Source organism: Candidatus Paceibacterota bacterium (assembly GCA_035452965.1).
Classification (GTDB): Bacteria; Verrucomicrobiota; Verrucomicrobiia; order Limisphaerales; family UBA8199; genus UBA8199.
The window spans coordinates 1-86,835 of record DAOTCE010000020.1 but is presented as its reverse complement, the minus strand read 5'-3'; the positions used below and the strand labels follow the sequence as shown (position 1 = coordinate 86,835).

Below are 86,835 nucleotides of genomic sequence, written 5' to 3'. Positions count from 1 at the left end.
AGAGGTGAGGCTGACATTGGGGGCCAGCGCATGACCAGGCCGCAGCGGAGGCCAGTGAGCTTGGGAACGTTTCCGTAGCTAGGTCTGGTGATGCGTTGGCCGGGGTTGGGTTCGTTTCGCTTTCAATGCCTTTGAGCGCGGAGCCTTAGCGGAGTGCGAACTGGGTTCCTTTCGAGCCTTGGGCGAGGTGGTCTTCTTGGCCCTGGAAGGGCTACTCGACTGCCCACGGGGGACGCTGACGCGACGGACGCAGCCAACCGGAGAGAACGAGCCAACGCCAAACGAACGGCTGCCACCACGGGACACGGGGACGGAACTGAGGGGGACAGCCGCACGCGCGCCAAAACTGCACGGGCAACGAAACGCGATGGAAGTAAAACGCTGCAACCCGGCACTGCCACCGCTGCCAACGAACGCCGACCAGGGACTGCCAACGCCTAGCGGCCCAGCCACTCTGTAGATGCTCTCTCACACCTTTTCTTTGAGAGAGCATCTACAGAGTGGCTGGGACGCGGGCAGTGCCTGAGCGCGTAGGATTACCCACGACTCCCGACAGCCCGAAGGAGTCGTTTCAACTGACTTTGCCTTTGTCCGGAGCGAAGTGGCAGCTCGACGGCAGATCAGCAGCGGGCGTGACAGCCCTGTGTTGCGCCTGCGGCAGGGCTGGCACGACCGCTGCCTGCCGGCGAGCGAACGGAGCGGCTCCGGGGGCGTTGTGGTTCGGCTGGCGTTGGTTTCGTGCAGGGCGTTCGGAGTTGTGGTTGGTTCGTCGTTCTTTCTACTTCCTCTCCTCCAGCGGAGGAGAGGCTGACTTCATTTGGTTGGCGGCGTTGCTGTTTTCCAAGGCAGCGGGTGAGGTGAGAGCCTAGCGCAACCAGCCAGAGAGACGCAGCCACCGCCAGACCAACGGCTGCCACCAGGGGAGACGCGGACGCCACTGAGGAGGACAACCACACGCCCGCCACCACTGCACCGGCAACGAAACGCGCTGGAAATAGAACCCGGCAACGCGACACTGAAACCGCTGCCAACGAACGCCGACCAGGACCTGCCAACGCCTAGCGGCCCTACCGACCTGAAGAAGCTCTCTCACACCTTTTCTTGAGAGAGCTTCTTCAGGTCGGTAGGGCCGCGTGGCAGCGCTGGACGCGTAGGATTACCCGAGACGCCCGACAGCCCGAAGGGTTCCAGTCACTAACTTTGCCTTTTCCGGAGCGAGTGGCAGGGCGCATTCCAATGGTTGCAGCAGGCGTGCCAGCCCGTGGGGTTAAAGGGGGGCTGGCGCGACTGCTGCATCGTAAACGCGCCCGAACGGAGCTTCTGGGGGCGTGCGACGTTCTACGGGCGTTGGTTTCAGGGCGCGGGTTCGTGGTCGCGAAGCGGTGGGACGTTCGATGTGGAACGAGCGGAAGCAGCGAGCGTGACAGGCCGGGGTTGAAGGGGGGCCTGGCACGCTGGCTGCGCCGCGGACGTCCGAATCGGCAAGGCGTGTTCGACGGCGCGAAGCGGGAGCACGGTCGAACGCCTATGCTGGTTGGAGTCGCGGTGGCGTGTTCTAAGTAGCGCCAGCGGTGTGCCGGTTGAGTTTCTAACGATGAGCCTCAGGCCCCGCCATCCCCCGTTGCGGAAGCACAGGGGGATGGCGGGGCCTGCGGCGGTCGTGCGCCTGGGCGTGTTCGGTGCGGGGTGGTGGTTTTCCACACCGCCACGGGCGGTGTGGCTGACATTGCCTGAGCGGGAACGCATCGAATTGGAATGAACGTAGCGAGCAGCCTGCGACCGGTGGTGGTGCCGTGAGCGACTGACAGGCGGAGCGCCGGTTGCGCCGCCAAGGCGCATCCGGCGCGGAGCCTGGCAGGAGCGGTGCCTAGTGCTGGAGGTCGTCAACGGTTTCCTTCAGGAAAAGTGAGGACTCCTGATAGCGGGGGATGGCTGCTGATAGCGTGTGATGACACGGCCAGTGGGGCATCGGTTAGAGGGCAAAAAGCGATGCTAAGGTTGCGCCGATGGCCGTAAATGCGACTCATCCTGATTACGACGCCGCGTCCGTGGAATGGGCGCGAGCGCGTGATGTCCTGGCCGGCGAAGATGCCGTCAAGGCTGGGGGCGAGAAGTACCTGCCTCGGTTGGACTCGCAGACGGATGAGGAGTTTTCGGCCTATGTGAAGCGCGCCTCCTACTTCAATGCCAGCGCGCGCACGTCGGAGGCGTATCTCGGCCTGATGTTCCGGCGTCCGCCGTTCGTGAAGCTCCCCGCTGATGGTGCCGGTGTTGGCCGGGCGATGGCGGAGTTCCAGAACGACGCCGACATGCTGGGCACCACCCTCACCGGCTACGCGAAAATGGTGGTGGGCGACGTGATTGGTCTCGGTCGCGCCGGCTCGTTGGTGGACTGGGAAGATGCGGTCGAGCATCGGGCGTACGTGGTGTTCTATCGCGCCGAGCAGGTCATCAACTGGCGGGTTGAGAGGGTGAATGGTCGCAACGTGCCGACGCTGGTCGTGCTGGCGGAGCATGTCATCGCACCGCCTGGCCCGGATGATGATGGGTTCGACCTCCGGCTGGTGGATCAGATGCGGGTCCTGAAGCTGGTGCCTGGCGATGATGAGCCGGTCGCGGGCAAACACGACTACCACTGCGTGGTGGAACTGTGGCAGCCGAAGAAAACGCAGCGCAGGGGCGCCAAGGTTGAGTGGCAGCTTGTGGGAACCAGGATCCCACTGCGACTGGGCAAGCCGCTGCCGTTGATTCCGTTTGTGTTTCATGGGCCGCGGCATTCCCGGCCGGAGATAGATCGCGGGCCGCTGGAGGACATCATCACGGTGAACCTCGACCATTACCGCCTCAACGCTGACTTCAAGCACGGCTTGCATTTTACGGCGCTGCCCACTGCCTGGGTGAGTGGCTTCGATAAGGGCGCGTCTCTCCGCATCGGATCGAGCACGGCTTGGGTGAGTGAGACGCCAGGTGCCACTGCCGGCTTCCTGGAGTTCACCGGCCAGGGGCTGACGACTCATGAGCGAGCGATGGACCGCGACGAGCGGCTCATGGCCATTCTGGGTTCTCGCATGCTGGAGGACATGAAGAAGGTGGGCGAGACGGCCACGGCAATCGAGCTCCGCCAAGCCGGTGAATACAGCATCCTTGGTAATGTAGCGCTCAGCTTGAGCGAGTCGCTCACGCAGGTCCTGCGCTGGGTCTACTGGTGGAACTCCACGGAGGAGCTGCCTGATGACGTGAAGAGCGAGCAGGTGCTGATGACGCTGAACACGGATTTCAGCACGAAGGGGCTCGCGAGCCAGGATGTGCAAGCAATCGTCGCTGCCTGGCAGGCCGGCGCAATCAGCCAGGACACGATGTTTGATCTGTTCCGCCGCGGTGAGGTGCTGCCCGAGGGCAGGACGAACCAGGAGGAGGCAGCGCTACTGGAACAGCAAAGGCGCCAGGACGCGAAGAACGGTGTGGCGATTGGCACAGGTGGCCAGTCGCATAGGACGGTGGGCAATTCCAGCGGCGTACCCATGGGTAGCGCCTCAGCAACGTGAGTGAGTTATGGCACTGAAATACAAGTTCAAATCGAAAGAGGAAATTCCGGCGGAGCAGCAAGCGCTCTATGTAGAGCGTGATGGTGCGTGGATGCTGGACGTCGATGGCGCTGCGGACAAATCCAAGCTGGATGAGTTCCGCGCCAACAACATCGCGCTGAGCAACCAGCTCGCAGAGCAGACGAAGCGCTTCGAGGGCATTGACCCTGAGCAGGTGCGCAAGCTGGCCGAGGAGAAGCAGCGGCTCGAGGAAGCGCAGCAGATCAAGAGCGGCGAGGTGGGCAAGGTTGTGGAAAGCCGGCTCAAGACTGCAAAGAGCGAATGGGACAAGCAATTCGCTGCCGTCACGAACGAGCGCGACTCACTGAATGCGCGCCTTACTGGCATTCAGATTGATCAGGGCGTGATCACCGTTGCTACCAAGCGCGGCCTGCGTCCTACTGCGATTCCTGACATCACGGCGCGAGCCCGCACGGTGTTCCGCCTAGTGGATGGCGCGCCGCGTGCCTACGAGGCCGATGGCCAGACAGTGCGTGTCGGCAAGGACGGGATCACGCCTATGACTTTGGATGAGTGGGTGGAACAGCAGGTTGCTGACGCTCCTCATCTGTTTGAATCCAACGCTGGTGGCGGTGCCGCCGGCAACGGCTCCGGTGGAGTCGGTAACAAGTCCGTGAAGAATCCCTTCCGCAAGGAGACGTGGAACCTCACGGAGCAAATGAGACTGCAAAAAACCGATCCGGGTTTGGCGGCGCGGCTGAGAGCCGCTGCCTGATGAACCTGGGTCACAACCGGAGACTGTGAAGTATGGCTAAGACAGCAGTGGCGGACATTATCATCCCCACGGAGTTTGAGAAATACGCCATCGAGCGGACGGCTGAGCTGTCGCGCTTTGGCGAGTCGGGCATCATCGAGATGGCGCCCGAGTTTGATGCACTAGCGCAGGGCGGCGGGCGGGAAGTGAAGATGCCGTTCTGGAAGGACCTGACGGCGACGCGGCAATTGCTGAGTGATTCGGCGTCGCTGGCGGTGAACAAGATCGCGGCGGATACGGACATCGCGCGCATTCAGAACGATGCGCAGGTGTGGAGTGTCAACCACCTGGCCAAGGTGATCTCGGGCGACGACCCGATGCAGGCCATCGTGGACCTGGTGGCGGCCTACTGGGCGCGGACGGATGAGGGGTTGGTCATTTCCTGCCTCAAGGGAATGTTCGCCGCCGCCTCCATGTCGGGCAACCTGCTGGCGATTCATTCGGAGTCGGTCGCCGGCACCACGTCGGCGACGAAGCTGAACGGTGCGACGTTCGTGGATGCGTGCGCCAAGTTGGGCGATGCGGCCAGCCGGCTGACGGCGGTGGCGATGCACTCGGCGACGGAGGCGGCGCTCAAGAAGCTCGATCTGATTGACTTCCTGCCGGACAGCGAAGGCAAGCCGAGTCTGGCGAGCTTTCAGGGCCGGCGAGTGGTCGTGGACGACAGCTTGCCGACGCGAGCGGGCAGCACTGACGGGACGGTGTATACGACCTACCTCTTCGGCCAGGGTGCGTTCGCCAAGGGTGTCGCTCCGTTGGATGGCACGCCGCTGCAGGGTGGGCACGGGACCGAAGGCGTGGAGCTGGCGCGCGTGGCGCTGGACAGTGACACGGTGCTGATCAATCGGCGACGTTACATCCTGCATCCTCGTGGAGTGAAGTTCACCAGTGCCAGCGTGGCCGGCGACTCGCCGACCAATGCGGAGCTGGAGACCTCCAGCAACTGGGTGCGGATCTGGGAGAACAAGAACGTGCGGCTGGTGGCGGTGACGCACAACAACTAAGCGAGTGCCGGGGGCTGGTTGCCCTCGGCAATCGCCTTTCCAGAAAGGACACACGTATGGGTAAAGAGATTCCGCGTGGCTTCGAGAAGATTCGGAGCGGCGAACAGATTCAGTATCCGACGTTCACCAACGTTGCCGCCGCCGTGGCGGCTGGTGTGACGGCGGCCAAGTTCCCGCGACGCATCATTTATCTGAGCGCGGGCGGGACTGGTGCGGTGCCGTGCCTGGCAATCAGTGACGGCAGCAACTGGAAGCAGGTCGCGATTGGCGCGAACGCCATTTGAGCATGGACGGACTGCTTCCAATCATTCGACGGGTGAGGCGTCCGTTGCTGCCGGTGGAGGCGGCAACGGATGCCAAGCCTGCGCCTGTCCCTGTAGTGCCTGCCGGGGATGGGAAGTCTGAGCAGGCTGCGAACAGCAGAGAACAAGTTCCTCAACCGAATCATGGCAAAGCTACTTTATCTGAGCCGGCCGAGTAATCGCGTGCGGGAGGTGGTGCGGACCTGGTGGGCGATGCGCCGCCAGAAGCGGCGACGCTGCGGGCTGGGAACGCCCGCGCAACCGGTCATCACTGGACTCAACCTTACGGAGAGCGAAGGGGAGCCGCTGTATTGGTTCGACGTGCTAATTGATTTCACGTTCGAGCAGGGGCGTTTTCCTGATGGCACGATCGAGCTTTATTGGGCGCGCGGGTCAAATACCTGGATCGAGGAGTATGTGGGCGCCGTGCCGAGTAACGTGCGGCAGTTCCGGCACGTGAGGGCGTTCAGTGATTTCGAGAATGACGACGTGTCCTATCGGATGCGCTACCGGTGCGGCACGGAGATCATCGGGCCGTTCGGGCCGGCTTACGAGTGGTACTACTGCGCACCGTAGAAGTGAACGTATATGGCTCTCACACTGAACAAGGAAGACGGGACGGGCATGTCAGACGCCAACAGCTACGCGGACGTGGCGGACGGCGACATGTACTTCGAGGGACACCTGTATCCTTCGGCGTGGACGGCTGCGAGCGAAGATACCAAGGGCGCGGCGCTGATCATGGCGACGCGGCTGGTGGATACGCAGTTTCAGTTCAATGGCTTTAGGGCGCACGAGACGCAGGCGCTGCAGTGGCCACGGGAGCGGTGCCCGGACCCGGACCGCAATCTGGTGACCAGCACGCCGCTGTCGCCGGTGCTGACCAACTATGTGCCGAGTGACTCGGTGCCGAAAGGCGTTGTATTCGCGGTGTGCGAGATGGCGCGGGAACTCCTGATTGCGGATCGCACTGCCGCGCCTCCGGGTGAGGGGATCAGTTCCACTCAGACCAGCTCGGCGACGCACAACTCCAGCGGCGGGTCGAGCTCGCAGACCAGCGTCAGCTACAGCAAAGAGGACACGCGACCGATCATGTCGCGTGTCGCGCAGGCGATGCTGGCCAAGTATGGCGCGCTAATCCAGGGCGGCAGCGGCAGTGTGCGGCTGGTACGGGCATGAAGTGGCTCTGGACCATGCTGATGTTGGCGTGCGCCGCTGCAACTGGCGCGGAGCGGCTGACGCTGGCTTGGGATGCGTCGCCGTCCGCAGCGGTGTCAGGCTACCGGCTCTACTACGGCACGAATACGCGGTCGTATCAGTTTGTGACCAACGCGGGCCTGGTGCTGACGCAATCCGTTGTGCTGCCGCATCGTGGACGTTGGTTCTTTGCGGCAACGGCTTACGACACGAACGGGTTGGAGTCTGACTTCAGCAGCGAGGTGTCCTGGGAGAGCAAGCCCTTGCCGCCGGCGATGGCAGGAAAGGCTTGGGTGCGACTGGCGCCTGTGTTCGGGCGGAGCACGAACCTGGCGGCCTGGGGGAGTGTGACGGGTGAGGCGACGTGGTTTCCGGCGACGAACCGAGCGGAGTTCTTCCGCGTGAATCGGCTCCTGATGGAGCGAGTGATGGTGCCATGACAAACATGATTTCGGCGGATTTGATCAGCAAGGTGGACCATGCGGCGGCCATGAACGACCGCTGGCTGTTCGTAGCCAGCCTGGTGGTGTTCGGTGTGTTCGCGTGGTTTGTGATGCGGTACTTCGTGCTGCAACACGAGCGGCTGATCGAGGACCACAAGCAGGCAAGGGACAGTTACCAGGAAAGCCTGCGTGGTGTAGTGGCGGAGCAGAGCGCGGCGAACGCCAAGCTCATCGTCTGCCTGGACAACAACACAAAAGTTCTGGAGGAGTGCAGGGATGAGCTGCGTCTCGTCCGGATGGAAAGGAAGCAAGTATGAAGATGAGTCGTGGTGAGAAGATTGTTTGGGCAGCGGCGGTGGCCGGGGCGCTGGCCCTGCTGGTGGCCTGCGCGAGCGGGTGCGCCTCCTTGGATCGGGCGGCGTACAAGCAGGAAGTGACGTGGACGAATGCGCCGGTGGTGCATGTGTTCACGAATACGGTCGTGGTGACGAACGCGGTGCCCGTGGTGACGGAGCGGACCAACATCGTGTACGTGACCAACGCGGCCACTGGTGCCGTGGCGGGCTACTTGGAGCGTGAGCCGGTGGCGACGAATTTGGTCTCGGCGGTGGTGACTAACTTCGTGCCGGTGTTTTACACGAACCTGGTGCAGGTGCCGGTGACGAATCTGGTCGCGAGGCCTGAAGCTGAGGCAACGATTCAAGCTGCGGGATCCATCGTGAATACCTTCGCGCCTGGCGTTGGCAGCATCTTGGCGCTGGCCCTGGCGGGGTTGTATCACGGGTACAGGCAGGTGCGGAACCGAAAGGTCAACGAGGCGCTAGTCCAGGGCGTGGAGACCGCCCGGGCGATCCTGACCACGACGCCTCAAGGGCAGGTGGCGGATGCGCAGTTCGTCAAATGGCTGATGGAGCATCAGAAGGAGGCGGGCGTGTTCGCAACGGTTTCCGGGCTGGTGGACCAGCTCAGCGACAATCCGGCAGCGCGGCTGACGGCGCAGGAGATTGCGGAGAGGGTGCGGAAGGCCCAAACCCAACCTGGCGGTGCCGTTTCGGCGAGTGGGGCCTGATTCCTTCGTTGGTTCCGTTGGCCACTTTGTTGGCTATTGTTTCCAAGAACAGCGGTCGGTTGCAGGGAATAGCGCATGGGGTTAGCAACCGACCGCACGTGCGTTTTGTGCAATGAAGACGGGAGAAAGTTGCGTGTCAAATGGCCGATAAATGACACCGGCAAGCCTGGCGTGAACATGATGCTTCAAACTTCGGATCAGAAGGTTGCAGGTTCAAGTCCTGCCGGACGCGCCAGTTCAGAACTTCATGGGCTTTTGCCGCGGAATCGTTCTGCAGCACCATCAATCAACTCGGTCCCACCTGTAGAGAAACGGCCTGCCGTGGTGGTTTGTTACGCCAAATTGCCTCGACCCAATGCGAATCTTGGGACGATGCGGCGCTGCGCAGAACAGCGGGAAGTGTCGTTTTCTGATAGGCAATCGCGCGGCTTTCGTCTAAGAAAGGGAGCATATGTCGTGCAAAATGCGGCGGCATGGTCACGCATGAGACCCGGGCTTGATTTATCGGCGCACGTAATCTCCGGAGTGGTTGCCGGGCTTGGAGCCGCCTTTCTGCTGAGCGCGCTCACCCTGCGCGCCGGGGAGAACCCTGGAGCCTTGGAAGGCGTTGAGACTTGGGCCGGCCGTCCGGCCCTTCCCGCCGTGGTGAACCCTGTTGTGAAATCCCCGTTGCAGTCAGTGGTTTCCCTTCGGGGTGAATGGGAATTCACGACCCGTGGCACGGCGCCGCTGCGTCACCCGGAGTGGAACGCATTCTATTCCAAACCCTGGCAAGGCTCCCGCACAATCCAGGTTCCCGGGTGCTGGGAGGCGCAGGGCGTTGGTTCACCCGGCATGGGGGACTCCTGGGACTGCAAGTGGGATCACTGCTCAAAACCGCTGCGAGCGGTGCATAAAGGTGGCGCCTGGTACCGCAAAACGGTGGCCATCCCGGAGGAATGGCGCGGGAAGCTGGTGTGGCTCAAGGTTGGCGGCGTGCGCTCGCAGGGTTGGTTCTGGGTCAACAACGCGCCTGTGGCGTGGGTGGACAATTACTGCGGCACCTACAAGTACGACATCACCGATCTGGTGGAACCCGGCAAGTCGGCCACGGTCGTGGCGGAGGTCAACAATGTGCTGCCCAGCCGGAAGGGGCTGTTCAGCAGCACACACCGGTTTGGCGGCCTTTACCGGGACGTTGAGCTGGAAGCGACTCCGGATGCGCGTATAGATTACGCCTGGCTGCGAGGCGATTTTGATGCGAAGACGGCCGAGGTCCACGCCACGGTGGCTGCCGCCCACGGGAGATCCATGGCGCAACGCGCGATGCTCCGCGTTTCAATCAAAACCCCCGATGGGTCGCCAGCAGGGGAAAGTTCCCGAGAGATCAAGTTCGATGCGCAGGGCGGGTTGAGTGAAGTGCTCGTCCGGGTTGCGTTGACGAACTTTCAAGCGTGGTCGCCCGAGAGTCCGAGGCTTTACCTGGCCGATATTGTGCTGTTGGACCAGGACAGACCCGTCCACGGCTGGATTGAACGGTTCGGCGTCCGCAAGTTCGAGGTGCGTGGTGATCGGTTCTTTCTCAATGACAAGCCCTTCTTCGTGCGCGGCTACGGTGACGATTTTGTGTATCCGCTCACATTGGTCTCGCCAGCCTCACGCGAGGAACACCTGGGCCATTTGAAGCTGGCACGCCAGGCGGGATTTGTTTACGCGCGGTTGCACACGCATTGCGAACTGCCCGAGTTTTTTGAGGCGGCCGATGAAGCGGGCGTGCTGATCCAACCTGAGCTCCCTTATTACGGAGATTACCCGACCGAAGCGTTTGCGTTTGATCCGATACGCGACCTAAAGGAGTTGATGGCCCATTACCGGCGGCACGTTTCGCTGGCGACTTACTGCATGGGAAATGAGGGAACGCTGGGCCGCTACTTGGGAAGGGAAATCAAGAATCTGATCAAGCGCACGGATCCCGACCGGTTGGTCCTGCACCAGGACGGCACACTCAACGATGCCGAGAACTCGGATTTCCGGAACGGTCCGATCAACGTTTGGCAGCCCGGGACCGTTGTGACCGATGCCCCGTTCATCGCGCATGAGTACCTGAACCTATCCGTGAAACAGGATCCGAGGCTGGCGCCCAGGTTCAAAGGGGCGATGGCTGCGCCCGTCCCGCTCGAAAGGCGAGACGAGTGGCTGAAGGAGGCCGCGCTGGATCGGCGCTGGGGTGACGCATGTCAGGACGCCGCCCATGCCTTGCAGCGGCATTACCAAAAGGAGGGGCTCGAAGCTGCCCGCATGGACCCGGCGTGTGACGGTTACAGCTTTTGGACTATTGTGGACGTCATCGTTCAACAGGGAAAGACCTATAGCGCCCAGGGCTTTCTCAACGCGTTTTGGGAACCCAAGCCCAACGGCTTTACCCCTCAGCAATTTGCAGCGTTTAACGGCCCGACTGCGCTGCTGCTCAAAACCGAACCTGCTGAGCGGATTGCAGTTGCCGGAGATCGCGTGGAGCTTTCGTTCTGGATCTCGCATTACGGGGACGCACCGATCGAAGCAGGCCGATTACGCTGGGCCTTGCGCCAGGGTGGCACGGCGTTGGTCGAGGGCGCTCTGGACATGGCCGGAGCCGAACTTGGTTCCGTGCGTTTGTTGGGCCAGTCGGAGTTGGTTGTGCCCGACCTGCCAAAACCGGCCCGAGCCGTTCTGGAGGCTTGGCTCGGCCCCGGTCACGTGACCAACCGATGGGACCTCTGGTTGTTCCCGAAGCGCGCGGTCCCACAAGTCACCGGCATTGCCGTCTCGCGACCTTTGCACGAAAAGCTGGCGTCCCTTTACTCGGGCTTAACGCCTGCGGGTCTCTCTCAGACGAACGCGACAGACCTGCTCATCTCATACATTGGCTCACCGGATGTCGAGCCCGCGCTGGCTTTGGGCAAGCGTGTGCTACTGTTGAACCGCACCCGTGGCAGCCCCAACGTCAGCCTTGGCTGGTGGTCTATGGGCCAACAGGTTGGGACTGCCTTCGCTACCCATCCCGCTTTCGGGGATTTTCCACACGAGGGCTACCTCTCGCCCCTCGCCTTCCGGATCCTCAAAACAGGTCAAAAGCTGCCCGCGTTTGGCGGGCTTCGCCCGGACGAGATGCTGATAGTCGGTGAAGGGTTGGACAGCTATTTCCTTTATGCGGGACAGGGACGGGTTGGCCAGGGCAAGGCGCTGATTACGTTCGGGCTGGATCTGCTTTCCGGCCATCCCGAGGGCACCTGCCTTCTGGACGGGCTTATCCGTTATGCTCGTTCCGCGGCTTTTGACCCGAAGGGGCAGATCCTGAACCTGGAACCCTTCAGGGCGCCGGACGGGTGGCTGAGAACGTTGAAAGCAGGGGATACCGGCGATGACCATCCACCGATCAATGGCCGACAGCTCGATGTCGCCCGTGGCATGACGGGCAAGAACGAGCTGGTCTGGGAGACTCACCCGCTGAAGATTGGAGCGGGAGAGAAAGCATGCTCTGTCACCTGGGAGGGAGGCATGGGCTACTTCGCCGAGCCTGAGTGCTCGTTTCAGTTGTTTGTAAATGACCAGAAGCTGCTCGACATGCCCGGCATCAGCGAACAAAGCACTACGTGGCATGGCGCGGAGAAGACCGTGATCCTGCGCTACGAACGCGACGACTCCCGCCCCGAGATGGGCAGGTTCACCCTTACGCTCCCATCCACAATGGTGACTCCCGGACAATCACTCCGCCTGAGAATTGTTGGCAGTGAATCGGACAGCCGCCGGTGGGTGGGCGTCTGGGAAACGTCCGGTGACGCGCCATGATCCGCCCCGGTTGCTGGATTCATCGAGTGTTTCGTCCGCCAGCAGGATGGCCCCCCAAGCCAGAATGAGAGCCAATGAACGCAATTTGGACAGTGAACGTTGAGGCCGGGATGCCGGTGCTCGACGAGGCGCGACGGCTGGTCATCGGAGAAATTAAGCGGGCCCGGCGCGAGGGGGTGAGGGTGCTAAAGGTGATCCACGGCTACGGCTCTTCGGGCAAGGGCGGGGCGCTCTGCATCGGCTTGCGGAAATCATTCGGGTTGCGGAAGAAGGAGGGGGCAATCAAGGAGTTCATCCCCGGCGATGATTTCTCGATCTTCAACGGCACGGTCCTGGCCCTGCTGGAAGCTGTGCCGGAGCTGCGCGGCGACCCGGACTTAAACGCGACCAACGAAGGCGTCACTATCCTTTGGTTGAGCTGAGCGCCGCCGGGGCCAGGCGGCCGGAGACGGGCCACTCTTGCCATTCGGCAGGAACGTGCAAGTATTAGCACAACACAGGTTGATGATCTGACTATGTTCGACATCACAAATCCAATTCTCTGGCTCACAGGCATCATCGCGCTCGCCGTCGTCTTCTTCCTGCTCCGGGGCCATTTCAACGCCGAGGCGCGGGCACGGCGGCGGCGCGACAAGAGCAACCGGCCGATCATTTCGCGGAAGCAAGGACCGAGCATCCGGCTGGCAGTGGATGTGGACAAGCCGAAGCGCGAGCGCAAACGCTAAGGGCGAGAGGCTGATCGCCAAGGCGCCGGTTCCAAAAAAGGGGCGGAAAGTGAATGGGGAACCCAACTGGCCCGTCCGATTGTAAGAGACATCGCATCACGCCATGAAGAAGTTTGTCGTCGCCATGTTGTTTCTCGCTGCCATGGCCGGCCCGCTCTGCGCCGCGGACGCAAGGAAGGCGAGTGTTCCTGGCACCGATGACCTGAGCCGTTACGTCGCCACCAGAGCTAAAGCGGGCGGGCAGACCGTCTTGCGGGACGCATCCGGCCGCACCTTGGGGAGCGCGAGCACGATGGGGTCCGGCACGACGACTTTCCGTGACAGTAGCGGGCGAACCACGGGAACGGCCCACGTTCAGGGCAGCCAGACAGTATTCCGGGACGCGTCGGGGAGGACGGTCTGGACGGCTACGAAAACGGGCGGCCAAACCATCACTTATCGCGATGCGGCCGGGCGCACCCAGCGGATCGCTTCGGAGTCCGGCACCGGCACCACCTTCCGCGATGCCGCTGGCCGCACGACCAGCACCGTGCAGCACACCGGTTCGAGCACCGCCGTTCGGGATGCGGGTGGCCGGACCATTGGCACGATCACGACCACGGGAACGAAGCCGCCGGCCGCCGCGAAGCCTCGGGGACGCTGAGGTTTGCCCCGGCTTCTCTTTGCCGCCCATCTCGCCGGGTCTCGGCCATTCACGCTACGGCCAGATGCGGCACCCGGCGGCATCGTTCTTATCAATGCCCGGCTTAATTCTTTCGATTAACACCCCCGTCCAGTGAAGGACTAAAGTCGGGGCATGAAAACAAACCGCTCGGCACGTCGAATTCTAAGAATCAAGGGCATGGTGATTTGTTTGGCCTTCATCGGGATGGTCGGAGTTGCCTTCTGGTTGGGCGAGTCTCTGGCCGCGCGGGTGGGGCCGGCTGCCGCCTCACAGGCCCATAATATCCCAGCTCCCAAAGGGAGCTTTGCTGACCTGGTCGCGGTCGCCTGGTAGCGGCTGCCGCGGACTCCTGCCCGCGGCGCGTCCTGACCACCACCACGTTGCGGCGGGCAGTGATGGTGACAAAGGCCGTTGGTCAGGGTGCCAACGGCCAAAAATCGCTTTGCTCAACCGGCCCCGGTGCATACACTTCGCATATGCAACCCCATTCGGGCCGGGGCAGAAAGTGGCGACGGTTCCGCCGCAAATACGGAGTTTTCGTTTTTGTGGCGGTTGTCTCGCTTGTGGTTGTAGCCCTGGTTGCGTTTCTGACGTACACCCTCACAAGCATTAACTGGCGCTTGCGCTAGTAGCTGCGGGCGGGGATTCTCTGTTTATGCGATGCATAGTAACGGCCGGTCCGACCTTCGAACCGCTGGATGCAGTCCGGCGCCTGACCAATTTCTCCACCGGCCGGCTGGGCTCCGAGCTGTGCAATTTCCTGTCGGCGCGCGGTCACGACGTCACGCTGCTGATCGGCCAGCAGGCCCCCTGGCGCGGCGAGCGGCGCGCCCGCCGGATCGAGACCTTCACTACCACCGCCAATCTGCGCGAATGCCTTCAGGCCCTCGCCCACCCGGCCGTGGACGTCGTGTTTCATGCGGCGGCCGTCAGTGATTTCTCGTTCGGCAAGGTCTGGTGCCAGCCCCCGGAAGGCGCGCGGACCGAGGTGAAAGGTGGCAAGTTCCCCAGCCGGGACGGGACGTTGCTGGCTGAGTTAGTGCCAACGCCGAAGATCATTGCGGACCTGCGCCAGTGGTTCCCCAAGGCCCGGCTTGTGGGCTGGAAGTACGAGGTGGAGGGCGATCGCGCGGGTGTGATTCGCCGGGCGGAGCAGCAGATCGCCGATTGCCGCACGGATGCCTGCGTCGCCAACGGCGCGGCCTATGGGGAGGGTTTCGGCCTGGTGCAACCGGACGGCCAATGCACGCACCTGCCCGACCTGGCCGCGCTGTTTGCCGCCCTGGAGCGGTTCATCGGCGCCCGCTCAGCCGGCCCAAAGTGACCCCGGGATTCTCGCGCGGGATCAAACCAGCTTGACCGCCCGGTCCGTCAACCAACCCAGGCGGCCCCAGCGGCGAACTCACCTCGTGCGAGCAATTGGGTGCCCGCTTCCCCCTCCCCGCCACCTGTCAGTTGAGCTCATTGGCATTGCGTCCAAGCTCCAGGCTGGCCAAAGTTTCGCGGATGAAAACCACGATGCTCGCCTTCTTGCTGCTGGCCGCGACTCATGCTTCTTTTGCCGCCGAGCCGCCCCTGGATTCTCCCGCGCATTCACCGGTGGCTTTGGAGGAGGAATTCGCCTCACCACCCGCTTCGGCACGGCCATGGGTGTTTTGGTTTTGGATCAACGGCAATATCAGCAAGGAGGGAATCACCGCCGATTTGGAGGCGCTGCATCGAGCCGGAATTAATGGTGTGCTCTGGATGGAAGTAAGCGGACCATGGTGGGCGCCCGAGGGGAAGATGCGGGCGTTGAGTCCCGAATGGCATGAAGCATTTCAGTGGGCGATTCAAGAATGCGGCAGGCTGGGGATGGAGTTCGACCTTTCGGTGGATTTTGGCTACGGCAGCGGCGGGCCCCACATCACACCGGATCGCTCGATGCAGAAGCTCTATTGGAGCGAAAGAGAAGTGGAGGGCGGCAGGCAGATCAGCCTCGTTTTGCCGCCGCCGCGGGTCGAAACCAACCTTTCCGCGTGGCTGCGGCCCGGCGCTGAAATCAGCGCGAAGGTGCGCGAGCAGATCGAGAGGCAGGATTCCTACCGCGACATTGCGGTTCAGGCCATCCCTCTACCGCCGTCCGAGGACGCCCGGGCTTACCGTATTCCGCAGCTCGACCTGAAGAACGGAACGCATTGGCGCGCCCCAGACAAGAGGCGCATCAATGCAACGCCCCCCAACGCGGTAGTGCCGGCCGGCGAAGTGGTGGACCTGACGGACAAAATGTCCCCCAACGGGCAGCTGGCATGGAACGCCCCGCCAGGCAAATGGTTGATCCTGCGGTATGGGCATGCGTCCAACCTGAAGATGACCCGGCCATGTCCGCAAGCGGCTGTCGGTCTGGAATGCGACCGGCTGGCGCCTGTTGGCATTGAAACGCATTACGCGGGCTTTCTGAAGAAGATCTTCGAAGATGCCGGCAGCCTTGCTGGCAAGGCTCTTAACTACGTCCACATTGACAGTTGGGAAGCCGGCGGCCAGAACTGGACAGCGACGTTTCCCGGAGAATTCCGCCGCCGCCGCGGATACGATTTGCGGCCGTGGCTGCCGGTGCTGACAGGGAGAGTTGTGGGCAGCGCTGAAATGTCGGAGCGCTTCCTCTGGGACATGCGGGCCACCGTCAGCGAGATGATCCGAGACAACTATGCCGGCCGGCTTCGTGAGCTTGCCCGCGGTCATGGCATAAAATTCTCAACCGAATCCTACGGCCATCTTTGCATCGACAACCTCGCGTATGGCGGAGTGAGCGACCTGCCTATCAGCGAGTTCTGGGCGCGAGGCGATGGCCTCTTTCCCGGCGGGCCTGGAGCCAGGCCGAACGCGTATGAGTTCTCCACCAAGGCGCTGGCATCGGTGGCGCACACCGGCGGCAAACCTGTCATTGGCGCGGAGGCCTTTACCTCTGACCGGGGCTGGCGGGATCATCCTTTCCTTCTCAAGGCGATGGGCGATCAGAAATACTGCGAAGGCCTGAACCGCATGATCTTCCATCTTTCCGCCCACCAGGCCTACGACAACATGATTCCAGGGCTCACGCATCGGAAATGGGGCGAGCATTTCCAAAGACACAACACATGGTGGAATTACAGCCGGCCCTGGATGGATTATCTCTCGCGCTGCCAGCACCTGTTGCAGCAAGGCAAGTTCGTCGCCGATGTATGCTATTTTTACGGAGAAGGGGCGCCTTTGCACGTCGGCCTCATGAAGCTGAATCTGCCCCGCGGTTACGACTACGACATTTGCGCTGCCGACCTCGTCCTCCGAATGCAGGTGCGGGATGGCCGTATTACTCTGCCCTCGGGCATGAGTTACCAGTACCTTGTCCTGCCGGACAGCGACCGCATGACGCTGCCCGTAGCGCGCAAGATTCGCGAACTGGTCCAGGGTGGCGCGCGGGTGGTTGCCGCTCGGCGGGTGACGGGCACGCCAGGCCTCACCGACTTCCCGGCGGCAAACTCCGAGGCGGAGACAATTGGGTCTGCGCTGTGGGAAAGCGGGCGGTTGATCACCGGCAAACCGCTGGGCCAGATTTTTGCGGCTGACCAGTTGCCGCCCGATTTCGAAGGCGGGAAACTCAGCTACATACATCGCCGCATCGGCGAGGCGGATGTCTATTTCGTGTCCCACCAGCAAAACCGCACGGCAGATCTCACCTGCACCTTCCGAGTCGCGGGCAAACTTCCGGAATTGTGGGATCCCGAAACCGGCGCGGTTCGCGGGTTGCCCGAATTCGCGGAGAAAGACGGTCGCACCGCCATCCCGCTCCGCTTTGAACCCATGCAAAGTTGGTTCATAGTCTTTCGCAAACCCAGCCAGGCACTGAGACAGGCAGCCGGAAGGAACTTCCCGGATCGCACCCGGCTGACCAGCATTGCCGGCCCATGGAGAGTTGCATTCGATCCAAAATGGGGCGGGCCCGATGAACCTGTCGTTTTCCCAACCCTGGAAGACTGGAGCAAACACGCCGATCCGCGCATCCACTTTTATTCCGGCACAGCTACTTATCGCACGCGTTTTGACCTCTCCGCCGCGTCCCTCCCAGGGCCGCTCTATATTGACCTCGGTTTGGTTGAGGTTATGGCGCGAGTGCGGCTTAACGGCAAGGACTGCGGCATCGCCTGGAAACCGCCATATCGGGTGGATATCACAGACGCCGCTCTTCCCGGCGGCAATGAACTCGAAGTGAACGTCGTAAACCTATGGATCAACCGGATGATTGGGGATGAACAGTTGCCCCCGGATAGCAATTGGAAAGACTACGAGACGCTGCTGGAATGGCCCGAGTGGTTCTTGTCAGGCAAGCCACGCCCGTCGGGACGTTACACGTTTACATCCGCGCGCCATTACTCCAAAGACACTCCACGGGTGCCCTCCGGCTTGATGGGCCCCGTGACAATTCAAACCGTCCGCGCAGGCAAAACCCAATGAACACCAGCCGCGCAACATCAACCGCCGCCCGCGCTCATTCACCCGCGCCGCGACACCCTCCGCGCCCGGGACTGGCCGTCGGCAACCCCCGGGTGGGCAAAGATTGGGTTCATCACGGGTTTCCGGGGACTGCCAACGGTGGTTTGCACCCGCACGACTCGGATGGCCTCCCGACCTTCACCACCTCAACACTGTCCAAATTTGGGACAGTGATCCTGCCAGTCAGCATTCTTGAGTCCCCGCTGATCCCTGCGCCTTTGGCCCGTGATTACGGTGTCTAACCTGTGCTGCTACGGTGTGGTTCCCATGGGGGTCGGCCCCCATGGGAACCACACCGTAGCCTGACCGTACGGACAAGCCATCCTCCAGCCAGCCGCAAGCCAACGCCGGTGTGTGGCTACCGTAGCAGTGCGGTGCATGCGTATTGCCTGATCACACCTGCCTCCAGCCCCAAGAGGTAGCCGCAAAAGGTATCCTCACCACTGCGCACCTCCGTGCTTGAGTCCGGTTGCGTGATCAGAAGCATCAACCAGTCAGCCGCCTGCCCCTCTAAAGCAGGCCAGACAGCCCGCCCTAAAGCCGCCGATGGCCGGGGCCCAAATTTGGTCTCGGCCATCTAGTGGCCACGGGGTGGCCGTCTAGTGGCCGTCACTTGCCCGTCTCGGCGCCGCTCTCACCCCGCCCCCTGGGCAGTTATCGCCCGCGCGCCGGTGGCACTGTCGAGATGCCCTGCGATTCCGCTCCCGACTTTGGGCTTCGATTCCCGCCCCGCGGCGCTTATGCTGCCTTCGGATGAGCGCCGCACCGCCCAATCGTCCCCTCGCGCCCCTGGCCCGGCCGGTGGCCACCCTGTACGGCGTCGGCCCGGAGCGCGCCACCCAGCTCGCCCGCCTCGACATCCGCACCGTCGAAGATCTCCTGCTCCACCGCCCGCACCGCTACGAAGATCGCCGCCAGCTCCGCCCCATCGCGCAATTGCAGCTTGGCGAGCCGGCGACGGCCCGCGGAACGGTGGTCGCGCTCGGCGTCAAATGGTATAAGCAGCATACCAAATCCATCTTCGAGCTGATTCTCGACGACGGGACCGCCCGGCTCCATTGCCGCTGGTGGAACCTGCCCTTCATGGAGAAGTATTTCAAGGTGAGCGAGGAAGTGATCGTGTTCGGCAAACCTGTTGGCCTCAAGCCGCGGACGATGGACCACCCGGAAACCGAGGTCCTGGAAGCCGGCGACGAGGACATCGTGCACTTCAACCGCCTCACGCCCATCTACCCGCTCACCGAGGGCCTGCCGCAGCGCTGGCTCCGGTCGCTGATCTGGCGGACGCTCGCGCAGTGCGAAGGGCAGATTCCCGAGCCGTGGCCGGAACTGCAACTGACCGGCGCGGCGGCGAACCTCCCCGCCCGCGCCCGCGCGATTCGCCTGCTGCACTTCCCCGACACCCTTCCCGACACGGACACGGCCCGGCGGCGGCTGGCGCTGGATGAATTTATCGCGCTCCAGCGGCAGATTCGGCATCGCCGGAGCAACTTCCAAACCAAGGCGCGCGCGCTGCCGTGCGGTGGCGACAACCATCTCATCAAGCCGTTTCTGGCCCAGCTCGATTTCAAGCTGACCGGCGCGCAGACCAAGGTGCTGCGCGAACTGCGCCACGACCTTTCCGGCACGCACCCCATGCGGCGGCTGCTCCAAGGCGATGTCGGTTCCGGCAAGACCATCGTCGCGGCCTGCTGCGCCTTGATGGCGCTCGAAAGCGGCTACCACGTGGCGCTCATGGCCCCGACCGAAGTCCTGGCGGAACAACACTTCGAGAATTTCACCCGCTGGCTCAAACCCCTCGGCGTCCCCGTCGAGCTCCAAACCGGCAGCCGCAAGACCGCCCCGCGCCACCATCGGAAGCCCGCCGCAGACCTCTCGCCCCCAGCCTCCAGCCTCCAGCCTGCCCCCGCCCTCACCGTCGGCACCCATGCGCTCCTCGAACCCGGGTTCGCGCCGGAGAATCTCGGCCTGGTGATTATTGACGAGCAGCACAAGTTCGGCGTGGCGCAGCGCGAACAGCTCGTGCGCAAGGGCACATATCCGCACCTGCTGGTGATGACGGCCACGCCCATTCCCCGCACCCTGGGCCTGACCCTCTACGGCGACCTCGAGGTATCGGTCATTGACGAGCTGCCTCCCGGGCGCGGCCACATCCGGACCGTGGTCCGCGCGGCGGACAAGCTGCCGCAAGTCTGGGCGTTTATTCGCGACAAGCTGGCCGACGGCCGGCAGGCTTATGTGGTTTACCCTCGCGTCGAGGAGGCCAGCCCCGGCGGCGTCAAGGCGGTCACAAAGGAGTTCGCAACCCTGCAACAGACGCTGGCGCCGTTTAAGGTCGGGCTCCTGCACGGGCGGCTGCCGCCGCGGGAGAAGGAAACGGTCATGGCGGCCTTTCGCGCGCGGCAGGTCCAGACGCTCCTGGCCACCTCGCTCATCGAGGTCGGCGTGGACGTGCCCAACGCCACCATCATGCTGATCGAGAACGCCGAGCATTTCGGCCTGGCCCAACTGCACCAACTCCGCGGCCGCATCGGCCGGGGCGCGCACGATTCCTACTGCATCCTCGTGGCCGCCGCGCGAAACCCCGAGGCGCGCACACGCCTGCGTGTGCTGGAAGAAACGAACGACGGCTTCCGCATCGCCGAAGAGGACCTGCGCCGGCGCGGACCGGGCGAGCTGCTCGGCCAGCAGCAGAGCGGGATGCCGCGCTTCCGATTCGGCGACCTGGTCGAAGACTTCGCCCTGATCCGGCAGGCGCGGGATTTGGCATTTGAGCAGGAGCAGGGTCCGCCATGCCAAAACCCGTGAGATTCAGTAATCCCTCCGTCTGGCAGGCGCCTTGCTGATCCGGGAAGGGAATCAAGGGTTCCTCCGTCTTGACGCCGTTCCGCGCTCGGCCCACGATCCCCTCGCGAGACTTCCTATTGAAGCGAGCATGAACCAAAGCCAATCCGTATGATAACCATCACTCCCCAATTCGCTGTTCTCCAGGACGGCTGGATCTGTGCTGCGGACGGCGACCACGTCCATCGGCGCCCGGGGCAGATTATGGCCGTTTTGCCGGTTGCCAGTCGAGCCGCCTGGGTGCTGGTTGTGATGCTGCTGTTCCTGGGTTGGGGAAGCGGTTTCGCCGCGCAGGACGTGTTCCACGTGTCGAACGGGTCCTTGGAGATCGGAGTGAGTCGGGAGCGCGGTGAACTGGTGCGATTGGCCGACACGCATACGCGACAGAACTTCACGGGCGCCGCACCTGCCGGCGCCGGGCTTTGGGAATTAGTGCTTACACCGGCGCGCAAGGTGCTGTCGCCGGCGGATGCGCACTCCTTCCGTTGCCAGCTGTTGCGCGGGAAGGCTCCCGCCATGCGCCTGACTTGGGACGGGTTTGGACTCGCGGCGGCGCCGGGATTGCGCGTGGAAGCCGTGGCGCGGCTGGAGCCGAAGCAGCCGATGAGCCGCTGGGAATTGACCGTGAGCGGGCTGGGTGAGTTGGGCATCGGGCAGGCGCGGTTCCCGCGTCTCGTGAACATCCCGCGCCAGTCGAATGAACGCCTGGCGGTGCCGGTGTGGATGGGGCAGCAGACGGCCGAGCCGCGGAAGGTCTTTGCGGCTGACGGTGGTAGCGGGCGGCGGCAGGAATGGGCTTACCCGGGGATTCTATCCATGCAGTGCATGGCGTTTTACCGGCAGGACGGGCCGGGGCTGTATTTGGCCTGCGACGACACGGCCGCCTTCAACAAGTCGTTCGCGTTTTTCGGCGACGGCAAGGGCCGGCTTGGCTGCGAAGTGGTGCATCTGCCGGAGGGGCAGCAGGCCTCCGGCGCCGGGTGGCGGATGCCATATGCCGTGTGCCTCGGGACGTTCGAAGGGGACTGGTTTGCCGCGGCGGAGCGTTACCGCGCGTGGGCCACGAACCAGGTTTGGGCGAAGGAAAGCCGGCTGGCGCGCGGACAGGTGTCGGATTGGGCTCTTGACACGGCGTTATGGGTTTGGAACCGCGGCCGGTCGCCGGGTGTGCTCGCGCCGGCGGTGGCGTTGCGCGAGAAACTGGGCTTGCCGGTGAGCGTCTTCTGGCACTGGTGGCACGGCTGTTCTTACGACGCCGGTTTCCCGGAATACCTCCCGCCGCGCGAGGGCACGGAGAATTTCACCCGTGCCCTGGCCAAAGCCCAGGCGGCTGACATCCATGCGCTGGTGTATATGAACCAGCGGCTCTGGGGAATGACCACCCGAAGCTGGACAAACGAAGGCGCCGAGCGTTTCGCGGTCAAAGGCGAAGACGGCAGGGTGCACCCGGAGGTCTATAACACCTTCACCCGCCAGGCGTGCGCGACGATGTGCATGGGCACGGATTTCTGGCGGCAGAAGTATGCCGGGTTGGCCGAACGCGCCGTCGGAGAGCTCGGCGTGGATGGCATCTACATGGACCAGGCATGCACCAGCCGCGCCTGTTACGATCCCCAGCACGGGCACTCGGTGGGCGGGGGCGTTTATTGGATGCAGGGCTTTCGGGCGCTGGAGTCCGGGATCCGCCAGCGGTGCGCTGCCCGTGGCGAGCCGGTGGTCCTGGCGGGGGAAGGTTGCGGCGAGCCGTGGCTGCCTTACCTGGATCTGATGCTCAGCTTGCAGGTCAGCCGCGAACGCTACGCGGCGCCCGATGGCTGGGAGACGATCCCTTTTTGGCCGGCAGTGTACCATCCGTTTGCCGTTGCCTACGGCAACTATTCGTCGCTGACGATGCCGCCTTATGATGATTTGTGGCCGGTGCAGTCCGCACCCGCTGAGCCGCTCAAGCTGCTCGACCGGAAGTATTCCCGCCAGTTCTGCCTGGAGCAGGCGCGGGCGTTTGTCTGGGGCCAGCAGCCGACGATCGCCAATTTCCTGCCGGAGCAGCTGGCGGAGCGCGCCGAGGAGGTGGACTTCGTGCTGCGGTTGGCGCGACTGCGGAGCCGCGCGCGAAAATACCTGCTGCACGGGACGTTCCTGCGTCCGCCGCAAGTGCGCGGCCCGTCGGCCACGCTGGACATGTCGCGCCTCTCGATCTACGCCGGCCGGGAAGGTGGGTTGACGGCGTTCCAGACCAGCAGCCCGCTGGTGCTGGCGTGCGCCTGGGCCGCGCCGGACAGGAGTGTCGGCATCGCGGTCGCCAGCATCGCGGATGAACCGATCCAGTGCATCCTCGATCTCCCCCGAGGCGCGTATGGCTTGCCGCGGAGCGCGATGCTGTATCAACTGGATGAAGCAGATCGCCGCGAACTCGGCACGCTCAAGAAGGCCGGCAGCTCAATTCAGCTCGATCTTCCCCCTCGCGCCGCGCGCATCCTGGAATTGGCGCCGCAGCGGAAATAAGGAGCCTCACGCAAAGGCGCCAGGGTGCGGCGAAAGCAACCCGTTGGCCGGGAGCATCAAACCTGGCCGGCCGCGGCTCAGGCCACTTGCAGCTCGCGCACAACGAACGGCGCGAACTCCTCGTGGAGGTGCGGCGGGATGCGGGCTTTGAAGCGGGCGGTCTTGCCGTTGTAGTTCCGCTCCACCACCTGGCCGACCTCGTGCAGCCGGGCGATGACGCCGGATTGCTCGTGCGGCACAGAAAGCTCCATGAACTCGCGGATGGGCCGCAACTGGCTGCCCAGCTCCGCCAGCAGGGCCGGAATCCCCTCGCCCGTGGCGGCCGAGATGGCCACCCCGTGCGCGTGCTTCTCCAGCGCCCGTGAGAGCGAGTCCCGGCTGCCGTTGAGTTGGTCAATCTTGTTGAACACCATGAGCGTCGGCTTGCCGTCCGCGCCGATTTCCTTCAGCACGGTATCCACGGCTCGCACCTGTTGCTCGGCGTCCGGATGGCTGGCGTCCACGACATGCAGCAGCAGGTCGGCCTGGACCACTTCCTCCAAAGTCGCTTTGAACGCCTCGACCAGCCCGTGCGGCAGCTTGCGGATGAAACCGACCGTGTCCGTCACCAGCACGTTCTGGTTGGACGGCAGCCGCAGGCGGCGGGTGGTCGGGTCGAGCGTGGCGAAGAGCTTGTCCTCCACCAACACCTCCGCGCCGGTAAGCTTGTTGAGCAGGGTGGATTTGCCCGCGTTGGTGTAGCCGACAATCGAGGCCAGCGCCCAGTGATTGCGATGGCGCTGGTTGCGCTGGAGCGCGCGCTGGCGGCGCACCACCTCCAGCTCGCGCGCGATGCGGGCGATGCGGTCCTGCACCCGGCGGCGGTCGGTTTCCAACTGCGTTTCACCTTCACCGCCCCGCATGCCGATGCCGCCCTTCTGCCGGGACAAGTGGCCCCAGAAACGCGTCAGCCGCGGGAGCAAATGCTGGAGTTGCGCCAGCTCGATCTGGAGCTTGCCTTCGCGGGTGCGGGCCCGCGCGGCGAAGATGTCGAGGATGAGGCTGGTGCGGTCGAGTATCTTGCAGTTGAAGGTCTGCTCCAGGCTGCGGCTTTGGGCGGCGCTAAGCTCATCGTCAAAGATGACGGTATCCACGTCCGCCTGTTGGCAGCGCCGGGCGAACTCCTCGGCTTTGCCCTTGCCGATGTACGTGGCGGCGCAGGGAGCGGCCATCTTCTGAATGCCATCTCCCACAACTTCACCTCCGGCTGTGGTGGCCAGCTCGGCCAGCTCCTTTAACGAATCATCCAACTCTGTCGCCCGCCGTGACTTCAGTTCAACCCCCACGAGGAACACTCGCTCAGTCCGGCGGTTCCTGGTCTCAATCAGTGCTTTCAACTCGGCGCGTCTATCGCGATCGCTCTCTTTCTAATTGTCTCTGAGTCACCATAGCATGTTTGCCGCCGGGAAGGAAGAGGTTTCTTGCACTGCGACGAGCTATTTCACCGCTGCAATACCCTATTCCCGGACCCCATAGCCGCCCCGGTGCGACGACGCTGTGACACCCGTGAGTACCCGGTGTGTATCCCATGGGGATCGCTCCCCATGGGAACCACACCGTAGTCCCGCCGGATGGGCGCCGTCCCTACGCCGCAGCCGGCTCCCCTGGTTATTGTCGGCCAGGCTGCCGCCACACCCAATCCCCCTCCTTCAGCCGCGGGTACGCGGCTTCTCCCCAGCGCCAGTTCTTATCGGCTGGACCCGGCCTTCCGCCGTCATCCGCCCGGTTCAGTCCGATCGAATACAGCACGAACCCGCCGTCGCCCTCGCGGCGATACCTGAGCTTGCTGCCGTTCGGGTCCAGCAGGTCGGCCGGCGGCTCCTTGAGCCACGCCGGCGCCAGCGCCTCCAGCGAATCCGGGTATCGCCCCTGGGCCAGGCGGTAGCGTTCCAACGCGCACGCCACCACAGCTTCCTGGCAGGTGGTGTGGAGGTAAAGGGCGCCTTCCGCGCCCCCGTGGAAGGCTTCCAGGAGGTTGGGAACCACGAAGATCAGCAGCAACGGATCAGTCGCGCGACGCAGCTCAGTGTCCCCCCGCCCGGCCTTGGCGGCGTTCATCGCCTTAAACACATCCGCTCGCCGCTCATAGAACCGGTAAATCCAAACCTTGTCCTGGTAAAGCCAGCCCTCCGGATACAGCCTGCAGAAGAGCCACGCGGCAAACCGTTCAGAGCCCAGGAGGTCCCCTGCCGGAGAACGGCGGCCAGCCAGGAACGCCTGCAGCTGGTCGGCCAGGTTCATGAACACGAAGGTTCCCCCACGCGCCATCACGCGAAACTCAGCCGGCAGGTCCATCGCGGCGAACTGCTGCTGCAAAGCTGCGAGTTGCGGCTCGGTCCAACGGTGTTGGGCCAGCCCCTCCCACACCGGCTGCACGCAGAACATCAGCATCTGGGCCCGGAGGTGGTGGAGCTGCCAATAGGGCTCTTCTCGGAGCGTATTCGCCAGGCGCAACGCCAGCAGTGTGTCCTGCAACGCCGGCTCGCTTCTGCCCTGGGCCAGCTCGGCAATCGCGCGCAGCGAGAGCACATGCGCGGCCTGGGGAAGGAATTCGAGCTGGCGCCCGTGCGACGGGTAGCTCAGCGCGAAGAGGCCCTCCTCGTAGGCCAGGGGATAACGCGCCTGCGGCCGTTGGCTGGCCGTGCGCAGCACCGCCAGGGCCGAATCGTAGCGGCTCAGGGCCAGCATCACATCCGCCGCGGGCGCCTGCGGTGCCGGGGCGACGGGCAACGCCGGCCGGCTCGGGTCCGCGTTTGTTTGGGCTCGGGGGGTGATGGCGTGCCGGCGAAAGAACTCCTGCCAGGCCGCCAGGTCGGTGGCTTGCCCAAGCGCCCAGGTGGCCGCGGGCCAGTCGTCACCCGTTTCCTGGTAAAACGCTCCCGGGGAGGCCGTTTCCTGCTCGTTGCCCGAGCCCGGCTCGGCGAAGCCCAGCAGACGGCCAATCCCCGGCGCCAGCGCGAAGTTCTCGTCCTCCGGCACAGCCGGCGGGATAACCGACGAGAGCTCCAGGGATTCCCCCCGCGCGCCGGCCTCGCGTTGGAGCGCGGCCCACATTCGCTTTCCCCGCCAGCTCTCCTCGGCGTAGAACAGCACCACCACCGACACGATCCCCACCGCGAGCCAGCCGTAAAACCGCAGCGCTCGACGGCTGAAGAACCAGCGGAACCCATGCCGCCACGCCGCGACCGACAGCACCGCCAGCAAGACCAGCGCAAGGGCGGCCAGGATAAAGACGATTTGCAGGACCAGTTCACTTGCGTGCCAGGCCCAAACCACGATCAGGCCGGCCAGCAGGGCGCTGACCACGCCGATGATCCAGCGCTCAAGAACGGAGGGGGTGGCATTCACGTTTTTCATAGGCTCGCTATCATGATCGAGGTTTGTTGCTTCTGAGCAGCAGGCTCCGCCGGGAGCCCTTCACTGCGGGGACGCGCCGGTGACTGACTCCGCGGCACGACCCGAAACCCCGGCGGTTTTCCCAACTCTCCGGCCAACAGCTCCTCCTGGATCTTCAAGACCTGCCGGATTTCCGCCGGCGATCGCGCCGCGGTCGTCCTGGTCGTCGGGGACACCTCCGGCGCGCTCAGCCGGAAGACCAGAATTAGAACCCACACGGACGACACCGCCAGCGCCGGCCGCAGGTTCTCCAGCAACAGTCCCCGCCACCAGCCGGCCACAGCCGCCATGATCTCCCCGAACCCGCGAGGCTCGGCCGCCTCTTCTACCGCCCGCATCCACCGCGCCCGAAACCCCGGGCTCGGCTCCACCGGCCGCTCGGCCATCCAGCGCAGCCCGGCCGCCGCCGCCCTCAACTCCTCGGTGTAGCGCCGGCACTCCGCACAGCCCGCCAGGTGCTCTTGGATTCGGCTGGCCTCCTCGCCCGTCGCCCCTTCGCCAATCCAACTCCGGATTGCCTCCTGCCAGGTTCTGCAGTCTTTAACAGTCTTCATTGCTTTCCGCCTTCGGTCTTGGGCCTTCCTTCGGCCCCCGGGTTTCGGATTTCAGATTTCACACCCCTGTATCCCCCCACACCTCCGAAAGGTTCACTCCCTGCTGCGCTTCGCGCAGTTTCTCCAGCGCGTAATGCAGCCGCGACTTCACCGTCCCCACCGAACACCCCAGCAAAGCCGCGATCTCCGGCAGCGACGCTTCCTCGAAAAAACGGAGCAGGACTACTTGCTGATGCTTGTCGGGGAGAGTCTGGACGGCTTGCCTTATCCGGCCCGCCGCCTCCGCGCGCATGACAACTTCCGCGGGCGAAGGGTCGGCGGCCGGCAGATTCTCCTGGGCCTGGCGGTGTTCATCAGCCTGGGCCGGGAGCAGCGCGGCGAGCGGAATCGGGCGGGACCGGGCGCGGCGCAGGGCTTTCTGGTGGCGGTGCAGGAGGATCGAGAAAAGCCAGGTGCTGAACTGGCAGGCGCCATTGTATCGGCTGAGGCTGCGCCAGGCCTCGGCCAGCGTTTCGGAAACGAGGTCCTCGGCTGCCGTGCGGTCATGCGTCAGGCCGCAAGCCTGCTGCAGTAGACGGCGCTCGTGCTCGGCCGCCAAACGGCAGAAAGCCGGTGTGTCTCCCGCTCGTGCGCGAGACAGGAGATCCGCGGTGCCTGCGAATTCCGGGCGATCGGCCGTAATGACCATCTATCTATCAGTCCCCCCCGGCGGAGAAAAGGTTCAAAGTCCGGCGATGCTCTTTGCGACCGCTTCGGCGCGGGTCTGCGGCTCCAGTTGAATCCAGGTCAAGGCAAGCTGGCGGCGGAACCAGGTCATCTGCCGTTTGGCGAACTGGTTGGTGCGGATTTTGACCAGTTCGATTGTCTTGGGTAACGAGCGCTCTCCCCGCAGGTGCTCGACAATCTGCCGGTAACCCAGGGCCTGCATCGCGGTGCGGTTTTGGGCCAGACCGCGCGCCAGGAGCTGTTCGGTTTCGGCTACCCAGCCCTGGCGGAACATAGCCTCAACGCGAGCCGAGATGCGCTGGTGCAAGTCTGCCATCGAGCGCGCGAGCCCGACGCAGCGGGTTGAGGGTTGAGGGTCGAGGGTTGAAGGTTGCCATTTGGCGCGCTGGGCGGAGAAGGGTTTGCCGGTCAGGCGAATGACCTCGACCGCACGAATGACCCGGCGCGGATTCCGCCGGTCAATGCGTTCATAGGTGGTTGGGTCGCATCTGGCCAGTTCCTCGAGCAGTTCCGGCAAGGGAGTGGCTTCCAACTTCAGCCGCAGCGCGGGGTCCGCCGGCGGCGACTGGCCCAAGCCCTCCAGAAACGCCTTGAAGTACAGACCCGTGCCGCCGCACAAGATCGGCACTCGTCCCCGGCTCTGGATGTCGGCCACAGCCCGTTGTGCGCCGGCTATGAATTGCGCGGCATCGAATGGCCTGGCTATATCCACCACATCAATCAGGTGATGCGGCACGCAGGCACGATCGGCCGGCGAAGGTTTAGCCGTGCCAATATCCATCCCGCGGTAAACCTGCATGGAATCAACCGAGACAATTTCCCCGCCGAGCTGCTTAGCCAGGCAGAGGGCGATCCCTGATTTGCCGACCGCGGTTGGGCCGGCGAGGAGCAAGGGGTGAGAGTGGAGGAGGGAAGAGGGAGGAGAGTATTCGGGTTTGGCGGCCATCGGCTGTTGTCGGTTGCCTAGCACGGTTGTTTCAAACCTCCGTAGCCGCCGACTTCAATCGGCGCATTCGCCTCCCGCCGAAGATGGCGCCGACTGACGTCGGCGGCTACATCTCTTTGACGATGCGCGCGGAGCATGAGACATCCGGCTTACGCTTCCTTTGGTCCGGGGCGGGGCAGCAGGCGGAGGAGAACCAGCCCTGCGGCGAGGATCAGGATACTGACCAGGTGGGCGGGCGTGGCCCAGCCACCCAGGTAGTGCTGATGCACGGGGTAGTCGCCGCGAAACAGCTCCACCAGCGAGCGCAGCACCGCGTAACCCACAAGGTAAACGGCGAAGACCTGCCCGTCGAACTTCCGGCGCCGAAACAGCCAGGCTAGCGAGGCGTAGAGAGCCAGGCTGAGGAGGGAGTCATAAACTTCGGTTGGATGCACCGGGTAGGTGGGCGGGTGCAGGGGGTTGCCTTCGGGGAAGCGAATCGCCCAGGGCAAGTCGCAGGCGCGTCCATAACAGCAGCCATTCAGCAGGCAGCCGATGCGCCCGAAGACATAGCCCAAAGCAACGCTCGGCGCCAAAATGTCAGCCACCTTCCAAAGCGGCAGCCGCTTTAGCCTGACATAGAGGATGCAAGCCAACGACGCGCCGACCAGCCCTCCGTAATAGACCAGTCCACCTTGCCAGACCGCGAAGATTTCCCAGAGCGGCTTGGCGGCAAACGATTCCCGCCAGTACGAAATCACATAGAGCGTCCGCGCGCCCACGATGGCCCCGACAATCAGCCATGGGCCGAGGTCAACGATCTTCTCGGTGGCGATGCCCGCCCGCGCACCCCGCCGCCCGGCCGTCCACAATCCGGCCAGAAAGCCCAATGCCACCATCACTCCGTACCAGTGGATGGAGAACGAGCCGAGCTTGAACGCAATTGGATGCACTGACCTGAGTCTAGAGTTGAACCTTCGGTGTGGAAAACGAAATCTCGCGCCACCGCCGGCGCAGCCTGATCACAGCCGCAGGGGACGCCAACCCAAACGGTCAACTTCCATTCGTCGCGACCGTCGGCGCAGGCCGGTGCGGGCGCGCCGCGGGCGGCAGTGGCGGGGGAGGCGGCCGGCGTGTGGGCAGGGGCGGAGGCATCTTGCGCACCAAGTCACGCCAGGTCTGGCGTTCGCCGGGTGACATCTGTTGCCAGCGCTCGGCGTCCTTCAGGAACCGGTGACGTTCCGCCGGGCTCAGGCTGGTGAACTTCTCCAACGAGCGCAAGCAGACGGCGCGCTGGTCCGGCCGCAACTGGTCAAAGGCGCGCAGTGTCTTCTCGATTTGCCGCCGCTCCGGCCCCGAGAGCGTTCGGAGCGCCTTTTCCTTTTCCGCGGCGGTCAGCTCGAAGAACTGGTGGAACCGGCTCAGCGTCTGCCGGCGCTGGTCCTCGGACATCGAACTCCACTTGCTGATGCCTTTCTCCAGCATCTCCCTCCGCGGTGCCGGGATATTCGTGAGAATGATCCGCCGCTGCTCTTCGGTGCGATCATGGATCTGGGCCAGGTAGCGGAGCGTGGCCTCGTGCTCCAGGAGCTCGGCTTGCACGGCCGGCGACAGCTTGTCCCACTCGCGCAGCCGGTCTTCAACCAGTTCACGGTCGGTCTCCGGAATCCGCGCCAATTGGGAAGCACGGTTGGTGGTCGGGGCGGTCATCAGCGGCCGCAGGTAAGAGTGCAGTTCCGTCACGCGCAGGCGCAGCTCGCGCTCGTCGGGGGGGAGGGACTCGTATTCGCGCACTTTGGCCAGAATCTGGGGCCGGACCGTCGGGGAGAAGTTCGTCAAGGCCCGGTTGCGCTCGCCCGCGTTCATCGCCAGCAGTTCGCGGAAGAGGCTGATGCCCGAGCCAGGCGCCGGCACTGGAGGCAACGTTCTGGGCAGGGCTGGGGGGGTGACCCGGCGTGTGGCGGCCGTGCGGGGTTCGGTCCGGGCCGACATGTTGGTTGCCGGCTGCGCCGCCAGTGACACTGATATTATCTGGCAGGCGCAAACGAGCGGCACCACGCCAAGACGGCGGCGGCTGGCCGCCATCATTGCAGCACCTCCAGCAGTTGCTCGTCCGGGGCGGGAGCTGGAGCCGATGCGCGGATGGCGTCGAAGTCCAGGAGGATTTCCGGACTGGGCAGTGAGGACACATCCGCGACGGCGACCACGCTCTCGGCCAGCCTCCGGCGCTCTGCGCTCTGAACCATCAAGTACGAGATAAGCCCTGCCGCCACCACGGAAGCCGCCAGAGCCGCTTTGGGCAGCCAGTGCAGCCACGGCCACGTCCAGCGTTCGGGCCGGCGCGGCACCGCCTTGGATTCCCGCTCGACCTCCTGCAGCACGCGCGCGGTGAAATTGCTGGGCACGGTCGCGTCCGGCAGCCGGCGCAGGGCCGCTTCCAGACCGGCCTCCGCCTCCCAGTCCGCCCGGGCCTCGGGATGCGCCGCCAGCCACGCGCGCAACTCGGCTTCCTCGGCGGCAGTCAATTTCCGCCGCCAGCTTAGCTCGCGCAGTCGGTTGTAGATGGGCTCGTTGGTCATAGAACTGTGCCTAAGTTGAGTAAAACCGCTTCCGCATGAAAGTTGCACTCATGCGGACTCATGCCACGCCCCGCTTTGCAGGTAGGGTTTGAGCCGCTGCTTAAGCGTCTCGCGCCCGCGGTGGATCAATGACTTCGTGGCGGATACCGAACACCCGAGCACGCGGGCGATGTCCTCGTAGCTCAAGTCCTCCTGGCGGCAGAGCAGGATGGCGAGGCGCTGGTTCTCCGGCAGCGCGCCCAATGCCTCTTCAATCTTCGCCTCCAGTTCCCCGTGCAGAAGACGCTCCGGGGGTCCCGCTGTCCGCTTGTCCTCGAACTGCTGCCACGGCTGGCCTTCCTGCTCCGGGTGCGCCGCCTCGATCGAGTTGGTCGGATGCCGGGAGCGGCGGCGGATCTCGTTCAAGCACAGGTTCCGCGTGATGGTGAACAGCCAGGTCGAGAACCTGGATGCGACCTCATAGCGGTGGGCCGACTTGAACACCTGCACGAACACCGCCTGGGCGAGGTCCTCGGCCTCCGTCGCGTCGCGGAGCATGCGGCAAGCGACATTCATCACCGGCCGTTTGTACCGGTCCACCAGCTCGGCAAATGCGCCCATGTCGCCCTGCTTCACGCGCAGCATCAGGGCGGCATCGGGGTCGGGCGCGGCGGACATATGCCCCACTCTAGCAGACACCGCCGCGGTCACAAGGTTTCGGCGGCGCTTGCCTTGCGCGGCTTTTGCTCCCACAGTAATTCGCGAATGCAGGAACTGCTCGACAAGATAACCGCCAGTGCCGCGGCGCGCCTGGCGTTGCCGCCTGGCCGTCAACCTGCCCAGGAACTGGCCCGCTACAAGGCCTTCCTCAAGGTGGAGACGCACCGGCTCAAGCTGCGGCATCGGGCCGGCGCCGGCGGCCTGGAGATCTGCCACGCCCGCGCCGCCATTCTCGACGCGCTCCTGCGCCATTTGTGGGAGGCCGCCAAGGCCGGCCTGTCCGAGCCGGCCCGCCACGAATTTCCGCCGTTGGCGCTCGTCGCCCTGGGCGGGTATGGCCGGGCGGAACTCAACCCCCATAGCGACATTGATTTCATGTTCCTGCACAGCCGGCAGGTGGCCGCCAGCGGCACCCGCCCGCTGCCGCACCTTTCGCGCATCCTGGACGGCCTCCTCTATCCGCTTTGGGATATCGGTCTCAAAATCGGGCACTCGGTCCGCAGCCTCGAGGACTGCGTGAAGGTCGCCAACAGCGACATGCAATCCAAGACGTCGCTCATCGAGGCCCGCCTCATCGCCGGCGACGACGCCCTGTTCAAGCGGTTCCAGAAGACCCTCATCAGCAAGTGCGTTTCCGGCTGCGAGGAGGAATACATCGCCTTGCGCCTCGCCGACCAGGCCGCTCGGCGCGCCAAGTTCGGCAATTCCGCCTCCATGCAGGAGCCCAACCTCAAAAACGGCTGCGGCTGCCTGCGCGACTTCCAGAATCTGCTCTGGATGGCCTTCTTCAAGTACCGCACCCGCTCGCTCAAGGAGCTGCAGGCCCATGCCCTCATCAGCGAGGCGGAGCGCAAACACCTGGAGGCCGCCTACGATTTCCTCCTGCGCGTCCGCACCGAAATGCACTACCACGCCAACCGCGCCATGGATGTGCTGGGCAAGAACCTGCAGCCCGCCGTCGCCTTTAACCTGGGCTACCACGAGCGTTCCCCCAGCAAGCGCATCGAGGAGTTCATGCGCGACGTTTACACCCACTCGCGCAACATCTTCCTCATCACCCGCACCCTGGAGCAACGCCTGGCGCTCCTGCCGCAGCCGCGCCGCCTGCCCGGCCTGGCCCTGCCGGGCCGCCTGACGGGCCTGCTCCCCGGCCATCGCAAGCCCGCCAGCGAACCCGTGGACGGATTCAAGTTCGCCGATGGCGAAATCCACGCCACCTCCAGCCGCGTCTTCCGCGACCATCCGCGGCGGCTCATGCGGGTGTTCCTCTACGCCCAACAGCGCGGGCTGCGCCTGCACCCGGACCTGGCGCAACTCATTCGCAACCAGCTCAACCTCGTGGACCACGGCTTCCTGACCGACGAACACGTGCGCGAGACCTTCCTCGCCATTCTCGACCAGCGCGGCAGCGTCGCCCCCATCCTGCGCGCCATGCACGAGGTGGATTTGCTGGGCAAATACATCCCCGAGTTCGGCAAGCTCACCTGCCTGGTCCAGCACGAGTTCTACCACCAATACACCGCCGACGAGCACACCCTCATGTGTCTCGAGCAGTTGGACCGCATTTGGGAAGCCAAAGCGCCCCCTTACTCCACCTACACGCCGCTCTTCCAGAAGCTCGAACGCCCTTTCGTGCTCTACCTCGCCCTGCTCCTCCACGACGTGGGCAAGGCCGACGCCCACGGCAACCACTCCGAGGCAAGCTGCGACCTGGCCATGCGCGCCGCCAAACGCCTCAACCTGGACACCGCCGCGACCCAGACCTTGCGCCTCGTCATCGAGCATCACCTCCTGATGGCCAGCGTCTCCCAGCGGCGTGACCTGGACGACCCGGCGGTTATCCGCCAGTTTGCCCACAAGGTGCAGAATCCCGAAACGCTCGCTCTGCTCACCCTTCACACCTTTGTGGATTCCCAGGCCACCAGCGACAAGCTTTGGAACGGCTTCAAAGACCTGCTGCTCGGCTCGCTCCACCACAAGACCATGCAGTTGCTGACGGGCGGCGCGGAATTCGCCCGCGCCGACGAGAAGCACCGCGCCAAACTCGGGCAGGAGGTCCGCCGCCGCGCCCCCGCGCGCCTGAGCGCGGAGGAAATCGAGGCCCACTTCGCCACCCTGCCCGCGCGCTACTTCCAGATCCATCCGGCCAAGGATGTCCTCGCCGACCTCACCCTCGCCCACCGTTTCATGCGCCTCCAGGTCTCCGAAGTGGACAACCCGCTCGCCCCGGTCGTCAACTGGCATAATGAGCCCGATCGCGCCTACAACGTCGTCAAGGTCTGCACCTGGGACCGCGCCGGCCTCTTCTGCAAGATCGCCGGCTCCCTCAGCGCCGCCGGCCTTAACATCCTCAGCGCCCAGATCTTCACCCGCACCGATGACATCGTGCTGGACACCTTCTACGTCGCCGACGCCATTACCGGCAACCTCGCCGGCCCCGACCAGCGCGACCGCTTCGAAAACGTCCTGCACCGGGCCCTGACCGGCGAGGAAGTGGACTTCCCCGCCCTGATCGGGCGCCAGAAAATCACCCGCCCGCTTTACCAAGCATACACCGGCGAGCGCATGGCCACCCTGATCCGCTTAGACAACGACGCCTCCGAAGCCCGCACCCTGATCGAAATCGAAACCGAAGACCGCATCGGCCTGCTCTACACCATCTCCCAGACCCTGACCGAGCTTGCCCTGGACATCTCCGCGGCCAAAATCTGCACCGAACGCGGTGCCGCCCTCGACAGCTTCTACGTCCGCGAACTGACCGGCGGCAAGGTCCTTGACCCCGAACGCCACCACGCCATCGAGCACCAACTCCACCTCGCCATCCACTCCCTCGACCTCCAGTCGTGAGGCCCGCCTCCGCAAGGCAGAATACCAGGCGATTTAACTTGACACTGCCGGCTGGCAGCCCGCGGTTCCCCAGGGAGTCTCGCCGTATCCTCCCCGTATCCACACCATATCCACACCGTGGATACAACCTTGACATTTGAGCCTTTCCGATCGCAATATGCTGCAATTACGGCACTTGCGCCTGAAGGCCCGCTGCGGAGACATTTGAGCGCCAAATCCGCCGCAAATACATCAAATTCAGTTAGTTACACAGAATTTGCAGAAATTGCGGTTTTTCCCTCGCTCGCGGTCGCGCCGGACCCTAACGAGCAACCAGACAACGAGCAACACCCCAGCGATTTAACTTGACTATGCGGGGATGCGCGGATTCCGAGTCGCGCGAGCGTGGAGGACGCGGGCGACGCTCCCAACCGCAAAGCTGGATGCTTCCCGGATGCGGAGCGCCCCTTCGTTGCCACCGTGGCGCGCTGCCGACCTGACGCCGGCTTGCCGCGCGCCCCCGTGCGCGGGCAACACGCATTTTGCGTGAACTCCACCCGGTGGCGATGCGTGTTTGCCTTGGAAACAAGGGCAAACGCTATTGGCATGATTTTTGTTAAACAAAACAGGTTGGACCATGAAACTGCGCGGCATGATTTTTCGTTTCAGCGGGGGCCAGAAGCATCTCGGCGCATTTAGTTTTGCTTTTGCGCGTTTTTCTCTTTCCATTTGACCGCGGTTGGAGTTTCCTGTAACCACCATCGGCTGGCCGCCGGTTCACCCAACCAGGGCGGCCAAAGTTTTGTCGGCCGAGCGCCATAACAGTAATGCTTAATACGAAGTCATTTCTAGCCGTTGATTTTGGGGCGGGCAGTCTCAAGCTGGCCGAGTTCGAAGTCAACGAGGCGGGCGGATTGCGCCTCAAGCAATACGGCCTGAAGTCCCTCGGCGCGGAGGGAGCCCAGGAAACGACGCGCGAAGCGGCGATGCTCAAAGCCCTGCAGGAGCTGATCGCCGAGAAAGCCATCAAGGCCCGCGATGTCAATGTGTGCGCCCCGGGCTTCCACGTGTTCTCCAAGTTCGTCAAACTGCCGCCGGTGGACGCGAACAAGGTGACGCAGATGATCCAGTATGAAGCGCAGCAGAACGTGCCGTTTCCGCTGGAAGAAGTGGTGTGGGACTACCAGATCCTGGGCTCGACGCCCGGCGGCGAGCTGGAGGTGCTGCTGGTGGCCATCAAAGCCGACGTGGTGGAGGGGCTGTTCCGGGTGACCGAGGCGACGGGGCTGCGCCTGCAACTGACGGACGTCTCGCCGGCGGCGCTCTGCAACGCGTTCCGCTACAACTACGGCGACCTGGAAGACTGCACGATGCTCCTGGACATCGGGGCCAAGACGAGCAACCTGCTCTTCTTCGAAAAAGGCAAAGTCTTCTCCCGCAGCATCAACCTGGGCGCCAATTCCATCACGCAAGACTTCATCCACGAATCCAAGCTGAAGTATGACGCAGCGGAGAAGCTCAAGATCGAAGAGGGCTTCGTGAGCCTGGGCGGCGCGTATGAGGAGCCGGAGAACCCGCATCAGGCGGCCATTTCGAAGATCGCGCGGCAGTTCATGACGCGGCTGCACATTCAGGTCAACCAGACCATGCAGTTCTACCGCGGGCAGCAGGGAGGAGGCGCCCCGCAGCGGTTGTTCCTGTCCGGCGGCGCGTCGGTGATGCCCTACACGGCGCAATTCTTCGCCGAGAAACTCAATGTGCCGGTCGAATACTTCAACCCCCTGCGCAACATCCAGCTCGACCCGGCGCTCAATCTCGAGGAGCTGGCGCGCGTGGCCCATTCGCTGGGCGAGGTGGTGGGCCTGGGGCTGCGCAACCTGGCGCATTGCCCGGTGGAACTCAACTTGATGCCGGAAAGCACCCTGCGATGGCAGAGCTTCAACCAGAAGAAGCCCTACTTCATTGCCACGGTCTTCAGCCTCGTTGCGGTCATCGCGGCCATGGGACTGCTCTTTCAAAAGCTGGCCGGAGTCAAGAAAGAGATGCTGACCGCTGTCGAGGGAGATGTCGAGCCGGCGGAACGCAAGGAAGTGCAGTTCAAGAAGGCCTACGGCGATCTGAAGAAGACGCAGGCGGATGTTGACCAGATCGTCGGCTGGATGCACAACCGCTACTATTGGGCCGAGGTCCTGAGCGAACTGCGCCAGGTGCTGATTCGGGTCGAACAAACCACCTACGCCAGGCTGCGAACCGACGCGGGCGTTTGGATCGAGCAGCTAATGACCGCCGCGCCCCGGCTGACGGGGGATGTCACCGCCAGCATGGGATTCGGAGAGGCGCCGGTGCCGTCCACGGGCGATATCGAGGCCCAGCAAGCTTTTCTTAAACGCTACGGGATGGAAATGCGCGGCATGGCGCCAGAGGCTCCCCCGCAACCGGCCGAGGCCGCGCCGGCGGAGCCCGCGGCCGCGGAGGGGGCGGTGCCCACCGACCCGTCCGCCGGGGTGCCGCCGGTGGACGACACGAACCAGGTGGCGACCCTCACCATCACCTTCCGCGCGGTGAGCCTGAAGAACGTTACGGGTCAGGCGGACGCCGACAAAGGAATCGCCTACGCGGTGTTGCAGGAGCTGCAGAACAGCCCCCTGTTTGTATCGGACCCCAAACAGACACGGACCGACAGCGACGTCATCAACGATGAACAGACCGGCACATTCACCTTCAGCGTTGTCGCCAGGTTGAAGCGCCCGCTCAAGCTGTAGTATGGACTGGATCAAACGCAATTTGTACTTCCTGGCCGGGAGCCTGCTGGCGCTGGTATTGATGGTGCTGGCCGGCTGGTACTTCTACTCGAAGTGGCAGCTCAACAACGAAAACCTGGGGAAACTCGACGAGCAATACGCCCGGCTGAAGCGGCTATACGAGCAGAAACCCCACCCGGGCTCGGACAAGGTTGACAATGTCAAAGCCGCCCGCGAGCAGGAGCAGGAACTGCGCGCCTACATCCAGAAAGCCCGCCAGTATTTCCAGAACTGCCCGCCGATCCCGCAACCCGAGTCCGGCAAACTCACCAGCCAGGAATTCAGCTCCGCCCTCAGCCGCACGATTGATCAAATGGAGCGCGAGGCCACCAAAGCCAGCGTCGGGCTGCCGAGCAAGGACGCCAGGGGCAACAGCTACAGCTTCTCATTCGCCGCTCAAAGAGAGAGCCTCGCCTACGCCCCCGGCAGCCTCGAGCCGCTCTCCGTGCAACTGGGCGAGGTCAAGGCCATCTGCTCGGTCCTGTTCGAGGCCAAGGTCAACTCGCTGGACGCCCTGCGCCGCGAGCGGGTATCCGACGATGATCTCAAAGGACCGCAGACGGATTACCTGCCGGATAAGTCCGTGACGAACGAGCTGGCGGTCATGTCGCCTTACGAAGTGGTCTTCCACTGCTTCAGTTCGGAGCTGGCCGGCGTGCTGGCGGGCTTTGCCAGCTCCCCGTGCGGGCTGGTGGTCAAGACCATCAACGTCGAGCCCGCCCCCGCGGCGATTCCTGCCGCTGCCGCCTATGATCAACCGTTCGCGGCCGCCCCGATGCCCGCCCCCGTCCCCGCCTACACTCCTCCTCCTCGTCCGGCCCCGTCGCAGGCGGCGGAAGGCCCCGCAGTGGATACCTTTGCCGCGCGCTATGGCATGCGCGCCCCCGCGCCCCGGCCCGCTCCGGTTCGGCCGGCCTACACCCCGCCGGTCTACACGCCGCAGGCCGCCGCGCCGGCCAGCCGCGGAGGCCTGCCCACCGCGCTGGATGAAAAGCAGTTGAAGGTCACACTGATGGTCTATGTGGTAAAACTGGTTCCTTCCAAGCAAGCCAACTAAAGATGGATTTTCTCAAGAAGAACTACGAAAAGGTCCTGCTCGGCGTCGTGCTCCTGGGGTTGGCGGTGGCGGTGGCGTTCCTGCCTTTCAAGATTGCCAGTGAGAAGCAGGAGCTGGAGAACATGCGCAATCAGCTCATCCATCCCAGCGTCAAGCCGCTGACCAACCTCGATCTCACCTTGCCGGACAGCGTCCTCAAAAAGGCCGCGGCGCCCGCCCGGGTGGATTTCGGCGCCCCGAACAAACTGTTCAACCCCATGCTCTGGCAGAAGACGGTGGATGACCGGCTCATCAAAGTGGGCGCCACCAACATCGGCCCCAATGCCCTGGTCATCACCAAGCTGGTGCCGCTCTACTTGAAAATCACCCTCGACGACGTGACGGTGACGGACTCGGGAGTGCGCTGCAAGATCGGCGTGGAGGACGAAACCGCGCTCAACCTGAAGGACCGCCGGAAGCAGAAGTACGTGAAGCTCGGCGACAAGAACGAGACGTTTGCGATGCGCGACATCAAATCCCCGCCGGACAATCCGACGAACGTCACCGCCGTGCTCGAATTGAATGATACCCGGCAGCGCGTGCAGTTGACCCGCGACCAGCCGTATCGGCGCGTGGCGGGGCACATGGTGGATCTGAAGTACGCGCCGGAGAACAAGACCTGGAACGCCCGCCGCGTTGACGCGTCGCTCGCGTTCAACGGCGAAGATTACAAAATCGTTGCTATCACGGAGAACGAAGTTGTATTGTCCGCCAAGTCGAATTTGAAGAAATGGACCGTCAAACACAGTGCCAGTCCCGCACCCTGAACCGCGTTAATTTTTCAGCCAACGCTATCGAAACCACCATGAAAGCAGCCTCCCTAACCATCGCGTTCACCCTTTTGCTCGCCGGCGCCCCGGTGATTTGTGCGCAGTCGTCGTCGCAGGAAGCGGCGATCAACGAAGCGGTTTACCGCCAGGCCAACACCATCACGCTGCGCCAGAAACTGGCCGAGGCGCGGGCGGCGCAGGATCGGCGCGCGCTCCCCACCGCCGGCAAGCTCTACGACGACGCCTGGGACCTGGTGCAGCGAATCGGATCCGGCGTGGAGGCCGAACGGCAGCAGACCATCGCGGGCCTGGCGGCGGTCCGGCTCGAACTGGCGCAGCAGGCCCAGCAGCGCGGCGATTACACCGAGGCGCGGACGCAAGTGAATGACGTGCTGCGGGTGGACCCGACGCACGCGGCGGCCGTTGAGTTCAAGCGCGGCAACGAGAAACTGCTGGCCGAGCAGCGCGGCAAGATCCCCAGCGAGGAAGTGCGCAGCCAAGTGCCGGGGATCGTCGAGGGGCGAGTCCAGGCCAGCACCCTGGTGCATGACGGCAAGCTGCTTTACGAAATGGACAAGCTGGACCAAGCCGAGGACAAGCTCAAGGAGGCGTTGAAGCAGGACCCGCACAACGAGGCGGGCCTCTATTACCTGAACCTCGTTTCCGAAGCCAAGTTCGTCCGGGCCGCGAAATTGCACGAGGTCACCATGCGGCAGGACGTCCGCGCCGTGGAGCAAGCCTGGGCCAACCCGGTCAAACGCGAGCTGCTGCCCGTCCCCAATCCCTACACCCGGACGAACCTGGTCCATACCGGCCCGGGGCGCCAATCCATCATTACCAAGCTCGATCGTATCCGGCTGGACAATGTGAAATATGACGGCCTGCCGCTCGGCGAAGTCATTATCAACTTGAGCGACGAATGCAAAAAGCGTGACCCGGAGAAGCGCGGCATCAATTTCCTCATCAACAACTACGGCGGCGCCGCCGCGCCCACTTCACCCACCGGGCCGGTGCTTGGGCCGGACGGCAACCCCCTGCCGATCCCCCCGCCCGAGGAGGTGGATCTGAGCGCCATTTCCATCAAGATCAATCCGCCGCTCACCGACATCCGGCTGGCCGACGTGCTGGACGCTATCGCAAAAGTGGCCGAGCAGCCCATCAAGTACTCCATTGAAGACTACGCGGTGGTGTTCTCGGTCAAGGCCCAGGAGGCGGAGCCCTTGTACATCCGCACCTTCAAGGTGGACCCGAACACCTTCTACCAGGGCCTGCAAGGCGTGGGCGCCTTTGTGTTCGGCGAATCCATGAATGTCGGCCAAAACACCGGTGGCGGCAGCTTTGGCGGCGCCACCGGCGGCGGCGGCGGCGGGATGGGGCAGAATCAGAACACCATCAGCGGCTCGGTGATTTCCCGGGTTTCCGTCGCGCCGGGCGGCATCATGGGCGGCAGGTCGGGCGGGGCGGGGATGCAGCAGCAAGGCGGCACCGGAGGCGGTTTGAACTTCATCACCAAGACCAACGACATGTCGGACGTCTCGCGCGCGGCCATCAACTACTTCGCGAGCCTGGGGGTCAACCTGGACCCCGTCTCTTTCCCGGGCAAATCCCTCTTCTTTAACGACCGACAGGGCATGCTGATAGTTCGCGCCACGTCGCAGGACCTCGACATGATCGAGGCGGCCATTCAAGTCCTCAACATCGTGCCGCCGCAGATCAACATCAAATCCAAGATCATCGAAGTCTCGCAGGATGACACCAAGGCCCTGGGATTCGAGTGGTTCCTGGGCAATACGCTGATGAACAACGACAGCATCGGCGGCCAGGCCGGCACCGCGTCTTCGTTCGTCGGGGCGCCGACCGACGCGAATCCGCTGGGGATCTTCCCTGGCAATCCTTTCGCCGCGACCCCCACCACCATCGCCCCGACCGCCACGGATCAACTCTTGACTTCTGGCCTGCGCAATCCATCCACCTCGCTCTTCACCCTCACCGGCATCCTGACCGACCCGCAGTTCCGCTTCGTCATCAAGGCGCTGCAGCAACGGCAGGGATCTGAGCTGCTGGCCCAGCCCGAAGTCACCACAACCAGCGGCCGGCAGGCGCAAATGAAGGCCGCCGAGGTCAAGACCATCATCACCGGCTTCGGATTCAGCCAGGCGCAGAGTCAGAACGCGTCGGTTGGCACCGGAACGACCGTCAACCAGGCGCAGCCTACGGTGGTCTATCCGTTCCCGGAACAGATGGAGTTGGGGCCGGTGCTGGATGTCATTCCCTGCCTGCTGTCGGATGGCTTCACCATCAACCTGACATTGATCCCGACGCTGACCGAGTTTGTGGGCTACGACAATCCTAATACAGTGCTCTCGTCAGGGGCCATCAACCAGTCCATCGCCGGCGGATTCATCCAGGTGCCGACCGTGCTGCCGCTGTTCCGGGTGCGGCAGGTGGTTTCGACGGTCAATGTCTGGGACGGGCAGACGGTTGTTCTGGGCGGACTGCTGGCCGAGACCGTGACCACGATCAAGGATCAAATCCCCATGCTGGGCGACCTGCCGCTCGTGGGCCGTCTGTTCCGCAGTGAATCCAAGAATACTTCCAAGAAGAACCTGCTGATCTTCGTCACCCCGACGCTCATTGACCCGGCCGGCAACCGGTTGCACACGGAGGACGAAATGCCGTTCGCGCAAACTGCCATTCCAACGCAGCCGCCCGCGGGGACAGGGCCGGTAAACAACTGAAGCCAGCGGCATGTTGACCCTTTGAACCCTGTCAAATCGTGTAAGCCGCCAAAGTCCACCGTAAATGCCTGAACGTATGTCTTTGCCACAGTTCGCCCGTAACGCCCTGGTCTGCGGATGCCTGGCGGTCGCCGCCCCGGTATCCGTTTCAGGCCAGACCAACACGTATCTGACCAACGGGGTCGAATACGTCATCGCCGATGCGCTGCCGGGGGATCAGGTGCACCCCGCCCTCAGCATCAAGGCCACGGGCGGGTATATCGTCTGGGCGGATAATCTCACGGACGGGAACGGGTTGGGGATCAGCGCGCGGCGGTTGGGCAGCAGCCTTTCCGGGTCTTTGTCCACGTTTCGCGTCAATGCCATCAGTGCGGGCGATCAGGAATTCCCGCAGGTGGGGTTGCTGAACAACGGCGGGACGGTGTTCGTCTGGCAGGGGGGGCAGCGCGGCCATCAGCACATCTTCGCCCGCTTCCAGACCGCCAGCGGGACGTGGCTGACGCCCGCCGATGATGTGCGGGTCAACACCTTCACCAACCACTTCAAGGCTAACCCCGCCCTGGCGCCGCTGGCCAATGGCAACGTGGCCGTGGTGTGGGGGAGTTACAACCAGTTCAGCGCCAACAGCCTGCAGGATGTCTACGCGCAGGTGCTCTCGCCGGCCGGCCAGAAAGTCGGCGGGGAAGTCCTGGTGAACCAGTTCACCAGCTTCAACCAGCGCACGCCGGCGGTGGCCGGTTTGAGCGACGGCCGGTTTGCCGTCGCCTGGGTTTCCGAACAGCAGCGCTACGACAATAGCGTGAGCATCTATGCCAGGATCTTCAACGCGGCCGGCTCCTCCTCCTGGAGTGAGTTCCAGGTCAATACCTCCACCAATGTGTGCGCCAACCCGAGCGTCGCGGCCGCTCCCAATGGCGGGTTCATCGTTTCCTGGTCCGAGAAGGACCTGTCCAGCCTCCGGACCAACAGTTGGGATGTGTATGCCCGGGCCTTCTTAAGCACCGGGGCGGCTGCCGGGCCGGTCGCGCGTCTCAACCAGTACCGCTTCGGGGACCAATACGCGCCCACCCTGGCGTTGATCGGATCGGATGCCATGGCGATCTGGACCACCCTGAGTCAGGACGGCTCGGGCAAAGGGATAGTCGCGCGGATCTTCCGCAGCGACCTGACGCCACAAAGCGACGAGTTCCGCGTCAACACCAGCACAGTCGGCTCGCAGCTCCATCCGGCGATCGCCGCGGACGGTGCCGGACGCTTCCTCGTGGCTTGGAGCAGCTTTGCCGGCCTGACTCTGGGTTTCGACCTCTACGCCCAGCGTTACGCCTCCTCGCTCCAGCCGCTCACCGCGCCCGACCCGCCGTTCGTGAGCGTGCTGAGCTCCAGCGCGTTAAGCGTGACCTGGCCGCCGCTGGCCGGCTTCAACGTCGCTTATTACGAGGTTTACGCCGACGGCGCGGCGACGCCCACCGCAATCGTCACCAACACGTGGTGGACCATGTCCGGGCTGGCCCATGACAGCACGCACAGTTTTCAATTGGATTATGTGCTGGCCGATGGCCGCGTCTCGCCACTCTCCGGCGCCACCACCAACACCACCTATGGCCTGCTCACCTGGGGCGGGATTCCATTCGACTGGATGGTTGAATTCTTCGGCACCGATGTCTGGAAATGGCCCTGGCCGGACGTGGACAGCGACGGGGACGGCGTGTCGAACCTGACCGAGTTTCTCGCCGGCACCTGTCCGACGGATGCGGCCAGCGTGCTGCGCCTGAAGCTGCAGCCGACCGTGCAGGGCCTGTTCCTGGATTGGAACACCGAGCCGGGCCTGATTTATCAGGTGCAGCGTTCGGCCGACCTTAAAAACTGGACCAACCTCGGCGGCATGCGGTTCGCCCCGGGCACGGTTGATTTCATGTATGTCGGCGGCACCCCGGCCAGCTTTTACCGGGTGCTGCGCATGCGCTAACGGAAGCTCCTATATGTCGCGTTTTCTCAATCGTTGCGGTTGCTGGATGGCCTGGCTGTTCCTGGCGGCGGCCACGCCGTCGGCTTGCGCCTTCTCCATGCTTGGCCCGGGGGAAGAATGGCAGGATACGACCATCGGGTATGAGAAGTTCGTCTATGTGACCTTGCCGGCCAGCGGCTGGATAATCCACGGCGACGACTTCGCCTGGCACCCTCATAATCTGGGGGAGGAATCTCGCTGGAACACCCCGGTCCTGTATTATTCCTTTGATCAAAGCTTCCTCGACTACTTCGGCGCCAGCGGCGTAGCGGCCGTGGACGCCGCGATGGCCGTCTTTAATAACCTGCCCAGGGTGTCCGATGCCAACCTCAACGATTTCCCGCTCGAGGAGAGCCGCATCAATTACACCGCCCAGGCGTTGCACCTCTTCGATTTAAAGTCCACCGCTATGGAGTTGGTGATCGAGCGGCTCGGCCTGATTGATCCGGAAAACTGGACGTGGTGTATCCGCAACCGTATCCTGCCGCCCAGCCTGTCCTGCCCCCAGTTCGATTTCCTGGTCGTGCAGCGCAATTTCGACCCGGTGACCTGGCAGCCCTCGCGCTACGTCAACGGTACCTTGTTCACCTACGAGATTCAACAGATATGCGAGCCATATGATTTCGGCGATGCGGTCGAATTTCTCGTTGACCCGAACGCCGAGGCTTCGGCGCGATACAGCGCGCTGGCCACTCCCAAGCTTGCCCTGCCCGATGAGACCTTTTACGGCTGGTTCCACACTGGCCTGACCCGGGATGACATGGGGGGGTTGCGCTACCTCTACGCCACCAACAACATGAACATCGAGGCCGCGGGCACCAACACGATCACCTTCATCACCGATACCAACGCGACGCAGCTCCTCTACACGTCCAATTTGACGCTGTTGGCCTCGCAGGCGCTGACGAACAATCCGGCCGCGCTGCAGGCGTTGTATCCCAACCTGAGCATCGCCTCCACGAAGAACATCTTCACCAACATCTACGTCACGAACCTCACGGCGCTTTTCACCAATTACCCGTTTGACCCGCTGGGCACGCCGCCCCACCTGGAGTTTGTGACCAACCTGACCCTGACGGTCCAGAACTGGTATCACCACACCTTCAACAATGTCTTCAAGTTTCAATGGGTGACCAACCAGCAATATCCCAACGGAGTCTGGACCACGGTGCCGTTGTCGGACATCGTTCTCCACACCAATCTCAGCCTGATTACCGTGCTGACCACTACCGTGACCAACCCGCCCTATACCCCGGTGGGGAGCCCGCTGATCACCAACACCACCACACGCACCTACCTGACGAACCAGGTGGTCGGGAACTACTTCATCGCGCCAACCAATGCGTGCGGGGTCTCCGTTCTCTACTTGCAGGCGACCGTCACCAATTACAATACGAATATCCTGGTCTCGGCGACCAACACCCCGGCCGGCTTCACCAACACCCAGTCCTTCGAGCAGGTTGTCATTGACTCCTGGGTCCAGGACGTCTTTGTAGTCAACCCCGTTATCTGTGCGACCAATTCCGTTGCCCTGCGCCAGGGGATTGAGAAGATCACGTTTATTCGGCGGGACTTTGACTCCCTTTTGGGGCAGTTCTTCAGCCCGGTTACCAATAACTACTCCTTGACGGCGGTGACCAACTATAATCTGTACCCGCCGAGCACCAATTTCATCCGGCAGCAGGTTCAGCGCGTGGTGACCCAGCCTGACATCCTGTTCACCGCCTCTGATCTGGCGGGGGGATTTCCGGCAATGCCGACCGTGGTTCGCTCGACCCCGGCCTTTGACCTGACCGGCCAACAGCCCACCCTGGCGGGCCCCGGCGTTATCCGCGAGCAGGTGACGTTTACTTTCAACAAGGTCGGCCCGATGTACGTGAATGGCACCTATCCGCTCTTCGTGGATGAGGCTGGCGCGCTGCTCCATTTCGCCTGGGCCTCTTACGACGCCACCACCAACGCGCCCATCATCTACCCGAATGGCACCAGCATCGCCGACCTGGAAAACCAGGTGTTGATCCAGGTCTCTCCGCCGTATTTGCCGGATGCCACCATTACCATGCCCTACAGCGTGCAGTTGCAGACCAGCGCCGCGACGCCCAATTGGCAGACCCCTGTCACGTGGTCGCTGGCGCCGGGCTCCCCGCCGCTGCCGCCCGGGTTCAACCCGATCTCTTCCGGCGGGCTCATCTCCGGCACCCCGTCCCAGGTGGGCTTTTTCAACTTTATCATCCAGGCGACGGATGCCGCGGGCCGCACCGTCCAGCAAAGCTACGTGATCAACGTGGCGCCGTACCCGTGAACCAACGCAAGCCGGCCGCTGCGGCCCGGTGCAGATTATATATGAAGCAGAAGCTAGTTTTTGGCTTGGTGGCGCAGACCTTGGTGTCGGCGGCTTTGAGTCAGTCGCCCGACCTGTATGAGAACTGGACCAGGGTTCAATGCCCCCCGGAAATCCCGCCGACGATTGACGCGGTCAACTTCGTCAACCACGCCGAGTTCCTCATCAACTTCACTAACTTCACTTTCTCGCTCCCGGTTACCGCGCCGCCCTATGAAACCTCGAGCACGGCGAACTATACGAACGATTTCGGGGCGCTCATGAGCTGCAACACCGGGTTTCGCATGGAAACCAAGCCCCTGTCCGGTCCGCGACAGCGGGCTTCGACCCTGTACAACAATGGCACAATTGACTGCGGCACCCTGGGCACCTCCAACGTGATTATCATTGGCGACTTCCTGTTCAACCTGACTGGGACGGGGGAAGGGGTGAAGTGCCAGGTGAACGCCACCAACATTTTCAATCCCGGCACCATCAACATGGGTTTCGGCAGCCTGCTGACTCTTCGGGGGGAAAACCTTGACCTGAGCGGCGGGACCCTGGCGATGGAGAATAACGGCTTCAGCGGCTTCAATGGCGGCATCTTCTTCAATGCCGGCATCTTCGACGGCTATTGGGGCGTGGGGGACCCGGTCACGCAGCGTCCTATATTCTATCCCAATGGGATAAGCCCTGTTTTTTACTACGAGACGGCCCCGCCTCGCACGCAGATTCACGTTGTGACGAACCGCAGTCATGTCGTTACCGAGCAACAATTGGGGGGACCGACCTTTGTCCCGTACCTGTTGGATGTTATTGATCAATCGGGTTCCAACCGGACCGTCCGCGCCGTATTCCTCAGCAATACCAACCCGGCGATAGAGGCCAAGGTGTATTTTCCAGCCTTCGCTGGCGATTCCCTGCAACTGGGGCCGGATGTGGTGGAGTGGTCCTGGGTCCATACCAATATTACGGAGATCACCACCAATTACTTGTACTTGGAGGATGATTTCCTGTCCTATACGAACTTCCAGGTTATCCAGAATGGCTTCGCCGGTATTGGGTTCAACCGCCCGACCTTCATTCCTTGGAATTACACTTTCTTTCGGGGGGGGCCGCTCTCGCTTGGGGCCCCGGCGGCGCCGACGCTCATCCCGTTTGGCACCTTTGACCCCGGCACTCCCAACGGGAGTGTCACTAATGAATGGACAGCCTACCAGGCCATGTTTCTGCCCGGTTCAGCCGTCATGGGTGAAGTTGCGGGCCAGAACGTGACCAACCAATCCGGGCGCATCGAACTGACGGCGGACAAGTATCTGGTCTTGTCCAATGCGCAGGTCAGCAGTGTGAGCTACCTGCTCATGAAGGCGACCAATCATTTTGGCGGCAGCGCCGGCGCGAGAATCGCCGCGCCGCATGCTGATGTTTACCTCCGCAGCACCAACGGCCTGTTGACCCTCACCAACGTCCTGGTCCCGGCCTTGCCCCGGCCGATCGGCATTTGCGACCTGTTCAGCGCGCGCTGGACCAACATCATCGCCGGGATCACCAACCGTTTTCACGTGCTGTTTGCCGATACCCAACTGGCGCCCACTTCGCCGCTCATGATCCAAACCCTCAATCTCAGCAGCGTCACCAATCCCGCCACGGGCGATGACAGCGTCTTCATCAGCGATGTCTTCAACGTCACCTCCAACCTGCTCATTGACACCTGCCGGCTGACCTTGACCACCAACGCGCCGGACGCCGCGACGCCCGCCGGCACCCTCAATTACCTTAATCCGTCTGTGCTGTGGCCGACGGCAACGCCGCGGTTGAAATACCTCACCAACCATGGCGGCATCCAGGGCCAGAACGTGATTGTCTTCGGCGGGTCGCAAAGCTCGCCCTACACGGGCCCGACCACCTCCACCAATCCTTACGCCGCATTCGTGAACACCGGCGGCGTGACCAACTACGGCAGCTTCATCTTTGCCAGCTACTTCCAGAACAGCGGCACCTTCCAGGCCGGCGGTGGCGCTATTCAATTGCGGCAGGCCCAAACCGCGATTCTCACCAATGGCTCCTTCCTCGCGCCGGCTTCGGCTGGCAGCATCACCATCCAGGCCGGCGATCTGATGGTGAGCAACCACCTGTTGCACGCCGGCAATTCACTCACGCTTTCCGTCTCCAACCGGCTCGACGACGGCAGCCTCAATGGCGGCGTCGAGGCCGTTACCAACCGGAATACCTGGCGCGCCGGCTACGGAATCAACCTGCCGGTACGGCCGGCCCTGAGCAGCCTGCTCGCTACGACCATCACCAACATTGGCCCCGCCGGCTCCAGCATTGTCATCGTCCCCAATAGCTGGGCGGGTGAAGACCGCGGTCCGGTGGCGGCCGGCTATTCCAACAACGCCGCGCTTGGCCGGCTCATCCTCGTCGGGCTCACCAACACCACGCAGTTCCGGTTCCAGCCAGCCACCGCGACCAACAACGCTCTCTACGTGGATTACCTCGAATTCCGGGACTACATGACTAACTTCGACAGCAGCGGCAACCTTGCGAACCTCCGGTTCGACCCGGGCATGAAGATTTACTACGGTCAAATCATTATCAATGGCGTCTCCTGGGCGGAAAAGCTCAACGGCAAGAACAGCGGCGGCTTGAACTGGGTCCCCGGCTACGCGGGCGCGTTCAGTTCGACCAACATGCTCTATCCCGACGGCACGACCAACCTGCTCAACCTGGCGCTGGTGCAAAGCTGCAGCCTGGATTCAAATTGCAATGGCATCCCCAATTGTGCGGACCCGGCTCCGGTGCTGGTTCCTTCACAAGTGAATTCGCTCGTGAACTTGACGGCGGCCCTCACCCAGGGAACCAACGTGGTCCTTTCCTGGAGCGGCGTTCCATTCAGGAGGAATTACCTCGAGTTTAAACCGTCGCTGACGGCGACCAATTGGGAGCCTTTAACGAACGTCACAGTGCCCGGTCCTGAATGCAGCCAGCAGCAGGTAGTGGATCCCGCGAATGGCGGTAGTGGTTTCTATCGCCTGCGCGTGGAGACGGCGCCATAAGGCTGACGGGAGGATGGTTGCGTCCGGCAGGCCGGGCTGGGGTTGGACCCCTGCGGGCCGGCGGGGAATGGCTTTTTCGAGTGGCTAAATGTAGTGAAGTGTTATGCGAAGATTGCGAATGAAAGTCTGTAGCTTGGGCCGTCTCGGTCTGGTGGCGCTCGGAGTAGCTGCCTGGGCCGGATTGGCCACGACAGTCGTGCGGGCTCAGGGCCTCGATAATGACGCCTTCAGCGGAGCCTATGCCATCTCCGGCTTTTGGGGCACGACAAATATTGATACATCTGAGGCAACCGCCGAGGAAGGCGAGCCGAACCACGCGAATGGGGCCGCTGCCAATTCCGTTTGGTACAAGCTCATTGGCATCCAGGATGGCACTGTCACGGTGCATACCTACGGCAGCGCCGTTGATACCCGCCTGGCGGTCTATGCGGTTCCGGCCAACACCAACGCCGCGGTTGACGCCTCACTCTTTCCCCTGGCGGCCAATGACGATATGGACCTGAGCCAGGGGTTCGGCCCCACCGTGGCAGGCGGGCCGAGCGCTGTTACCTTCCCCGTCAGGCAGGGCGGCACCTACTACGTGGCGGTGGATAGCAATGAAGGCGGCGGCGAGGTCCAGTTGACCTGGGGCTATAACTTCGGCGGGCTATTCTACTTCGCCAAACCGCAAGTCGAAGCCGGCAAGAACGAGGGTGCCATCCAATTCGCCGTCGGTCGCGCCTTCGGCAGCGCTGGGCGGGTGCTGGTGGACGTGGTGACCACCAACTACACCGGTGATTTGACTCCGGCCACTGAGGGTGTTGATTACGAACCAGTCAACGCGACACTCATCTTCGATGATTTCGAGATGCTCAAGACGTTCCAGGTGCCGATTATGGACGCCCCTTTTGCGGGCGACCCCGAGGACACCAACGCGGCGCCTTTCAATCCCAATTACCACTTTGGAGTGCAAGTCGTCGCGGTGCGCTTTGACCCGCAGGAAAACACCAATCTGCTCGCACCGCCGGCGATCCTGTCCGGTCAGGATACGAGCGTGGGCCGCATGCTCGAAACCAACATAAGGAGTGGCTTTGGCGATCCGGAAGAGCCGCCCATTCCTTTGTTTGCCGCCGCCACCAACATCATTAACTTCGCAGTCAAACATCACATAGTCCTCTCGGAAGTGTATGGGGACAGGCATGGGCACGATGGCTTTGCGCATGTGGTATTCACGCGCGGCGGCGCTGGCGACCCCAGCCAAACTTGCGATATCCGGTGGGGCATTAACAGCCTGATTAACCTCGGGGACCTGCGTAATAATATATTCGACTTGTCGCCCGAGTCGGATTACGCCACTCCGGAGCCACCCGAGAGCTCTCCGCGCGGCGTTGGTCCGTGGGATTTCGGCGGCCCTTACTCCGGCACGGTCAGTTGGGGGGCATTTGATTTTGACCCCAAGGAAATCCTGATCCCAATCAATAACGACAGCCTGGTTGAATTCAACGAGGACTTCGAAGTCGAGCTGACGGATGCGGGCGCTCAGAATTGCAAAAAGGGCGAAGTGGATACCTGTATCGTGACCATCCCCTTTGATGGGAACGATCAACCTGCCGGCGCCCTCGAGTCGGGCTTTAACCCGCACAACCAGCCGCCGAGCAACGCCCTTCCCGGCGCCAACGCCGTCATTTTCGCCCTGGCGATCCAACCGGACGGGCGCGCCGTGATCGGCGGCGGTTTCACTGCCTACAACGCCTTTCTGCGCAACCGCATCGCGCGCGTCAATGTCAATGGCTCGATTGACGAGAGCTTTGATCCGGGCAACGGCGCCGATGGGCTGGTGACCTCGCTGGCGTTGCAGGCCGACGGCAATATTCTCATGGGCGGCGACTTCCGCGCGGTCAACGGAGTCAATCGGTACCGGGTGGCGCGGCTCACACCGTCTGGCGGCGTGGACCTTTCCTTCAATCCGGGCCTGGGCGTTGATGACATTGTCTGGTCGCTGGCGCTGAGCACCAACGACAGCGTTGTGATTGGTGGGCAGTTTAGCAGCTGCAACAACTACCCGCGCGATCACGTTGCCCGGCTCGATGCTCAGGGTAACGTGGACCTCACCTTTGACACCAGCGGCCTCGGACTCAATGGCACCGTTTGGGCCGTGGCGCCGCAGAGCGACGGCAAGGTGGTCATTGGCGGAGACTTTACCGTGGCTGGCGGTTTCTTGCGTTCCCGCATCGCGCGGCTCAACACCGATGGCTCGCTGGATACTACGTTCGACCCCGGCTTGGGGGCCAATGACACCATTTATACGGTGCTCGTCCAGCCCGACGGCAAAATCCTTGTTGGGGGCGCCTTTACCCAGTTCCACACGGCCGGCCACCATGGCCTGACGCGACTTTCGGCGACCGGGGCCCTCGACCCGACCTTCAGCCCGGGCTCCAGCGCCAACGATGTTGTCTATTCGGTTCTCTTCTCGCCCATTGACTCCAGGATATACGTCGGAGGCATGTTCACCGCCTTCAACGGCACGCGCCGCGTGGGGTTGGCCCGTTTGTTTGCCGATGGCACGGTTGACACCAGTTTCCTGGACATGGCCTACAACCACTTCGCGGGCCTGGTCAATCCGCTGTTCAACCCCGACCTCTATCCGCACAACGTCGTCTACGCCCTTGGCCTGAATCAGGTCATGGTGAACGGGGAGGCTGTGCACGATGTCCTCATCGGGGGCAGTTTCTCCCTCGTGGGGGGAGGCGGTGGTGCCCGGCGATCGCGCGATAACCGGGAGAACCTGGCCCTCCTCCGCGGAGGTTCCACCACCGGCCCCGGCAATATCACCATCACCTATCCCAGCGGTTCCGGCATCAATAACGCCAATAAGAACGGCCAACGCCTCCGGGTGACCATCAACCGCGCCAACGGCACGCTGGGGACCGTGTCAACGCGCTTCTCGCCCGATCCCCTGCCGGTCGGTCCCGGGGCGGCGATCTACGGTCAGGACTACACCTATGATCCCATAAACTTTGGCCAGGCCTCGTTCGGCTCCACCTGGTCTATTACGCGCATGGTGAGCGATGGCATCTGGGGCACGAATTACCCCTCTTCCCTTACCGTGTTCCCCGACCTCTTCATTGTGGGGATCCCAATGCCCCAGGTGAATATCATCAATAACACGAGCGCCTCCGGCAATCGGTCGTATAACCTCAACCTGAGCATCCCGGCACAGGTCGACACTTTCTTCCTGGGTGGCGCCAATGTTCCGCTCGGCACGGCGCTCGGCCCTCAGCCTTCCACCCCGTCCCTGATTATTGATAACCTCGACCCGCCGGGCACCTTCACCTTTATCACGACCAACCATACGGTCAGCGAAACGATGTCCAGCGCTTCCATCATGGTCATCCGCACCAACGGCAGCGGGGACACGGTCACTTTGAAATACAGGACCTTCGACCTCCCGGGTACCCCGCCGCCGGGCATTGGCTTTGCTCGCTCCAACATCAACTACTACCCGGCCAGCGGCACGTTGACGTTCTATCCCGGCATTACCAACCGGAGCTTCAACGTCGGCATCCGGCAGGACGGACAGGTGACCCCGGACCTGGCACTGCTGCTGGTGATCACCAATATTGTCGCCCAGCACCCCATGAACGGCACTGCGCTGGGCGGCATCACCAACGCCTGGCTGACCATTGTTGACGGTGACTTCCCTCAGGGCCGCCTGAATTTCAGCGCGGCGTCATTCGCAACCAACGAGGACGCAGGCCACGCGCTCATTACCGTGACCCGCACCGGCGGCAGCCAGGGAACCATGACCGTTCTTTGTTCCACCACCAACTCCCCCGGCTCGACGGCTGTGCCCAACGCCAATTACCTCCCGGTCACCAATGTCCTGCTGACCTGGACCAACGGGGACAGCAGCCCCAAGACGTTCATGGTGCCGGTGCTGCACGACCACCAAATTACTTCCGATCTGACGGTGGATCTCCAGTTATCCACGCCGGTGTTGAACGGCGTGACCAACGACGCCGCCTTGGGTCTGCTCAGCAGCGCCCGCCTGACCATCCTGAATGTTGATAACCTTGGATTCCTATCCTTCAGCAGCCCTGCGTATTCCCAAAACGAGAGCGGCGGCTTTGCCATTGTCCCCGTGGTGCGCCGGGGTGGCAGCGCGGGCACCTTGACTGCCACGTTCAACACCACGCCGGGTCCCGACACCCTGGCGGGCACTCACTTCCTTCCGACCAATGGTTCCTTAAGCTTCGGGCCGGGCGAAGTCAGCAAGGTCTTTACGGTGCCGCTGATAAACAATCATCGCACTGATTTGTCGAACCGCGCGGTCGTGCTGCAACTGACCAATGAGACTCCAGCCGGCGTCCTGGCTGCTCCTTCCACGGCGCTCCTCAACATCGTCAGTGGCGGCTTTAATTTGCCGCCCGGCAGTGCCGACCCCAACTTCCGTCCCGCGTTCGACGGAGTTGTCAATGCGGTTGCTTTGCAGCCCAACGGCGCGGTTGTGGCTGGCGGCGCCTTCACGATAGCCAATTCGGTTACCCGCAATCGTCTCGCCCGCCTGAACGCGGATGGCTCGCTTGACTTCACCTTCGCCTCCCGGCCGGGCGGGGCCAATGACGCGATCCGCGCCCTCGCGCTCCAGTCCGATGGCCGCATCCTTATCGCCGGCGACTTCACGACCTACGACGGCATTAACCGCAGCCGCTTTGCGCGCGTCAACCTGGACGGCACGCTCGACTGGCAGTTCGACCCGGGCTCCGCCCTGAACCAAAGCGCCTACACAGTGGTCGAGACGTTCACCGACACGAACCGGATCGTGCGCAAGATTCTGGTCGGCGGGAATTTCACCCTGGCTAACGGCGAGTCGCGCCATTATTTGGCGCAGTTCAACGACGATGGCGCCGTGGACCCCGACTTCAATGCTGACAATGGTGCTGGAGGTATTGCCGGGCCGGTGTGGGCCATCGCCGTCCAGCCCGATCGCAAGATCATTATCGGGGGCGACTTCCTCTCAATCAACGGTGTGGCGCGCAACCACATCGCCCGGCTCAATCCCGATGGTTCCCTGGACCAGAGTTTCAATAATCCCGGCACCGGCGCGAACGGCTCGGTGCGCACCCTCGCCCTCCAGCTCGATGGCGGCATCCTCGTGGGCGGCCTATTTACCCGGTTCAACGACCAACCCCAGAACCGCATCGCCCGGCTCAACGCCGACGGCTCTTCCGACCCCGGCTTTAGCGGGGGGGTTGGGGCCGACGGCGCGGTGTATGCCATTGCCCTGCAGCCGGACAACCGCATTCTGTTGGGCGGCGAGTTCACTCGTTATGACGGCGTGACCCGCGGCCACTTGACACGCCTCAATCCGGATGGGTCTGTGGATCCCACCATTAACTTCGGCGTCGGGTGTAACAGCTACGTGGCTTCGCTCGTGGTGCAGCCGGACGACTCCATCCTCCTGGGTGGGGGCTTTACAACCTACGACAATGCGAGCGCGCCCTACCTGGCCCGCATCCGCGGTCGGTCGGTCGCCGGCCCGGGCACCTTTGAATTCACCTCCGCGACCTTTGGCGCCAATGAAACCGCCAGCAACGCCGTGGTCACGATCCGGCGGCGCGGCGGCACCAGTGGTGCGACAGCCAGCGATCCGAACGTGTATGTGACCGTAGCCACGAGCAACGGTTCGTTCCCCAACGGGGCTACTAACGGTGTGAACTATATCGGCGGCATGTTCACGAACACGTTCCCGCCCGGGGAGACATTTGGAACCGTGCTCATCCCGCTGCTGCACGATTTTCAGGTTACCCCTGACCTGGCCGTGAACCTGCGGTTGACGAACATCCAACCGCTCGGCCTGGCTGGCCTCGGCAACCAACCCTCTGCCACGCTCTTTATCACCAACGTGGATAGCGGCGTGCGCCTTTCTTCCGCCGCCTACTCCATCGCGAAAGACGCCCAGGAGGGCCGTGCTACCATAACAATTGAACGCTTCGGCAGCACCGTTGACGCGGCCCAGGTGGACTTCATGACCACGACCGGCGGCACTGCGCTGCCGTTCGTCCGCTATATCCCCGTGGCAACGAACGTTATCTTTGCCCCTGGCCAGACATCCCAGAACGTTTTCATTCCGATCATCAACGATGATCAGGTCCTGGGCGATCAGACGGTGACAATGGCGCTGGCCAATCCGAGCAACACCCTGCTGTCCACGCCCGCAGCCGCCACCCTGACAATCCGCGAGACCAGCACCGCCAGTGGCACGCTCGCGTTCAGCGCGCCCAGCTACGTGGTTAGTGAGAAGGGCCTTAACGCCCGCCTGGTTGTTTTCCGCACCAACGGCGTCACAGGAACGGTTACGGCGGATTACTTCACCCGGGATGGGACGGCAGCGGCCGGTGTAAAGTACGTCGCCACGAACGGCGCCCTGATTTTCGCCGACGGTGAAACCAGCAAGACAATCATGGTGCCGATCATTGACGAGCCCATTGTCCAGGGGGACCAGTTGTTTTTCGTGGTCCTGACTAATGCGGGTGGCGGGGCCACTTTCACCGGACCGACAACCGTCCCGGTGGCAATTGTGGATGACGACGTGGGAATCAGTTTCGCCGCGCCAATTTATGCCGTGTCGGAGACCGCCGGCACATTGTCCCTTTCCGTGTTTCGCCAGAATGGCACCAACTTGACCACGACAGTCCGCTATGCCACCACCAACCTGACGGCCAGCGCGGGCATCAACTATGTCGGCGTCACCAACGGCATGCTTACCTTCAACCCCGGCGAGACGGCCAAGGCTATCATTATCCAGGTCTTGCGCGATCCCAAGGTGACCGGGGACGCGCAGTTCGTGATGAACCTTTTCAGCCCCACGAATGTTTCCAATCCCGCCGTGCCCGTTCAACTGTTTAACTTTAGCTCGACGGTGGTGAACGTGCTGGATACCGACACCGGGTTCACTTTCGGCACCACCAATCGCATTGTCATCACCAACCCCGACGCTTCGGTCGTGACCAATGCCAGTTACGGCGTGCTCAAGAGCGGCACCAACCTGCTCGTTACCGTCATCCGCTCCAACGCGAACACCGGGACCGTTTCCGTCAACTACTCGACGGTGACCAACGCCAACGACACCGCGGTTGCTGGGATGGATTACGGCTTCACGAGCGGCCTGTTGACTTTCAGCAACAACGTTCCCGTCCAGTCGTTTCTGGTGCCGATCCTCAACAACCGGCTGCCCGAAGGGGATCAGACATTCAGCATCCGGCTGTTCAACCCTGGCGGCGGCGCCCAATTGCTTGCTCCCAGCACCGCCACGGTCACCATCACCGACAATGTCTCCGCGGTGAGTTTCTCCAGCGCCGACTACCGGGTGAACGAAAACGCCGGGTCCGCCACCATCGCCGTTGTGCGCAGCAACTTCACCAACAGCATTGTGCGCGTGGACTTCGGCACCACCAACCTGACGGCCATTCCCGGAATTAACTATTCCAATGTCAGTGGCACCCTTACCTTCAACCCTGGCGAAACGCTCAAGACCTTCACGGTGCCGGTCAAAGACGATGGCATACTGCAGGGCGAAACCACGGTCTCGTTGCTTCTCTCCAACCTGGTCGGCAATGCCGTCTTCGTCAATCCCAGCGCCGCCACGCTCACAGTCCTGGAGACGGATGGCAGCCTGATCGTCAATGCCGGCTCGGCCCTCGTCGCGGAGAGCGGCCCGATTAACGGGACGATTGACCCGGGCGAGACGGTGACCGTGCGCTTTGCCTTGCGGAACAGGCTCGGCACCAACACCGTGAACCTGGTCGCCGAACTCCTGGCCACGAACGGGGTGGCTAACCCCAGGGCGAACCTGACCAACACGCCCGCCACCAACAGCTACGGCGTGCTGGTGACGCACGGACCCTCGGCGTGGAAGCCGTTTACCTTCACCGCGATTGGCACGAACGGCCAGACTATTGGCGCCACCTTCCAGCTTGAAGACCGGCCCCCGGGCGCAACCAACAATCTCGGTCAAGTCGTGTTCAACTTTACGCTGGGCCAGGGAGCGACCCGCTTCGCCAACTCGGCGGCCATTATTATCAACGATAATACGAACGCCACTCCTTATCCTTCGACCATCAATGTCGCCGGCCTGGCCGGGTTGGTGACCAAAGCCACGGTGACACTGTCAAATCTGAGTCACACCTGGCCCAATGACGTTGACGTTCTGCTCGTGTCGCCCACCGGCCAGAAGTCATATTTGATGGCCAAGTGCGGCAGCAGTTTCACCGTCAATAATGTGAACCTGACGTTTGACGATACGGCCGCCAGTTTGCCGCGCTTCAGCGCGCTGGTCTCCGGCACTAATCGGCCGACCTCCTACGCCATGGCGACCCCGCCCTTCCCGCCGGCACTCACCCCGCCCGCGCCCTACAGCACCAATCTGTCCGCCTTTAACGGCCGGGATCCTAATGGCGACTGGTCGCTCTATGTGATTGACGACGCGCTGGGCAACCACGGCGCCATCTCCAATGGCTGGTCCCTCAGCCTGGTCACCTCCGGGGCGGTCTCGCCCGCCGCCGACGTTGGCCTTGCCATGACGGTCTCAGATCCCAAGCCTCCCTACGTCGTGACCAGCAACCTGACCTTCACGCTCAGCCTGACTAATTACGGTCCCTGGCACGCCTCGAACGTCGTTGTGACTCTCCCCGTGCCCGCCGGGATGGCTTACGTGACGAGTTCGCGGCCCGGCAGCACGACCTACGGCGCGGGCGTGGTGACCTGGACAACCGCGTGGCTTGGAACCAACGCTGCGAATGACTGGGCTGCCAACGCCATCACCCTCCAGCCCACCAATACCGGCGCGTTTACGATCGCGGCAGCGTTGACGACCAGCACCTCCGACGTGAATCCGGACAACAATACGGCTTCGACCAATATTCTCGTCGCCGCCCCCACCGCCGATCTGCTTCTCACTCTCGCGGACTCGCCCAATCCGGTGCTGCTGGGCAGCGAACTGACTTACACGTTCACTGTCTCAAATCGTGGCCCGGCGACCGCTACCGGCGTGGCCGTCTCCAACACGCTGCCGTCCTCGGTGTCCTTTGTCTCCGCCTCGCCGGGCAGCACCACCAGCTACACGGAGTCAGGCCAGCTCGTCGTCACCTATGCAAACCTGGGGAACTTGACCAATGGCGCGAAGGCCAGCTTCACAATTACCGTCAGACCGTTGGCGGTGGGCACCATCACCGACGCCGCCTCTTGTCGCTCCGATATCATTGATCCTCTCAAGGCGAACAACGCGGCGGCCGTCAAGACTATCGTTCAAGCTGCGCCTCTGGACCTTACCTTCACGCGCGTCAGCGGCGGGCTGGCGATCTCCTGGCCGGCTTACGCGGGTTACTTCCTGGAAAGCACGACTGACTTGAGGCCGCCCGCCGTCTGGCTGCCGGTGACCGATGCGCAGCAAGCTTTGGTCGACGGGCAGATCACGGTCGTCGTGCCCATCGGCCCCGGCAACCGGTTCTTCCGGCTCAACTGGACTTCGACGCCGACACCGCTGCCGCTTAACGTCTCACACGCGGGTGCCAACGTGATCATCGCCTGGCCGGCGAACCTGTGGAATCTCGGCCTGGAAAGCACGGCCACCTTGACCCCGCCGGTGGTTTGGACTCGGGTTGACGGCCCGGCGCCAGTGATCGTGGACGGGCTCAACACAGTCACCCTGCCCATCGGCAGCGGGTCCAGAATGTTCCGCCTCGGCGCGCAGTAACTCTGAGTCACCTATTTGTCCTATGCGACTTATTCCCCACATGAAGACCTTCGTTAACCTGTTCTTCAGCGCGGGGGGCCTCCCGCGCTGTGCCCGCTTCGTATCCGCCGGCCTGCTCTTCGCCGCCCTCGCCATTCAGGCCGCCGCCGGCCAGGTCAATCACTCCATTCTCAAGGTCGCGGCTGCCGGCGTTGGTCTGCCCCCCGCCGGTCGTGACTTTACCCAGCTTGCACCCGGGCAGGATTTCACCCCGAACCAACTGCTGGTGCGGTTCGCCTCTGGAGTTGAGTCGGCTCAGCGCGCGCAGATTTTGAGCACCCTGGGCGGAGCCCAGATCGTTCGTGAATACGGCCTTGTTCCAAATTTGTGCCTGATAGCGTTGCCCGCCGGCCAGACCGTCGAGCAGGCCCTGCTGTCCTACAATGCCAATCCAGGCGTCCTGTATGCCGAGCCGGATTATTGGGTGGAAGCCGACGCCACCTTTCCCAATGATCCCCGCTTCAACGAACTGTGGGGCATGCTCAACACGGGTCAGACGGGCGGCACCCCTGGCGCCGACATTCGCGCCTCGGAGGCCTGGGATGTCACGACCGGCAGCCGGCAGATCCTCGTCGCCGTGATTGACACCGGCGTGGACTACACCCACCCCGACTTGACGAACAACATCTGGACTAATCTGGGTGAGACTCCCGGCGACGGCCTGGACAATGATGGCAATGGTTACGTGGACGACGTCCATGGCTACGACTTCTACGCCAACGATGGCGATCCGATGGACGAAGACGAGCACGGTACCCACTGCGCTGGCACCATTGGCGGCGAGGGCAACAATACGCTCGGCGTTGTCGGCGTCTGCTGGCAGGTGCAGATCATGCCGGTCCGGTTCCTGGGGCCGTTTGGCGGCTCCACCGCCGATGGCATCTCGTCCGTTCAATACGCTACGCAGATGGGCGCGAGGGTGATGAACAACTCCTGGGGCGGCGGCGCCTACAGCCAGGCCCTCAAAGACGCCATTGATGCGGCCGGCGCCGCCAACATCGTTTTCACGGCGGCGGCAGGCAACTCCGGGACCGACAACGATATCATCCCCCACTATCCCTCCAGCTACACTTCCTCCAACATTGTCGCCGTGATGTCCACTGACCACAACGACCTCCGTTCAGACTTCTCCTGCTTTGGGTTGATCTCAGTGGATCTGGCCGCGCCTGGCAGCGACATCCTGAGCTGTAGGCCCGGCGGCGGCTATCAGTACATGAGCGGCACTTCAATGGCCACGCCACACGTCTCGGGCGCTTGCGCCCTGTTGTTGGCCGCCAACCCCACCCTCACGGTCGCCGAGATTAAAGACGCCCTGCTCTCCACCGTTGATCCGGTGGTGCCCGGGCTTTGCGTGTCAGGCGGCCGCCTCAACCTGTTCCGCGCGTTCCCCACTCTCCTGCCCAAGAATCCGCTGGTGCTCCATACCAATTACCTGAGCGGCGGCAACGGCAACGGCATCATCGAGTTCAACGAGTGCAACAACCTGTCTTTGATCTTGAATAACGTGGGCAGCACGAACGTCACCGGCATCAGCGCGACGCTGTCCACTACCACCCCCGGGGTGGCCATTGCCCAGCCGAACTCGGCCTATGCCAATATCCCCATCAGCGGCCTGGGCACAAACCTGGTGCCGTTCAGGATCAGCACCGTGCCTTCATTTATCTGCGGCACCCCGATTGAGATGTCTCTCCTGGTCCGCTCTGACCAGGGAGTGAGCATCCTGGAATTCAGCCTCCCGACTGGCGTGCCCGGAACGCCGCTTCGGTTCGATAATAACTCCCCAGTCGCGATTCCCGCCCCTGGCTTTACTAATTCAGCCGTCGTCGTCTCGAATATCAACTTCGCCGTCAATAAAGTGACGGTGTCCCTCTTTGTCTCCGCGGACATAGATTACTTCCTGACCCTCGACCTCATCGCCCCGGACGGCACCGTTTGCACGCTCACGGCGAACAACGGCTTTACCGGCCAGAATTACGGCCTGACCTGCGCGGACCCGCAAAGAACGATGTTCGACGATGCGGCACTGACTCCCATCAGCTCCGGCGTCGCGCCGTTTGTCGGCTCGTACAAACCCAGCAAACCGCTGTCCGTGTTCGCCGGCAAGTCCGGCACCAACGTGAACGGCGTTTGGCAGCTGCGTGCCACCGACTCGGGCTCGTTCAACCTCGGTGTGATTCAATGCTGGTCCCTGTCTCTAACACCAACCCTTTGCGCGGATGGCGGCGGTCAGTGCCCCGGGGCGGATATGGCCCTCGACATGACCGGGCAACCCACCACGGTCATTGCCGGCGACAACCTGACTTACAATATCGCGGTGACCAATCTTGGCCCCAGCACCACCGCCAGCGTCACCGTCACGCACCTGCTTCCCCCCAACGCGACCTTTATCTCCGCCACGACGCCGCAGGGCACCTATTCGCAGCAAGGGGGTGTGGTTACGTTCAGTCTGGGGCCGATGCTCCCGCGGGCGGGGGCCAGCTTGTTCGTGGTCGTGCAACCGGGCGATTTGGGAACCAATTACCCCGCGTATTCGACGGCTTCCGTTGTGTCCGAGCAGCCCGACTTCAACCTGGGCAATAATTCCACCACCGTAAGGACCCAGGTCACGCCCGCCACGGCGGACCTCTCCGTCGCGATTGCCGCGGTGCCCAACCCGGTTCTGGTAGATGGGACGCTGACTTACACGGTGTCGTTGGCCAATAACGGGCCCAGTCCCGCCTTTGCCAGTCCCACCTCGCCCATTACCGTGACCAACGCGTTGCCGGTGAGCGCCCGGATACAGTCGGTGACGACCTCTCGTGGCACCGCCAGCGTTCTCGGCAATGTGGTTCTTTGGAGCCTGACCAACACGTTTGTCATGGGCGCCTCAGCCAATGCTACCATTACAGTGATCCCCAGCGCCGAAGGGTTGATCACCGCCACCGCCACCGCGGGCAGCGGCCAGTTTGACCCCATCGCGGCCAATAACACCGCTTCGGTCAGCACTACCGTCGGCCCCGCCGCCGGCCTCGCAATCAGCCTTACCGGTTTCCCGAACCCGGTAGTCGCCGGGAGCAACGTTCTCTACGTCGTGGGCGTGACGAACGTGGGCCCCAGCACCGCGACCAGCGTTGTCGTCAACCAGACCCTGCCGTCCACCTTCAGCGTGGTTGCGACCGGCACTACGCATGGAACCATCGCGGTCTCCAGCAACACCGTTATCTGCAGCATTACCAACCTCGCCAAAGGGGAGCATGCTGACATCACTGTCACCGCGGTCACGGCCACCAACGGCGTTTTCACCACCACCGCCAGCGTTGCTGCCACCCAGCCGGATCCTCACCCGGCTAACAACACGGCGTCCGCAACCACGACAGTGTCCGCGCCGCATGTCAGTGTTATTGCGGCGGAAGCCACCTTGACCTTGGAGAGCGGACCGGTTAACGGCGCGATTGACGTTGGTGAGACGAACACCTTGATCCTGCGCCTGCGCAATGTGGGCAACGTGAGCACGCTGAACCTGGTGGGGACCTTGCTGGCGACCAACGGCGTCGCCCCGGTCGCGCCGAATAACCCGCAGAACTATGGGCTGCTGGCTCCCAGCGGGGTGCCGGTGGGCCGGTCATTCTCCTTCAAGGCCAATGGCACCAATGGGCAGACCATAACCGCTGTGCTTGAACTCCGTGACGGCGCGGTGAACTACGCCCCGGTGAGTTTCAGTTTCATATTGCCCACGACCCGGGTCTTCGCCAAGACCAACGTCATTCTCATTCCCGACCTGTCTGTTTACCCCACGCAGCTTGGCCCGGCCACGCCATATCCGGCAGCCATCAACGTCTCCGGCTTTGAGGGCGCCCTCGGCCGGGTGACGGTCACGCTCTCGAACCTGACTCACAGCTACCCGGGAGACATGAATGTCTTGCTGGTGGCGCCCGGAGGCGCCAAAGCGCTCTTCATGTCGCATGCCGGCGACCAGCCGGTTGAAAATGTTGACTTGACGTTCGACGACTATGCCGGCGCCCCCGTGCCTCTCACCGGCCAGATTACTTCAGGCGCCTGGCGGCCAGCCGCCTATTCCCCCCCGACCGCTTTGCCGACCAATGCGCCGGCAGGGCCATACCAGGCGAATCTCTCGGCGTTGAGCGGCGCCAATCCCAACGGCCTCTGGTCGCTCTATGTGTACGATGACACCGTGGGCGATTCCGGCGCCATCTCCAACGGTTGGAGCCTCGCCCTCAGCACCCTCAACCTTGTCAGCACCAACCAGGGCGCCGATCTTGCCTTGAGCGCCGTCGCCGTTCCCAACCCGGTTCTTGCCGGGCAGCTTCTGACTTGCGCCTATACCATCACCAACAAGGGGCCCGGGTCCGCCACTCCCCGTTTCACCACCACGCTGCCTGCCGGCGTTGTCCTGGATTCCGCCACTCCCACCAACTTCACCGTCGCCGGCCAGACGATTACTTTTGCGGACCTCGGCAAGCTGAACAACGGAGCCTACACGAATGTGACCATAGTCGTGCGGCCCACGGCGGCCGCAATTCCTCAGGGCTCGACCAACACGACCCTCGCCACCACCGCCAGTGTGGCCGTGGATGAAGTGCACAGCGAGAGGGACATCAACCCCTCCAACAACTCCGTGTCCTTCCTCACTGCCCTCAATCGCCCGGTCGCGGATTTGAGCCTGGCCCAGGAAGTGGCGAACGCCGTCGTCGCCAGCTTCCCCTTCACCAACACGGTTTCCATCACCAACCTCGGCCCGGATACGGCTCTCGACGTGGTCCTCGCTTACTCGTTCTCGCCCACGAACGTCAGCCTCGCTTCTGACTCTGCGTCCGTGGTGATGTGGACCGCGAACGCGACCAACATCCTGGCCCACCTTGGCGCATTGAGCGCCGGGGCCGTCGCCACGGTCACTGCCGTCGTGATTCCCTCTCCGTCCCTGATTCCCTCGGGAGCCAACACGGCTGTCCTGACCAACAAGGTCTTCCTCTCGACCGGTTCCACCGAGCTCGCTGCCGCGAACAACAGCGCGACCAACACGATCACGGTGATCAAACCTGTTCCTCACATCGCCACCGCCGGCGCGGTGCTGAATTATGAGAGCGGCCCCGTCAACGGCGCGATTGACCCGGGCGAGACCGTTACCTTGTCCCTGGGCCTGACCAACGACGGCACGCAGGACCTTCCCAACCTCACCGCCAACCTGCAGACCACGGGAGGCGTCACCGCTGGCGCAGACTACCCGCCTGCCAAGCTGTCCAATGTTTACGGAACCCTCGTCCAGGGCGGCTCCAGTGAACAAAGGTTCACTTTCAAGGCCGATCCCAACCTCGGTGGGACGCTCGTCGCCACCCTGCAATGTCACGATGCGGCCCTCGGCTACACGACGAACGTCTCCTTCACCATTGCCGCCGTCGCTCCGGCCACCTTCACCGAATCGGGTGCGATCACCATCCCGGACAAGGGCGTTGCCAGTCCCTATCCGGCCGTGGTCAACGTCTCCGGCCTCGCCGATCGCCGCGTCATCCAGGCTACCGTTACCCTTTACGGCCTCAACCATTCCTTCCCGCACGACCTGAGCATGCTCTTGGTCAGTCCCTCCGGCAGCAATGTTGTTCTGATGTCGCACGCCGGCGGAGCCTATGCGTTGAATAACTTCAACCTGACCTTTGACGACGCCGCCCCGGGCAGCCTGCCCAACCACGATGCGATCACCGCTCCGAGTTACCGGCCCGCGGCTTACGAGGGCCCGGTCAGCTTCCCGGGCAACCCTGCGCCTCAACCTTACGGCTCAACCCTCGCCGCCTTGCGGGGGAGCAGTGCCGACGGCGCATGGCGCCTCTATGTGTATGATGATGCCAACGGTGACGCCGGCTTCATTGCCACCGGTTGGAGCCTCACCTTGACCAACGCCGAGGCTTTGCTCACCGCCTATGACCCGGTCTTGAGTGGCATATTCACCAATGGCCAGTTCCAGCTCACGGTGACCGCCCAGCCGGGCTTCGATTACGTCGTGGAGGGCTCGGCCGATCTGACCTCCTGGGTTGCCCTCAGCACGAACAGCAACACCACCGGCGCTTTTACCTACACCGACACGACCACTCCGACGCTCAACTCCCGCTACTACCGCGCCTTCCGCCGCTGACCGCTCGGGCGGGTACCGGACCGTGACTATGAAGGTTCTCGGTCTCACCGGTGGCATCGGCATGGGCAAATCCGCCGCCGCGCAGCTCCTCCGGGCGCGCGGTTTCCCCGTGGTGGACACCGACGATCTGGCGCGGCAGGTGGTTGAGCCGGGCCAGCCGGCACTCGCTGAAGTTCGGGACGCATTCGGCGCCGAAATCATCGCGCCGGACGGGCGGCTGCGGCGAAAGGAACTGGCCCAGCGCGTCTTTGCCGATGCGGCCGCCCGGACGCGGCTGGAGAGTATCCTGCATCCTCGCATCCGTTTGCTCTGGCGCGAGCAGATTGCAGCCTGGCGGGCGGAGGGGCATCGGTTGGCGGTCGTGGTGATTCCGCTCCTGTTTGAAACGCAGGCCGAGACTGAGCTGGACGCAACCATCTGTGTTGCCTGCTCCGCCGCCACACAACGTGACCGTCTGCTGGCACGGGGCTGGCCGGCCAAACAGATCGAGCAGCGCATTCGGGCGCAATGGCCCGTCGAGCAGAAGATGGCCCGCGCCGATTATGTGGTGTGGACGGAGGCCGGGTTGGATGTGCATGCCGCGCAACTGGAGCGGATCCTGCGCGGGCTCTCCTGATCGCGGGCTGGCCGATATTGCCAACTTCCCTTGGGGGCGGCACAATCACGGGCATGAACTTGAAGCATGCAGCCCTCATCGGTTTCGCCTCCCTTATCCTCGCGCTCGGGACGGACGGGGCCGCCGTCGGTCAGCGCCCGAACATCGCGGTCATCCTGGTGGATGACATGGGCTTTTCGGACCTCGGCTGTTACGGCAGCGAGATTCCGACGCCGAACCTGGACAAGCTGGCCGCCCGCGGCCTGCGCTTCACCCAATTCTACAACACGGGCCGGTGCTGTCCCACCCGGGCCTCGCTGCTGACCGGGCTTTACCCGCACCAGGCCGGCGTCGGCCACATGGTCACAGACCGCCAGCAGCCGGGCTACCAGGGCAACCTCAACGATCGCTGCGTCACCCTGGCCGAGGTCCTGAGCAGCGCAGGCTATCGCACCGTCATGGCGGGCAAGTGGCACGTGACGAGATACACGGAGCCGGCAGACGAAACGGAGAAGGCGAACTGGCCGCGGCAGCGGGGGTTCGACCATTACTTCGGGGTCATCAAAGGCACGGCTAATTATTTCCGTCCCGATTCATTGGCGCGGGAGAATGAACACATTCAACCCCCGGCGGAGGGCTTCTACACCACCGATGCTTTTGTGGACAACGCCTTGAAGTTCATTGAGGAGGGGGAACAGACCAGGCCGTTCTTTCTTTACCTGGCTTTCAACGCGCCGCATTTCCCGCTGATGGCGCCGGCGGAGGAGATCGCGAAGTTTCGCGGCAAGTACAAGATCGGCTGGGACAAACTGCGCGAGCAGCGGCGCGCCCGTCAGATCGAGCTGGGCATCGTGGACAAAGCGTGGCCGCTTTCGCCGCGCGCCCCGGAGGTCAAGGCCTGGGACACCCTCACGCCGCAGGAGCAGGACCGCTTCGACCATATCATGGCGATCTATGCGGCGGTGGTGGCGCACATGGACACGGCGGTGGGCCGGTTCGTGGACACGCTGCGCCGGCGCGGCGCGCTCGACAACACGCTGATCCTCTTCCTCTCGGACAACGGCGGCAATGCCGAGGCCGGTCCCGAGGGGCGCTACGTCGGGCAGCCGCCCGGCTCGGCGGATTCGAACGTCTTCTGCGGCCAGTCGTGGGCGACGCTGGAGAACACCCCCTTCCGCCGTTACAAGCATTACAACCACGAGGGCGGGATCTCAACGCCGCTCATCGCGCATTGGCCGGCGCGGATCTCGATTGGCGGCGGGCTGCGACCCCAGCCGGGGCACCTGATTGATATCATGGCCACCTGTGTTGAGGTGGCCGGCGCGGCGTATCCGAAGGAGTACAAGGGCAAGGTCATCCAGCCGATGGAAGGCCGCAGCCTGGTGCCGGCGTTCGACAACCAGCCCATTAAGCGCGACGCGCTGTACTGGGAGCACGAGGGCAACGCCGCCGTTCGCGTCGGCGACTGGAAGCTTGTGCGCCAGGGCCGGAAAGGCCCGTGGGAGCTTTACGATCTCAAGGCCGACCGCACCGAGCAGCGGGATCTGGCCGCGGCGCAGCCCGAGCGCGCGCGCGAGTTGGCCGCCAAGTGGGATGCGTGGGCCGAACGCGCCCAGGTGAAGCCCTATCCGACCGGGGACCCCGCCGACACCGGCGCGCGCAAGAAAAAGGGCAAGAAGAAGCAGGCCGGGGCGGGTTGATCCTGGCGGCCCGCGTTGACGGCCGGGCCGGCGGGCAATCCGCTCTCCGCTGGCCGGCTGCTGTGATGGCCTGCAAATTCGAGGCCGCACCATCCGTTCCGCGCGGGTGGCGACGGCACGGCCACAGTTGCTCAGGCTATGGCCGATGTCGGTTTCTCGCCAGCATCGGAGGGTGAAACACGTGCTTTGAGGTATCGGCCCGTGTGGCTTTCCGGGCACTCGGCGATCTGTTCGGGCGTGCCGACGGCCAGGACGCGGCCGCCGCGGCTGCCGCCTTCGGGCCCGAGATCAATCACCCAGTCGGCTTGCGCAATCACATTGAGGTTGTGTTCAATGACGATCACAGAGTTGCCATCGTCCACCAGCCGGTTGAGTATGCCCATCAGCCGGCTGATGTCCGCCAGGTGCAGCCCCGTGGTCGGCTCGTCAAGAATGTAGGTTTGGCCGGCTTTTCCCAACTCAGCCGCCAGCTTCAGCCGCTGGCATTCGCCCCCGGAAAGCGTCGTGAGGGGCTGGCCCAAAGTCAGGTAATCCAGCCCTACGTCGCAGAGCAGCCCGAGCGCCCGCTTCAGGCGCGATTGGGTGAAGGCTGCCGCGGCTTCCTGCGCCGTCAGGCCCAGCACCTGGTGAATATTGCGGCCCTCCCAACGCAGCGCCAGCACCTCATCCGTGTAGCGCTGGCCGTTGCAGGCGTGGCACGGGGTGCGGACGTCGTCCAGGAAGTGCATCTCGACCGTGATGCTTCCCTGCCCTTTGCAGGCCGGGCAGGCGCCATCGGAATTGTAGCTGAACCAGGAAGCCGGTCTGCCGGTGGCGCGCGCGAAGATTTGCCGCACGTCGTCGAACACGCCCAGGAAGGTGGCGGGATTGGACCGGTTGTTCCGCCCGATGAGGTTCTGGTCCACCACCACGGCGCTCGGGATCATCGGCACGAACACCCCGTGCACCAGGCTGCTCTTGCCGCTGCCGGCCACGCCGGTGACGCAGACCAACACCTGCCGCGGTATGTCCACGTCCACGTTTCTCAGGTTGTTGATCCCTGCGCTGCGAATGGGCCAGCTCTGGCTCCAGCGCCGCCGGGGCGCCGTGATGGGGGTCTGGTCCCGGCGCATCAGCGTGGCGGTGCGGCAGTCGGATTGCCGGAAGGCGGCGCGCTCACCCGCAAAACAGACCTCGCCGCCGTGGCGGCCCGGCCCCGGCCCGATTTCAACGACGTAATCTCCGGCGGCGATGATGGCCGGGTCATGCTCGACCACCAGCACCGAGTTGCCCTGGTCGCGGAGCTGCCCGAGCAGTGCGATCAGCTGGTCAATATCGCGGGGGTGCAGGCCGATAGAAGGCTCGTCGAGCACATACATGAGGCCAACCAGGTCGCAGCCGAGCTGGCGGGCCATCTTGAGGCGCTGGCTTTCGCCGCCAGACAAGGTCGAGACCGCGCGGTTGAGCGACAGGTAGCCAACGCCGATGCCGATCAGGTGCGACAGGATGCTGCGCATCTTGCGGACCAGCGGCTGGGCGACCGGGCCGTTGATGGTTCCGAGCCAGGCGTCGAGTTCGATCAGCTCCATTTGGACGACTTCCCCGATGCCCTTCCCCGCCAGCCGCACCGCCAACCGTGCGGGGTTCAGCCGCAGGCCGCCGCAGGTGGCGCACTCTCTGTAGGAGAGATACTTGCGGTAGGCATCGCGCCGGCTTTCCGACAGTTCGTCCTCGGCATTGTTGAGGTGGAGCCGCTCGAGCCGGCGGGCGATCCCGACCCACGTCTTGGCGTAAGTCCCGGCCCCGTGCTTCTTGACGATCGGGATGCCCTCAGCGAACAGGAGCTTCTCCAGTTCCGCCGGCGCGAAGTCCTGCAGCGGCCGGGAGACGTCAAACAGGTCAATGCCGACCAGTTCCCGCCAATTCCAGCCGCCGACGCGGTAGTCCGGGTGGATGATGGCGCCATCGCGGAGGGACTTGGTCTTGTCGAGCATCCGCTCGGCATCCACCGTGATTCGTTTGCCCAGCCCCTGGCAGGCCGGACACATGCCTTCGGGATGGTTGAAGCCGAAGTGAAAGGACGCCAGCCCCGGTGTGTCGCCGCAACGCGAATACAGCAGCCGCAGGTAGGTGTAAACCTCCGTGGCCGTGCCGACCGTGGACCGCAGGGTGCGGCCCAGGCGATGCTGGTCAATCACGATCGAGGTGGAGAGGTTGCGAATGGCGTCCACGTCGGGCCGCGACAGCTTGGGCAGCCGCCGCCGGGCGAAGGAGCTGAACGTCTCGATCAACTGCCGTTGCGCTTCGGTATGCAGCGTGTCGAACACGAGCGAGGATTTGCCGGAGCCGGAGACGCCGGTGAACACCACCAGGCAGTCGCGCGGGATGCTCAGGTTGATCCCCTTGAGATTGTGCATCCGGGCGTTTTCGATCTCGATGGCGTCGCGCATGGTTAGCTCCTTTGCAGTTGGGCGAGGAGGGCGTCCACCCAGCGGACTTCGCCCCGGAACAGGTAGTTTGGGCGCCGCGCGACTTCGAGGCGGGACTTCGGGCACCCGGAACCGCGCATGTAGTCGGCCAGTTTCTCGTAGCAGGCGATGTTTTGCGCCAGCTTCGACCGGTAGGCCCGCAAGCAAGCCAGCGCTTCCCGGCGCGGCAGCAGGTCCAGGTTGTAGGTGCCCAGGTCCACGCGCCACTTCATCGGTTCCGGCTCCGTCAGCAGTTCCCGCACCTTCGCTCGCAGCGCCTCCCGCCCCGCGCGGGTCACGGAATAGACCTTGCGCAAACGGCCCCGGTCAACCTGCGGCCGGCACTCGACCAGCCCGGCCCGCTTCAGCGAGCGCAACTGGCTGTAAATGGTCGCCTGCGCCAGATCGGTCCAGTGGCGCATGTCCCGATGCTCGACCACTTTCTGAATCTGCCAGGGATGCCGGGGCTCTTCGCAGAGGAGGCCCAGGAGGGCGGTCTCGGCGTTGGAGAGCTTCTTTGTCGTCTTCATACTGTTGTCATAATATTATGGTGCAATAATATAACCGTTCGCTCCGTTGGCAAGCGCAAGAAGAACGGCGGGAAGAAGCGAGCCGGGGCGCGTTGATCCTGGCGGCCCGCGCTGACGGCCGGGCTGGCGGGCAATTCGTTCTGAGGATGGCCACGAGCTGCCGGGTTGCGCGCCCGCCGGAAAGTGCTATCTGTTAGGGCATGCCAAGCCAAACTCAAGCTCGTCCGGGCACGCTTTCGGTCTGGGCGGGGGAAGATAAGAATTCGTGGTGGGGAGCAACGCAGGTGCCGGTCGTTCACAGCGTAGCCTTCGGCTACCCGGACGTGGACGATTGGCAGGCCGCCGCGCGGGGGCGCAAGCCCGGGCACATCTACAGCCGGAACACGAATCCGACCGTGCTCGCGTTCGAGAACAAGGTGCGGTTGCTGGAAGGCGCCGAGGCCGCCACCAGCTTTGCCACCGGCATGTCGGCCATCAGCAACAGCCTGTTCACTCTGCTTTCGCCGGGCGACCGGCTGGTTTCGGTGAAGGACAGCTATGGAGGCACCAACCGGTTGTTCCTCGATTTCCTGCCGCGCTTCCAGATCAAAGTCCAGTTGTGCGATACCACCGACCATGAGGCGATCGAGGCGGAGATTGCCAAGGGGTGCCGGGTGCTTTACCTGGAAACGCCGACCAATCCCACGCTCAAGGTGATGGATATCGCGCGCCTCGCCAAAGCGGCGCACAAGGCCGGGGCTGCCGTGGTGGCCGATAACACGTTCGCCACGCCCATCAACCAGACGCCGCTGCCGCTGGGCGTGGACCTGGTGTTGCACAGCGCGACCAAGTTCCTGGGCGGCCATGCCGATGCGCTGGGCGGCGTGGTGTGCGGGGCGAAGTCCCTGATTGCGCAGGTGCATCATCACCGCGAGATCACCGGCGCGGCGCTCGATCCGATGGCGGCCTACCTGCTGTTGCGCGGGATGAAGACGCTCCACTTGCGCATCCGGCAGCAGAATGAAAGCGCGCTGCAGATTGCCCGGTTCCTGGAGGCGCAGCCTCAGGTCAGCAGTGTTTTTTATCCCGGCTTGCCTTCCCATCCGCAACACGAGGTGGCGCGGCGGCAGATGCGGGGCTTCGGGGGCGTGCTGAGCTTCATGCTCAAGGGCGGCTTCGACGCGGTGCGCGCGTTTCTGCCGCGCTTGCGCTATGCCCACCTGGCCGCCAACCTGGGGGCCGTCGAAACCATCGCCGGCCCGCCGGCGACCACCAGCCATGTCGAATGCACCCCCGAGGAGCGCAAGGCAATGGGTATCCCTGAGGGCCTCATTCGGTACTCGGTCGGGATCGAGGACACGGAAGACCTGCTCGCAGATCTGCAGCAGGCCCTTGGTTGAGAAAGGGAGAGTGGCGAAGGTAGGACTGTGCCAAGTTGGCACAGTTGGTTCGCGGGATCGTCATTTCCTTGTAACCCCTGCAAGTTCAGCAAGTTACGCCAGAAATGCCGTCTGGGATGTCAAGGCTGTATCCACGGTGTGGATCCGGTGTGGATACGGTGAGGATACGGTGTGGACCGCATGGGAACTGGAACGGGCTTTGCTGGCTTGGGTTTGATGGTTTAGCCTCCCGCTCGACGTGAACGCCGGCGGGCGATTATGAAACGACCGTTTGTCACAATCATTCTTGCGGGCGGCAAGGGGACGCGCATGGGCACCAGCGACAAGCATAAGGTGTGCTTCGAGGTGCTGGGGGTGCCGGTTATCATCCGGGCGCTGGAGACTTACAATCTCTGCGGCGCCATGCTCAATGTGGTGGTGGTGGGCAGCATGGCGGAGAGCGTCATGGGGACGGTCAGCCGGCGGTTCCCGGGCACGCCGTTCGCTTTCCAGGACCAGCCGCGGGGCACCGGGGACGCGGCGCGCAAAGGGGCGGACTTGCTCGAACGAATGCGCTTCGAGGGGGATGTGCTGATGGTGGCTGGGGACAAGGTGATTGATCCCAGGATCATCCGGCAACTGCTGGCGACGCACGCGCAGAGCGGCGCGGACGTGACGCTGGCCACGGCCAGGCGGCCACCCAACTCCAGCGCGGGGATACTGCTCAAGTCGGCGCGGGGGAAGTTAGCCACCGTCAAAGGCGCCGCACGCAGCGGAAACCGCAACGGTTACTGGCGCCACTGGGGGTGCCCACGTCCCGTTTTGCACAGCGGAGGAGATTGGCATCACTGCCCCAGTCGCCTCCACGCCCCATCCGATAGTACCCTCCCTCACTGCCGCGAGGGTTGGAGACAGGACAGGCCGAATATCCATAACCATACTCATCCCAACACCACTCGGCGACATTGCCGCTCATATCAAAAAGACCGTAGCCGTTCGGCACGAAAGATCCCACTGGACTGGTGTAGGGCGGGGCTCCGCTGGCGTAAGTGGGGTGGTATCCTCGCGTCGGGCTGGTGTCGTACGAGCAAGGATTGTCGTATTGGCACATATTCGTGCTGTAATAGTTGGCTTGGGCATGAGCAACCAAGTCTCCCCATGGAAAGCGGCTGCCCGGCTGCCCGCCACGTGCGGCATATTCCCACTCCGCCTCGGTGGGAAGACGATAGCCATTCACGCTCCAATTAACGCTTGATATCCTCAGGTCGATTCTACCGGTCCTGTAAATCGTCGCGAGTGTGCAGTCCACATAATAGGCAGGGGTGAGGCCATCCATCTCAGAACGGGCGTTGCACCACTTCACGGCGTCATACCAATTGATGGTGTGTACCGGGTGATTGGTCGCCTTGCCCGAGCCAACGTTGTCAAAAGTGTAGCCGTGGGCGGCTGCCCATTGGCAGACAGCATCCCAAAGGGCCTTCGTAACCTCATACTTGTCCATGAGAAATCCGCTCAAGGACACCGTATGAACCGGGAACTCGTTCGAATAACCCTCGCCCAGGGTGTCACCCATCTGGAATAAACCAGCGGGAACTCCCAGGATGTTTGGCAGGTTCTGAAGCGTCGTGCCGCGTACGCGATAGAACATCGGCACGCTGACGCAAATGCACCCGTTCGAATCCACAGGCAGAGTAGTCAGGGCGTCCCATGAGCTGGCCCAAGGGCCGCTTGGCGTGGGTGCCCATTCGACTTGAGCCACGCTTCCGGGCTGCAGGCCTGCTGCCATCAGTTGACCATTATGGCTGAAAGCGCTGACTACTGGCAATTGGGCGACAGCCAATGCCGAAGTTAACAGGAGGAGCGCAACAATGATAAGGGATCCATGGTTCTTCATAGTCTTCTTAGGCAGGCATCTGTCTAACGAACTCGGGTCGAAATGGCAAGGTCTTTTGCGGCAGGAGGTATGCTCAGTCCGTGATCTGGATCCTGCAAATGCGCCGCTTCGCTGGGTCAAGACCCCAAAGGTAGCCTTGGCCGTACGCCAGGCGGTGGTACAGTCCAGGAAACCGGCGCCCGACACCCATCTCAAGCGTGCCAAGGCCGAGGGCCGCCGAGGGATCAATCTGATAAAGCCCCTGCCGCGCGCTGGAGATCCAGAAGTTCGTCCCATCCCAGGCAATTCCGGAGATCCCGCGGTCCACAGTCCGCAACGAACGCGCGATCACCAAGCGGGCGAGGTCGAGTTCATGGACGTGAAACCGCTCGTTGGTCCCGTCATTCTCAGCGAACCAAAGACTCCTGCCGTCGAACGCTGCCCCGCAGGGGAAACTAAGCAGGCTATTTGTGTCGCTCGGAGACCTCAGTTCCAGCAGCAACTTCGGTGGCTTTACGTCCAAGTCCACAATTCCGCCCTGCCAACGTTTAATTGCGATCATGCGGTTCCCACATTCCGCGAAATCTGAAAGAAGCATCCATTCCGGGAATTCCAGTTTCAGGGCGCCGATCCCGGGAGTTGGGACACGTCTGGCCTCCACGTCAACTGGCACCAGCCACCAGTTGGTGTCGGATTCCAGAACGAGGGCCGTGAGCGTGTTGCTGCGGAAGCCAATACTTTGCACGTCGAGGGGTCCGTACTTGATCACGTCAACCACGTCACCCAGTTCAGGATTCCCCTTCTTCAGGGCAACCGTCATGAACGCGCGCGACGGCGTGCCGCCCGACGAGTGGAAACTGGACGAGACATAACCCGGCTTTTCGGCCGTAAGGTGCCCCGCAGCCAAAGCAAGAGGCACAACAAAAGCGCCATTGTCGCGCACCTTCGCGAGCATCTGTCCGCGCGCGTCTTTGATCACGGCATCTGCTATCGGCCATTCGCTCGGTTCTTCCACGACGCGGCCGGCCAGAACGTTGTCCCTGGTATTCGTGTAGGCGACAACCTGCCTTATCCTGAGGTCCGCAGTTGCGCCATTCAAACCGCGGGCCGTCCGGGCATGGGCCAGAATGCGCAGTCGCCAGCGAGGCAAGGCCCCCAGGTCAGCGACCTCGAATACTTCGAGGTTGTCCGCGTCAGGATAGATAACTGCAGCCTGGCCCTTCGCCAAGAGGTCAATTCGCAACCGCCTGGCCGGCCATGTGTTCGTTTCGCGCGGACCCAAGGCGTCCACTACTGCAAATGCAACATCGGGCAGACCGCGTTCGCTGGACGGGACTGCCCCAGCGAAAGCACCGACAGCCAGCCGCCCCCCGGACACGGTGCCGGTCAATTCGATCTCGATCCGGCACGGAGCTTTCTGCCGCAAGTCGTGCTTCAGCTCAACCCACGCGGTTTCTTCGACGGTCCAGCCGCCTTCGTGGTCCGCCATCGCGCTTACCATGAGTTCCCCGCCTGACTGCTTGATCCGAAATGCTGGGTGCCCCACGCCCGCCTTGCCATCCTCCTTATGCCCGCAGGCCCACAAATTGGTGTCGAGCTGCGACGCGCCAAAGTCGTCGCGGAACCAAAGGCGCGGCTGCGAGCGATAGTATTCAATCAGGGCAACGAGTCCCACGGCAGCCAAACCAAGTCCTGTAAGGAGGACAGTCCCAATCGCGAACGTGCGGCGGCGCTGGCGCCGCGCCCGCCGGGCGCGAAGCGATTCCCCATCTCTGAGCCGCTGGAGGTCCGCTACCATCTGGGCAGCGGACGAATAACGGGCGCGCGGGTTGCTCTCGCACGCTTTGAGGAGTACTTCGTTCAGTTCCGGCAGCGCGGGGTCGTCGTTGCCTTCGCCCAGCCGCGTGGGCAGGTCGGGGAACTGCTGCCGGTCTTTGCCGGTGGCGGCTTCGTAGAGAACCTTGCCCAGGCTGTAAATGTCCGCCTGCATCGTGCCGGGGCCTTCGGGCGGGATGTAGCCCTCGGTGCCCACGAAAGACTGCGGGTTGCCGAGGTCGGCGATTAACCCCACATCCGCCAGTTTGGGTTGGCCACCTGCGAAGATGATGTTGGAGGGTTTAACGTCGCGATGGACCAGCCGACGCGAGTGCAGGAAGTCCAACGCCCCGGCCAGTTCGATTCCAATCTCGATGACCTCCCGGGCGGGCAGGCGCTCCCGCTGCCGGATTACCTGTGCGAGCGTGAGGGGCACGTACGATTGCCAATTGCCAATCGCATATTGCCGGTTGTCGGGCCCGGCAACAGCACGTTCCGCCTCCGCATTTCGGGCCTCGGGCTTCGGATTTCCGGCGTCGCCGGCCGCATCGTCCGCCAGCTCCATTACATAGTGGAAGAAGCCGGCAGCTTCCTGGCGCCCGACCTGGAGCACATCTACCAGGCCCGCGTGCTCGCGGGAGATGGGTTCGTAGCTCTGGATGCCGGCGAACTCGCGGTCATAGGGCCGGGAGTCGGTGAAGTTGGCCCGACGGATGATCTTCACGGCCCGGAACGCACCCAAGTCAGTGCGAGCCAGCCAGATCTCGCCGTAGCTGCCGCGCGCGATCGGGCGCAGCGGAAAGTGGCCGGGGATGGGAGGCGGGCTCTCGGCGGAATCCCTCTGCCGCCCCGCGAGGGATGGTTGCTCGCTGCCTGACATGGCGCACTCTGACTGCGTCAAGTCTGCCTGTCGCGCTTCGGCTTGCCAAGCTTCGAAAGCAGCCGGCGGAGGATCTGCCGGCGGAGTTTGGGCGGGTAGTCGCGTCCCATGGTCCGGGGGCGAGGTTTCGGCGAAGCGCCCTGCCCGCGCGTCTCTGGAGGTTGGCGAGGTGGCTGAGTCATGGCAAGTCGTGGGCTGTGGAGGGCGGGCATCAGTGCCAGGCGAAACGCTTTTGGAGTCTGGCCGCTTCCTTCTGGACCAGGGCCGAGACGCGGTGCTTGGCGAGATAGACTTGGGCGCGGCCGACGCCAACGGTCTGGACCACCCTTTCTACCGGCCAATCTTTCACCACGTGGAGCTGGAAGATTTGAAACGTGCGCGCGGAGACGCGGGACTTGACCTTCTCCAGAGCGACCTGGAGCAAGTTGTTCTGCCACTCGGCATCCCAATGCTGGGAGAGCCGCGCTTCGGCTGCTGAATCCGGTGCGGTCTCCATCAGATCCGTCTTCGCGGCCAGATCGGGATGGCGGCTGGCCACCTGCTGGCGCTTGCGGAGCTGGTCGCTGATGCGCCACTGCGTGAGGGTGAGCAGCCAGGCCTTGAAGCTGCCGCGCGCCGGGTCGTACTTGAACGCGCCCTTCTTCATCTTCTTGGCGATGGCGATTACCGTCTCCTGGACCACCTCCTGCCCTTCCGCGTCGTTCAAGCCCGCCTTGCGCGCCACCCCGTAGATGAGCCGCCAGTAAGTCTCGAAGAACTCGCGCCAGCCTTCCTGGTCATCCCAGTTCTTTAGCCGAGTCAGGAGGCTTTGCCGCGTCGGAATCCATTCTTCCGCATGGTCTCTTGTCTTCACTGATTCCTTTGTCTATACGGCAACGCCAGCCGCTGTCTTGCAGGAAGACGCTTCAGCGCGCACTTTGTTTAGGCGTTCCTCAGTTTGTTTTCCCGGGCCTGGCCGACCAAGCCCGGGCTTCCGTGAGGCGGTAGATTGCCAACACATTATCCCCTGGGCAGGCGGGGCTTGCTAAAATGGGCCCGTTTCTGCTCTCGGATCGTAATGCCAGCGGCGCAAGAGAACAGCTACAGCAGACTGGGCTGCTTTCCTCCCGCCGCCCGCAGCCCCAGCTTCTTGTAGCTCAGCTCCGTGGCAACGCGGCCTTGAGGAGTGCGTTTGAGGTAGCCTTCCATGATCAGGTAAGGCTCATAGACTTCTTCGAGCGTGTCGGGTTCCTCCCCAACGGCGACCGCCATCGAGCTGACCCCGACGGGGCCGCCGCCGAACTTGACGATCACCGTCTCCAGGATGCGTTTGTCCATCTCATCAAGGCCGTTCTCGTCAATTTCCAGCATGGCCAGGGCCTTGTCGGCAACCTCCGGGGTGATGCGGCCGGTGTGCTTGACTTGGGCATAATCGCGGACGCGGCGGAGGAGGTTGTTGGTGATGCGCGGGGTGCCACGGCTGCGCCGGGCAATTTCCCGCGCGCCTTGGCTGTCAATCTCAACGTTCAGCAGCCGGGCGGAGCGGGTCACGATTTGTTGGAGGTCGTCGGCGTGGTAGTAGTCAAGCCGCTCGCGAATGGGAAACCGCGTGAGCAAGGGCGCGGTGAGCAACCCGCTGCGGGTGGTCGCGCCAATGAGCGTGAAGCGGGGCAAGTTAAGACGGACACTGCGGGCATTGGGCCCCTGGTCAATGATGATATCCAGCTTGAAGTCTTCCATGGCGGGGTAGAGGTATTCCTCGATGGTCTTCTGCAAGCGGTGAATCTCGTCAATGAACAGGACGTCCCCCTCCTCCAGATTGGTCAGGAGGCCGGCCAGGTCGCCGGCTTTCTCGATCGTCGGGCCGCTGGTGCCCTTAAGATTAGCGCCCATGGCCTTGGCGAGGATGTGGGCCAGCGTGGTCTTGCCGAGGCCGGGCGGGCCGCTGAAGAGGATGTGATCAATGGCCTCGTGACGCTGTTTGGCGGCGGCGACGGTAATTTCGAGGCGCTCTTTCACTTTGAGCTGGCCGGTGAACTCTGAAAAGAGCGAGGGGCGCAGCGTCATCTCCAGCGCAGCGTCGGGCTTCGCCAGCACCTCTGAAATCTTCTGTTCGGCCATCCGCTAAAGAATGAGCAAAGAGCCGGGGCGCGCAAGGCGGAAAGTCATCGGCTGGGCACGTGCGTCAATTCGCCGCCCCGGCGGCGTGAGCGTTGACCGCGAAAGCGTAATGGTTGTGCCTGGTGGCTGCCGTTTAAGGCAGGCGAAGCCGAGTTCGGCAAGCGCGGTTGGCGGCCCTTCCGTCGCTGGCCCAGCCGGATTGCGGGGCGAAGGATTGCAGACGAAAGAACTGGCTGGGGGCCGGGCGATCGAGGGGCAAGGTCTTGTTGGTCCCGTCGTCCGTGGGGGCGGTGCCGGCCACAGTCCAATTGGCCAAGGTGAGGTTACTGCTTTGACAGAGGGTGTAGCCGGCCACGGTGGAGCTTCATGAGACAGCCACGGTATTGGTCGCGGTAATTGAACGCGGAGGGCGCCAGGGCGCCGGGCGGCGAAACTAGCGCGGCGGGGGACGGCGGGAGAGCCGGGACCGGTAGAGGTATACGAACCACAGCAGCGCGCCAGCGAGCAGCGTGCCGGGCAACACCACGATCCCCGCCAGCCCGTCCACTTTGTGCTGCGTCAGGTCCACGATCGCGCCCAGGCAAAGGGGCTTGGCCCATGGCTCGGATGCGCCGCGGCGGCAGGCGACGTCCGCCACCACGTTAAGCACGAGCAGAACAAGCAGGATTTGCGGCAGGTCCATCGGTTTTGCGAGGGTGAGCTGGGGCGAGGCAATCGGGGCGCGGCACGGTCAACGCCAGCGGTTCTGGTCCATCGGATCGCTCGGGGACGGGATCTTGCCCGCGCGAATCTCCTCCTTCCAATTCTCGATCTTCTGGCGCTGCTTGAGCACGCCGTCCCGGCGGTAGGCGGGCGCCTTGTCGAGGTTGGCCCAGAACTGCACGACATCGTCGAGAAACGCAACCACGGCCTCGCGATCGGCGGGTTGCGCCTGCTCCAGCAGTACGCGGGCGAGGGTGAATTGCGGGCCGAAACTGTTGAGCTGGGGCGAACCCGGCGTGCGTCCGGCGGCGCGCAGTTCCTGGCGAGCCGTGGCGCGATCCCCCTTCTGCAGTGCGATGCGGCCCAGGGCCGAGTGCGCATCGTAAACGACGTTCCCATAGTTCCAGCTGTTGGTCGTCGTGCTGGCGAGCATCTGGCGGGCTGCAACCTGCGCGTCGCCCAAGTCGCGTCCGGTGTCCAGGCAGGCGGCCACGAAGCCTTGCCGGGCTTGTGCGAGCTCTTCCCGGATCAGTTCGTCCTTCGGCGCAGCCTGGGCTGCTTTCTCCAAGGTGGCACAAGCCTGTTTCCATGCGCCCAGCAATTGCACCGGCGGCAGGGTGGTGCCTCCTGCGGGCTGCGACAACATCTTCAGGCCGGACACCCACAAACCCTGCGGTTCGCGTTGCATAGCCCCGAGCAATCGGTTCAGCAACCGGGTCGCGTTGGTTTCCGCCTTGAGCATTTGGTCCATCGCCCGCAGGAACCCAAACTCCTTGCTGGCCTGTTCCTTGAACACCGGGTTCCACCTGGCCAGGAAGGCGTCCACCTCGGCGGGCGTGACGTTGGTGAAAACGGGAAGAGCGGTCCCGGGCTGTTTGGGCTCGGCAGCGAGAGAGTGGATCGGGAGCACTAGGCCTCCAAGCAGAATGGTGCCAGCGAGGGCCGGGATGACGGAGAGTTTCGGCTTCATGACGGCAACCGTATTGCGGGAGGATCGGTTGGGGAAAGGATGAAATGAGCGGGCCGATTGACATCGCCGAGGACCTCGGGATCGTGCCGCCGATTGACAAGAACTAACTGATAGGCCGGTGGGGAACAGTTTGAATGCCATAACTGATCAGGAAACGGGGTCAGAGCGGCACCGAGACGGCCACTGGACGGCCACTGGACGGCCAGCCCCCGGCCACGTGATGGCCGGGACCCGGAGGGGGCCCCGGCCAGACGCGGCTTTAGGGCGGGCTGTCCGGCCTGCTTCTGAGCGGCAGGCGGCTGACAGGTGGATGCTTCGAATCACGCACCTGGACGGTAGCACCGGTGCCCGTATGGGTGAAGATACCTTCTGCGGCTACCTTTTGGGGCTGGCGGCCGGGGCCAGGGCCTGCGCCACCGGGTGGCACGGGCCGGCGCCAGGGAGGGCTCAAGAGAAGCCGGACTCAAGACACCCGGGTTCCGGCGGTGTGAGTCGGGAGGGGATGGCGTCCACCGACTGATCGAGCCGGGGCGGGGTGCCGAGCATGCCCTGTGGGTTGGGGCTGAGGTCTGCAACCGCGAGGGCTATTGTCGCGCGGGTTGGCCTGTTGGCTACGTTACTGATGGTGGCGCGTATCACAGGGGGGCGGGATAGTGCCCTCTTCGGTGTCGGCGGGACCCCACTCCATGCGGGTCCGCAGACCGCCCTTTCCAAACTGATAGATTGCTTGCTGCGCGCCCGTAGCTACTGAGCGCTGCCCGGGTGAGGTGAAAGTGGTTGGGCATCAAACAACAGGCATGCACCTGCCAGCCGGTATTCTGAAACGCTTCGGCCAGGGTCTTGATGAAATCCTGCCGGTCCACGTTATCGGGAAGAATCTTCCCCCGGCGGTTGCCCCGGGACATGACGGGGTAGATGGCGCCGGGATATTGAAGAAGGAGTTGGCGTAGCATGTGGGTTGTCTGCCTAAAGCCCGCGGTGGCGACAACCCCAGAATGAACCAATCTATGGATTGACCCGGTTCGCCGGCCGAGGCGTCTTTTTCTTGTTCGATTCCTCGATGTAGCGGGACAGCTCCGTTTTGCTGTTCTCGAATCCGAAAGCCTCGTTCACAAGGTAGTACTTCTCTTTGTCGAAGGTAAACTCGTAGGCAAGCTTTGCCATCGCGAGCTTGTTTTGCTCAAAGTCGAACAGATCTAGAATCTGCTTCACCTGCGCTGAGAGAAACAAACCACGGCTGGTAGTGAAGATCTGCCGCGCGACCTGCGTTCTGGTATTGTCGAAAGACTCACCACGCAGCGATTTCACGATGCCCCCGAATTCCTCCTTATCGACCAGTGGCGGCACATATCCAATCGGCGCTGCCTGTCGTTCTATCGGACGGACGCGGTCGTGCAAACGCATAACCTTTGAGAAAGTGTCAAAGGCGTCGTACACCTCATAAAAGTTCTCCGGATCCAGCGTCCTCGGGAAAGCCGCAGTCGCAAATTCAAGCCGCGCGTCGTCGTTCCGCATGCTTTGCGTGATGGCTTTCACCTGGAGGCTGGTGAGGCGGTACGCGCGTGCCATTTCCGAAAACCGGCGGTGCCTTTCGGCGTCGTCCCGTTCATTTTTGCAGGTGCGGAATTTGCGTTGAAACTCCGTATCATCCAGGCGCATCGGCTCGGCAGCCGTGGAGAATTGCGTCAAGCAAAGCAAGAGGGCGCATCCGAGATGGTTAATGAGCTTCATATTGTGTAGCGGTTCGACGGCAATCCGGGCCTGACTATTCACGTCGATGAAATTGGCCGCCAAGAGCCCCAGAAATCGCAAAAAGCTAAAACTCACAATTTTCTGTGCGCCCTTTGTGCCTCGTCGCGGCGAACATGAGGCGTCAGAACTCAGGAGGATCACTCGCGCAGCGCTCAGGACGGGCGGACGCGCAAAACGCGATTTCCTGCTATGAGATGCGTCAACTTGTTTCTTTGATTTCTTTTACGGTTCCGAGGGCATGGTGGGGAGCAGGCTGGAGGCTGGAGACCGGAGCCTGGAGTGGGGAGGTTGCGATAATGAATTGGAACGAAGGAAACCGGGCAGCCGGTGGCCGAGGCCGGTCTCCCTCGCCCCGTTTTGTGGGTAAGACGATTTATGCATCAGCGGCCTGCTCGGGTCAACACTCCCGGTTCCCGGGTGCGCCTGGGCACCTCCAAAGGCGCCAACACCAACCTGTACAACCACATGCGGCGGAGTTCCGCCCCCGGTGCTGGCCAAGAGCAGTTGGGCATTAAGGCAATGGCATGAGGCCAAGACCGAACCAATCTATGGGCTGACCCTTTCTTCTCACGATGAGCGCATTGTAACACCCCCGGGAAATCAGCCGCGAAAAGGCGCAAGAACGGACAGCAGGTGCCCGTGCTTATGATAACGGTGAATCGCAAAGCCCTTTTCCCGAACCACGTCGCAGAGTTCCATGATTTCTCTCACAGTTTTTCCAGTTCCTTTTTGCGTCTTTTGCGCCTTTTCGCGGCAAAATTCCTTTCTGGACCTGTGCCGTTAGATGGCACACGTCCTCTCTATGCTGGCGGATGGATTCATGCAAGTCTATCGCGCCAGAAATCCGAAGAAGTCGCCGCTGTGGCAGTGCGCCCACCGCCACTATGACGAGTTCGAGGACGTCTATCCCGAGGCTTACGCGCCGCGTTACGGCCGGCTGCGCCCCATCATCCCCGAGGTGGTCCACAAATTCCTCGACTGCGGCAACCTGGAGCGCGGCTTCGCGCGCGTCCGCTGCGACCATTGCGAGCATGAGTACCTGCTGGCCTTTTCCTGCAAAAGCCGGTGGTTCTGCCCGTCGTGCCACCAGAAGAATGTCCAGATCACCGCCCGGTTCATCCTGGAGCGGGTGGTGGCGCCGGTGCCGCACCGCCATTACGTCCTGGCCATCCCCAGAATGCTCCGCCCTTACTTCCAGCGCCACCGCCATCTGCTCAAGCGGCTCTGCGCTTTGGCCCACCAGAGCCTCACCGACTATCTCCGCACCGCCCTCGCCTGCCCCAAAGGCGTTCCGGGCATCATCATGACGCTGCACACCTTCGGCGAATACCTCGACTTCCACCCGCACGTCCACGCCCTTGTGGCCGACGGCCTCTTTCTTCGGAACCCGCCAGACCCGCCGCCCCAGGCTCCAACTCCAGCCTCCCGTCTCCAGCCTCCCGCCTGTCCCACCTTCCACGCCCTGCCGGAGTCCCCGCTCAAGCCGCTGGAGGAACTGTTTCGGGCCAAGGTCATCAGCCTGCTGGTGGCGGAAAAGTTGCTGCCGCCCGAACGCGTCCAGGTCCTCTACTCCTGGAAACACAGCGGGTTCAACCTCCATGCCGGCGAACTCGTGCCTCCCGAGGCCAAGGCCGACCTCGAAGACCTCGCCCAGTACATCCTGCGCAACCCCTTCTCCGTGGAAAAGATGACCCTGGAATCCCCCACCGACATGGTCATCTACCGCTCCCGCCTCAACGCCAAGATCAACCGCAACTTCGAAGTCTTCACCCCCACCGACTTCCTGGCCGCCATCACCCAGCACATCCCCGACAAAGGCGCCCAGATGGTCCGCTACTACGGGTGGTACAGCAACAAGATGCGCGGCGTGCGCCAGCGGGGGCTGCCGCCGGAACTGGTGTTCCACCGCCCAGGCGTCTCCCCGCCGCCGCCGCTCAAACTCCCCTCCAAACGCTGGCGGGACCTCATCCTCCGGGTTTGGCACGTGGACCCCCTCCGCTGCCCCGTCTGCCAGAACCCGATGCGCGTTATCGCCGTCATTGACGACCCGCGCGTCGTCGAGAAGATCCTCCGCCACCTCGGTGCCTGGCACGATCCTCCAGTCTCCAGCCTCCAGCCTGCAGGCTCTTCTGGCCCCTACACCTACGAACCCTGTGACGACGTGGAGCCGACACCTGATTACGAAAACGTCCTGACCGACTGAAACTGCCGCATTATCCAACCGGCTCGGGGCGGGGGTGCGCCCATGCACCGGGTCCTTTGGGCTCCATTCCCGTCCCCCGCCACCCTCCCGCGCCCAAACCCAACCCGCAACCTCCAGCCTCCAGCCTCCGGTCTGCAGCCTAATTCCGTCTTGATGCCCGGGCCCGCCCTTGATAAGGTCGCGCCATGCTCGGTGAGACCAAAAACCAATTCTCCCTCACCCGCGCAGCGCTGAGTACGGGCGGACGCGCAAAAAGCAATTTCTTATCACTAATAAGTGTGAATAAAACCTATTACAATGACCAATCCTACTGTGAAAAAGATGCTGATTGCATTGAACAGATGTCTAATTGCAAATTACCAGAAGGAATTCTCAATTGTAGAAATATATACTTTAAAAAAGATTCCTATTACAAGCTCCCCCAAGCAATCAATTGCGAAAAACTGAACATATCAGAAGTTGATAAATGTCTTTGTAACACTCAAATCAACAGATGTGAAATCATTCAAGGATAAAAAAGATTTATATTTAAGATGTCCCTAAATATGATATGCTATTAGAGGTATGGATTGGGTTGAAAGAAGCATCGTTAAAAGAGCATGAATATGGGATAGGACAACGTTTAGGAAGGCCAATTTCTAGAACAGAAGCAGAAATAAATTGGATAACATCAGGCTATGAAGACTGGCTTTTTAGGGAATTCCATTCCAAGATTGATAAAATTATGGAATATTGTGAGAAAAATCAAATTCCCTGCAGAATTGGAACTATTCCGAAATTTACAGAAACTGACCTTCACAATATGCTTGATTATGCCAGTTCCAATTTGTCAGGAAACAGAATATTTTATATGAAGAATTAAATTTCACATTCTTTTCATTCTTATTTCATTTGTATTCTATAGAATCCAGAATTCTCAACAAATATAATTTTAATCTTAAGGAAGAGTTTTTATTCTAAAATAAGCATCTCCAACTTCTCCAGCAGGTGTTGAAAATCCTTCAATAACTTGATTTGTGCTATTTTGAAATGGAATATTATGAGTCGCGACATCTTCCCATGTTCCATTATTTAACCCGTTTGTTTTCATTTGAAGAACACTCGTATATCCGGGGCTCACAAGAGTTCCCACATAATTTGTGCCATTTTCCCTATGAAGAGATGTTATACGAGCTGGATATAACACAGGACTTATAATTGGTGTTGGTCTAAAAACTATATTTTGTGAATGACCTGTTGTTATAGTAAGGGGAATGCCATTTCCATTTGTAACGCTTCGAGCATCATAAGTCCCCTGGAACATAGGAACTCCACCAACTATATTATAAACATCTAAATTCAGATTTTTACCATTGAATTCCCCCCCTTCATTAATAAATGATGTTTCAAGAGTGGCATTTACAGGTTGAATTAAACTGATTCCTTCAACAATAATTGTAACTGAAGAAAAATCATCTGCAGGTAAGGCATTCACCATCAAATCATGTCCAGGTATTTGAGAATAAATATCTAATCTATTAGGTTGTGTAGGATGTATTCGAGTTGCATCAAATAAAGCATCATATCCGACAGTTGCCCCTGAAATATTCTTAACTGCAGCAAATGGTTGAGGAATCCCTTGAGAGTTTTTTAATTGCATGTCTAATTCATCAGCATTGACTGCAGATGCTAAAAGTGAAGTTCCAAGCAATGCAACAAGTCCTTTTCTATTTATCATTTTATTATTTAATCTCCTTGTGTTTAAATCCTTTGCGGATTAATTAATAATCACTGAGAAGCGACACTATTTAAACCTTTCTAATCTTGTCTGAGAAGAGTTATATTATCTTGGAATCCATTTACGAAAATACCTTCCCAAGAAGTTAGTTTATTTTTACTTCCTATTCCGCTAGTTGAACGAATTGATCCATACTCACCACCTAGATCAACATTATCCCAATACTGTAGTGTGGCTTCCACCCATCCCGCACTCGTTGCATCCGTAATATTCTTCACATTCCCATACTCATCCCTTCCCCCCATTTTTTGGACACCGTGTACTTGCGTCCGCTTCACGTTA

At 62.6% G+C, this 86,835-nt stretch carries 55 protein-coding genes; 34 read left to right on the top strand and 21 right to left on the bottom strand.

The genetic code is table 11. The features are described from left to right. The first annotated feature begins 2,006 nt into the window (after positions 1 to 2,006). The 18 genes from P5205_15045 (at position 2,007) to P5205_14960 (ending at position 23,425) form a co-directional block, all read left to right on the top strand. Positions 2,007 to 3,545, top strand: coding sequence for a DUF4055 domain-containing protein (locus P5205_15045; GenBank protein HSA11679.1), 1,539 nt, complete (start codon positions 2,007 to 2,009; stop codon positions 3,543 to 3,545). Positions 3,546 to 3,552: 7 nt separating this feature from the next. After that, positions 3,553 to 4,320 carry a hypothetical protein gene (locus tag P5205_15040; protein ID HSA11678.1) on the top strand — a complete coding sequence of 256 codons (768 nt, stop codon included), beginning with the start codon at positions 3,553 to 3,555 and terminating at the stop codon, positions 4,318 to 4,320. Positions 4,321 to 4,352: 32 nt separating this feature from the next. Next, positions 4,353 to 5,363, top strand: a complete 1,011-nt coding sequence (locus tag P5205_15035; GenBank protein HSA11677.1) for a coat protein — start codon at positions 4,353 to 4,355, stop codon at positions 5,361 to 5,363. Between the two features lie 56 nt (positions 5,364 to 5,419). After that, the gene (locus P5205_15030) at positions 5,420 to 5,647 is read left to right on the top strand and encodes a hypothetical protein (protein ID HSA11676.1); all 228 of its coding nucleotides are present in this window, start codon (positions 5,420 to 5,422) and stop codon (positions 5,645 to 5,647) included. A gap of 162 nt (positions 5,648 to 5,809) precedes the next feature. Next, entirely contained in the window at positions 5,810 to 6,241 is a 432-nt protein-coding gene (locus P5205_15025; protein HSA11675.1) for a hypothetical protein, read from the top strand. 12 nt (positions 6,242 to 6,253) lie between these two features. Then, complete coding sequence (locus P5205_15020) at positions 6,254 to 6,844, top strand: hypothetical protein (GenBank protein ID HSA11674.1); 591 nt, start codon at positions 6,254 to 6,256, stop codon at positions 6,842 to 6,844. Further along, positions 6,841 to 7,302: a hypothetical protein gene (locus tag P5205_15015; GenBank protein HSA11673.1), complete on the top strand. Its 462-nt coding sequence runs from the start codon at positions 6,841 to 6,843 to the stop codon at positions 7,300 to 7,302. Before P5205_15020 ends, P5205_15015 begins: the two co-directional genes overlap by 4 nt. Next, on the top strand, positions 7,299 to 7,622 hold the full coding sequence (locus P5205_15010) for a hypothetical protein (GenBank protein HSA11672.1): 324 nt from the start codon (positions 7,299 to 7,301) through the stop codon (positions 7,620 to 7,622). The genes P5205_15015 and P5205_15010 overlap by 4 nt, the downstream gene beginning before the upstream one ends. Beyond that, positions 7,619 to 8,374 carry a hypothetical protein gene (locus P5205_15005; protein ID HSA11671.1) on the top strand — a complete coding sequence of 252 codons (756 nt, stop codon included), beginning with the start codon at positions 7,619 to 7,621 and terminating at the stop codon, positions 8,372 to 8,374. The genes P5205_15010 and P5205_15005 overlap by 4 nt, the downstream gene beginning before the upstream one ends. Before the next feature lie 483 nt (positions 8,375 to 8,857). Continuing rightward, positions 8,858 to 12,181: a hypothetical protein gene (locus P5205_15000; protein ID HSA11670.1), complete on the top strand. Its 3,324-nt coding sequence runs from the start codon at positions 8,858 to 8,860 to the stop codon at positions 12,179 to 12,181. Positions 12,182 to 12,255: 74 nt separating this feature from the next. Continuing rightward, positions 12,256 to 12,603 (top strand): hypothetical protein, encoded by a 348-nt coding sequence (locus P5205_14995; protein HSA11669.1) that lies wholly within the window; start codon positions 12,256 to 12,258, stop codon positions 12,601 to 12,603. A gap of 93 nt (positions 12,604 to 12,696) precedes the next feature. After that, positions 12,697 to 12,906 carry a hypothetical protein gene (locus P5205_14990; GenBank protein HSA11668.1) on the top strand — a complete coding sequence of 70 codons (210 nt, stop codon included), beginning with the start codon at positions 12,697 to 12,699 and terminating at the stop codon, positions 12,904 to 12,906. Between the two features lie 103 nt (positions 12,907 to 13,009). Continuing rightward, positions 13,010 to 13,549 (top strand): hypothetical protein, encoded by a 540-nt coding sequence (locus P5205_14985; protein HSA11667.1) that lies wholly within the window; start codon positions 13,010 to 13,012, stop codon positions 13,547 to 13,549. A gap of 153 nt (positions 13,550 to 13,702) precedes the next feature. Beyond that, a complete protein-coding gene (locus P5205_14980; GenBank protein ID HSA11666.1) occupies positions 13,703 to 13,903 on the top strand; it encodes a hypothetical protein in 201 nt (66 codons plus the stop codon). A 322-nt stretch (positions 13,904 to 14,225) separates the two neighbouring features. Beyond that, complete coding sequence (locus P5205_14975; GenBank protein HSA11665.1) at positions 14,226 to 14,894, top strand: phosphopantothenoylcysteine decarboxylase; 669 nt, start codon at positions 14,226 to 14,228, stop codon at positions 14,892 to 14,894. Between the two features lie 182 nt (positions 14,895 to 15,076). Further along, complete coding sequence (locus tag P5205_14970; GenBank protein HSA11664.1) at positions 15,077 to 18,040, top strand: glycosyl hydrolase; 2,964 nt, start codon at positions 15,077 to 15,079, stop codon at positions 18,038 to 18,040. A gap of 792 nt (positions 18,041 to 18,832) precedes the next feature. Beyond that, a complete protein-coding gene (gene recG / locus P5205_14965; protein ID HSA11663.1) occupies positions 18,833 to 20,887 on the top strand; it encodes an ATP-dependent DNA helicase RecG in 2,055 nt (684 codons plus the stop codon). Between the two features lie 147 nt (positions 20,888 to 21,034). Continuing rightward, entirely contained in the window at positions 21,035 to 23,425 is a 2,391-nt protein-coding gene (locus tag P5205_14960) for a DUF6259 domain-containing protein (GenBank protein HSA11662.1), read from the top strand. 77 nt (positions 23,426 to 23,502) lie between these two features. On the opposite strand, the gene hflX is transcribed toward P5205_14960, so the two are convergent. From hflX to P5205_14915, 9 genes are all read right to left on the bottom strand, one after another. Beyond that, positions 23,503 to 24,801, bottom strand: a complete 1,299-nt coding sequence (gene hflX, locus P5205_14955; GenBank protein ID HSA11661.1) for a GTPase HflX — start codon at positions 24,799 to 24,801, stop codon at positions 23,503 to 23,505. Between the two features lie 271 nt (positions 24,802 to 25,072). Further along, positions 25,073 to 26,821, bottom strand: a complete 1,749-nt coding sequence (locus P5205_14950) for a hypothetical protein (GenBank protein ID HSA11660.1) — start codon at positions 26,819 to 26,821, stop codon at positions 25,073 to 25,075. Continuing rightward, the gene (locus P5205_14945; GenBank protein ID HSA11659.1) at positions 26,818 to 27,414 is read right to left on the bottom strand and encodes a zf-HC2 domain-containing protein; all 597 of its coding nucleotides are present in this window, start codon (positions 27,412 to 27,414) and stop codon (positions 26,818 to 26,820) included. Before P5205_14945 ends, P5205_14950 begins: the two co-directional genes overlap by 4 nt. Positions 27,415 to 27,472: 58 nt before the next feature. Further along, positions 27,473 to 28,102: a sigma-70 family RNA polymerase sigma factor gene (locus tag P5205_14940; GenBank protein ID HSA11658.1), complete on the bottom strand. Its 630-nt coding sequence runs from the start codon at positions 28,100 to 28,102 to the stop codon at positions 27,473 to 27,475. A gap of 33 nt (positions 28,103 to 28,135) precedes the next feature. Beyond that, positions 28,136 to 29,086 carry a tRNA (adenosine(37)-N6)-dimethylallyltransferase MiaA gene (gene miaA, locus P5205_14935; GenBank protein ID HSA11657.1) on the bottom strand — a complete coding sequence of 317 codons (951 nt, stop codon included), beginning with the start codon at positions 29,084 to 29,086 and terminating at the stop codon, positions 28,136 to 28,138. A 149-nt stretch (positions 29,087 to 29,235) separates the two neighbouring features. Next, positions 29,236 to 30,018, bottom strand: a complete 783-nt coding sequence (gene lgt, locus P5205_14930) for a prolipoprotein diacylglyceryl transferase (GenBank protein HSA11656.1) — start codon at positions 30,016 to 30,018, stop codon at positions 29,236 to 29,238. A 100-nt stretch (positions 30,019 to 30,118) separates the two neighbouring features. Further along, entirely contained in the window at positions 30,119 to 30,979 is an 861-nt protein-coding gene (locus tag P5205_14925; protein ID HSA11655.1) for a DUF3106 domain-containing protein, read from the bottom strand. Between the two features lie 170 nt (positions 30,980 to 31,149). Further along, positions 31,150 to 31,644, bottom strand: a complete 495-nt coding sequence (locus P5205_14920; protein HSA11654.1) for a hypothetical protein — start codon at positions 31,642 to 31,644, stop codon at positions 31,150 to 31,152. 48 nt (positions 31,645 to 31,692) lie between these two features. Further along, positions 31,693 to 32,301: a sigma-70 family RNA polymerase sigma factor gene (locus P5205_14915; protein HSA11653.1), complete on the bottom strand. Its 609-nt coding sequence runs from the start codon at positions 32,299 to 32,301 to the stop codon at positions 31,693 to 31,695. Positions 32,302 to 32,388: 87 nt separating this feature from the next. Between P5205_14915 and glnD the strand changes: the two genes are divergently transcribed. The 12 genes from glnD (at position 32,389) to P5205_14855 (ending at position 68,146) form a co-directional block, all read left to right on the top strand. Further along, positions 32,389 to 35,190 carry a [protein-PII] uridylyltransferase gene (gene glnD, locus P5205_14910; GenBank protein ID HSA11652.1) on the top strand — a complete coding sequence of 934 codons (2,802 nt, stop codon included), beginning with the start codon at positions 32,389 to 32,391 and terminating at the stop codon, positions 35,188 to 35,190. 806 nt (positions 35,191 to 35,996) lie between these two features. Next, entirely contained in the window at positions 35,997 to 37,931 is a 1,935-nt protein-coding gene (pilM, locus tag P5205_14905; protein ID HSA11651.1) for a type IV pilus assembly protein PilM, read from the top strand. 1 nt (position 37,932) lies between these two features. After that, a complete protein-coding gene (locus P5205_14900; GenBank protein HSA11650.1) occupies positions 37,933 to 39,027 on the top strand; it encodes an Amuc_1100 family pilus-like protein in 1,095 nt (364 codons plus the stop codon). Positions 39,028 to 39,029: 2 nt separating this feature from the next. After that, entirely contained in the window at positions 39,030 to 39,833 is an 804-nt protein-coding gene (locus P5205_14895; GenBank protein HSA11649.1) for a hypothetical protein, read from the top strand. A 38-nt stretch (positions 39,834 to 39,871) separates the two neighbouring features. Beyond that, positions 39,872 to 42,574 (top strand): hypothetical protein, encoded by a 2,703-nt coding sequence (locus tag P5205_14890; protein ID HSA11648.1) that lies wholly within the window; start codon positions 39,872 to 39,874, stop codon positions 42,572 to 42,574. Positions 42,575 to 42,650: 76 nt separating this feature from the next. Continuing rightward, positions 42,651 to 44,540, top strand: coding sequence for a hypothetical protein (locus P5205_14885; protein HSA11647.1), 1,890 nt, complete (start codon positions 42,651 to 42,653; stop codon positions 44,538 to 44,540). A gap of 13 nt (positions 44,541 to 44,553) precedes the next feature. Then, positions 44,554 to 46,881: an Ig domain-containing protein gene (locus P5205_14880; protein ID HSA11646.1), complete on the top strand. Its 2,328-nt coding sequence runs from the start codon at positions 44,554 to 44,556 to the stop codon at positions 46,879 to 46,881. Between the two features lie 41 nt (positions 46,882 to 46,922). Beyond that, positions 46,923 to 49,955 carry a hypothetical protein gene (locus P5205_14875; protein ID HSA11645.1) on the top strand — a complete coding sequence of 1,011 codons (3,033 nt, stop codon included), beginning with the start codon at positions 46,923 to 46,925 and terminating at the stop codon, positions 49,953 to 49,955. A 118-nt stretch (positions 49,956 to 50,073) separates the two neighbouring features. Then, positions 50,074 to 59,688: a Calx-beta domain-containing protein gene (locus P5205_14870; protein ID HSA11644.1), complete on the top strand. Its 9,615-nt coding sequence runs from the start codon at positions 50,074 to 50,076 to the stop codon at positions 59,686 to 59,688. Positions 59,689 to 59,728: 40 nt separating this feature from the next. After that, positions 59,729 to 65,851: a S8 family serine peptidase gene (locus P5205_14865; protein ID HSA11643.1), complete on the top strand. Its 6,123-nt coding sequence runs from the start codon at positions 59,729 to 59,731 to the stop codon at positions 65,849 to 65,851. Positions 65,852 to 65,879: 28 nt separating this feature from the next. Beyond that, positions 65,880 to 66,467, top strand: a complete 588-nt coding sequence (gene coaE / locus P5205_14860; protein ID HSA11642.1) for a dephospho-CoA kinase — start codon at positions 65,880 to 65,882, stop codon at positions 66,465 to 66,467. 53 nt (positions 66,468 to 66,520) lie between these two features. Further along, the gene (locus tag P5205_14855) at positions 66,521 to 68,146 is read left to right on the top strand and encodes an arylsulfatase (protein ID HSA11641.1); all 1,626 of its coding nucleotides are present in this window, start codon (positions 66,521 to 66,523) and stop codon (positions 68,144 to 68,146) included. Between the two features lie 131 nt (positions 68,147 to 68,277). Here the strand turns inward: P5205_14855 and P5205_14850 are convergent, their stop codons facing one another. Further along, complete coding sequence (locus P5205_14850) at positions 68,278 to 70,575, bottom strand: excinuclease ABC subunit UvrA (protein ID HSA11640.1); 2,298 nt, start codon at positions 70,573 to 70,575, stop codon at positions 68,278 to 68,280. Positions 70,576 to 70,577: 2 nt separating this feature from the next. Further along, positions 70,578 to 71,123: a PadR family transcriptional regulator gene (locus P5205_14845; GenBank protein HSA11639.1), complete on the bottom strand. Its 546-nt coding sequence runs from the start codon at positions 71,121 to 71,123 to the stop codon at positions 70,578 to 70,580. Between the two features lie 200 nt (positions 71,124 to 71,323). Between P5205_14845 and P5205_14840 the strand changes: the two genes are divergently transcribed. Further along, positions 71,324 to 72,502 (top strand): cystathionine gamma-synthase family protein, encoded by a 1,179-nt coding sequence (locus P5205_14840; protein HSA11638.1) that lies wholly within the window; start codon positions 71,324 to 71,326, stop codon positions 72,500 to 72,502. Positions 72,503 to 72,885: 383 nt separating this feature from the next. Here the strand turns inward: P5205_14840 and P5205_14835 are convergent, their stop codons facing one another. From P5205_14835 to P5205_14805, 7 genes are all read right to left on the bottom strand, one after another. Next, positions 72,886 to 73,233, bottom strand: coding sequence for a hypothetical protein (locus tag P5205_14835; protein ID HSA11637.1), 348 nt, complete (start codon positions 73,231 to 73,233; stop codon positions 72,886 to 72,888). A 2-nt stretch (positions 73,234 to 73,235) separates the two neighbouring features. After that, complete coding sequence (locus P5205_14830) at positions 73,236 to 74,375, bottom strand: SUMF1/EgtB/PvdO family nonheme iron enzyme (protein ID HSA11636.1); 1,140 nt, start codon at positions 74,373 to 74,375, stop codon at positions 73,236 to 73,238. Between the two features lie 73 nt (positions 74,376 to 74,448). Next, positions 74,449 to 77,049, bottom strand: a complete 2,601-nt coding sequence (locus tag P5205_14825; GenBank protein HSA11635.1) for a serine/threonine-protein kinase — start codon at positions 77,047 to 77,049, stop codon at positions 74,449 to 74,451. 211 nt (positions 77,050 to 77,260) lie between these two features. Then, entirely contained in the window at positions 77,261 to 77,902 is a 642-nt protein-coding gene (locus P5205_14820; GenBank protein ID HSA11634.1) for a sigma-70 family RNA polymerase sigma factor, read from the bottom strand. A gap of 227 nt (positions 77,903 to 78,129) precedes the next feature. Continuing rightward, entirely contained in the window at positions 78,130 to 79,149 is a 1,020-nt protein-coding gene (gene ruvB / locus P5205_14815; protein HSA11633.1) for a Holliday junction branch migration DNA helicase RuvB, read from the bottom strand. A 433-nt stretch (positions 79,150 to 79,582) separates the two neighbouring features. After that, positions 79,583 to 79,831 carry a hypothetical protein gene (locus P5205_14810; protein HSA11632.1) on the bottom strand — a complete coding sequence of 83 codons (249 nt, stop codon included), beginning with the start codon at positions 79,829 to 79,831 and terminating at the stop codon, positions 79,583 to 79,585. Between the two features lie 48 nt (positions 79,832 to 79,879). Next, positions 79,880 to 80,821, bottom strand: coding sequence for a hypothetical protein (locus P5205_14805; GenBank protein ID HSA11631.1), 942 nt, complete (start codon positions 80,819 to 80,821; stop codon positions 79,880 to 79,882). A 797-nt stretch (positions 80,822 to 81,618) separates the two neighbouring features. Between P5205_14805 and P5205_14800 the strand changes: the two genes are divergently transcribed. Further along, complete coding sequence (locus P5205_14800; GenBank protein HSA11630.1) at positions 81,619 to 81,771, top strand: hypothetical protein; 153 nt, start codon at positions 81,619 to 81,621, stop codon at positions 81,769 to 81,771. Between the two features lie 55 nt (positions 81,772 to 81,826). On the opposite strand, the gene P5205_14795 is transcribed toward P5205_14800, so the two are convergent. Then, positions 81,827 to 82,648 (bottom strand): DUF4476 domain-containing protein, encoded by an 822-nt coding sequence (locus P5205_14795; protein HSA11629.1) that lies wholly within the window; start codon positions 82,646 to 82,648, stop codon positions 81,827 to 81,829. Between the two features lie 709 nt (positions 82,649 to 83,357). Between P5205_14795 and P5205_14790 the strand changes: the two genes are divergently transcribed. Then, positions 83,358 to 84,776, top strand: coding sequence for a transposase (locus P5205_14790; GenBank protein ID HSA11628.1), 1,419 nt, complete (start codon positions 83,358 to 83,360; stop codon positions 84,774 to 84,776). A 550-nt stretch (positions 84,777 to 85,326) separates the two neighbouring features. Then, positions 85,327 to 85,638: a hypothetical protein gene (locus P5205_14785; GenBank protein HSA11627.1), complete on the top strand. Its 312-nt coding sequence runs from the start codon at positions 85,327 to 85,329 to the stop codon at positions 85,636 to 85,638. 75 nt (positions 85,639 to 85,713) lie between these two features. Here P5205_14785 and P5205_14780 read toward each other — a convergent pair whose 3' ends face one another. Together P5205_14780 and P5205_14775 are read right to left on the bottom strand one after the other, a co-directional pair. Continuing rightward, positions 85,714 to 86,493, bottom strand: a complete 780-nt coding sequence (locus P5205_14780; protein HSA11626.1) for a hypothetical protein — start codon at positions 86,491 to 86,493, stop codon at positions 85,714 to 85,716. Between the two features lie 80 nt (positions 86,494 to 86,573). Next, positions 86,574 to 86,835 (bottom strand): hypothetical protein (locus P5205_14775; GenBank protein HSA11625.1); only part of this gene is annotated, 262 nt, incomplete at its 5' end.

Coding starts and splice junctions, on each gene's coding strand:
- P5205_14830 (HSA11636.1), bottom strand. CDS start 74,375: ATGAAGAACCATGGATCCCTTATCATTGTTGCGCTCCTCCTGTTAACT.
- P5205_14855 (HSA11641.1), top strand. CDS start 66,521: ATGAACTTGAAGCATGCAGCCCTCATCGGTTTCGCCTCCCTTATCCTC.
- P5205_14990 (HSA11668.1), top strand. CDS start 12,697: ATGTTCGACATCACAAATCCAATTCTCTGGCTCACAGGCATCATCGCG.
- P5205_14995 (HSA11669.1), top strand. CDS start 12,256: ATGAACGCAATTTGGACAGTGAACGTTGAGGCCGGGATGCCGGTGCTC.
- P5205_14780 (HSA11626.1), bottom strand. CDS start 86,493: ATGATAAATAGAAAAGGACTTGTTGCATTGCTTGGAACTTCACTTTTA.
- P5205_15030 (HSA11676.1), top strand. CDS start 5,420: ATGGGTAAAGAGATTCCGCGTGGCTTCGAGAAGATTCGGAGCGGCGAA.
- P5205_14805 (HSA11631.1), bottom strand. CDS start 80,821: ATGAAGCCGAAACTCTCCGTCATCCCGGCCCTCGCTGGCACCATTCTG.
- P5205_14940 (HSA11658.1), bottom strand. CDS start 28,102: ATGGTCATTACGGCCGATCGCCCGGAATTCGCAGGCACCGCGGATCTC.
- ruvB (HSA11633.1), bottom strand. CDS start 79,149: ATGGCCGAACAGAAGATTTCAGAGGTGCTGGCGAAGCCCGACGCTGCG.
- P5205_14895 (HSA11649.1), top strand. CDS start 39,030: ATGGATTTTCTCAAGAAGAACTACGAAAAGGTCCTGCTCGGCGTCGTG.
- P5205_14900 (HSA11650.1), top strand. CDS start 37,933: ATGGACTGGATCAAACGCAATTTGTACTTCCTGGCCGGGAGCCTGCTG.
- P5205_15035 (HSA11677.1), top strand. CDS start 4,353: ATGGCTAAGACAGCAGTGGCGGACATTATCATCCCCACGGAGTTTGAG.
- P5205_14975 (HSA11665.1), top strand. CDS start 14,226: ATGCGATGCATAGTAACGGCCGGTCCGACCTTCGAACCGCTGGATGCA.
- coaE (HSA11642.1), top strand. CDS start 65,880: ATGAAGGTTCTCGGTCTCACCGGTGGCATCGGCATGGGCAAATCCGCC.
- P5205_14970 (HSA11664.1), top strand. CDS start 15,077: ATGAAAACCACGATGCTCGCCTTCTTGCTGCTGGCCGCGACTCATGCT.
- recG (HSA11663.1), top strand. CDS start 18,833: ATGAGCGCCGCACCGCCCAATCGTCCCCTCGCGCCCCTGGCCCGGCCG.
- P5205_14865 (HSA11643.1), top strand. CDS start 59,729: ATGAAGACCTTCGTTAACCTGTTCTTCAGCGCGGGGGGCCTCCCGCGC.
- P5205_14950 (HSA11660.1), bottom strand. CDS start 26,821: ATGAAAAACGTGAATGCCACCCCCTCCGTTCTTGAGCGCTGGATCATC.
- P5205_14810 (HSA11632.1), bottom strand. CDS start 79,831: ATGGACCTGCCGCAAATCCTGCTTGTTCTGCTCGTGCTTAACGTGGTG.
- P5205_15000 (HSA11670.1), top strand. CDS start 8,858: ATGAGACCCGGGCTTGATTTATCGGCGCACGTAATCTCCGGAGTGGTT.
- miaA (HSA11657.1), bottom strand. CDS start 29,086: ATGGCCGCCAAACCCGAATACTCTCCTCCCTCTTCCCTCCTCCACTCT.
- P5205_14945 (HSA11659.1), bottom strand. CDS start 27,414: ATGAAGACTGTTAAAGACTGCAGAACCTGGCAGGAGGCAATCCGGAGT.
- P5205_14800 (HSA11630.1), top strand. CDS start 81,619: ATGCACCTGCCAGCCGGTATTCTGAAACGCTTCGGCCAGGGTCTTGAT.
- P5205_15010 (HSA11672.1), top strand. CDS start 7,299: ATGACAAACATGATTTCGGCGGATTTGATCAGCAAGGTGGACCATGCG.
- P5205_14880 (HSA11646.1), top strand. CDS start 44,554: ATGTCGCGTTTTCTCAATCGTTGCGGTTGCTGGATGGCCTGGCTGTTC.
- P5205_15020 (HSA11674.1), top strand. CDS start 6,254: ATGGCTCTCACACTGAACAAGGAAGACGGGACGGGCATGTCAGACGCC.
- P5205_15045 (HSA11679.1), top strand. CDS start 2,007: ATGGCCGTAAATGCGACTCATCCTGATTACGACGCCGCGTCCGTGGAA.
- P5205_14845 (HSA11639.1), bottom strand. CDS start 71,123: ATGAAGACGACAAAGAAGCTCTCCAACGCCGAGACCGCCCTCCTGGGC.
- P5205_14885 (HSA11647.1), top strand. CDS start 42,651: ATGTCTTTGCCACAGTTCGCCCGTAACGCCCTGGTCTGCGGATGCCTG.
- P5205_14875 (HSA11645.1), top strand. CDS start 46,923: ATGAAGCAGAAGCTAGTTTTTGGCTTGGTGGCGCAGACCTTGGTGTCG.
- P5205_14840 (HSA11638.1), top strand. CDS start 71,324: ATGCCAAGCCAAACTCAAGCTCGTCCGGGCACGCTTTCGGTCTGGGCG.
- P5205_15025 (HSA11675.1), top strand. CDS start 5,810: ATGGCAAAGCTACTTTATCTGAGCCGGCCGAGTAATCGCGTGCGGGAG.
- P5205_14915 (HSA11653.1), bottom strand. CDS start 32,301: ATGTCCGCCGCGCCCGACCCCGATGCCGCCCTGATGCTGCGCGTGAAG.
- pilM (HSA11651.1), top strand. CDS start 35,997: ATGCTTAATACGAAGTCATTTCTAGCCGTTGATTTTGGGGCGGGCAGT.
- glnD (HSA11652.1), top strand. CDS start 32,389: ATGCAGGAACTGCTCGACAAGATAACCGCCAGTGCCGCGGCGCGCCTG.
- P5205_15015 (HSA11673.1), top strand. CDS start 6,841: ATGAAGTGGCTCTGGACCATGCTGATGTTGGCGTGCGCCGCTGCAACT.
- P5205_14960 (HSA11662.1), top strand. CDS start 21,035: ATGATAACCATCACTCCCCAATTCGCTGTTCTCCAGGACGGCTGGATC.
- P5205_14790 (HSA11628.1), top strand. CDS start 83,358: ATGGCACACGTCCTCTCTATGCTGGCGGATGGATTCATGCAAGTCTAT.
- P5205_14825 (HSA11635.1), bottom strand. CDS start 77,049: ATGTCAGGCAGCGAGCAACCATCCCTCGCGGGGCGGCAGAGGGATTCC.
- P5205_14920 (HSA11654.1), bottom strand. CDS start 31,644: ATGACCAACGAGCCCATCTACAACCGACTGCGCGAGCTAAGCTGGCGG.
- P5205_15040 (HSA11678.1), top strand. CDS start 3,553: ATGGCACTGAAATACAAGTTCAAATCGAAAGAGGAAATTCCGGCGGAG.
- P5205_14870 (HSA11644.1), top strand. CDS start 50,074: ATGAAAGTCTGTAGCTTGGGCCGTCTCGGTCTGGTGGCGCTCGGAGTA.
- P5205_14785 (HSA11627.1), top strand. CDS start 85,327: ATGCTATTAGAGGTATGGATTGGGTTGAAAGAAGCATCGTTAAAAGAG.
- P5205_14980 (HSA11666.1), top strand. CDS start 13,703: ATGAAAACAAACCGCTCGGCACGTCGAATTCTAAGAATCAAGGGCATG.
- P5205_14850 (HSA11640.1), bottom strand. CDS start 70,575: ATGCGCGACGCCATCGAGATCGAAAACGCCCGGATGCACAATCTCAAG.
- P5205_15005 (HSA11671.1), top strand. CDS start 7,619: ATGAAGATGAGTCGTGGTGAGAAGATTGTTTGGGCAGCGGCGGTGGCC.
- P5205_14985 (HSA11667.1), top strand. CDS start 13,010: ATGAAGAAGTTTGTCGTCGCCATGTTGTTTCTCGCTGCCATGGCCGGC.
- P5205_14890 (HSA11648.1), top strand. CDS start 39,872: ATGAAAGCAGCCTCCCTAACCATCGCGTTCACCCTTTTGCTCGCCGGC.